The organism is Kangsaoukella pontilimi, from assembly GCF_009830125.1.
GTDB lineage: Bacteria > Pseudomonadota > Alphaproteobacteria > Rhodobacterales > Rhodobacteraceae > Kangsaoukella > Kangsaoukella pontilimi.
In genome coordinates, this window is the sequence record NZ_WUPT01000003.1 from 168,637 (window position 1) to 278,252 (window position 109,616).

112 protein-coding genes and 1 pseudogene (2 of these 113 only partly in view) are annotated in these 109,616 nt (G+C 65.5%); 61 read left to right on the plus strand and 52 right to left on the minus strand.

Annotation, left to right across the window (positions count from 1 at the left end):
- On the plus strand, positions 1 to 566 hold the 3' portion of the coding sequence (locus GQ651_RS16350; RefSeq protein ID WP_160765350.1) for a hypothetical protein. 280 nt of this gene lie to the left of the window's left edge; only the last 566 of its 846 coding nucleotides appear in the window; its start codon lies beyond the left edge, outside the window; the stop codon is at positions 564 to 566.
- 522 nt (positions 567 to 1,088) lie between these two features.
- Here GQ651_RS16350 and GQ651_RS16355 read toward each other — a convergent pair.
- Positions 1,089 to 2,234, minus strand: coding sequence for an alkane 1-monooxygenase (locus GQ651_RS16355; protein WP_160765351.1), 1,146 nt, complete (start codon positions 2,232 to 2,234; stop codon positions 1,089 to 1,091).
- A gap of 31 nt (positions 2,235 to 2,265) precedes the next feature.
- The gene (mutY, locus tag GQ651_RS16360) at positions 2,266 to 3,327 is read right to left on the minus strand and encodes an A/G-specific adenine glycosylase (protein ID WP_160765352.1); all 1,062 of its coding nucleotides are present in this window, start codon (positions 3,325 to 3,327) and stop codon (positions 2,266 to 2,268) included.
- 82 nt (positions 3,328 to 3,409) lie between these two features.
- On the opposite strand from mutY, the gene GQ651_RS16365 reads away from it, so the two are divergent.
- A complete protein-coding gene (locus GQ651_RS16365; protein ID WP_160765353.1) occupies positions 3,410 to 3,916 on the plus strand; it encodes a DUF721 domain-containing protein in 507 nt (168 codons plus the stop codon).
- A gap of 13 nt (positions 3,917 to 3,929) precedes the next feature.
- Positions 3,930 to 4,568 carry a DsbA family protein gene (locus GQ651_RS16370; RefSeq protein WP_160765354.1) on the plus strand — a complete coding sequence of 213 codons (639 nt, stop codon included), beginning with the start codon at positions 3,930 to 3,932 and terminating at the stop codon, positions 4,566 to 4,568.
- A gap of 150 nt (positions 4,569 to 4,718) precedes the next feature.
- Here GQ651_RS16370 and lpxK read toward each other — a convergent pair whose 3' ends face one another.
- From lpxK to GQ651_RS16400, 6 genes are all read right to left on the minus strand, one after another.
- Entirely contained in the window at positions 4,719 to 5,708 is a 990-nt protein-coding gene (gene lpxK, locus GQ651_RS16375) for a tetraacyldisaccharide 4'-kinase (RefSeq protein WP_160765355.1), read from the minus strand.
- Positions 5,708 to 6,970 carry a 3-deoxy-D-manno-octulosonic acid transferase gene (locus tag GQ651_RS18815; protein WP_319637479.1) on the minus strand — a complete coding sequence of 421 codons (1,263 nt, stop codon included), beginning with the start codon at positions 6,968 to 6,970 and terminating at the stop codon, positions 5,708 to 5,710. The genes lpxK and GQ651_RS18815 overlap by 1 nt, the downstream gene beginning before the upstream one ends.
- Positions 6,967 to 7,212, minus strand: coding sequence for a DUF4170 domain-containing protein (locus GQ651_RS16385; protein WP_160765356.1), 246 nt, complete (start codon positions 7,210 to 7,212; stop codon positions 6,967 to 6,969). The genes GQ651_RS18815 and GQ651_RS16385 overlap by 4 nt, the downstream gene beginning before the upstream one ends.
- Positions 7,213 to 7,258: 46 nt before the next feature.
- The gene (locus tag GQ651_RS16390) at positions 7,259 to 8,044 is read right to left on the minus strand and encodes a 3'(2'),5'-bisphosphate nucleotidase CysQ (RefSeq protein WP_160765357.1); all 786 of its coding nucleotides are present in this window, start codon (positions 8,042 to 8,044) and stop codon (positions 7,259 to 7,261) included.
- Positions 8,031 to 9,374, minus strand: coding sequence for a TldD/PmbA family protein (locus GQ651_RS16395; RefSeq protein ID WP_160765358.1), 1,344 nt, complete (start codon positions 9,372 to 9,374; stop codon positions 8,031 to 8,033). Before GQ651_RS16395 ends, GQ651_RS16390 begins: the two co-directional genes overlap by 14 nt.
- 116 nt (positions 9,375 to 9,490) lie before the next feature.
- On the minus strand, positions 9,491 to 10,990 hold the full coding sequence (locus tag GQ651_RS16400) for a DUF2125 domain-containing protein (RefSeq protein ID WP_160765359.1): 1,500 nt from the start codon (positions 10,988 to 10,990) through the stop codon (positions 9,491 to 9,493).
- A 149-nt stretch (positions 10,991 to 11,139) separates the two neighbouring features.
- On the opposite strand from GQ651_RS16400, the gene GQ651_RS16405 reads away from it, so the two are divergent.
- Both GQ651_RS16405 and GQ651_RS16410 read left to right on the plus strand, forming a co-directional pair.
- Positions 11,140 to 11,892 carry an SDR family oxidoreductase gene (locus GQ651_RS16405; protein ID WP_160765360.1) on the plus strand — a complete coding sequence of 251 codons (753 nt, stop codon included), beginning with the start codon at positions 11,140 to 11,142 and terminating at the stop codon, positions 11,890 to 11,892.
- The gene (locus tag GQ651_RS16410; RefSeq protein ID WP_160765361.1) at positions 11,889 to 12,503 is read left to right on the plus strand and encodes an enoyl-CoA hydratase/isomerase family protein; all 615 of its coding nucleotides are present in this window, start codon (positions 11,889 to 11,891) and stop codon (positions 12,501 to 12,503) included. The genes GQ651_RS16405 and GQ651_RS16410 overlap by 4 nt, the downstream gene beginning before the upstream one ends.
- Here GQ651_RS16410 and GQ651_RS16415 read toward each other — a convergent pair.
- Together GQ651_RS16415 and GQ651_RS16420 are read right to left on the minus strand one after the other, a co-directional pair.
- The gene (locus GQ651_RS16415; protein ID WP_160765362.1) at positions 12,500 to 12,865 is read right to left on the minus strand and encodes a SpoIIAA family protein; all 366 of its coding nucleotides are present in this window, start codon (positions 12,863 to 12,865) and stop codon (positions 12,500 to 12,502) included. The two genes, GQ651_RS16410 and GQ651_RS16415, sit on opposite strands and share 4 nt — an antisense overlap.
- A 66-nt stretch (positions 12,866 to 12,931) precedes the next feature.
- Complete coding sequence (locus GQ651_RS16420) at positions 12,932 to 13,231, minus strand: HNH endonuclease (RefSeq protein WP_160765363.1); 300 nt, start codon at positions 13,229 to 13,231, stop codon at positions 12,932 to 12,934.
- Between GQ651_RS16420 and GQ651_RS16425 the strand changes: the two genes are divergently transcribed.
- Entirely contained in the window at positions 13,230 to 14,441 is a 1,212-nt protein-coding gene (locus GQ651_RS16425; protein WP_160765364.1) for a TIGR03862 family flavoprotein, read from the plus strand. The two genes, GQ651_RS16420 and GQ651_RS16425, sit on opposite strands and share 2 nt — an antisense overlap.
- On the opposite strand, the gene GQ651_RS16430 is transcribed toward GQ651_RS16425, so the two are convergent.
- The 5 genes from GQ651_RS16430 to GQ651_RS16450 form a co-directional block, all read right to left on the minus strand.
- On the minus strand, positions 14,433 to 15,350 hold the full coding sequence (locus GQ651_RS16430) for a glutathione S-transferase family protein (protein ID WP_160765365.1): 918 nt from the start codon (positions 15,348 to 15,350) through the stop codon (positions 14,433 to 14,435). The two genes, GQ651_RS16425 and GQ651_RS16430, sit on opposite strands and share 9 nt — an antisense overlap.
- A 231-nt stretch (positions 15,351 to 15,581) precedes the next feature.
- Positions 15,582 to 16,604, minus strand: a complete 1,023-nt coding sequence (holA, locus tag GQ651_RS16435) for a DNA polymerase III subunit delta (RefSeq protein ID WP_160765366.1) — start codon at positions 16,602 to 16,604, stop codon at positions 15,582 to 15,584.
- A 7-nt stretch (positions 16,605 to 16,611) separates the two neighbouring features.
- Complete coding sequence (lptE, locus tag GQ651_RS16440) at positions 16,612 to 17,097, minus strand: LPS assembly lipoprotein LptE (protein ID WP_160765367.1); 486 nt, start codon at positions 17,095 to 17,097, stop codon at positions 16,612 to 16,614.
- The gene (leuS, locus tag GQ651_RS16445; RefSeq protein ID WP_160765368.1) at positions 17,084 to 19,645 is read right to left on the minus strand and encodes a leucine--tRNA ligase; all 2,562 of its coding nucleotides are present in this window, start codon (positions 19,643 to 19,645) and stop codon (positions 17,084 to 17,086) included. Before leuS ends, lptE begins: the two co-directional genes overlap by 14 nt.
- A gap of 72 nt (positions 19,646 to 19,717) precedes the next feature.
- Positions 19,718 to 20,257, minus strand: coding sequence for a DUF3576 domain-containing protein (locus tag GQ651_RS16450; protein ID WP_160765369.1), 540 nt, complete (start codon positions 20,255 to 20,257; stop codon positions 19,718 to 19,720).
- Positions 20,258 to 20,499: 242 nt separating this feature from the next.
- On the opposite strand from GQ651_RS16450, the gene GQ651_RS16455 reads away from it, so the two are divergent.
- Complete coding sequence (locus GQ651_RS16455; protein WP_160765370.1) at positions 20,500 to 21,378, plus strand: porin; 879 nt, start codon at positions 20,500 to 20,502, stop codon at positions 21,376 to 21,378.
- A gap of 92 nt (positions 21,379 to 21,470) precedes the next feature.
- On the plus strand, positions 21,471 to 22,124 hold the full coding sequence (locus tag GQ651_RS16460; protein WP_160765371.1) for a YggS family pyridoxal phosphate-dependent enzyme: 654 nt from the start codon (positions 21,471 to 21,473) through the stop codon (positions 22,122 to 22,124).
- Positions 22,125 to 22,523: 399 nt separating this feature from the next.
- Here GQ651_RS16460 and GQ651_RS16465 read toward each other — a convergent pair whose 3' ends face one another.
- Together GQ651_RS16465 and ribA are read right to left on the minus strand one after the other, a co-directional pair.
- Positions 22,524 to 23,033, minus strand: coding sequence for a L,D-transpeptidase family protein (locus GQ651_RS16465; protein WP_160765372.1), 510 nt, complete (start codon positions 23,031 to 23,033; stop codon positions 22,524 to 22,526).
- A complete protein-coding gene (gene ribA / locus GQ651_RS16470) occupies positions 23,030 to 24,106 on the minus strand; it encodes a GTP cyclohydrolase II (protein WP_160765373.1) in 1,077 nt (358 codons plus the stop codon). The genes GQ651_RS16465 and ribA overlap by 4 nt, the downstream gene beginning before the upstream one ends.
- A 162-nt stretch (positions 24,107 to 24,268) precedes the next feature.
- Between ribA and GQ651_RS16475 the strand changes: the two genes are divergently transcribed.
- On the plus strand, positions 24,269 to 24,958 hold the full coding sequence (locus tag GQ651_RS16475; RefSeq protein WP_160765374.1) for a response regulator transcription factor: 690 nt from the start codon (positions 24,269 to 24,271) through the stop codon (positions 24,956 to 24,958).
- Between the two features lie 205 nt (positions 24,959 to 25,163).
- On the opposite strand, the gene GQ651_RS16480 is transcribed toward GQ651_RS16475, so the two are convergent.
- Complete coding sequence (locus tag GQ651_RS16480; protein WP_160765375.1) at positions 25,164 to 26,003, minus strand: universal stress protein; 840 nt, start codon at positions 26,001 to 26,003, stop codon at positions 25,164 to 25,166.
- 191 nt (positions 26,004 to 26,194) lie between these two features.
- Between GQ651_RS16480 and ccoN the strand changes: the two genes are divergently transcribed.
- Genes ccoN through ccoP form a run of 4 tightly spaced genes read left to right on the plus strand, consistent with a single transcriptional unit; the run spans position 26,195 to position 29,684 of the window.
- The gene (ccoN, locus tag GQ651_RS16485) at positions 26,195 to 27,793 is read left to right on the plus strand and encodes a cytochrome-c oxidase, cbb3-type subunit I (protein WP_160765376.1); all 1,599 of its coding nucleotides are present in this window, start codon (positions 26,195 to 26,197) and stop codon (positions 27,791 to 27,793) included.
- A gap of 12 nt (positions 27,794 to 27,805) precedes the next feature.
- A complete protein-coding gene (gene ccoO, locus GQ651_RS16490; RefSeq protein ID WP_160765377.1) occupies positions 27,806 to 28,588 on the plus strand; it encodes a cytochrome-c oxidase, cbb3-type subunit II in 783 nt (260 codons plus the stop codon).
- A 14-nt stretch (positions 28,589 to 28,602) separates the two neighbouring features.
- Positions 28,603 to 28,791, plus strand: coding sequence for a cbb3-type cytochrome c oxidase subunit 3 (locus GQ651_RS16495; RefSeq protein ID WP_160765378.1), 189 nt, complete (start codon positions 28,603 to 28,605; stop codon positions 28,789 to 28,791).
- Positions 28,788 to 29,684 (plus strand): cytochrome-c oxidase, cbb3-type subunit III, encoded by an 897-nt coding sequence (ccoP, locus tag GQ651_RS16500; protein ID WP_160765379.1) that lies wholly within the window; start codon positions 28,788 to 28,790, stop codon positions 29,682 to 29,684. The genes GQ651_RS16495 and ccoP overlap by 4 nt, the downstream gene beginning before the upstream one ends.
- Before the next feature lie 133 nt (positions 29,685 to 29,817).
- Here ccoP and GQ651_RS16505 read toward each other — a convergent pair whose 3' ends face one another.
- Entirely contained in the window at positions 29,818 to 30,738 is a 921-nt protein-coding gene (locus tag GQ651_RS16505; protein ID WP_160765380.1) for a LysR substrate-binding domain-containing protein, read from the minus strand.
- 216 nt (positions 30,739 to 30,954) lie between these two features.
- Between GQ651_RS16505 and GQ651_RS16510 the strand changes: the two genes are divergently transcribed.
- Genes GQ651_RS16510 through GQ651_RS16545 form a run of 8 tightly spaced genes read left to right on the plus strand, consistent with a single transcriptional unit; the run spans position 30,955 to position 36,919 of the window.
- Positions 30,955 to 33,243, plus strand: a complete 2,289-nt coding sequence (locus GQ651_RS16510; protein WP_227258312.1) for a putative monovalent cation/H+ antiporter subunit A — start codon at positions 30,955 to 30,957, stop codon at positions 33,241 to 33,243.
- A complete protein-coding gene (locus GQ651_RS16515; protein ID WP_160765381.1) occupies positions 33,240 to 33,659 on the plus strand; it encodes a Na+/H+ antiporter subunit B in 420 nt (139 codons plus the stop codon). The genes GQ651_RS16510 and GQ651_RS16515 overlap by 4 nt, the downstream gene beginning before the upstream one ends.
- A gap of 1 nt (position 33,660) precedes the next feature.
- On the plus strand, positions 33,661 to 34,017 hold the full coding sequence (locus GQ651_RS16520; protein WP_160765382.1) for a Na+/H+ antiporter subunit C: 357 nt from the start codon (positions 33,661 to 33,663) through the stop codon (positions 34,015 to 34,017).
- Positions 34,014 to 35,513: a Na+/H+ antiporter subunit D gene (locus tag GQ651_RS16525; protein WP_160765383.1), complete on the plus strand. Its 1,500-nt coding sequence runs from the start codon at positions 34,014 to 34,016 to the stop codon at positions 35,511 to 35,513. The genes GQ651_RS16520 and GQ651_RS16525 overlap by 4 nt, the downstream gene beginning before the upstream one ends.
- A complete protein-coding gene (locus tag GQ651_RS16530) occupies positions 35,510 to 35,989 on the plus strand; it encodes a Na+/H+ antiporter subunit E (protein ID WP_160765384.1) in 480 nt (159 codons plus the stop codon). Before GQ651_RS16525 ends, GQ651_RS16530 begins: the two co-directional genes overlap by 4 nt.
- A complete protein-coding gene (locus GQ651_RS16535) occupies positions 35,986 to 36,282 on the plus strand; it encodes a monovalent cation/H+ antiporter complex subunit F (RefSeq protein ID WP_160765385.1) in 297 nt (98 codons plus the stop codon). The genes GQ651_RS16530 and GQ651_RS16535 overlap by 4 nt, the downstream gene beginning before the upstream one ends.
- Positions 36,279 to 36,572, plus strand: coding sequence for a monovalent cation/H(+) antiporter subunit G (gene mnhG / locus GQ651_RS16540; RefSeq protein WP_160765386.1), 294 nt, complete (start codon positions 36,279 to 36,281; stop codon positions 36,570 to 36,572). The genes GQ651_RS16535 and mnhG overlap by 4 nt, the downstream gene beginning before the upstream one ends.
- On the plus strand, positions 36,569 to 36,919 hold the full coding sequence (locus tag GQ651_RS16545; protein WP_160765387.1) for a hypothetical protein: 351 nt from the start codon (positions 36,569 to 36,571) through the stop codon (positions 36,917 to 36,919). Before mnhG ends, GQ651_RS16545 begins: the two co-directional genes overlap by 4 nt.
- Before the next feature lie 21 nt (positions 36,920 to 36,940).
- Here the strand turns inward: GQ651_RS16545 and GQ651_RS16550 are convergent, their stop codons facing one another.
- Positions 36,941 to 37,537: an FMN-dependent NADH-azoreductase gene (locus GQ651_RS16550; protein WP_160765388.1), complete on the minus strand. Its 597-nt coding sequence runs from the start codon at positions 37,535 to 37,537 to the stop codon at positions 36,941 to 36,943.
- 186 nt (positions 37,538 to 37,723) lie between these two features.
- Between GQ651_RS16550 and GQ651_RS16555 the strand changes: the two genes are divergently transcribed.
- Both GQ651_RS16555 and GQ651_RS16560 read left to right on the plus strand, forming a co-directional pair.
- Positions 37,724 to 38,596, plus strand: coding sequence for a LysR family transcriptional regulator (locus GQ651_RS16555; RefSeq protein WP_160765492.1), 873 nt, complete (start codon positions 37,724 to 37,726; stop codon positions 38,594 to 38,596).
- Positions 38,590 to 39,504, plus strand: coding sequence for a DMT family transporter (locus GQ651_RS16560; protein ID WP_319637472.1), 915 nt, complete (start codon positions 38,590 to 38,592; stop codon positions 39,502 to 39,504). Before GQ651_RS16555 ends, GQ651_RS16560 begins: the two co-directional genes overlap by 7 nt.
- Before the next feature lie 55 nt (positions 39,505 to 39,559).
- Here the strand turns inward: GQ651_RS16560 and GQ651_RS16565 are convergent, their stop codons facing one another.
- A complete protein-coding gene (locus GQ651_RS16565; RefSeq protein WP_160765389.1) occupies positions 39,560 to 39,955 on the minus strand; it encodes an ArsR/SmtB family transcription factor in 396 nt (131 codons plus the stop codon).
- 215 nt (positions 39,956 to 40,170) lie between these two features.
- On the opposite strand from GQ651_RS16565, the gene GQ651_RS16570 reads away from it, so the two are divergent.
- From GQ651_RS16570 to GQ651_RS16590, 5 genes are all read left to right on the plus strand, one after another.
- Positions 40,171 to 40,506 (plus strand): AtpZ/AtpI family protein, encoded by a 336-nt coding sequence (locus GQ651_RS16570; RefSeq protein WP_160765390.1) that lies wholly within the window; start codon positions 40,171 to 40,173, stop codon positions 40,504 to 40,506.
- Positions 40,503 to 41,258, plus strand: a complete 756-nt coding sequence (locus GQ651_RS16575; protein WP_227258314.1) for a F0F1 ATP synthase subunit A — start codon at positions 40,503 to 40,505, stop codon at positions 41,256 to 41,258. Before GQ651_RS16570 ends, GQ651_RS16575 begins: the two co-directional genes overlap by 4 nt.
- A 52-nt stretch (positions 41,259 to 41,310) precedes the next feature.
- Positions 41,311 to 41,547, plus strand: coding sequence for a F0F1 ATP synthase subunit C (locus tag GQ651_RS16580; protein WP_160765392.1), 237 nt, complete (start codon positions 41,311 to 41,313; stop codon positions 41,545 to 41,547).
- An 84-nt stretch (positions 41,548 to 41,631) separates the two neighbouring features.
- Positions 41,632 to 42,156: a F0F1 ATP synthase subunit B' gene (locus GQ651_RS16585; RefSeq protein ID WP_160765393.1), complete on the plus strand. Its 525-nt coding sequence runs from the start codon at positions 41,632 to 41,634 to the stop codon at positions 42,154 to 42,156.
- A gap of 5 nt (positions 42,157 to 42,161) precedes the next feature.
- Positions 42,162 to 42,740 (plus strand): F0F1 ATP synthase subunit B, encoded by a 579-nt coding sequence (locus tag GQ651_RS16590; RefSeq protein WP_406565473.1) that lies wholly within the window; start codon positions 42,162 to 42,164, stop codon positions 42,738 to 42,740.
- A 77-nt stretch (positions 42,741 to 42,817) separates the two neighbouring features.
- Here the strand turns inward: GQ651_RS16590 and GQ651_RS16595 are convergent, their stop codons facing one another.
- Positions 42,818 to 43,180 carry a c-type cytochrome domain-containing protein gene (locus GQ651_RS16595; protein ID WP_160765395.1) on the minus strand — a complete coding sequence of 121 codons (363 nt, stop codon included), beginning with the start codon at positions 43,178 to 43,180 and terminating at the stop codon, positions 42,818 to 42,820.
- Between the two features lie 168 nt (positions 43,181 to 43,348).
- On the opposite strand from GQ651_RS16595, the gene GQ651_RS16600 reads away from it, so the two are divergent.
- Positions 43,349 to 43,927, plus strand: a complete 579-nt coding sequence (locus GQ651_RS16600; RefSeq protein WP_227258315.1) for a hypothetical protein — start codon at positions 43,349 to 43,351, stop codon at positions 43,925 to 43,927.
- 495 nt (positions 43,928 to 44,422) lie between these two features.
- On the opposite strand, the gene GQ651_RS16605 is transcribed toward GQ651_RS16600, so the two are convergent.
- The gene (locus GQ651_RS16605; protein WP_160765396.1) at positions 44,423 to 46,132 is read right to left on the minus strand and encodes a hypothetical protein; all 1,710 of its coding nucleotides are present in this window, start codon (positions 46,130 to 46,132) and stop codon (positions 44,423 to 44,425) included.
- A gap of 203 nt (positions 46,133 to 46,335) precedes the next feature.
- Positions 46,336 to 46,524 carry a hypothetical protein gene (locus GQ651_RS16610; protein WP_160765397.1) on the minus strand — a complete coding sequence of 63 codons (189 nt, stop codon included), beginning with the start codon at positions 46,522 to 46,524 and terminating at the stop codon, positions 46,336 to 46,338.
- A gap of 284 nt (positions 46,525 to 46,808) precedes the next feature.
- Between GQ651_RS16610 and phaR the strand changes: the two genes are divergently transcribed.
- Complete coding sequence (gene phaR / locus GQ651_RS16615) at positions 46,809 to 47,381, plus strand: polyhydroxyalkanoate synthesis repressor PhaR (RefSeq protein WP_160765398.1); 573 nt, start codon at positions 46,809 to 46,811, stop codon at positions 47,379 to 47,381.
- A 15-nt stretch (positions 47,382 to 47,396) separates the two neighbouring features.
- Here phaR and GQ651_RS16620 read toward each other — a convergent pair whose 3' ends face one another.
- Positions 47,397 to 49,079 carry a peptidoglycan-binding protein gene (locus tag GQ651_RS16620; protein WP_160765399.1) on the minus strand — a complete coding sequence of 561 codons (1,683 nt, stop codon included), beginning with the start codon at positions 49,077 to 49,079 and terminating at the stop codon, positions 47,397 to 47,399.
- A gap of 147 nt (positions 49,080 to 49,226) precedes the next feature.
- Between GQ651_RS16620 and GQ651_RS16625 the strand changes: the two genes are divergently transcribed.
- A complete protein-coding gene (locus GQ651_RS16625; RefSeq protein ID WP_160765400.1) occupies positions 49,227 to 50,258 on the plus strand; it encodes a M42 family metallopeptidase in 1,032 nt (343 codons plus the stop codon).
- A gap of 36 nt (positions 50,259 to 50,294) precedes the next feature.
- Here the strand turns inward: GQ651_RS16625 and GQ651_RS16630 are convergent.
- Together GQ651_RS16630 and GQ651_RS16635 are read right to left on the minus strand one after the other, a co-directional pair.
- Positions 50,295 to 51,020: pseudogene (locus GQ651_RS16630) on the minus strand (endonuclease/exonuclease/phosphatase family protein); the annotation flags it as partial.
- A 183-nt stretch (positions 51,021 to 51,203) separates the two neighbouring features.
- Positions 51,204 to 51,812: a sugar O-acetyltransferase gene (locus GQ651_RS16635; protein ID WP_160765401.1), complete on the minus strand. Its 609-nt coding sequence runs from the start codon at positions 51,810 to 51,812 to the stop codon at positions 51,204 to 51,206.
- A gap of 126 nt (positions 51,813 to 51,938) precedes the next feature.
- On the opposite strand from GQ651_RS16635, the gene GQ651_RS16640 reads away from it, so the two are divergent.
- The gene (locus GQ651_RS16640) at positions 51,939 to 52,244 is read left to right on the plus strand and encodes a DUF4389 domain-containing protein (RefSeq protein ID WP_160765402.1); all 306 of its coding nucleotides are present in this window, start codon (positions 51,939 to 51,941) and stop codon (positions 52,242 to 52,244) included.
- Between the two features lie 82 nt (positions 52,245 to 52,326).
- Here GQ651_RS16640 and GQ651_RS16645 read toward each other — a convergent pair whose 3' ends face one another.
- The 13 genes from GQ651_RS16645 to smc form a co-directional block, all read right to left on the minus strand.
- A complete protein-coding gene (locus GQ651_RS16645) occupies positions 52,327 to 53,160 on the minus strand; it encodes a DUF481 domain-containing protein (RefSeq protein WP_160765403.1) in 834 nt (277 codons plus the stop codon).
- Between the two features lie 335 nt (positions 53,161 to 53,495).
- A complete protein-coding gene (gene rpmE, locus GQ651_RS16650) occupies positions 53,496 to 53,717 on the minus strand; it encodes a 50S ribosomal protein L31 (RefSeq protein WP_160765404.1) in 222 nt (73 codons plus the stop codon).
- Positions 53,718 to 53,729: 12 nt separating this feature from the next.
- On the minus strand, positions 53,730 to 54,110 hold the full coding sequence (rplS, locus tag GQ651_RS16655) for a 50S ribosomal protein L19 (protein ID WP_160765405.1): 381 nt from the start codon (positions 54,108 to 54,110) through the stop codon (positions 53,730 to 53,732).
- A 250-nt stretch (positions 54,111 to 54,360) separates the two neighbouring features.
- Positions 54,361 to 55,491: a hypothetical protein gene (locus GQ651_RS16660; protein WP_160765406.1), complete on the minus strand. Its 1,131-nt coding sequence runs from the start codon at positions 55,489 to 55,491 to the stop codon at positions 54,361 to 54,363.
- Between the two features lie 66 nt (positions 55,492 to 55,557).
- A complete protein-coding gene (gene trmD, locus GQ651_RS16665) occupies positions 55,558 to 56,361 on the minus strand; it encodes a tRNA (guanosine(37)-N1)-methyltransferase TrmD (protein WP_319637473.1) in 804 nt (267 codons plus the stop codon).
- Entirely contained in the window at positions 56,358 to 56,864 is a 507-nt protein-coding gene (gene rimM / locus GQ651_RS16670) for a ribosome maturation factor RimM (RefSeq protein WP_160765407.1), read from the minus strand. The genes trmD and rimM overlap by 4 nt, the downstream gene beginning before the upstream one ends.
- Positions 56,865 to 56,876: 12 nt before the next feature.
- Positions 56,877 to 57,281 (minus strand): 30S ribosomal protein S16, encoded by a 405-nt coding sequence (gene rpsP / locus GQ651_RS16675; RefSeq protein WP_160765408.1) that lies wholly within the window; start codon positions 57,279 to 57,281, stop codon positions 56,877 to 56,879.
- An 18-nt stretch (positions 57,282 to 57,299) separates the two neighbouring features.
- A complete protein-coding gene (locus GQ651_RS16680) occupies positions 57,300 to 57,596 on the minus strand; it encodes a chorismate mutase (RefSeq protein WP_160765409.1) in 297 nt (98 codons plus the stop codon).
- On the minus strand, positions 57,593 to 58,171 hold the full coding sequence (locus GQ651_RS16685) for a GNAT family N-acetyltransferase (RefSeq protein WP_160765410.1): 579 nt from the start codon (positions 58,169 to 58,171) through the stop codon (positions 57,593 to 57,595). Before GQ651_RS16685 ends, GQ651_RS16680 begins: the two co-directional genes overlap by 4 nt.
- Entirely contained in the window at positions 58,168 to 58,695 is a 528-nt protein-coding gene (locus GQ651_RS16690) for a GNAT family N-acetyltransferase (protein WP_160765411.1), read from the minus strand. The genes GQ651_RS16685 and GQ651_RS16690 overlap by 4 nt, the downstream gene beginning before the upstream one ends.
- Complete coding sequence (locus GQ651_RS16695; protein ID WP_319637474.1) at positions 58,692 to 59,222, minus strand: GNAT family N-acetyltransferase; 531 nt, start codon at positions 59,220 to 59,222, stop codon at positions 58,692 to 58,694. Before GQ651_RS16695 ends, GQ651_RS16690 begins: the two co-directional genes overlap by 4 nt.
- A complete protein-coding gene (gene ffh / locus GQ651_RS16700) occupies positions 59,219 to 60,715 on the minus strand; it encodes a signal recognition particle protein (protein ID WP_160765412.1) in 1,497 nt (498 codons plus the stop codon). The genes GQ651_RS16695 and ffh overlap by 4 nt, the downstream gene beginning before the upstream one ends.
- 363 nt (positions 60,716 to 61,078) lie before the next feature.
- Entirely contained in the window at positions 61,079 to 64,534 is a 3,456-nt protein-coding gene (smc, locus tag GQ651_RS16705) for a chromosome segregation protein SMC (RefSeq protein ID WP_160765413.1), read from the minus strand.
- Between the two features lie 221 nt (positions 64,535 to 64,755).
- Between smc and GQ651_RS16710 the strand changes: the two genes are divergently transcribed.
- Both GQ651_RS16710 and GQ651_RS16715 read left to right on the plus strand, forming a co-directional pair.
- Complete coding sequence (locus tag GQ651_RS16710; protein ID WP_160765414.1) at positions 64,756 to 65,292, plus strand: NADPH-dependent FMN reductase; 537 nt, start codon at positions 64,756 to 64,758, stop codon at positions 65,290 to 65,292.
- A 37-nt stretch (positions 65,293 to 65,329) separates the two neighbouring features.
- A complete protein-coding gene (locus GQ651_RS16715) occupies positions 65,330 to 66,121 on the plus strand; it encodes an FAS1-like dehydratase domain-containing protein (protein ID WP_160765415.1) in 792 nt (263 codons plus the stop codon).
- Here the strand turns inward: GQ651_RS16715 and GQ651_RS16720 are convergent.
- Complete coding sequence (locus GQ651_RS16720; RefSeq protein WP_160765416.1) at positions 66,118 to 67,149, minus strand: NAD(P)/FAD-dependent oxidoreductase; 1,032 nt, start codon at positions 67,147 to 67,149, stop codon at positions 66,118 to 66,120. The genes GQ651_RS16715 and GQ651_RS16720 overlap by 4 nt on opposite strands.
- Positions 67,150 to 67,213: 64 nt before the next feature.
- Here GQ651_RS16720 and mnmD point away from each other — a divergent pair, with 64 nt between their 5' ends.
- Complete coding sequence (gene mnmD / locus GQ651_RS16725) at positions 67,214 to 67,885, plus strand: tRNA (5-methylaminomethyl-2-thiouridine)(34)-methyltransferase MnmD (protein WP_160765417.1); 672 nt, start codon at positions 67,214 to 67,216, stop codon at positions 67,883 to 67,885.
- Here the strand turns inward: mnmD and GQ651_RS16730 are convergent.
- Positions 67,882 to 68,490 (minus strand): MlaC/ttg2D family ABC transporter substrate-binding protein, encoded by a 609-nt coding sequence (locus GQ651_RS16730; protein WP_160765418.1) that lies wholly within the window; start codon positions 68,488 to 68,490, stop codon positions 67,882 to 67,884. The two genes, mnmD and GQ651_RS16730, sit on opposite strands and share 4 nt — an antisense overlap.
- Positions 68,480 to 69,238, minus strand: coding sequence for an MlaA family lipoprotein (locus GQ651_RS16735; protein ID WP_160765419.1), 759 nt, complete (start codon positions 69,236 to 69,238; stop codon positions 68,480 to 68,482). Before GQ651_RS16735 ends, GQ651_RS16730 begins: the two co-directional genes overlap by 11 nt.
- A 172-nt stretch (positions 69,239 to 69,410) precedes the next feature.
- On the opposite strand from GQ651_RS16735, the gene GQ651_RS16740 reads away from it, so the two are divergent.
- From GQ651_RS16740 to GQ651_RS16760, 5 genes are read left to right on the plus strand one after another with little or no spacing between them, the layout of a single operon-like run.
- Positions 69,411 to 69,878 carry a RidA family protein gene (locus GQ651_RS16740; protein ID WP_160765420.1) on the plus strand — a complete coding sequence of 156 codons (468 nt, stop codon included), beginning with the start codon at positions 69,411 to 69,413 and terminating at the stop codon, positions 69,876 to 69,878.
- Positions 69,878 to 70,633 carry a glycerophosphodiester phosphodiesterase family protein gene (locus GQ651_RS16745; protein ID WP_160765421.1) on the plus strand — a complete coding sequence of 252 codons (756 nt, stop codon included), beginning with the start codon at positions 69,878 to 69,880 and terminating at the stop codon, positions 70,631 to 70,633. The genes GQ651_RS16740 and GQ651_RS16745 overlap by 1 nt, the downstream gene beginning before the upstream one ends.
- Positions 70,634 to 70,682: 49 nt before the next feature.
- Positions 70,683 to 71,870: a GNAT family N-acetyltransferase gene (locus tag GQ651_RS16750; RefSeq protein ID WP_160765497.1), complete on the plus strand. Its 1,188-nt coding sequence runs from the start codon at positions 70,683 to 70,685 to the stop codon at positions 71,868 to 71,870.
- Positions 71,867 to 72,172 carry a 4a-hydroxytetrahydrobiopterin dehydratase gene (locus GQ651_RS16755; protein ID WP_160765422.1) on the plus strand — a complete coding sequence of 102 codons (306 nt, stop codon included), beginning with the start codon at positions 71,867 to 71,869 and terminating at the stop codon, positions 72,170 to 72,172. The genes GQ651_RS16750 and GQ651_RS16755 overlap by 4 nt, the downstream gene beginning before the upstream one ends.
- On the plus strand, positions 72,160 to 73,017 hold the full coding sequence (locus tag GQ651_RS16760; RefSeq protein ID WP_160765423.1) for a mechanosensitive ion channel family protein: 858 nt from the start codon (positions 72,160 to 72,162) through the stop codon (positions 73,015 to 73,017). The genes GQ651_RS16755 and GQ651_RS16760 overlap by 13 nt, the downstream gene beginning before the upstream one ends.
- A 52-nt stretch (positions 73,018 to 73,069) precedes the next feature.
- Here GQ651_RS16760 and GQ651_RS16765 read toward each other — a convergent pair whose 3' ends face one another.
- A complete protein-coding gene (locus tag GQ651_RS16765; RefSeq protein ID WP_160765424.1) occupies positions 73,070 to 73,558 on the minus strand; it encodes a peroxiredoxin in 489 nt (162 codons plus the stop codon).
- A 77-nt stretch (positions 73,559 to 73,635) separates the two neighbouring features.
- Here GQ651_RS16765 and GQ651_RS16770 point away from each other — a divergent pair, with 77 nt between their 5' ends.
- From GQ651_RS16770 to GQ651_RS16780, 3 genes are read left to right on the plus strand one after another with little or no spacing between them, the layout of a single operon-like run.
- Complete coding sequence (locus GQ651_RS16770; RefSeq protein ID WP_160765498.1) at positions 73,636 to 74,844, plus strand: NAD(P)/FAD-dependent oxidoreductase; 1,209 nt, start codon at positions 73,636 to 73,638, stop codon at positions 74,842 to 74,844.
- Positions 74,841 to 75,401, plus strand: coding sequence for a 16S rRNA (guanine(966)-N(2))-methyltransferase RsmD (gene rsmD, locus GQ651_RS16775; protein WP_160765425.1), 561 nt, complete (start codon positions 74,841 to 74,843; stop codon positions 75,399 to 75,401). The genes GQ651_RS16770 and rsmD overlap by 4 nt, the downstream gene beginning before the upstream one ends.
- A gap of 45 nt (positions 75,402 to 75,446) precedes the next feature.
- Entirely contained in the window at positions 75,447 to 75,641 is a 195-nt protein-coding gene (locus GQ651_RS16780; protein ID WP_160765426.1) for a hypothetical protein, read from the plus strand.
- A 3-nt stretch (positions 75,642 to 75,644) separates the two neighbouring features.
- Here the strand turns inward: GQ651_RS16780 and fdhF are convergent, their stop codons facing one another.
- A complete protein-coding gene (gene fdhF / locus GQ651_RS16785; protein ID WP_160765427.1) occupies positions 75,645 to 78,413 on the minus strand; it encodes a formate dehydrogenase subunit alpha in 2,769 nt (922 codons plus the stop codon).
- Positions 78,414 to 78,655: 242 nt separating this feature from the next.
- Between fdhF and GQ651_RS16790 the strand changes: the two genes are divergently transcribed.
- Genes GQ651_RS16790 through GQ651_RS16800 form a run of 3 tightly spaced genes read left to right on the plus strand, consistent with a single transcriptional unit; the run spans position 78,656 to position 80,998 of the window.
- Entirely contained in the window at positions 78,656 to 79,297 is a 642-nt protein-coding gene (locus GQ651_RS16790; RefSeq protein ID WP_160765428.1) for a histidine phosphatase family protein, read from the plus strand.
- A 31-nt stretch (positions 79,298 to 79,328) separates the two neighbouring features.
- A complete protein-coding gene (locus tag GQ651_RS16795; RefSeq protein WP_160765499.1) occupies positions 79,329 to 79,943 on the plus strand; it encodes a glutathione S-transferase family protein in 615 nt (204 codons plus the stop codon).
- Positions 79,940 to 80,998: a saccharopine dehydrogenase gene (locus GQ651_RS16800; RefSeq protein WP_160765429.1), complete on the plus strand. Its 1,059-nt coding sequence runs from the start codon at positions 79,940 to 79,942 to the stop codon at positions 80,996 to 80,998. Before GQ651_RS16795 ends, GQ651_RS16800 begins: the two co-directional genes overlap by 4 nt.
- Positions 80,999 to 81,080: 82 nt before the next feature.
- On the opposite strand, the gene GQ651_RS16805 is transcribed toward GQ651_RS16800, so the two are convergent.
- Complete coding sequence (locus GQ651_RS16805) at positions 81,081 to 81,869, minus strand: FAD binding domain-containing protein (RefSeq protein WP_160765430.1); 789 nt, start codon at positions 81,867 to 81,869, stop codon at positions 81,081 to 81,083.
- 13 nt (positions 81,870 to 81,882) lie between these two features.
- On the minus strand, positions 81,883 to 82,380 hold the full coding sequence (locus GQ651_RS16810) for a (2Fe-2S)-binding protein (protein ID WP_160765431.1): 498 nt from the start codon (positions 82,378 to 82,380) through the stop codon (positions 81,883 to 81,885).
- 363 nt (positions 82,381 to 82,743) lie between these two features.
- Here GQ651_RS16810 and GQ651_RS16815 point away from each other — a divergent pair, with 363 nt between their 5' ends.
- From GQ651_RS16815 to GQ651_RS16850, 8 genes are all read left to right on the plus strand, one after another.
- Positions 82,744 to 84,075 (plus strand): serine/threonine protein kinase, encoded by a 1,332-nt coding sequence (locus tag GQ651_RS16815; RefSeq protein ID WP_160765432.1) that lies wholly within the window; start codon positions 82,744 to 82,746, stop codon positions 84,073 to 84,075.
- 29 nt (positions 84,076 to 84,104) lie between these two features.
- Positions 84,105 to 85,922 carry an FHA domain-containing protein gene (locus tag GQ651_RS18820; RefSeq protein WP_227258316.1) on the plus strand — a complete coding sequence of 606 codons (1,818 nt, stop codon included), beginning with the start codon at positions 84,105 to 84,107 and terminating at the stop codon, positions 85,920 to 85,922.
- Positions 85,906 to 86,943, plus strand: a complete 1,038-nt coding sequence (locus GQ651_RS16825) for a PP2C family protein-serine/threonine phosphatase (protein WP_160765433.1) — start codon at positions 85,906 to 85,908, stop codon at positions 86,941 to 86,943. Before GQ651_RS18820 ends, GQ651_RS16825 begins: the two co-directional genes overlap by 17 nt.
- A complete protein-coding gene (locus tag GQ651_RS16830) occupies positions 86,940 to 88,184 on the plus strand; it encodes a hypothetical protein (RefSeq protein ID WP_160765434.1) in 1,245 nt (414 codons plus the stop codon). The genes GQ651_RS16825 and GQ651_RS16830 overlap by 4 nt, the downstream gene beginning before the upstream one ends.
- A gap of 168 nt (positions 88,185 to 88,352) precedes the next feature.
- Positions 88,353 to 90,404: a dynamin family protein gene (locus GQ651_RS16835; protein WP_160765435.1), complete on the plus strand. Its 2,052-nt coding sequence runs from the start codon at positions 88,353 to 88,355 to the stop codon at positions 90,402 to 90,404.
- Positions 90,405 to 90,424: 20 nt separating this feature from the next.
- On the plus strand, positions 90,425 to 91,330 hold the full coding sequence (locus GQ651_RS16840; protein WP_160765436.1) for a dynamin family protein: 906 nt from the start codon (positions 90,425 to 90,427) through the stop codon (positions 91,328 to 91,330).
- A 119-nt stretch (positions 91,331 to 91,449) separates the two neighbouring features.
- Positions 91,450 to 91,827 (plus strand): hypothetical protein, encoded by a 378-nt coding sequence (locus GQ651_RS16845; protein ID WP_160765437.1) that lies wholly within the window; start codon positions 91,450 to 91,452, stop codon positions 91,825 to 91,827.
- Positions 91,828 to 91,837: 10 nt separating this feature from the next.
- Complete coding sequence (locus tag GQ651_RS16850; protein ID WP_160765438.1) at positions 91,838 to 92,623, plus strand: hypothetical protein; 786 nt, start codon at positions 91,838 to 91,840, stop codon at positions 92,621 to 92,623.
- Positions 92,624 to 92,627: 4 nt separating this feature from the next.
- On the opposite strand, the gene GQ651_RS16855 is transcribed toward GQ651_RS16850, so the two are convergent.
- Positions 92,628 to 93,500 (minus strand): LysR family transcriptional regulator, encoded by an 873-nt coding sequence (locus GQ651_RS16855; protein WP_160765439.1) that lies wholly within the window; start codon positions 93,498 to 93,500, stop codon positions 92,628 to 92,630.
- Between the two features lie 96 nt (positions 93,501 to 93,596).
- On the opposite strand from GQ651_RS16855, the gene GQ651_RS16860 reads away from it, so the two are divergent.
- Both GQ651_RS16860 and GQ651_RS16865 read left to right on the plus strand, forming a co-directional pair.
- Positions 93,597 to 95,156 (plus strand): proton-conducting transporter transmembrane domain-containing protein, encoded by a 1,560-nt coding sequence (locus GQ651_RS16860; RefSeq protein WP_160765440.1) that lies wholly within the window; start codon positions 93,597 to 93,599, stop codon positions 95,154 to 95,156.
- A complete protein-coding gene (locus GQ651_RS16865) occupies positions 95,153 to 97,528 on the plus strand; it encodes a YbcC family protein (RefSeq protein ID WP_160765441.1) in 2,376 nt (791 codons plus the stop codon). Before GQ651_RS16860 ends, GQ651_RS16865 begins: the two co-directional genes overlap by 4 nt.
- Before the next feature lie 30 nt (positions 97,529 to 97,558).
- On the opposite strand, the gene GQ651_RS16870 is transcribed toward GQ651_RS16865, so the two are convergent.
- The 4 genes from GQ651_RS16870 to GQ651_RS16885 form a co-directional block, all read right to left on the minus strand.
- Positions 97,559 to 99,871 (minus strand): TRAP transporter permease, encoded by a 2,313-nt coding sequence (locus GQ651_RS16870; RefSeq protein WP_160765442.1) that lies wholly within the window; start codon positions 99,869 to 99,871, stop codon positions 97,559 to 97,561.
- A 127-nt stretch (positions 99,872 to 99,998) separates the two neighbouring features.
- Positions 99,999 to 100,985: a TAXI family TRAP transporter solute-binding subunit gene (locus tag GQ651_RS16875; RefSeq protein ID WP_160765443.1), complete on the minus strand. Its 987-nt coding sequence runs from the start codon at positions 100,983 to 100,985 to the stop codon at positions 99,999 to 100,001.
- A 194-nt stretch (positions 100,986 to 101,179) separates the two neighbouring features.
- The gene (locus GQ651_RS16880; RefSeq protein ID WP_160765444.1) at positions 101,180 to 102,550 is read right to left on the minus strand and encodes a sigma-54-dependent transcriptional regulator; all 1,371 of its coding nucleotides are present in this window, start codon (positions 102,548 to 102,550) and stop codon (positions 101,180 to 101,182) included.
- A complete protein-coding gene (locus GQ651_RS16885; protein ID WP_319637477.1) occupies positions 102,547 to 104,382 on the minus strand; it encodes a sensor histidine kinase in 1,836 nt (611 codons plus the stop codon). Before GQ651_RS16885 ends, GQ651_RS16880 begins: the two co-directional genes overlap by 4 nt.
- Before the next feature lie 285 nt (positions 104,383 to 104,667).
- Here GQ651_RS16885 and GQ651_RS16890 point away from each other — a divergent pair, with 285 nt between their 5' ends.
- The 5 genes from GQ651_RS16890 to rodA form a co-directional block, all read left to right on the plus strand.
- The gene (locus GQ651_RS16890) at positions 104,668 to 105,702 is read left to right on the plus strand and encodes a rod shape-determining protein (protein WP_160765446.1); all 1,035 of its coding nucleotides are present in this window, start codon (positions 104,668 to 104,670) and stop codon (positions 105,700 to 105,702) included.
- Positions 105,703 to 105,772: 70 nt separating this feature from the next.
- Entirely contained in the window at positions 105,773 to 106,687 is a 915-nt protein-coding gene (mreC, locus tag GQ651_RS16895) for a rod shape-determining protein MreC (RefSeq protein WP_160765447.1), read from the plus strand.
- Positions 106,680 to 107,219, plus strand: a complete 540-nt coding sequence (locus tag GQ651_RS16900; RefSeq protein ID WP_160765448.1) for a rod shape-determining protein MreD — start codon at positions 106,680 to 106,682, stop codon at positions 107,217 to 107,219. Before mreC ends, GQ651_RS16900 begins: the two co-directional genes overlap by 8 nt.
- Complete coding sequence (gene mrdA, locus GQ651_RS16905; RefSeq protein WP_160765449.1) at positions 107,216 to 109,159, plus strand: penicillin-binding protein 2; 1,944 nt, start codon at positions 107,216 to 107,218, stop codon at positions 109,157 to 109,159. Before GQ651_RS16900 ends, mrdA begins: the two co-directional genes overlap by 4 nt.
- Positions 109,156 to 109,616, plus strand: partial view of a rod shape-determining protein RodA gene (gene rodA / locus GQ651_RS16910; RefSeq protein WP_160765450.1) — the 5' portion only. Its footprint extends 685 nt past the window's final position; the window shows 461 of its 1,146 coding nt (coding positions 1-461); it begins with the start codon at positions 109,156 to 109,158; its stop codon lies off the right edge, out of view. Before mrdA ends, rodA begins: the two co-directional genes overlap by 4 nt.

The window sequence follows — 109,616 nt, forward strand, 5'->3', positions numbered from 1 at the left end:
AGCCTATCGACGACACGGTGGAACGGGTGGCGGCGGTGGTGCTGACACTTTCGGTCGCCTCAGGCCTGCTGGCGCTTGGCTTCGGGCCTTTGTCGGTCATCGGCTTCGCGGTGATGCTCGCGGGCGTCGGTCTCCGGCAGACCTCCCCCGACCTCGCCCGGCGCTGCCTCGCCACCGGCGCGCTGGTGGCGCTGATCCTGCCCGCGTCCTTCGCGGTCTCTGGCGTGGCTGGCGATGCGATGACCCGCGCGGTCTGGGCCGAGAACACGGCCATCCTCGACCGTATCCGGGGCGAGGTGGGCGAAGACGGCCCCGTCGGTGCGGCTCCGGCTGCCGCGGGCGGCACCGGCTTCTGGTCCTGGCTCACCGGAGACGACACGGCGACCGAGGCCGCGCGAGGCGAGACCCTCGGCACCGTCGCCCGCTACCGCGAGGTGGCCAGCGTCCTCTGGTCGGAATCGGGTGCGCTTCTCGAAAGCTACGTCTCGATCCTCGCGGTCTGGCTTCTGAAACTGGTGGTGCTGCCGCTCACCCTTATTCTGGTGGCGGTCCGGTTGATCCGATAGGCGCGACACCGCCGCCCCGATCCGGGCAAAGGCCCGGCGGGGTCGGTCACGTCTCTCTCTGCTTGAAGATCGCCTGATCCGGAGAACCGGAGACAAGTCAAACCGGAAAACAGCGGCGCCGCTGAAAAACGGCCCTCCTGAGTGTCCTGAAGCGCCTTTGCCAGAGACGCCGTCATTGGCCGGTACGGACGAACGCGAGGCGATGCCCCCCGCGCGAGGAACCGAAGGGACCGGGGCGTCACCCCCAGACGGTCGTAGCTACGGCAAAGGGGTATACGCCCCAACCCCTCACAACCGGTAACCCGACCGCACGCTCTTCGCCTGTTCGTAAATATCCCGGGGGAGGCGCAAAGCGCCGGGGGCAGAGCCCCTAGAGCGAATGCAGAATGCATTCGAGGACAGCCGGCAGAAGATCGCAGCGCGATCTTCGAGAGGCCCAAAGCGAATATCGCAGATATTCGCGGTACCCGATTTTCGCTCCGAAAATCGGCCCCCCGCGACCCGCAAAGCGGGGCGCAACACCTATCGGGGCATGGGCGTGGACATCGTGTTATACGCGCTCCAGTCCACGATCTCGGGATAAAACTGCCGCCGCCAGGCGCGTACGCGCGGGTTCATCCGCGACCGCCAGAGGCGCGGGAAAAGCGCCATCGTCGTCATCACCGCATAGCTGTAGGGAAGCTGCGGCGCCTCGTCGGTATCCCGCGACTGGAGCAGCGGAAAGCGTCGCGCGGGCTTGTAGTGGTGGTCCGAATGCCGCTGAAGATTGATCAAAAGCCAGTTCGTCGCCTGATGATCCGCGTTCCACGAATGCTGAGGTCCCGTCGGCTCATAGCGCCCGTCGCCCAGATGCTTCCGCGTCAGCCCGTAATGCTCGACGTAATTGACCAGCTCCAGCTGCCAGATCGCCGCCAGCGCCTGAAACGCGAAGAGCACCACACCCCAGACCCCGCCCGCCAGAAGCGCCAGCGTCAGAAACCCGAGCTGCAAGGCGCCATAGGTCCAGAAGGCATTGGCCCGATTCCAGACCGGCAACCCCTTCCGCGCCAGCTTTGTCCGCTCTGCGTCCCAGGCCGAAGTCAGCCCCTGCCGCAGCACGCGCAGGAAAAACCGGTGGAAGTTCTCGTTATAGCGCGCCGTCACCGTATCCTTGGGCGTCGCCACGTATCGGTGATGCACCAGCAGATGCTCCGACCGGAAATGCCCGTAAAGCGCCATTGCCATCAGGATGTCGCCCAGCCAGCGCTCGACCCGGCTCGGCTGGTGCATCAGCTCATGAGCATAGACGATCCCGATCGTCCCGCTCATCACGCCGAGGCCGAAGGCGATGCCCAGTTCCTCGTACCACGCGGTGTGGTCGGTCGCCGCGAGGTAGTACAGGACGCCGAAGATGGTCGCCCCCTGTACCGGCGCCCAGATCAGCGTGATCGCCCGATGCCAGAAGAGGTTGCCGTCGGGCGTCCCGGGGTCGACCACCCGCGGCGCGAGGTTCAGGAACGTGTCCACCATCCCGAACAGCGCCCATGTCGAGACCGGCACAAGGAAGATGACCCAACCGCCATGGACCGCCGCCAGCCAGACGACCGGCACCAGCATCAGCGACAGCCAGAAAGGCGCCGCATTGGCAAGGCCGGTCCGCGCCGGCATGGGGGACAGCGTGTCGCTCATGACCGCGATATTACCGCACCCGCCCGGCGGCTCAATTCTCGACCGCAAGGTCTGACGCAAGGTCAAAGGCCTTCCGCATCACTGTGGGCAGGTCGCTTGGCCGGAACCGCTCGCGGGGAAGGAAGGTGCCGCGCTCCGGCGCCGCCGTCATGGCGACGTCTGCGCGGTAGAGCTTCAGCCTCAGGTGGAAATGCGTGAAGGTGTGGCGCACCTCGCCCGGCACTTCGCGCCAGTCTGCCGCCACAGGCGGCGTGCCGGCCTCCGGCTCTTCCCGCCACTCGGTCCCCGGCCAGCCCAGCATGCCCCCCAACAGACCCGACGGCGGGCGGGTCTCCAACAGCCACGCGCCGTCCTCCCGCCGAGCCAGCCACGCCGTGCCCAGCCGGATCGGCTTGGCCTTCTTGGGGGTCTTCCGGGGCAAGTCCGCCGCGATCCCCTGCAAGCGGCCCGCGCAGCCCTCCTGCCACGGGCAGATGCCGCAGGCGGGAGATCGGGGCGTGCAGATCGTGGCGCCAAGGTCCATCACGGCTTGCGCATAGTCTCCTGGCCGTGCCTCGGGCGTCAGCGCCTCGGCCAGCGCGGTCAGCTCCGGTTTCGCCTCGGGGAGCGGCGTGAGGACGGCGTAGCGCCGCGCCATGACCCGCTCCACATTCCCGTCCACCACCGTGGCAGACCGGTTAAAGGCGATGGCGGCGATGGCCGAGGCGGTATAGGGGCCGATCCCCGGCAGGGTCAGAAGAGCCTCGCGCGTGTCGGGGAAGCGCCCGCCGTGGTCGGCCACCACCGCCCGCGCGCATTTCAAGAGGTTCCGCGCCCGCGCATAGTATCCAAGCCCCGCCCATTCGCCCATGACGGCCTCGTCCGGTGCGGCGGCAAGGTCCGCGACCGTGGGCCAGAGCGCCGTGAAGCGCTCGAAATAGGCGGTAACGGCGGCCACCGTGGTCTGTTGCAGCATCACTTCGGAGAGCCAGACGCGGTAGGGATCGGGCCTGACGCCCTGCCGCCGCGCATCGGGTCCGACGCGCCAGGGCATCCGGCGCGCATGGGCGTCGTACCAGTCCAGAAGGGCTGCGGTTGCGGCGGGGTCACGCAATCTTTATGTCTCCGTCAGCTTCAGGGCTGGCATCACGGCCACCGGCCCTTAGAATGAGAGCCGAAAGGCAGAAGGCAAGGCGATGTCTGTAAAAGGACGCAAATCGGGGTTCAAGCGGGCGGCGACGCTGCTGCAGTCGCGCATCCGCACGGCGGGCGAGACGCGCGGCTTCGCGGTCACGCGTCTTCTGACCCATTGGCCCGACATCGTCGGCCCCGATATCGCCCGCGCTGCGCGCCCCGTCGAGGTCAGCTATGGCCGGGGCTTTGGCGCGACGCTCACCGTACTGACCACCGGGGCCGAAGCGCCGATGCTGGAGATGCAGAAAGAGACGATCCGCGAGCGTGTGAACGCCTGCTATGGCTATGCCGCGATCTCGAAGGTGCGCCTGACCCAGACCGCCGCCACCGGGTTCTCCGAGGGCCGGGCGGATTTCGAATACCGTCCCGCCGGCAAGGAGCCGGCCGGGCCCGATCCCGAGACGCTGCGCCAGGCCGACGAGGCCGTGGCGGATGTCGCCAATGACGGTCTCAGGGCGGCCCTGGGCCGGCTTGGCGCCAATATTCTTACCCAGTCGAAACAACATTGAAGGTTCCCACACCATGACCAGACCCATGACGGCCCTCGCCGCCTTCGTTCTGACGGTCTTCGCGGCCCTCGCGCTCGTCGCCAGCCCGGCCCAGGCCCAGGACGCCGACGTCGATACCAGCGGCATCGTCGAGATGACCATGGGCGATCCCGATGCGCCCGTGACGGTGATCGAATACGCCTCTTACACCTGCCCGCATTGCGCACGTTTCCACGCCGATACGTTCAAGCAGCTCAAGGCCGATTACATCGACACCGGCAAGGTGCATTTCATCTACCGAGAAGTCTATTTCGACCGCTTCGGCCTCTGGGCCTCGATCGTCGCGCGGTGCGGCGAGGGGGCGGAGAACCGCTTCTTCGGCATCACCGACATGCTTTACGCACAGCAGGGCGACTGGGCGCGGCAGGATGATCCTGCCCAGATCGTCGAGCGGCTGCGCCGGATCGGCAAGACTGCCGGTCTGACGGACGGGCAACTGGACCAGTGCCTGACGGATGCCGACAACGCGCAGGCGCTTTATGCGCGCTGGCTCGAGCTGGGCGAAGAGGACGGGATCGACTCGACGCCGTCTTTCGTCATCGACGGGCGCAAATACGCGAATATGCCCTATGCCGAGATGTCCGAGCTGATCGACAACGCCGTCGGCGGCTGATGGGCGGCGCCGAAGATCGTCACGATCTTCGGCACGAATGCCAACGGCATTCGCTTCAGGGGCTTCCGCCCCCGGCGCTTTCCGCCTCCCCCGAGGATATTTTGAAACAGGCGAAGGGGCCGGTGTGTCGTCAGAACGCCCGGCCTTTTCTCATGGGAGGGCGCCGATGCGTCTGAGCGCGTCGTCGAGCGGGTCGGGGGTGTCGAGATGGAGCCGGACCGGCACCGTCAGCACCTTGGTCCGGAAGTCAGGCGGCAGGCGCACCGCGTCCTTTTCCGTGGTGACGAGCTGGGCGACGAGCGCCTTGGCCTCGATCTCGAGCCGTTTCATCAGGGCATCGGTCAGGGGCTGGTGATCCTCGAGCGCCTCGGCGCGGATCACCTCGGCGCCAAGGCCTCTGACTGTGCGGAAGAACTTGGCCGGGTTGCCGATCCCGGCGAAGGCGAGAACCCGTAGGCCCTCCCAGGGCATGCCCGTGGGGAGCGGGCGGAGTTCCCCCGTGACGCGCGGCACGGTGACCGCGCTGCCCCAGTTCCTCGTGAAAGCCTCCTGCGCTGCCGCGTCCCCGATTGTCAGCAGGATATCCGCCCGCGCCATCCCGGCGGCCACCGGCTCGCGCAGGGGGCCGGCGGGCAGGACGCGGCCATTGCCGAAGCCCGCCGACGCGTCGGCCACGACGATGGACAGGGTCTTGGCAACTGCGGGGTTCTGTAACCCGTCATCCATGACGATCACCCGGGCCCCCGCCGCCTCGGCGGCGCGGGCGCCCGCGGCCCGGTCTCGCGCGATCCATGTGGGCCGGAACGCAGCCAGCAGGAGCGGTTCGTCGCCGACATCTGCGGCGCTATGGGTTCGGGGGTCCACCTGGTCCGGGCCTTCCAGCCGCCCGCCATAACCGCGGGACAGAAAATGCACGCCGTCGCCCAGACGTTCCGAGAGCGCGATGGCGACGGGCGTCTTGCCCGTGCCACCGACCGAGATGTTGCCGACGCAGATCACCGGGCAGGCGGTCGTCACCTCGGCAGGCCGCGCCACGCGCCGCGCGGTTGCGCGGCCATAGGCCCAGCCAAGCGGTGCCAGCAGGCGCGCGCGGAGCGCAGGTGTGTCGGGCGGGCTCTGCCAGAAGTCGGGCGCACGCATCATACGGCCTCTTTCCCGGCAAGGGCGAGGTCCAGCCGCTCGACAAGCGCCTCGACGACATGGGCGCTTTCCGAGGTGGCGGACCATCCGGCATGGGCCATCGCGGCCACCTTGTCGGGGGCCAGCAGGTCGTAGACCGCATCGGTCAGCGCCGCCGCGTCCGGGATCCGGCGGCTTGCCGATGCGGCGGCCAGCCGTTCGAAGCGCCAGGGCGCGTCGCCAAGCGCGGGACCGTGAAGGACCGCACAGCCGAGCGCCGCCGGCTCGAACGGGTCGGGCGGCGGCGCCTCGCGCGCAACGAGGGTGCCGCCGAGATAGGCGACCGGCGCGAGGCGGTACCAGAGACCCAGCTCGTCAGGGCGGTCGGCCAGGAATATCTGCACGGTCTCGTCGGGGACCTCGCCCGCCGAGCGGAGCGCGGTGCGCCAGCCCCGCGCCTCGAGCGAGGCTGCGATCCCGGCGCCGTCCTGCGCGCGGTCCGGCACGAGGATCAGAAGCAGGCGGTGCGACGCCTTGAGCGCCCTCCGATGCGCGGCCTCGACGGGGGCGAGGTCATCGGCGCTTGCCTCTGCGGCCAGCCAGATGGGCCGGCCCTGAAGTGCTGCCTGAAAGCGGTCGCGCTCGCGCTCGTTGCACGGTAGCGCAAGGGTGGTGTCCGACAGCGGGCCGGTCACGCGTACCTTCGCGTGGTCCAGATGCTTGCGGAAGGCTTCGGCCTCGGCGGCCGAGGGCGCGAAGACCGCCTCGAAATTCTCGACCAGAGACGCAGGAAGAAGACCCAGCCGCCCGCCCGTCGTCTCGCCCCGCTTGGCGGCGGCGAGAAAGAGCGGAATGCCCCTCCGCCGCGCCTCGTTGATGAGCGCGGGGCGGTCGGGCGCGCCGAGGATCACGCCCATATCGGGATGCCAGTGATCGAGAAACCGCGCGACCGAGCCCTGCGTGTCCCCTGGCGCAAGTTGATGAACCGCGTTCCGCCGCGCGGCAGGCGTCAGCGCGCCCGCGTCCTGCGTAGTGGCGAGGCCGAAGACCGGCTCGCCCCGCATCTCGGACAAGGCGTCGGTCAGCGCGGCGATGACGCCGCATTCCGCCGGGTGGCGCGCATGAAGCCAGAGGACCAGCCCCTCGGGCCGCGCCTCGGTCGGCTGGCCCAGCCGTTCGGTCGCGCGTTCGGGCGGCGCGGCTGGCGCGCCTTTGACCGTATCGGTCAGGCGTCCGGCGGCGTAGAAGAGCCGCGAAAGAAGGCGCGGCCGTGGTCCTGTCAGGAGCCCAGCTCCTCGGTCGAGGACGCCGCCGCCTCTTCGTCGCGCAGCCGGTGCAGATGGGCGATATAGTAGCGCATATGCGCGTTATCGACGGTGCGCTGCGCTTCGGACTTCCATGCGTTGTAGGCGGTCTCGTAGCTGGGGAAGATGCCGACGATATGGATGTCGTCCACATCCTTGAAGACGTTCTTGGTGGGATCGACGAGTTCGCCGCCGAAAACGAGGTGCAAGCGCTGTGTCATTTGGCCTCCGATGCTTGCGGCCAAGCTATAGGACCGCCCGGGGGGGTCAAGCGGCGCCGGGGCGCGCCAGTCGCCGGACCGCGTCGTCCACAAGGCCCGCGCCGCCCGCCAGAACGCCCGCCGTCTGCCGGGACGGTGCGTTGAAGGTCAGGGGGCGCCCCAACCGGTCGCGGACGGCCGCGCCGGCCTCTTCCACGATGACCGCGCCGGCGGCGATGTCCCATTCCCACGCGTTCCGTAGCGTCATCATCGCGTCAAAGCGTCCCTCGGCCACAAGCGCCATGCGATAGGCGAGCGATGGGCGGAAATGCCGGGTTACCTCGGGCGGGGTCTCGGCCCAGAATTCGGGCGCGAAGGTCACGCGGGGGGCGAGGATGTCGGCCCCGTCCAGCGCCGGTGCCGCACGCGCGGTGAGCGCCGCGCCGTTCAGGGCCGCGCCCTTTCCCGTCTCGGCGGTATAGAGCTTGTCGCGTACCGGCAGGAACACGACGCCTGCCACGGGCCGCCCGTTCTCGGCAATGGCCAGCGAATGCGCCCATGTGGGCTCGCCCTTCACGAAGCTGCGGGTACCGTCGATGGGGTCCACGATGAACACCCGCTCTGCCTTGAGCCGCGCGCTGTCGTCCTCGGTTTCCTCGCTGACCCAGCCATAATCGGGGCGCGCCGCCAGAAGGCGTTGTCGCAAATGGCGGTCCACCGCGAAATCGGCCTCGCTGACAGGGTCGTCGCCGCCCTTGTCCCAGACCTGAGGGTCTTCGCGCCAGAAGCTCCGCGCGATCTCGCCCGCCTCGTGGGCGGCGTCGATCAGAAGCGCAAGGTCACTCCCCGGCAATCGTCAGCCCCTCGACAAGCAGGGACGGCACCACGCGCGAGGTCCAGTGGCGTGCGTCATTCGCAGGCACGATGCCGGCCAGCATGTCGCTCAGGTTGCCTGCGATGGTGCATTCGTTCACCGGATAGGCGATCTCGCCGTTTTCGACCCAGAAGCCGCTGGCGCCGCGCGAATAGTCGCCCGTTGTGGCGTTGATCGACGAGCCGATGAGCGACGTGACCAGAAGGCCCGTACCCATCTCGGCCAGCAGCCCGTCGCGGTCCATGTCACCTTCGGTCAGCGCGATGTTCGAGACCGAGGGCGAGGGCGGCGAGGACGGCCCGCGCGCGGCATTGGCGGTGCTGGTCATGCCCAGTTTCCGCGCGGTGGCGAGGTCCAGCGTCCAGCCTGTAAGCACGCCGTCCTCGACGATGGCGCGGCGCGCCGTGGGCAGCCCCTCGCCGTCGAAGGGTTTGGACGAGCCGACGCGCGCGCGGTGCGGGTCTTCGATGATCGAGAGGCCCTTGGGCAGAACCTGATCCCCCAGTCGGTTCCTGAGCCAGCTCGACCCGCGTGCGATATTCCCGCCATTCGCCGCCTGCAGGAGGTGGCCGATCAGGCTGCTCGCCACGCGCTCGTCATAGACGACCGGATAGGCGCCGGTTTTTGGGCGGCGCGCACCGGCGCGGGCCAGTGTCCGCTCGGCTGCGATCCGTCCGATGGTCTCGGCATCGGGCAGGTCGGCGCGGTAGATGCGGCTTTCACCGTAGTAATCCCGCTCCATGCCCGTGCCTTCGCCGGTGATCGCCACGGCGGACGCGCCATGCGAGGTCCGCTGGTAGCCACCCGAAAACCCGTTCGATGCGGCGAGGTGAATGGTCGAGCGCGAGAAATACCCAGCCGAGGATTGCACCTGCGAGATGCCCTCGTGAGACAGCGCAGACGCCTCGGCGGCGCGTGCCACGTCTTCCAGTTCGGCGGGCGCGGGGTCCGCGGACGGGTCGCACAGGTCGAAGGCGGCGATATCCCAGTCGCGGGCGATCTGGTCGGGGTCGGCAAGGCCGATATGCGGGTCCTCTGGCGCGATCCGGGCCATGTCGATAGCGCGGCCCGCGATCTCGTCCAAGGTCTCGGGTCGGGTGTCGGAAGCGGACACACAGGCCTGCCGCTTGCCAATGAGAACCCGGATGCCGATTTCGATCCCCTCGGCGCGCTCGGCGTGTTCAAGGGCACCGTCGCGCACCTCGATCGAGAGAGAAGTGCCCGCGCTCGCCACGGCGTCGGCGGCGTCCGCCCCCTTGGACAGGGCTGCGTCGATCAGGTCGGCGGTCAGGCGGTCAAGGTCGGTCATCGGTGTCTCCGGCTGGGCCGCGGCCGCGTGGGCCGCGTCAGGATGCACCTAGTCCGTGGCGGCTTGTGCCGCAAGGGCGGCGGGGTGCCGGAACACCCTGCCGCGTGCTGCGGTCGTCAGAACGGAAGCGCACCGCCATTGGCCAGAACCTGGCCGTCCTCGGTGACCTCGATCTCGGACACGTAGCTGTCGTCGCCATCGGGCCGCGCGAAGAGGCCCAGCATCATGCGGCCCGCCATCGCCTGTTCTTCCGGCAGAAGGCCCATCGACACGAGCGTGTCGATCAGCTGGTTCGCGCCGGTCAGCGCCAGGTTCGCCTTGCCCACGGGCTGGGGCGTGTCGCCCGAATTGTCGAACTCGAACGCCCCGTCGCCGGTCAGGCGCGCGCCCGCGATCGACAGTTCCAGCGCGTTGATGTCGAGGCTTTCCAGTTCTCCCGGAACCTCGGGCGTATCGCTGTCGGCGTAGTCCGGGGCGGTGATGTCCTCGGTCAGCATGGCAGAGCCGCCAAGGTCGATGACCAGCGTTGCGGGATCGCGCGAGATCGCGCCCATCGGATCGAAGAGGCTCCAGAGCATGTCGTCGATCTCGAGCCCGACGAGGCGCATGACAAGCGCGAAATCCTGCGGCTCTTCCCCCGGCACCAGCGGCATCCGGAAGACGCCGCCCGACTCGGCCAGCCGGAAGGTCAGCGGCGGCAGCGGGAATTGCGATCCGCCCACGGTGATCGTGGTATTGTAGGTGTTGCCGCCGTAGTTGATGCCGTTCTCGTCCAGCGCGCCCTCGATATTGCCGCGCTCGGCGGCGGCGGCCATCTCGAAGCTGCCGTCGGGTCCGTCGAAAGACACTGTATATGTCACGGGGCCATGGGTCGCCGTGCCGGTCTGGCGCGTGCCCGAGGCGATCATTTCGGCCAGCGTCGCACCCGCCTCGATGGGGGCCATCGTGCCGATCGTGGTCTGATCCAGATCGGCCATGGAGAGTGCGAAGAACCCGCTGCCCTCGCCATTGCCGCTTTCGTCCGAGAAGCGCACGTCCATGTCGAAACCGGCCAGCGTCGACCGGCTTTCATAGCTGCGCGGCTCGCCGTCGCCCAGGGCCACATAGCCTGACATCTCGGTCAGACGCATGTCCATGGTGATGGGGAAGTCCTCGGGCATTTCGGGGCCGGTCATCGTGAACTCGCCCACCGACATCAGCGGATAGTCGAAGTCGTAGCGCAGCGTCTCGCGCGGGCCGCTGGCGGTCATGGTCGCACCGGACTGGCGGAGAACCATGCCGACCGAAGCCTCGTCGCCGTCTTCCGTGACCACGTCGATCTGCATCGGGACCGTTTCCGCCATGCCGATCCGGACCGCGCCGTCGCCGATATTGGTGAAGGTCAGCGTGCCGAGCTCCATGTCGAAGGCGCCGTCGGGCATTTCGGTCGAGACGGTGACGTCGGTCACCGTAAGCGTTTCGCCCGAGCGGCTTTCCGCGCCGATTTCCAGCGTGGCACCGTAATTGGTGATCAGCGTCTGCCAGTCGGCCCAGACTTCTTCCGGGGTGACGGCGAAGGCGGGCGAGGTGGCGAGCGCCAGAACGGCGGTCAAAGGGGCGGCTTTGCGAAAATACATGATCAGGTCCGAAAATTGTGGGGTCGTGGTAAGGCTCGGCGCCAGATTTCAGAGGCGCCCGCATGGGGTCAAGTTCTGCCTGTCTTCATGGTGGCAGACGGGTTAAGCGTGACCGGGATAGCACGCACTAAGGCGAAAGAGAGGCATAAATGACGGTTTCTGGCAAAACTGTGATGATCACCGGGGCAAGCCGCGGCATCGGGGAATCGGCCGCGCGTATCTTTGCCGAGGCAGGCGCGAATGTCGTGCTGCTGGCGCGGAGCCGCGACAGTATCGACCGGATCGCCGCCGAGATCGGGGACACCGCGCTGGCCGTTCCTTGCGACGTCGCCTTCTACGGTGCGGTCACCGATGCAGTCGCCGCTGCTGAAGACGCGTTCGGTCCGGTGGACGTGCTGATCAACAACGCAGGCGCCGTCGAGCCGATTTCGCACCTTGCCACGTCGGATCCCGACGACTGGGGAAATGTCATCGATATCAACCTGAAGGGCGTTTATTACGGGATGCGCGCGGTCCTGCCGGGCATGATCGAACGGGGCGGCGGCACGATCCTGACGATCTCTTCCGGCGCGGCGCACGGCCCCGTCGAGGCATGGTCGCATTACTGCGCGTCCAAGGCGGGTGTGGCGATGCTGACCCGCATGGTCGATCTGGAAAACGCCAAGGACGGTATCCGTGCCATCGGCCTTTCGCCCGGCACGGTCGCCACCCAGATGCAGCGCGAGATCAAGGCCTCCGGCATCAACCGGGTGAGCCAGCTCGACTGGTCCGATCACATTCCGCCCGAATGGCCGGCGAAGGCGCTTCTGTGGATGTGCGGCGCCGAAGCCGAAGAGTTCACGGGGCAGGAAATCTCGCTTAGGGACGAGGATATCCGCCGCCGCGTCGGTCTGATCGAGTGATCACATTCGACGTCAGAGATGCCCGCGCCGTCATCACGCTGAACCGGCCCGATAAGGCCAATGCGCTGACGGCGGCGATGCTGGGCGATCTTGTGGGCAGAGTGGGCGAGGCCGCTGCACGCGAGGATGTCCACGTGATGGTCCTGACCGGCTCGGGCCGCGTCTTCAGCGCCGGCGCGGATCTGGACGAGGTGCGCGCGGGGACGCTGGCCAAAAGCCCGCTCTGGGAAGCGCTCTCGGGCGCGGTCGCGGCCTGTCCCGTCCTGACCATCGCGGCGCTGAACGGCTCGCTTGCCGGGGGTGCCATGGGCATGGCGCTGGCCTGCGATATCCGCGTCGCGGTACCTGAAGCGCGGTTCTTCTATCCGGTGATGAAGATGGGCGTTCTGCCGCAACCCTCGGACCCCGCGCGGCTGGCGGCGCTGGTCGGGCCGGCGCGCGCGAAACTGCTGCTGATGGGGGCCGAGAAGATCGACGCCGAGACGGCCCTGGCATGGGGTCTGATCGACAGGGTCGACCCCGACCCCCTTGCTGCCGCCACGCGCCTGAGCGAGGCGGCGGCAAGCGCGGGCCGCGACCACGTGGTCGCGGTCAAGGCAGCGACGCGCTAGTCGGGGTCGGCAACCCAGTCCCGCGCCTCGTCGAGCTTGTCCATCGGGAAGACCCGGATGGTGAGCGGCATCACCATCGCCGCCGCGCCGGTCATGAAACTGATCCACGGGATGTCCGAGACGACGGCCGCGTGGCTGATATCCTTCAGGTGCTTGATGTCGAATTTCATCCCGTCGAAGATCGTCGTCGGGTCGAAACCGTCGAACCGCTCGATCACTTCCAGCAAGCGCACTGTGCCGTGCCGTTCGATAAAGGCCTCGAGCTTGGGGATGATCTGGTTCATGTCGTTCTCGGTCACGCGCCCGACGACGCGGAGTTCGACCACCGGAAGCGTGTCGTCTTCTGAATAAATGCAGGCCATGTGGGTTCCCTTCCTGTGTTTCATGGGAAGGTTAGCGGGATCGGGCACCCTGGGCTTTGATCTTGATCATCTGCCGCCCCGCCGTTTGCCCGGCGTCTTCGAGATAAAGCCCGGCGGGCGGCGTTGAACCCATCTGATGAACGCGGCCAGCCTTGGGTGCTCGCGGAGCGCCCCGATCGTGTGATAGGAGCGCGCAAGCTCGGTTTCCGACAGCGTGGCGTGGATCTCGTTGTGGCAAATCTGATGCAACAGAACGGTCGGCCCGCCCTTGCCGCCCCGGAGTTTGGGCACAAGGTGGTGCTGGCTCTGGCGGACATGCTCCGGGATGGGCCGGTCGCAGAGGGGACAGACGGGATCGTCACTCATGGCGGATGAGACTGGCGCGAAGGGCGCGGAAGACAAGACCGGTGCGCTGGTGATCGGCGGCGGCCCGGCGGGGCTGATGGCCGCCGAGGTGCTGTCGGCCGCAGGCCTGCCGGTGGTCGTGGCCGACGCCATGCCGAGCGTCGGGCGCAAGTTCCTGATGGCGGGCAAGTCGGGGCTGAACCTGACCAAGGACGAGGGCCTGCCGAATTTTTTGCCGCGCGTTTCCACTCGGGCGCTGGACGGCGCATTGACCGGGTTTGGTCCCGCCGAGGTCATGGCGTGGGCCGAGGGGCTGGGCCAGCCGCTCTTCACCGGTTCGACGGGGCGGGTTTTTCCGAAGGCGATGAAGGCGTCACCGCTTCTCCGCGCTTGGCTCGCCCGGCTCGAGGGGCAGGGCGTCGAGCTGCGCACCCGCTGGCGCTGGACCGGGTGGGACGGGGACGCCTGTTTGTTCGAGACGCCAGAGGGCGCGCGCCTCGTCAGGCCCCGCGTGACGGTTCTGGCCCTTGGCGGGGCAAGTTGGCGGCGGCTTGGTTCGGACGGGGCGTGGTCGGGTGTGCTTGCCGCGGATGGCCATGCCGTCGTTCCGTTCAGGCCCGCGAATATGGGCTTCCGGGTGGACTGGTCCGATCACATGGCGCGCCATTTCGGGACGCCGGTGAAGGGCACGCGGCTGGTCGCGGGCGACGAGATGAGCCGTGGCGAATGGGTCGTGACCGCGAAGGGCATCGAAGGCGGCGGCGTCTACGAGGTCTCGCGCGCACTTCGCGAGGGGGCTACGCTGACCGTCGACCTGGCTCCGGACCTCGACGTCGAGACGGTGACGGCGCGCATCGCCCGCCCGCGCGGCAAGGCGAGCCTGTCCAATCACCTCCGCCGGGTGCTGAAGCTATCGCCCGTCGCGCGGGCCTTGCTGACGGAATGGGGGCGGCCGCTGCCGGACGATCCGGCCCGGCTCGCCGCTCTGATCAAGGCCTTGCCCGTCGGTCTGAAGGGCCCTCTCGATATGGACGGGGCGATCTCGACCGCGGGCGGCGTCTCGTGGGAGGCGCTGGATGGTCTGATGCTGAAGGCGCGTCCCGGCACGTTCGTCGCGGGCGAGATGCTGGATTGGGAGGCGCCCACGGGCGGGTATCTTCTGACGGGGTGTTTCGCGAGCGGAAAGGCTGCGGGAGAACAGGCGATCGGCTGGCTCGGCCGGTCAGAGTGACCAGTCGATGGCGGGTCCCGCAGGCACGATGCCAAGCGGGTTCCTGAGCTCCGACGGCGAGAAGTAGCCCCGCTTGTAGATGTCGAAATGCACCGTCCCGGCAACGCCCGGCATATGATAGATGCGCCGCGCGTAGTGCCAGAGGTTCGGGTAGTCGGTCAGCCGCCGGATGTTGCACTTGAAGGCATAGTGATAGGCGACGTCGAAGCGGGCCAACGTCGGGAAGAGCCTGAGATCGGCCTCGCTGAAGCTGTCGCCCGCCAGCCAGTCCCGCCCGTCCAGATGCGCCTCGATCCGGTCGAGCGTGTCGAAGACCTCATTGACCGCACGGTCATACGCCTCCTGGGTGCGGGCGAAACCGGCGCGGTAGACGCCGTTGTTGACGGTCCTGTAGATGAGGTCGTTCCAGCCATCGATCTCGTCCCGATGTGGCTCGGGATAAAGGTCCGGCCCCTGACCGAACGCGGCCAGCATCCGCACGATCTCCGCGCTCTCGTTCGAGACGATGCGGCCCGTCTTCTTGTCCCAGAGGACCGGGACGGTGAGGCGCCCGGTATAGGCGGGGGTCTGGCGGGCATAGACCTCGTGGAGCGCGCTCACGCCCAGAAGCGGGTCCGAATACGCGCCCGCCTCGTCATAGACCCAGCCGTTCTCGGTCCGGCGGGGCTTTGCGACCGAGATGGAGATCGCGTCTTCCAGGCCCAGGATGACGCGGGTCAGAAGCGCCCGATGCGCCCAGGGACAGTTCCACGCGACATAGAGGTGATAGCGCCCCGGCTCGGGCCGATAGGGACCGTCCCGCGAGATCCAGTCCCTTATATCCGCCGCCGCGCGCTTGAACTCGCCGCCCACGGTGGTGTCCGGGCCGGGGTCGTCCTTGTGAAATTTACCGTCGATCATCACGCCCATGGGCGGAACATAGGGCGGCCGGACGCCGAAGGCGATGCACAGCGCCTGTTTGCAGGTTCGGTTTCGCCCGGCTTCGCCGATCGACCGACCGGGGGAGCGCTGCTCCCCCGGACCCCCTCGGAGTATTTTTGAAAAGAAGAAGGAATGAGACTGAAGACAATTTGATTCAAATTTTTGCTTCTTCTGTTGAGAAATACTTCGGGGAGCGCGAGGGGCTGGCCCCTCGCCGGCTTAACGCCGCCCCATCCAGGCGAGCTTGAGAAGCGCCCGCTCCATCACCGCCATCTCGGGCACCGTTGCGGTGGACCGGAGCGTCAGGTCGGTGTCGAGGAGAAGCGTCAGCGCGCGTTCCAGCTTGACCATTCCCCAATGCGATGCCTGCCGCTGGATACGGTCGCGGCGGGGGCCGAAGACCGGCGGGCGGAGCTTGCCGATGCCCGCGCCCGGCCCGCCCGGATCGGCGGCGACCATGTGGAGCGTCCGGAAATGGCGGGTTGCGGCGATGCAGAGGCTGACGGGTGTCGCGCCCTGAGCGGCCAGACGCCGGAGAACGGGTCCCACTTCATGCGCCTTGCCGTCGGCGGCGATGGCGATCACGTCGTCCACGCCCGCCTCGATCGAGGCCGGCGCCATCAGCGCGATCTCGTCCGGGGTCAGTGGCGTCTCGTCGCCGAGCTTGTAGAGCGCGACCTTTTCCAGCGTCTGCCGGAAGTCGCCCGGATCGAGGTCGCGGGCGAGCGCTGTCAGCGTTTCCATCGCGTCGAGGGGGATGCGCTCCAGCCCGGCGGATTTGAGCGCGGCCTCGATCTCGGCCCGGCCGGGCGGGTCGTCATAGATGCCCGTGGCATAGGCGTGGGGGGCGTCTTCGAAGAGCTTTCGGAGTTTCGACTTTGCGGCCAGTTGCCCGGCGGTGACGATGATCGCCGCGTCGCCCGCTTGCCAGTCGCCAAGCGCGGTGCCGATGACCTCCGACAGCCCGTCGCCCGCGTCCTCGACGAAGGCGACGCGCGGGCCGGGGAAGAAGCCCTGCGCCTTGATCGCATCGAGAAGGAGCGCGCCGTCCTTTCGGAGGTCGGCGGCGGAAATGCGGGTGAGGCGCATTTCCTCTTCGCCCTCCGGCCCGACCAGCGCCTTGATGACTTCCTGCCGTCTCAGCGCCACGCGCATGGCGTCCTGCCCGTAGATCAGAAGACCGGCTTTGGACGGGTCGGGCTTGGCGAAATAGGCGGGCGCGTCGCGGGTCGAGAGCTTCATGGCGCCCTCATGCGTCCGCGGGAAAACGGGCGAGAAGGTCGGCGGTGATCCGGTCGGCAAGGCTGACCATCAGCCGTCGCCGCGCGTCGCGCTGCGCGGCGATGGTGGCCACGGTGGTGGATGTGGCGGAATAGCTGGTGAAACTACGCTCGCTGCCAGAGAGCGCGAGGCCGCCATCGGAGAGCCGGATCAGGCGCCAGTCGACGCGGCCCTCGACATTGTAGCGGCTGATCGAACCGTCCGGCAGAAAGCCGAGCGCCTCTTCCGAAAGGTAGATCCCCGCCTCCAGCCGATACTCGGCGGCCTGTCCGCGGCCAAGACGCTCTTCCAGCCGCCGGACGAGGGAAAAGCCCTCTTCGTCGGAGGGCACCGCGACATCGATCCGCCCGCGCAGCCCCTCGGCCGCGCCGCCCGGCCCGTAGGCCGGCTGGAAGCCGCAGCCTGCCAGAAGGACAAGCCCGGTCAGAATGGCTCTGCGGTCAAATGACGACATTCACGATGCGCCCCGGCACGACGATCAGCTTTTTCGGCGCGCGCCCGTCGAGCGCCCGCGCCACAGCATCGTCGGCAAGGGCGAGCTTTTCAACCTCTGCCTTGTCGGCGTCCTTCGAGACGGTGATCTCGGAGCGGCGCTTGCCGTTGATCTGGATCGGCAGCGTCACCGTGTCCTCGACCAGATAGGTGGCGTCGGCCACGGGCCAGGCCGCATCCGCGATCAGCCCTTCGCCGCCCTGCATCGACCAGACCTCTTCGGCCAGGTGCGGGGTCATGGGCGACATGAGCTGCGCCAGCGTCATCACCGCCTGCCGCCGCGCTGCGCGGCCCGCCTTGGCCCGGGCGAGCGTGTTGGTGAAGGCGTAGAGCTTGGCGATGGCCGCGTTGAAGCCGAAGCTTTCGATGCCCTTAGTCACATCGTCGATGGCCTTGTGCATCTCTTTCAGAAGCGCCTCGTCATCCGAGCCGGTGTCGTTCCCTTCCGCGATGTCCGCCGACAGGCGCCAGACGCGGGCGAGGTGCTTGTTCGCGGCCTCGGCCCCGGCAGAGGTCCATTCGACGTCGCGCTCGGGCGGGCTGTCGGACAGGACGAACCAGCGGGCGGTGTCCGCGCCGTAGCGGTCGATGATGTCCATCGGGTCCACGACGTTGTTCTTGGACTTGGACATCTTGGCGGACGGGATGATCTCGACTTCGGTGCCGTCTTTCAGGAAGCCCTTGCCGTCCTTCAGATCGACATCTTCGGGGTAGTGATAGACGGGGCGGCCATCCGGGCCGGTGGTCTTGTAGATCGCGTGGGTCACCATCCCTTGCGTGAAAAGCGCGTCGAAGGGCTCGATCGCGCTCTCCGGCAGGTGGCCGCAGATATGCATCGCGCGGGCGAAGAAGCGCGAGTAGAGCAGGTGCAGGATCGCATGTTCGATGCCGCCGATATACTGGTCCACGTTCATCCAGTATTCGGCCTCGGTCATGTTAGTGGGCGTCTCGGCACGGGGCGCGGTGAAGCGCGCGAAGTACCAGGACGAATCGACGAAGGTGTCCATCGTGTCGGTCTCGCGCCGGGCGGGCTTGCCGCAGGACGGGCAGGGGACGTCGCGCCATGTCGGGTGCCGGTCGAGCGGGTTGCCCGGCACGTCGAAGGTCACGTCGTCGGGAAGCTGGACGGGCAGGTTTTCCTTCTTCTCGGGCACCACGCCGCAGGCGTCGCAATGGACGACCGGGATCGGGCAGCCCCAGTAGCGCTGACGCGACAGGCCCCAATCGCGGAGGCGGAACTTGGTCACGCCGGTGCCCCAGCCCTCTTTCTCGGCGCGGTCGATGGCGGCGTCCACGGCGGCCTCGCCGGTCATCGCCTCGCCGCCCGCGATGGGCAGCAGGTAGCGCACCGTCTCGGGCTTGGGCGGCACATAGGCCGGGCCGCCGTCTTCGGGCAGGATGAACGTACCGGCCTCGCCCATGGCAGGCGCGAAGGTCGAGATCACCGGCAGGTCGTATTTCCGGCTGAAGTCCAGGTCGCGCTGGTCATGGGCCGGGCAGGCGAAGATCGCGCCGGTGCCGTAATCCATCAGGATGAAGTTCGCGATCCAGACCGGCAGCTCCCATGTGGGATCGAGAGGGTGCTTCACCTTGAGCCCTGTGTCGAAGCCCAGCTTCTCGGCCTTCTCCAGTGCCTCTTCGGTCGTGCCGCCCTTCTGGCATTCCGCGCGGAAGGCCGCGACCGCCTCGTTCGTCTCGGCCAGCTCCTTGGCCAGCGGGTGATCGGGCGAGATGCCGACGAAGCTTGCCCCCATCAGCGTGTCGGGACGGGTGGTGTAGACCTCGATCGGGTCGCCGCCATCCACACTCTCGAAGGCGAATTGCAGACCGCGCGATTTGCCGATCCAGTTCCGCTGCATCAGCTTCACCTTCTCGGGCCAGTCGTCCAGCCCGTCGATGGCGTCGAGCAGTTCTTCCGAGAAATCGCTGATCTTGAAGAACCACTGGGTCAGTTCGCGGCGTTCGACCTCTGCGCCCGAGCGCCAGCCTTTGCCGTCGATCACCTGCTCGTTCGCCAGAACGGTCATGTCGACCGGGTCCCAGTTCACGGTGGCGTTCTTGCGGTAGACCAGACCCTTTTCCATGAAGTCGATGAACATGGACTGCTGCTGGCCGTAATACTCGGGGTCGCAGGTGGCGAACATCCGCGACCAGTCGAGCCCGAAGCCCAGAGGCTTCATCTGCGCGACCATCGTGTCGATATTCCCATAGGTCCAGTCCTTGGGATGACCGCCCGACGCCATCGCGGCGTTCTCGGCGGGCATCCCGAAGGCGTCGAAGCCCATCGGGTGCAGCACGTTATGGCCAGTCGATTTCTTGTAGCGCGCGATCACGTCGCCCATCGTGTAGTTCCGCACATGCCCGATATGGATGCGCCCCGACGGATAGGGGAACATTTCCAGCACGTAGTACTTGGGCTTGTCGCCCGAGCGCGTGGCGCGGAAGGTGAGGGCCTCGTCCCAGGCCTTTTGCCATTTCGGTTCGATGGTCTTCGTGTCGTAGCCTGACATTATATCGTCTCTCGGATGAAAAAGGCCGGGTCAGTGCCCGGCCAGCGTCTTAAGCACCGGGGCGCGGAAGGTCTATAGATTGAGGTCGCGAATCCGTAGCTGCCGGGCGCGGGTCAGGATCGCATCCTCGACAGCACGAACCGTTTCGGTCGACGCCGGGCCGGACCGGGTGGCGAGTGCCACGGTCAGCGAACGCGCCTCGAGCGCCGGGTCGCGGACAAAGATCGTCGCGCGGTAGGCCCGGCCGCCCCCCGGCGGAGTGCCGTAGCCGGTCACGATCACGCCGGTGAAAGGGTCTGCCGATTGCAGCGGCAGAAAGTTCAGAATGTCGAGCGAGGCGTTCCAGAGGTACTTGTTGACCTCGATCGTGGTGTCGGGGTCGTCGATATTCACGAAGAGATCGGCCAGCGTCGAGCGCTCCAGATCATCCTGCGGCGTACCCGACTCAAGCAGGTCCTGAACCTCGCGGTCGGCGGCGGATTCGCCCGTCCGGTTAGAAGTCCCGTTACCGCCGAACATGCCGCACCCGGCCAGAACCAGCGCAAGTGCCAGCACCGCCGCCGGTTTTCCGATCCGGGCAAGCTGCCGGCCGAGAGCCCCCTGAACGCCCATGAACCCGTCCTTTTCACTGTTTTCGCATGAGTATCCGAGCGTCTGAGGCGCCTCAAGGCTTTTCGCCGCCCGTATGGAATCGGCGCGCTTTCGCTACTGTGGCAAAGCTGCACCACGGACAGGGAGTCTGGGGGCGCTCTGGCGGGGCGTATTGCAATCCGGGGGGCGTGGAGAGAAATACGGTCCCAATCAGTTCGGTGCGACCGAATTGAGACGCACCTTTTACACACGAGGGAAAAAAGATGAAAAAGGTTCTTCTGGCTTCGACCGCTCTGGTCCTTTCGGCTGGCGTTGCTGCCGCCGACGTAGCCGTTTCCGGCGACGGCCGCATGGGTGTCGCTAACAACTTCACCGGCGATCTCGTCTTCTCCAGCCGTATTCGTATCGCGTTCTCGGCTTCGGGCGAAACCGACGGCGGCCTGTCGTTCGGCGGCTCGATCCGCGCTGACAACGCCGGCGGCGGCGAAGGCGGCACCGCTGGTTCGGTCTTCATCGAAGGCGCGTTCGGCAAGCTCTCGATGGGCGATGTCGACAGTGCTGCTGAAGCAGCCGTTGGCGACGTTTCCGGCGTTGGCTATCAGCTCGCTGGCCGTCAGGAATCGATCTATATCGGCGGTCCTGCAACGGCAGCTCTGTACGAGTACTCGGCCGGTGACCTCTCGGTCTACCTCGGTGCCGGTCAGCAGGAAACTGGCAACGACAGCGTGAGCGTTGGTCTCGCCTATAGCTTCGGCAACTTCGGTGTTTCGGCCGGCTACGAAACCAACGACTCTGTTGGCGCCGCCCCGGACACGGCCACCAATGTTGATCACATCATTCTTGGCGCGACCGCCGCGTTTGGTGATGCGACGCTGAAAGTCATCCACGGCATGGCTGATTTTGACGGCGGCGACGCTGATCAGACCGCTGTTTCGCTCGATTACGTCATGGGCGCGACGACCATTACCGCCATGTACTACGACGAGTCGGAATTCGGCGCTCTCGGCTCTGGCGAAGGCTTCGGCCTTGGTGTTGCATACGACCTCGGCGGCGGTGCGACCCTCAAAGCTGGTTACATTTCCGACGAAACCGATGGCGCGACCGAAGACGGTTTCGACCTCGGCATCAACATGTCCTTCTAATCCCTACGGGATTGGTTGAATGGGAAGAGCGGGCCTTGCGCCCGCTCTTTTCTTTTTGGCAGAAGGGCGCGTGACCAACAGGAGCGCGTGCCATGGGCCTCAAGGACATCACCGACCGGATCGCCGCCGCCTGCGACCGTCACGGGCGCAAGCCCGATGACGTCACGCTGATCGCCGTCTCGAAGGTGCAGCCGCTGGAACGGGTCGAGGCAGTGCTGAACGAAGGCCACCGTATCTTCGGCGAAAACCGCGTGCAGGAGGCCGAGGGCAAATGGCCCGCCTTCAAAGAACGTTTCGACGGGATCGAACTGCACCTGATCGGCCCCCTGCAGTCGAACAAGGTCCGGCCTGCGCTCAAACTTTTCGACGTCATCCACACGGTCGACCGGCCGAAACTCGCCCGCGCCATCGCCCGCATCGCGGAAGAAGAGGGCCGGATGCCGGCGGTCTTCGTTCAGGTGAACACCGGCGACGAGGACCAGAAGGCCGGGGTCTCGGTGGACGAGGCCGACGCCCTGATCGCGCTTGTCCAAGAACTGGGCCTGCCGCTGAAGGGCCTGATGTGCATCCCGCCGATCGACGAGCCCGCCAGCCTGCATTTCGCGCTTCTCGCCAAGATCGCCGCGCGAAATGGGCTGACCGGCCTCTCCATGGGCATGAGCGGCGATTTCGAAGAGGCCATCGCCCAGGGCGCGACACATGTCCGCGTCGGCTCGGCCATCTTCGGGGAACGGGACTACGGCTAGAAGCAAGGACAGCGTGACGCCCGCCGGCACCCCCCGGCTGATCGCAATGCGCTCCCCGTGCCAAGGCCCCGCTCCGTCCGGGTATGCGCCCGCCTGACCCGCGGCCACTATGAAGTCTCAGGTCACAACGCCTCCCCAGGCACGCTGCTTTCAACCCGGGCCGCCGTGAAGATCAACGCGCACGCCTTCTCTAATTGTTGGGTCCGGAAGAGCCTCCAGCCTTCGGTGTGGGGGGATCGGCTTTCGCTGTCGCACCCTGACCGGTATCGAACGCGCACCCATTCAGGACAGCGCGCGCCCCTTCCCCTTTCTTTGGGTCCGAAAAATCCTCGGGGGGTGAATTCGCGCGGGCACGCGCGAAGAGGGGGGCAGACAGCCCCCCCTGCCCACCGCGACGCGTCAGCGGCGCAAACCCTCGTCCACGATCAGTCGCGTCCCGAACCCGATCCGGGCCGCGATCCAGCGCAGGTGGTCGGGGCGAAAGGCCACGCAGCCCTCCGTCGGCGCACCGGGGCGCCGCCAGCGGTGCAGGAATATCGCCGATCCCTTCCCGTGTTCGGCAAAGGGCCAGTTCCAGTCTGTCAGAATCACCAGATCGTAGAGCGGATCGGCGCGGCGAAGCGTCTCGGCTCTGGCGGGGAAGGGCGCGCGCACCATCAGGTTGTAATCCTCGTAGCCCGGATCGTCGCACCAGAGGTCGCCGGGACGGATCGGCAAAGCCCAGTCGGCGGGGCGCGCCATGCGGTCCGGCCGGTAGAGCATTCCGACGATCCGGTGGACCCCGGCAGGCGTCGCGCCGTCGCCTTCGCGCTTGTCGGCCCGGACGCCGCCCCGGCCGAGCGTCGCCGGAAAGACCCGGCCCTGAAACCGCACACCCCGCGGGGTCAGGACAAGGTCGCCGGGCGTCACAGGATGTGACCCGATTTCTTGGCCTTCACATCGAGATACTTCTCGTTCAGCGGATTGAGTCCGACGGCCAGCGGCACGCGCTCGGTGACGGCGATGCCATGGGCCTCCATCATCCGCACCTTTGCCGGGTTGTTCGTCATCAGCCGGACTGAGGAAAAGCCGAGCCGCTTGAGGATGTCGGCGCCCGTCCGGAAATCGCGCTCGTCATCCTCGAAACCCAGCCGGTGGTTCGCCTCGACCGTGTCGAAGCCCTGATCCTGAAGCGAATAGGCGCGCATCTTGTTGGCAAGCCCGATCCCCCGCCCTTCCTGGCTGAGATAGAGGAGCACGCCCTCGCCCTCGCGCCCCATCGCGGCCAGCGCCGAGTGCAGTTGCGGGCCGCAGTCGCATTTGAGCGAGCCCAGGACATCGCCGGTGAAACAGGCCGAGTGCAGCCGGGCCAGCACGGGCTTGTCGCGGGGCGGGCGGCCGATCTCGCAGACGAAATGCTCCTCGCCCCCGTCGCCGGGGCGGAAAACGTGGACACGGCCCTTTTCCGACACCGACAGCGGTACCCTGCCCGAGACGACCTCCCGATGCGGCACGGGCTGGTCGAGAAGGGCCGCCGTCGCGTCTGCATCCAGTACCGTCAGGCCGGGCAGGTCCGCCGTGACCGGCGTGACCACCAGCGCGGCAGGCAGGAGATGCGCGGATTTCGCCAGCCGGAGCGCCGTGCGGTGCAGGTCCGCCGCGCCCTCGCGCCCGGCCTCGAAAGGGCCTTTCATCGGGTGGGCGAGATCGGTTGCCGGATCCGCGACCGAGGCGACCCAGTCCGCGCCCGCGTCTCCGGGCAGCTTCAGCCTTGCCAGATCGCCGTCATAGGGCCGCGCGCGCAGCGTCTCGGCCCGCCAAGACGTTATCGCCAGCGTCGCCGGGCCAAGCGCCCGCGCTTCGGCCAGCCGATCGGCCGAAATCCCTTCGGCGGCGAGGACCAGCGCCCGGACGTCGCCCGAGGCGAGCACGACCGGCAACCCGAGCCGAAGATCGGTGCGGGCGCGGGCAAGGCGTTCGGTCGGGGTCGGGATCAGGGTCATTCGGGCGCATGTTCCGGCATTCAGCCCATGTAGACCCGTTTTGACCGGATTTGAAACATTTCAGCCCTGTCCGACACGAGCGCGTGAAAAACTGCAGCAAATCTTGCAGGGGCTGGTCCGACTGCGCATCTCAGCCGTATCCTGCACGGAGGAAATTTGAAAATGGCGCAGACATTGAAACGTATTCTTCTCGTCGATGACGACGACGACCTGCGCGAGGCGCTGGGCGAACAGCTTGTGATGACCGAGGATTTCGACGTCTTCGAAGCGGGCAACGGCTCGGAGGCGATGGCCCAGGTCAAGGCGGGGCTGTTCGATCTGGTGATCCTCGACGTGGGTCTGCCCGATACCGACGGTCGCGAGCTCTGCCGGGTGCTGCGCAAGCACGGCGTGAAATGTCCGATCGTGATGCTGACCGGCCACGACACCGATTCGGACACGATCCTCGGGCTCGATGCGGGCGCGAACGATTACGTGACGAAGCCGTTCAAGTTCCCCGTTCTTCTGGCCCGCATCCGGGCGCAGCTTCGCCAGCACGAGCAGTCCGAAGACGCGGTCTTCCAGCTTGGACCGTACACGTTCCAGCCGGCGCAGAAGCTTTTGGTGACGGAAGACGACAAGAAGATTCGTCTGACCGAGAAAGAGACCAATATCCTGAAATTCCTCTACCGCGCGTCGGAAGGGGTGGTGGCCCGCGATGTGCTGCTGCACGAGGTCTGGGGATACAATGCCGGGGTCACGACCCACACGCTCGAGACGCATATCTATCGGCTGAGACAGAAAATTGAACCGGATCCGTCCAATGCGCGTTTGCTGGTGACGGAATCGGGTGGCTATCGCCTGGTTGCCTGACCGAAGAAATCCCGTTTCTACGTCCGGGTCATGGCGTGGAACCTCCCTGTTGGACTGGCCGGGCCCTGCGCCCGGCCTTTTTTTGGTTTGCGCCGCGGGCTTCGCCCCCGTCGCGGTGGGCCGGTTTTCGGGGAAAACCGGCGGGGGCTCCGCCCCCCTTGGCCTTCGGCCAATTCACCCCGGGATATTTCCGAACAGGCGAAGATCAGTGCGCCATCAGGACCGGGATCGTCGCGCCTTCGAGCATGTTGCGGGTGGCGCCGCCGAGGATCGCCTCGCGGAAGCGGGAATGACCGTAGGCGCCCATGACCACCATGTCCGCGCCAGTCTCGCCCACGTGGCGGGAGATCACGTCGGAAATGCGCGGCATGGTGCGTGATAGCACCGTGATCTCGGCATGGATGCCGTGACGCGAGAGAACCTCGGCCAGGTGGCCGCCCGGGTCGGAGCGGTCGGGGTCGTGTTCCGGCGGGTCGATCACCGTGATTTCGACGGTCTTGGCGGTCTTGAGAAGCGGGAGTGAGCCGCGGATGGCCGCAAGCGCCTCTGCGGACTGGTTCCATGCGAGGAGCACACGTTCGGGCCTGACCGGCGGGGTGGCGCCGTCGGGCAGGATCATCACGGGCGTGCGGGTCGAGAAGAGCGCGGCTTCGACCACCGCGACGTCCTCGGCTGTGCGACCGGCCCCATAGGGTGCGGGCAGCACAACCATGTCGGCGAGACCGCCATGTCGTGCCACGATCTGGCCCATTGCGCCGATCTGCGCCGCTGCTGCCATGACGGCCCAGGGGCAGTCGCGGAGGCGGAGCGCGTCGCGGCTGGCCGCTTCGGCGGCCTTGGCGTCGTCTATGGCGTCCTGCATCGAGGTCTGGATCGCGACGGCGGCGGCTCCGGCGTAATAGGCGCCCGGCTGGAGCCTGTCGGTGCCGAGGGCCAGCACATCGAGATGCGCGCCCCAGGCTTCGGCAAGCGTCGCGGCGGCGTCGAGGAGCGCCGTGTCGCGGTCCTTGTGGCGCATGACGGTCACGAGCGTTTTGTAGGACATCTATCCTTCCTCCCTTGCTTCGTTTCGCTCCCAGCATCAGGTGCGAGACGGGGACATGTCCTTGCGCGGAATCAAGAAACTCGCGCCGAGCGGTTGACATGGATCAAGGCATCGACACGGCCCGGCGGCGAGAACGAGCGTGACCCGGGGCGCCTTTTGCGTGCCGGTCTAAAGAACGAGGGACCGGACATATGACAGATTATGTCAAACTGATCGCACTGGGCGCGATCGCGCTTTTCGCGGCCATCGCCGCGAACTTTGCGCGCGATCTGGCCTATCAGGTGCATGCCGTTTTGATCATGGCCATTTCGGGTGGCCTTTTCCTGTGGGTGCTGAGGGGCATCGACGAGCCGAAAAAAGCCATCGACCAGACCGAGTACATGGACGATGTCATCCGCGCAGGCGCCGTGGCCACCGCCCTTTGGGGCGTCGTCGGCTTTCTGGTGGGCGTGGTCATCGCGTTTCAGCTCGCCTTTCCGGCGCTGAACCTGGAATGGGCGCAGCCATATGCCAATTTCGGCCGGCTTCGTCCGCTGCATACAAGCGCGGTGATCTTTGCCTTCGGGGGCAACGCGCTGATCATGTCGTCCTTTTATATCGTGCAGCGCACCAGCGCGGCGCGGCTTTTCGGCGGCAACCTGGCGTGGTTCGTCTTCTGGGGCTACCAGCTGTTCATCGTGCTGGCGGCGACCGGGTACCTTCTTGGTGCGACGCAATCGAAGGAATACGCCGAGCCGGAATGGTATGTCGACCTCTGGCTGACCATCGTCTGGGTGGCCTTCCTGCTGGTCTTCCTCGGCACGATCCTGAAGCGCAAGGAGCCCCACATCTATGTGGCGAACTGGTTCCTTCTCTCGTTCATCGTCACCGTCGCCATGCTGCACGTGGTCAACAACCTGTCGATCCCGGTCTCGATCTGGGGCTCGAAGTCGGTGCAGGTCTTCGCCGGCGTGCAGGATGCCATGACGCAGTGGTGGTACGGCCACAACGCCGTGGGCTTCTTCCTGACGGCGGGCTTCCTCGGCATGATGTATTACTTCGTGCCGAAGCAGGCCGAGCGGCCCGTCTACAGCTACAAGCTGTCGATCATCCACTTCTGGGCGCTGATCTTCCTCTATATCTGGGCGGGTCCGCACCACCTGCATTACACCGCGCTGCCGGATTGGGCCTCGACCCTTGGCATGGTGTTCTCGGTCATCCTGTGGATGCCCAGCTGGGGCGGCATGATCAACGGCCTGATGACGCTTTCGGGTGCATGGGACAAGCTGAGAACAGACCCGATCATCCGCATGATGGTCGTCTCTATCGGCTTCTACGGCATGTCGACCTTCGAAGGCCCGATGATGTCGATCAAGGCGGTCAACAGCCTGAGCCATTATACCGACTGGACCATCGGGCACGTGCATTCCGGTGCGCTCGGCTGGAACGGGATGATCACCTTCGGCGCGCTTTACTTCCTGGTGCCGCGTCTCTGGCAGCGGGCGAGCCTCTACAGCCTGCCGGCGGTCAACTGGCACTTCTGGCTCGCGACCATCGGCATCGTTCTCTACGCGGCCTCGATGTGGGTCACCGGGATCATGGAAGGCCTGATGTGGCGCGAAGTCGACGCCAACGGTTTCCTGGTCAACAGCTTTGCCGACACGGTGGACGCCAAGTTCGTCATGTACGTGGTCCGCGCATTGGGCGGTGTCATGTACCTGACCGGTGCGATCATCATGTGCTGGAACCTGTGGATGACGGTCCGCTCCGCGCCTTCGCGCGAAGTCAGCGCCGCCGTTCCGGCCGAATAAGGAGGCTTGAAAATGGCTACTCAGAACCAAACCGCAGACGCCTCCGAACCGAAGGCAGCCGTGAAAAAGGGCGGCATCCTCGACAAGCACAAGGTGCTTGAGAAGAATGCGACCCTTCTCCTGGCCTGCTCGTTCCTCGCCGTGACCGTGGGGGGCATCGTCGAGATCGCGCCGCTCTTCTACCTTGAGAACACGATCGAGGAAGTGGAAGGCGTGAGACCCTACAGCCCGCTCGAACTGACGGGACGCGAGGTCTACATCCGCGAGGGCTGCTACGTGTGCCACAGCCAGATGATCCGTCCCATGCGGGACGAGGTCGAACGGTACGGGCACTACAGCCTTGCCGCCGAGTCGATGTACGACCACCCGTTCCAGTGGGGGTCCAAGCGGACCGGGCCGGACCTTGCCCGTGTCGGGGGGCGCTATTCGGACGAATGGCACGTGGACCACTTCACCGACCCGCAGTCGGTTGTGCCGGAAAGCGTGATGCCGAAATACGCCTTCCTGAAGGACCGGCTGATAGACGGCGCGCATATCGACGAGCTGATGTCGGTCCATGCCTTCGTGGGCGTGCCCTACACCGAGGAGATGATCGAGACCGCGAAGGCCGACTTCAAGGTGCAGACCGATCCGTTTGGGGACATCGACGGGCTTCTCGAACGCTATCCGGGGGCGCAGGTGCGCAACTTCGATGGCGAGCCGGGCGTGTCCGAGATGGATGCGCTGATCGCCTATATGCAGATGCTCGGCACGCTGGTCGATTTCTCGACCTTCGAAGCCGACGCAAGCCGGTAAGGGGAGGAGGACCGATGGACACCTATTCCCTTCTGCGCGAGATCGCCGACAGCTGGGTTCTGCTGGCGCTCTTCGCCTTCTTCATCGGGGCATGTCTCTGGGCTTTCCGGCCCGGAAGCCGCGCGGTTCACCGCGACACCGCCTCGATCCCCTTCCGACATGACGACCGCCCGGCAGCCGCCGGCGAGGAGGCCGAGAGATGAGCCAGAACGACGACGACCAAAAGACGAACGAACTGGGCTATGGCACGACGGGCCATAGCTGGGACGGGATCGAAGAGTGGAACAACCCCATGCCCAAGTGGTGGGTGTGGACCTTCTGGGCGACGGTGGTCTGGGGCATTCTCTATACCATCGCCTACCCGGCATGGCCCTTGATCGAGCGCGCCACACCGGGCATCCTCGGTCAGTCGACCCGCGCCGACGTGGCCGCCGATATCGCGGCGGTGAACGAGCGGAACGCCAGCCTGAACGAGGCGCTGGCCGGGATCGATCTGACCACGCTGGCCGACGATGCCGACCTCCATGGTTATGCCGTGAACAAGGGCCGGTCCGTCTTCCTGAACAACTGCTCACAGTGCCACGGCGCGGGTGCAGCGGGTGTGCAGGCGGCGGGATACCCGAACCTGCTGGATGACGCCTGGCTCTGGGGCGGGCAGATCGACGAGATCGCCTATACCGTGTCGCATGGCATCCGGAACGAGCAGTCGCTCGATGCGCGGTGGTCGGAGATGCCGGCCTTTGGCGAAATCCTCGGGGAAGAGGAAATCGCCGGCGTCGTGCAGTATGTCCGCCAGATCTCGGGTCAGGAGCATGAGGCGGCGCTGGCCGCGGCGGGCGCCGAGACGTTCCTCAACGAGTGCGCGTCCTGTCACGGCGAGCAGGGGATGGGCGACCAGTCGCTCGGCGCGCCGAACCTGACGGACGCGATCTGGCTTTATGGCGGGTCGGTCGAGACGCTGACCGAAACGGTGGTCAACGCCCGTTTCGGCGTCATGCCTGCCTGGAACGAAGAGTTCCGGGGCGCCAACGGCCTGACGGATGCCGAGATCAACGCGGTCGCGGCCTATGTCCACCAGTTGGGCGGCGGCCAATAGAACAGCGGGCCGCCCGCCAGATCGGGCGGCCTGAAGATAGACTGGCTCCCGGTTCCTGTTCGCGCGTTTTCTCGGGGTGCTGGTCTTGCAAGGCGGCGGTGTCGAAAGGCACCGCCGTCCCATTTTCGGGGGATCAGGACAGAAGCTGCACCTCGGGCACGTCGCGCCCGAGGATGTCGCGGACATGGTCCGCCAGCGTCTCGAAGGTGCTTTCCCGCGCCGCCCCCTGCCGCCAGATCATGCCGATGGCGCGGGATGGCGCATCCGCCGCGAAAGGGATGGCGCGCACCAGCGTCTCGCGCGCGACCTCGGAGCGGACATAGAGCGCGGGCATCAGCGAGATGCCGATCTCCATCGCCACCATCTGCCGGAGCGTGTCGAGGCTGGTCCCTTCGTAGTCGTGGCTGAGACGCGCGCCGTAGCGGGCCGACACGTCGCGCACCTGTTCGTAAAGCCGGTGACCGGCCTCCAGCGTCAGAAGCGTTTCGCCGGACAATTCGTCGCCCTGGACCGCGTCCCGGTGGCTGAGCGGGTGGTCGCGGGGCGCGACGACCAGAAGCGGTTCGTCGAACAGCGGCGCGATCCTGAGGTTCCGCCGCTCGACCGGGAGCGGGAAAAACAGGAAATCGAGCGTGCCCTCTTCCAATTGGTCGAGAAGCGGGGCGGGCAGACCCTCGCGGATGTAGAGCCTGAGGTCGGGCTCGCGTTCGTGGATATCCGGCACGATCAGCGGCATCAGGTAGGAGCCGAGCGACTGCACCACGCCAAGGCGAAGCGTGCCACCCATCGGATGCGCGTCATGACGTGCGATGGCGCGGATATCCTCGACATCGCCAAGGATGCGGCGGGCGCGGCGGACGATCTCGCGCCCCGTCGGCGTCAGGACGATAGCGCCCGAGCCGCGCTCGATGAGGGTCGCGCCGAGGCGCAGCTCAAGCTCCTTGATCTGGGCGGACAGGGTGGGCTGCGTCACGTTCGACACCTCGGCCGCGCGGCGGAAATGCCGCTGGTCCGCGACGGCGACGAGGTATTTGAGCTGTTTGAGCGTCGGCATGGGGAGATTGATAGTTTTTATCTATCGAACTGTCGATAAGTTTCGATTTTACCAATCGCATTCGCGACCCCATATCCCACCCATCATGACCGACCTATTTGTTTCAGCGCCGCTTCACAGCCGCCGCGTCCCTTGGCGCGAGGGGCTGCCGGTCTACGTCCGGCACGAAGGACAGCGGCCATCGGGCAGATCGGTGCAGGGAACGGCACGGCAGACATGAGCGCGGCGAAGAACGACATGCCCCCCGCCGGCGCGGGGCAGGCGATGGCCGGCTGGCTGTCGGTCGCGATCGCCGCGTCGCTTTTCGCGTGGTTCTGGCAGGCGCTGGGTCCGGTCGCTGCGGGCGAGGTCATCCGCTACAGCTTCGACTGGGTGCCCTCGGCGGGGATCGCGGTCAGCTTCCTGATCGACGGACTTTCGCTGACCTTCGCGCTGCTGATCTCGGGCATCGGCGCACTGGTCATGCTCTATTCGACCAAATACCTGGCCGGACACGAGCATTTCGCGCGCTTCTTCCTGTATCTGACGCTTTTCATGGGCGCGATGCTGGGGCTTGTCCTGGCCGACAACCTGCTGACGCTTTTCGTCTTCTGGGAGCTGACCTCGATAACCTCGTACCTGCTGATCGGCTTCACCCATTCGAGCGCGGAGAGCCGCCGCTCGGCATTGCAGGCGCTGCTGGTCACCGGTGCGGGCGGGCTGGCGCTCTTGGCGGGCATGATCCTGTTGGGCGTGGCGGCAGGCACCTATGAGCTGTCCGAGATCCGGGCGGGCGACGTGGCGATCACGGAGCACGCCCTTTACCTGCCCATTCTGATCCTGTTCCTTCTGGGCGCCTTCACCAAGTCGGCGCAGATCCCGTTCCATTTCTGGCTGCCCAACGCCATGGCCGCGCCGACGCCGGTGTCGGCCTATCTGCACTCGGCCACCATGGTGAAGGGCGGTGTTTACCTTCTGGCGCGGATGCACCCGACGCTGGGAGGCACCGATGTCTGGTTCTGGACGCTGGCCATCGCGGGCGCGGCCACGGCTGTCTTCGCCTCGCTGATGGCGGTCAAGCAGACGGACCTGAAGCAGATCCTCGCCTACACCACGCTGATGGCGCTTGGCACGCTGACGATGTTCCTGTCCTCGGACGAGGGCTATGCGATCACGGCGGCGATGCTGTTCCTGATCGTACACTCGCTCTACAAGGCCGCGCTGTTCCTCGTCGCAGGGATCGTCGACCACGAGACCGGCACCCGCGAAGTGGACCGGCTGGGCGGGTTGAGACGGTTCATGCCGATCACCGCCGCTGCCGCAGCGCTGGCGGCGCTGTCCATGGCCGGTCTGCCGCCGCTTCTGGGCTATATCGGCAAAGAGGTGATCTATGCCGCCTCGATCAAGATGGACGCGGCGTGGTTTGTGACCGCCGCCGCCATGGCCGCCAATGCGCTGATGATCGCGGCGGCGGGGATCGTGGCGTTCCGCCCGTTCTGGCGGGGTGAGCACGCGACGCCGATGACACCTCATGAAGGTCCGTGGCGGATGCTGGCCGGTCCGGTTCTGCTGGCGGCGCTCGGTCTCTTGTTCGGGCTGGTGCCGGGGCTGATCGCGGGTCCGCTGGTGGATCAGGGTGTTAAGGCCATCTCGGACGGCGCGGCGAAACCGGCCGAGCTGAAGCTCTGGGCGGGCGTCAACCTGCCCCTGTTCCTATCGGTCGCGACCATCGCGCTCGGTGTGGCCCTTTATGCCGGTCACGAGCGGGTGCGGTCCGCGCTCCGGTCCATGGGCGAGGCCGCGCCGTCCTTCGACCGGGGCTGGGACCGGGTACTCGACGGTCTGAAAGGGCTGGCCGCTTGGCAGACGCGTATCCTGCAATCGGGCGTGATGCGGGTCTATGTCTATACCGTGTTCGTCACGCTTCTGGTTGCGGTCGGCGGGACGCTGATTTGGACCGGCGCGTTCAGCGGGTTGCCCGACGTACCATTCGCAGAGCTTCAGGCCAAGCACTGGGGCGTCGTCTTCCTGATCGTGGTGGGCACGGCGGTGACGACGATCACCAACAGCCGGGTCGCCGCCATCACGGGTCTTGGCGCGGTGGGCGTGGGCGTCGCCATCATCTTCATCGTCTTCGGTGCGCCCGACGTCGCGATCACGCAGCTTCTGGTGGAGACGCTGGTGGTGGTCCTGTTCGCGGTCGCCGCGCTGCGTCTGCCGCATATGAAGCGCGAGGACGGCTTCCCGAACCGCAAGCTGGACGCGCTTCTGGCCACGGCTATAGGCGCGGTGGTCACGGCCATCATGGTCACGATCACGAGCGGGCCGATCAACCGCCGCCTGACCGAGTATTTCGAGAGCGCGGCGTGGACAGAGGCCTATGGCCGGAACATCGTCAACGTGATCCTCGTCGACTTCCGCGCGCTGGATACCTTCGGCGAGATCGCGGTGGTCGCGGTGGCCGGCATTGCCGCATGGTCACTGCTCAAGGGGCCGAAATCCGATGAGACGGAGGAGACGCGATGAATTCGGTTATCCTCCGCGCCGCGGCCCGTCTGCTGGTCGGTCTGCTGCTGGTCTTCTCGGTCTTCATGCTGCTTCGCGGCCATAACGAGCCGGGCGGCGGGTTCATCGGCGGGCTTCTGGGCGCGGTGGGTTTCATCGTCTACGCCATCGCCTGCAGCACGGACGAGGCGCGCGAGGCGTTGCGCGTCCCACCGGAAAAGATCGCCCTCTTCGGGCTTGGCGTGGCGCTGTTGTCGGGGCTTGCCTCGATGCTCTTCTCGGACGACCCGTTCACCGGCCAATGGCTGTTCCTCGGTGCGACCGAAGACGACAAGGGGCTGCCGCTGTCCACGGTGCTGGTCTTTGACATCGGTGTGTACCTTGTCGTGATGGGTGCGATCCTGACGCTGGTCTTTGCGCTGGAAGAGGAGATCTGAGATGGAGGTCGTCCTCTCCTGCCTCGTGGGCGTGCTGTCGGCGGCGGCGATCTATCTGATGCTGTCGCGCGATCTGCTCCGGTTCCTGTTCGGGCTGATCCTGATCTCGAACGCGGCGAACCTTGCCATCTTCACGTCGGGCCGCCTGATCACGGGGAACCCGCCGCTGATCCTCGAAGGGCAGGATTTCCCGGTGGACGAGGCCGCCAACGCGCTGCCGCAGGCGCTGGTCCTGACGGCCATCGTCATCGGCTTCGGCCTGTTCGCTTTCGCGCTGACGCTGACGCTGAAGGCCTATCGCCGGCTGGGCACGCTCGACACGTCCGAGATGCGGGTTGCGGAGCCGAGAGAAGAATGAGCTGGGTCCTGTCCCTTCCCCTGCTGATCCCCTTCGGCGCGGCGGTTCTGGCGTTCCTGCTTAAGGACCGGCCCTCGGGCGCGTGGGTGAGCGTGCTCGGTTCGGGCGCGATGCTGATCGCGTCCATCGTGCTGATGGTCAACGTACTGGCCGAAGGCGTGATCGCCGGTCAGATGGGCGGCTGGCCCGCGCCGTTCGGGATCACGCTGGTCTCGGACCTGTTGTCGGCCGTCATGGTGGTGATCACAGCGATCACGGCGCTGGCGGTGTCTATCTATGCGCTGGCCGATGTGCGGCCCCGGATCGCGGGGCTGGGTTATCACGCGCTGTTTCAGGTGCTGATCGCGGGCGTGGCGGGCGCCTTCCTGACCGGCGACCTCTTCAACCTTTATGTCTGGTTCGAGGTGATGCTGATCGCGTCCTTCGGCCTTCTGGTCATGGGCGGCAGCCGCGAGCAGATCGACGGCGGCGTGAAATACGTGGCGCTGAACCTGATCTCGACGATCCTGTTCCTGACCGGCATCGGCATCCTTTACGGGATGACCGGAACGCTCAACATGGCGGACCTTGCCGTGACCGTGCCCGAGGTCGAGAACCAGGCGATGGTCACCGTCGTCGCCATGATGTTCATGGTGGCCTTCGGCGTGAAGGCGGCGGTCTTCCCGCTGTTCTTCTGGCTGCCCGCAGCCTATCACACGCCCGCATTTTCCACCTCTGCCGTGTTCGCGGGCCTTCTGACCAAGGTCGGGGTATATGCGCTGATCCGGATGTTCACGCTGGTCTTCGTGGGGGACATCAGCTTCACCCATGAGGTACTGCTCTGGGTCGCCTGTTTCACGATGGTGACGGGCGTTCTGGGCGCGGCGGCGCAGAACGATTTCCGGAAGATCCTGTCGTTCCACATCGTCAGTCAGATCGGCTACATGATTCTGGGCCTTGCCCTGATGACGCCCCTCGCAATCCTTGGGGCGGTCTTCTACCTGGTCCACCACATCATCGTGAAGGCGAACCTGTTCCTGGTCGCGGGCGTGGCCAGCCGGATCGCGGGCGACACGGCGCTGAAAAAGATCGGCGGGCTTTACGCGTTTGCGCCACTTCTGGCGGTGCTGTTCCTGATCCCGGCATTCTCGCTGGCGGGCTTTCCGCCGCTCTCGGGCTTCTGGGCCAAGTTCCTGCTGGTCCGCGCGGCGCTGGAGGACGGCCACGGCTTCGTCGCCTTCGTGGCGCTGGCAGTAGGGGCGCTGACGATCTTCTCGATGACCAAGATCTGGGCCGAGGCTTTCTGGACGCCGCATCCCGAGGGCAAGGAACCGCGCTTGTCGCAGCTTGACGCCGCGACGCGCTGGTCGCTTCTTCTGCCAATAGCGGGGCTGGCGGTGCTGACCTGTATCGTGGGGCTTTTCCCCGAACCCTTCGTCCAGTTCGCGGAGCGTGCGGCGGGGCAACTTCTTGAGCCGACCGAGTATATCGAGACGGTTCTGGGGGCGCGGCCATGAACCTGTTCGCGATCAATATCCTTCTGGCGGTCGTCTGGGCCTCGCTCATGGCGGATTATTCGCTATCGTCGCTGGGGGCGGGCTTCGCGCTGGGATACGCGGCGCTCTGGGTGGCGCAGCCCTTGTTCGGGGGACCGTCTCTGTACCATCGGCGGGTATTCCGGATCGTTCGGCTGGTGCTCTTCTTCCTCTATGAGCTGGTGATCTCGTCGCTGCGCGTGGCGTGGGACGTCATCACGCCGTCGCACAAGTCGCGCCCGGCGATCATCGAGATGCCGCTCGACGTCAAAAGCGACATTGAGATCCTCCTCGTCACCAACCTGATCTCGCTTACCCCCGGTACGCTCAGCCTTGACGTCAGCCCTGACCGCAGCACCCTTATCGTCCACGCCATGTTCGCCGACGACCCCGAGGCGCTGATCCGCGAGTTGAAGGACGGGATGGAGCGCAAGGTGAAGGAGTGTTTCGAGCTATGACACCTGAGCAGTTCCTCGACCTTGCTATCGATGTCTCGTTCGCGCTGGTCATGGCGTCGGTCGCGCTTGGTTTCTACCGGATCGTGCGGGGCCCGAGTTTCGGGGACCGGGTGGTGTCGCTTGACATGCTGACCGTGTCGATCATGGGCTTTTGTGGGCTCTTCGCGATCTTCTCGGACGATACGGCATTCCTGGATGTGGCGGTGGTGCTGGCGCTCGTGGGCTTTTTGACCACGCTCGCGCTGGCGCGCTTCGCCGAGCGGCGACGCGCACGGCCGGAGGAAAGCGAATGACCGAGATCGCTGCCGGTCTTCTGGTGCTGACAGGCGCCGTGTTCTCGCTGATCGCGTCGATCGGCCTGATCCGGATGCCGGACATCTTCACGCGGATGCACGCCTCGACCAAGGCCGGGGTTCTTGGCTCGTCGTTGATCCTGATCGCCGCCGGGGTCGTGATCGGCGATGGCGGGACGTGGGCGCGGATCGTGGTGGCGATCTTCTTCCTGCTGCTGACTGCCCCCATCGGCGCGCATATGATCGGGCGCGCGTCCCTCGACGAGCATCATCGCCCGCGCCACAAGTGAGCCGGCGGAAGGACTATCCCGAGACGCCCGACGGGCGGTATTTCGTGTCGAAGGGGCGGCTTTGGCGGAAGACCGATCCGCGCCTCGATGACAGCACCCGGCGCGCGGCGGTCAAGGCGCTGATGCTGGCGCGCCGCGCCGTTTTTCAGGCCAAGACCGAGGACGAGACCCGTGCGGCCCGCGAGCGGGTTCATGAGGCAAAGTGCCGGTTGGGTGAACGCGGTCCGGTCTGGTGGGACGATGGCGCACCGGACGAGGGCGGGCGGCACCCGATGAATTCGAGCTATGACGGATGGTGGGCGGGCCTGTCGGACGAGGCCCGCGCCGAGGGCGAAGGGCGCAGTTAGGCGCGCGCCCATGCCTATGCGTCAGGCGGCGAGCGGAAGCTCGGCCACCGCGGCCTCGGCGGCTTTGAGCGTCGCCTCGGCGTCGATCGCAAGGCGGTCGGCCTTGACGAAGAGGACGTCAGTGATGCCGATAAAGGCGAGCGCGTGGCGCAGGTATCCCGTGGCGAAGTCGATGTCGGAGCCGACTTCGGTGCCGCCCGATGCGACCGTCACGATGGCGCGTTTGCCCGTCAGAAGACCTACCGGTCCGCTTTCGGTGTACCGGAAGGTGACGCCCCGCCGGGAGACGAGGTCGATCCACGCCTTGAGGCCGGAGGGAATGGCGAAGTTGTAGATCGGCAGCCCGATTACGAGGGTATCAGCCGCCTGAAGCTCGGCGATGAGGTCATCCGACAATTCGAGTGCGCGGGTCTGCTCGTCCGTGCGGTCTTCCGGGTCGGTGAAGGTGGCGCCGATCCACGTCTCGTCGATCAGCGGCAGCGGGGTGATCAGGTCACGCTTCGTGACCGCGACGTCGCCAGCGGCGGCAAAGCGGTCGATCACCTTGTCGTTCAGCTCGCGGGAAACCGATCCCTCGCGGCGGACCGATGCATCGATGCGCAGAATGTTCAGTGTCATGGGTCGTGCTCCTTAAAATACGATGAAAGGACACCTAGGTTCTGAGCCAGCACGTGCCTATCCGACGAAACCGAACCCGGATTGTGCGTTTTTGTGAAGATTGACGAATTAATTGGTTGGAAATCATATTTTCGCACGATAAACGCAGCAGGCCGCCTGCCGCCGAGAATGGACGAGACGATGTCGATCAGCACCTGGGATGAAATCCGAACCGCCTATCATGTCGCCCGCATGGGCACCGTCAGCGGCGCGGCCGAAGCGCTTGGCGTCCACCACGCCACGGTGATCCGCCATATCGACGCGCTGGAGGCGCGTCTGGGCGTGAAGCTGTTTCAGCGTCATGCGCGGGGCTACACCTCGACCGAGGCGGGTCAGGATCTGTTGCAGGTGGCGCAGGCCACCGACGACCAGTTCACCCAGCTTGTGGGCCGCATCCGGGGGCGGGGCGACGGAGTCTCGGGCGAGCTGGTGGTCACGTCGCTGTCGTCAGCGTCTCCGCGCCTGACCGGCACGCTGGCGCGGTTTCAGGCGCAGTATCCGGGCCTGATCGTGCGCTACCTGACAGGCGACGAGGTGCTGCGCCTTGAATATGGCGAGGCGCATGTAGCCGTCCGCGCGGGGCGCGCGCCCGACAACCCCGACAACGTCGTGCAACCCTTCGTGCCCCAGCGCGTGTCTCTCTTCGCCTCGGAATCCTATATCGCCGAGCATGGCCGGCCCGAGACCACCGAGGACCTGACCGGGCACAGCTTTGTCAGCCTCGATAATTTCGGATCGCGGGCGCCTTTCGTCCGCTGGCTGATGGAGCGGGTCACGCCCGAGCAGATCATCTTCCGGGGGACCGACAACCGCGTACTGCGGGACGCGATCATCGAAGGCGTGGGCATCGGCTTCATCAGCGACTGGGAGGCCGAGAAGTTTCCGACGCTCGTCCGGCTGTTCGACAGCCGCGAGGAATGGTCGGCGCCGCTCTGGCTGGTCACCCATGTGGATCTGCATCGGACGACCAAGGTGCAGGCCTTCCTGAAGTTCCTGAAAGAAGACGTGAAGAATTGGTAACGCCGCCTCTGACACGGCGGGACGAGACGCAGGGCCATCTGGCCATGCTGGCTTTTGCCATGCTGGTGGCGGGGTCCTTCTCGTTCGGCGGCAGGATCGCGAACCAGATCGATCCAATGGCGCTGACCGCGCTCAGGTTCGCGCTGGCGACGCTGGTTCTGGGCGCCGTGTCCTGGGCGACCGGGCAGATCGAGCGGAAGCTCTTCGCGGGCTGGTGGCGATATCTGCTGTTGGGCAGCCTCTTCGGCGCATATTTCGTCCTGATGTTCGAAGGCCTGAAGACGGCACCGCCGGTTTCGACCGCCGCTGTCTTCACCCTGACGCCGCTGATGGCGGCAGGGTTCGGATACCTCGTGATGCGGCAGGTGCTGACGCCTGCCATGGCGGTGGCGCTTGTGATCGGGGGCGCGGGCGCGCTCTGGGTCATTTTTCGGGGCGACCTTTCGGCGCTTCTGGCCTTCGAGATCGGGCGGGGCGAGGCGATCTATTTCTGGGGCTGCCTGGCGCACGCGCTCTACATCCCGCTGGTCGCAAAGCTTAGCCGTGGCGAGGGCGTCTTCGCCTTCGCCGCCGGGACCGCCGCAGGGGGCGCGGTGCTTGTGGGGCTTCTCGGGTTTCGACAGATCGTATCGACGGATTGGGCGGCACTGCCCGCAACCGTCTGGGCGACGCTGGCCTATCTGGTGATCTTCGCCTCGGCGGCGTCGATCAGCCTGATCCAGTTCGCCTCGCGCCGGCTGAAGGCGGCCAAGGTCATGGCCTATACCTATCTGGTCCCGAGCTTCGTCATCCTGTGGGAGCTGGTCCTGACCGGGGGACTTCCCCCCGCTCTCGTCCTTCCGGGAGTGGCGCTCACAGTCCTGGCGCTGATGCTTCTTCTGCGCGAGGGACGCGCCCAGGCCGCCTGACGGAACCAATTCTCTTTGTCAGACGTTAAAACGCCGAATGCAAAGAGGGAGAGTATCAGTGCGTAACATCATCTATATCATCGGCCTTATCGTCGTCATCATCGCGGTCCTCAGCCTTGTGGGCCTCGTCTGACGCGAATTGACCGGCCAGAAAGACCTCGAACGCATCGAGGTCGAGGCCTTCGAACTGACCAAAACTTGCGATCCAGACCGATGCCTCGCGCATCGCGTCTGGTTCCAGTTTGCACCATTTCACCCGCCCGCGCTTTTCCTGGCTGATCAGCCCGGCACGGGTAAGGATCGTGAGGTGCTTCGAGATCGCGGCAAGCGACATCTCGAACGGGTCCGCCACATCCGTGACGGCCATATCGTCTTCCAGAAGCATCGTCAGAATCCGGCGGCGTGTCGGATCGGCCAGAGCGGCGAAAACAGTATCGAGATCGGGACGCATGGTTTCCCTGTTGGACGGCGTGGTCCGAAAGTCAACCAATCGGTTGAATGTGCAAAAACGCCCGATATGCCCGGACATGGGGCGCGACAGAATGGCGTTTCAGAGAATTTCGTAATTAGAACAGAGGGATGCGATCCATGCGCCCGCATTGACTCGGACGCCGCGCACCCGTAATTCGTCATCCGAGTTCTTTAGTGGGGCTGAAAGCCGTGGCCATGGCCGATCAGGACGATCACAAGGCACGTCTGGAGGCACTTGAACGCCGGCTCGCGGCCAAGCGTGCGGCGGACGCGCCCAAACCCCACATGGAAGAGCACTATTCTCAGGCGCAACATGCCTGGCGGATGGTGGTCGAGCTTGTCGCGGGGCTGGGGATCGGCTTCGTCATAGGCTACGGGCTGGACACGGTCTTGGGGACGAAACCGTTCCTGATGGTGGTGTTCACGCTGTTGGGATTTGCCGCGGGGGTCAGAACGGTGATCCGGACGGCGCAGGAATTGCAGACGCGGGCCATGGCCGATCAGGCAGGCTCTGAACGCGAAGGGGAATGACGGTGGCAGAGGAAGCAAAAGGCGGCGGTCTTGAGTTTCACCCCATGGACCAGTTTCTGGTGAAACCGCTGTTCGGCGGCGACGCCGTGCACTGGTACACGGTCACCAACGTCACGCTCTGGATGGCGATTGCCGTTCTGGCAATTGCCGCGCTGATGGTGCTTGGCACCTCGGGCCGCGCGATCGTTCCGAACCGGGTTCAGTCCATCGCCGAGCTGTTTTACGGCTTCGTCTACAAGATGGTCGAGGACGTCACGGGCAAGGATGGGGTGAAATACTTTCCCTACATCATGACGCTTTTCGTCTTCATCTTCTTCTCGAACTTCCTCGGGCTGATCCCGATGAGCTTTACGACTACCTCGCACATCGCCGTGACGGCCGTGCTGGCGATCGCGGTATTCCTGACCGTGACGATTCTTGGCTTCGTCAAGAACGGCGCGGGCTTTCTCAGCCTGTTCTGGGTGTCCGCAGCGCCGCTGGCGCTCCGCCCGATCCTCGCCGTGATCGAGATCATCAGCTACTTCGTGCGCCCTGTCAGCCACTCGATCCGTCTTGCCGGCAACATGATGGCCGGCCACGCGGTTCTGAAGGTTTTCGCCGGTTTCGCTGCCATTGCGGCGATCTCGCCGGTCTCGGTTCTGGCCGTCGTCGCGATCTACGGGCTCGAGGTTCTGGTTTCGGCCATTCAGGCCTACGTGTTCACCATCCTGACCTGCGTCTATCTGAAGGACGCGCTGCATCCGCATCACTAAGGGTCAGGCCTTAATCAAGCTACTCAACTTCCAACCGTAAGGAGACATCGACATGGAAGGCGATATCGCAAACATGGGTCAATTCATCGGCGCCGGTCTGGCTGCCATCGGTTCCGGCGCTGCCGCTATCGGTGTGGGTCACGTCGCTGGTAACTTCCTCGCGGGCGCGCTCCGCAACCCGTCGGCCGCTGCCGGCCAGACCGCGACGCTGTTCATCGGCATCGCCTTCGCAGAAGCACTGGGCATCTTCGCGTTCCTCGTGTCGCTTCTGCTGATGTTCGCCGTCTAAGCGACCATCTGACGATCCTTACGGCCGGGCAGGGGCGCCAAGCGCGCACCAGCCCGGTGTCACCGAGGTTTTACGGAGGCCATCATGGCTACCGAAACACATGGGGCGGAAGAAAGCGCATCGGGCCTTCCACAGCTCGACTTTTCGACCTTCCCGAACCAGATTTTCTGGCTCGTCGTCACGCTGATCGTGATCTATCTGATCCTCAGCCGTGTGGCGCTTCCGCGGATCGCATCCGTTCTGGCCGAGCGTCAGGGGGCGATTACCAACGATATCGCCGCAGCCGAAGAGCTGAAGCAGAAGGCCGCCGAGGCCGAAGCCGCCTATGAAAAGGCGCTGGCCGACGCACGTGCCGAAGCCGGGCGCATCGCCGCCGAGGCCAAGGCCGAAATGCAGGCCGAGGTAGATGCTGCGGTCCAGAAGGCCGACGCTGAAATCGCCGCCCGCACCGCCGAGGGTGAAGCGCGCATCGCGGAGATCCGCGACGGTGCCGCCACTGCGGTGAACCAGGTTGCCAAGGACACGGCAGAAGCCGTCGCCGCCGCGCTTGGGGTGGATGTCGATCGGGCCGCTCTGGAAGCTGCCGTCGACGAGCGGACGAAAGGATGACGCCGATGAGCCTTCGCCTGACCGCCACCCTTCTGGCCCTTGCCGCCGCGACGCCCGCGGCTGCGGCCACGAAGAACATCTTCTCGTCCGAGTTCTACAAGCTGTCGAACACGGACTTCATCGTCCTGATCGCGTTCATCGTTTTCATCGGCGTGCTGATCTACTTCAAGGTGCCCGCCATGATCGGCGGCATGCTGGACAAGCGTGCCGCTGGCATCCAGTCGGAACTGGACGAGGCTCGCGCTCTGCGGGAGGAGGCTCAGACGCTTCTGGCCAGCTACGAGCGCAAGCAGCGCGAAGTTCAGGAGCAGGCCGACCGCATCGTTGCCCAGGCCAAGGAAAGTGCCAAGGAAAGCGCCGAACAGGCCAAGGCCGACCTTGAAAAGTCGATCGAGCGCCGCCTGAAAGCCGCCGAAGACCAGATCGCCTCGGCCGAAGCCGCCGCCGTCAAGCAGGTGCGCGACGAGGCCGCCCGGGTTGCCGTCAATGCCGCCGGCGATGTGATCCAGAAGCAGCTATCCGACGCCAAGGCCGCGATCCTGGTGGACGACGCGATTGCGACCGTAAAAGCCAAGCTGCACTGACGCTCGTTGCTGGAGAGAATAGGAAAGCCCGGTCGGTGACCGGGCTTTTTTGTTTTGGGTCAGGTGCGGCAGATGCCCTATTCCGGGAGACCCGCGTCGATCCACATTTCAATCAGCCTGATCTGCTCTTCCGGCAACGGCCTACTGAGGAAAGGCATTCGTGGCTTGCTCTCGCCCCGGAGGCGCCTGATCAGCTCGCTACCGGAGACATTTCCCGCCACCAGCACGGCTCCGTTTTCGCTCCCTGCAAGCGCTGCAGAATAATCGTCCAGCAGCAGCCCCTTTGAGGCTCCTGCAACTTTCGAATGACACATCGTACAGCGCTCGGCGAAGATCTCGGCGACATCCGACCAATGCGGAGTCAGTGCGGGCTCAGCCGCGGAGGCAACCGAGGCCGTCCCGGCGAACAACGCCGAACAGATGGTCGCAACTGCCTTCATTTTCTGTGTCGACTTTCAGGGTTACGGGCCGAGAACATCCTAGCGAGGTTGTCTCGAATGCGGCAAGCCGGGCAAGCATGATGGCAAATTAAAGCGGATGCTCATTTTTTGTGCTATTCTGGTTTTTTCCAGACGCAGAAGCGCTGGTGAAATGGAACGGGGGATGAAATGCATATCAAGATGAAACTGGCAGTCTGTGTAGTATGTGCACCAACATTCGCTTTCGCCGTGGATGTGGACCTCGACGCAATGAGAGCCAGTGTCGAAAAGTACAAGGATATCAATGTGGCGCTGGCAGAAGGCTACATTACGCCTGACAACCACTGTGTCTCTGCTGAAGCTGAAGGATTGCCGCCCGAACTGGGTGCGATGGGTATCCACTACATACACCCGGCGATGCTCAAGATAACCGGCACCGAACCGAGAGTTAATGGCGAGTCGACCTATACCGACTGGGCACAACCATCGATCCTGATCTACGAACCTCAGGCGGATGGGTCGATGGAGCTGGTCGCTGTCGAGAACCTTGTATTCGAAGCCGCCTGGGAAAGTGCCGGTATGGGAGAAGCGCCGGTACTGAACGGTCGAACCTGGGATCATATGGCTGACGATCCGTCGACGGCTGGAGACGAAGCGCACGGATTCATGCCGCACTACGATCAGCACGTCTGGTTGTTCCGCGAGAATCCGATGGGTGCTCTGATGCCGTTCAATCCCAACGTCACGTGCGAGCACGCTCATAGCTGAACCCAGGATCACGGGGTAATTGCGGGAGCACTCCCGGGTGCTCTCGCAACCCGCCGGAAGCTGATGCCGGACGTAGCGGCCGGCCTGTCCCGCGTTGTTGTCCAACGGCGGCGCCCGGATTCATGCCCTCTGCGAAAGATCGGCACCGAAGACAGCGCCGTACCGACCGCCCGGGGCTGAAGTTGCGGTCTGTCGGAATTCCTTTCCATTCCTCGCCGCTCCGCCAAAGCTGCACTGCAGCACTGCCATTCGGGAGGTTGAGATGGCCGGGACACCGCTTTTGATCAAGCGCTGCGGGAGCCTGCGGTTCGGTTGCACTGAGGCGTCTGGTTGCGTGACGCTCAAAGAGGTCTGTCGGAAGCGTTTCGGCAGGTGTGAACCTTCAGTGTGCTTCAGGCATAACGTGTCCTGAAAGAGGAGCGCGGCAATCACATCGGGTCTAGCTGGATGCCTCTGTGCGTCTCCGTCCGCATGGCATTCCCGGGACCAGTGCCGTCAGAGGAACATCAACAGCAGTAAGAGCAGACCTATTCCGCTTCCGCCCGATGCTGCGTCAACCATGAGCAAGGCCGCATTGCTTTCCAGCTCGTGGCTTTCCATCGGCAGCGCACCTGCCTGATCGGCACATGGCAGCAGGGGCAGACCATCGTAAGGGTTCTCTTCTGAAAGCTCGGTTGGTGTTCCGGTGGACCAGCTCGAAATTTCGGTGGCACCGGCTTCTGTCTTGGCAAAGGCGAGACGGATGACTTCGTGAGGACTATCAAGGGAAAAGGACAGACCGTTCTCGGTCGCAGTCGGTGAAAACGCCTCGCGCACACCGATCGCATAGGTCTCCGCCTCCGGGCTTTCATCGACTGCCGCATTGTCCGCAATGCCGAAGATGGACATCCAGTCCTCGGGTGTTTCACCTGTCAGCCTTTCGGCCCAGACTTCCTTATAGACGCAGCCCAGATTCGCTATTTCAAGGTTGACCTCACCCGGTGCGCGGTCGCCGGCGGCGACAAAGACGATGAGCTTGTCTTCGTTCTCGAAGCCGTACGTCGTCGCCAGTGCTTTCGGATCATAGTCGCCATCGGAACTCAGAACGTGAGTGCCGTCGACGCTTTCGTAGATCATCTCCAGCATTTCCGCGCCGACGAAGTCGTAGGCCTCGCCACTTTCGCTCCAACTCGTCCGGCCGGGGTGAATGAGATCGGTGCCATAATGCGCAGCGGCGTCCGCACCGGCTTCTGCATAGCTTGAAAAACTCTCGAGGATATAGGCTGCATGTTCCTGACCGTAGGCGGCCTGATCGAGAGTGTCCTGCCAATAGGCTTCGAACTCCGAAGTCGTTCGGCCCTGAAGATCGACATCCGAAGCATCGAGGTCGACTCCGTGCGAGGCTTTGTATTCGAGATAGTCCTTCAGGACGCCGTTCCGCGTCAACGTGACCGTGTTCCAGGCGGAAACGAAAAGGTCGACCTCGGTTCCGGTGTCTTCATTCCATGCGTCCAGGATCAACTCGAGTTCGTCGATCCGGGAATCGATGCCCTGTGGCTGATAGGCGAAACGGTGATGTATGAGCGTGTCGACGGCCGCGCTGGAAAAATCCGAAAGAGCGTCGCGTATCTGTATATCGTCTTCCAACGTCTTACCGGCCTGGATCGCGATGGTGACGTCGGCTTCGATCAGATTCACGCTCGGATCGTTGAGCGCCTGGGCAATCTCCGTAATCATGACATCTGCGACTGCGCCATATTGGCTGGCAGCGTAAGGACCATCGAAATGCGCGTAATATTCGCTTCCGACTTCGAAGATCAGTTCCTTCGGCAAGTGTCCGAGGTCGCCGGAAAGCAGAGTCTCGAGGAAACGCGACAGGTCGGCTTGAAGTCCGGACAGATCGTCGACGTATCGGGCGGTGGGAAGAACCACGGATAGAGACGCATCCTGAGCGAGCGCAGTCTCCATCATGTCCCCGAGCGCGGGCTTGTTGTTGTCAGGATTCTGCAACCCGTCAAACTCGAAGCCGAAACGGTCGTCCCGTATTTCCGCGAGGGTTCCGCCCGGCCACACGATCAGGCCGACATTCGTATCTTCTGTCTGGTCGAGAAAACGCTGCACATTGCGATAGCTGATATATCGCACTCCGAAGAGCTGGTCGGTTAGGGCTTCGGTGGGATTTGCATAGGAGCCCGTACCGGTCGTCAGCTGCACAGCCAGCGGCATGTAATTCACTCCGATCGTGGGCGCGTAGGTTTTTCGCGATCGTTCGAACGCGGCAGAGTAGTCATGTGCCGAGTGCCGGCACGATCATCGCCCTCACCCAAGTGAAAGGCGGGCACGTATCGACCGGGGCCTGACCGAGAAGCGCGAGAACCCGAGAGACAGACCACGCTTCGAATTGGAATGCCGCAAAGACATCCGGGAACTCAGGCTGCGAGCGCAGGGCTAAATGAAATGATCTTGGTTTGCGGCCTGCTGTTGGTTCGCATGGATGCCGCACCTTGCGACGCGGTGAAGGCCGCGTCGCTCACTTCGGATCTGAAGGACCCGTACTGGATAGCGTTCAAGGCGATCAGTCGGCGCCGACGGGCTTTGAGGATGATTTCGGATTCCATACTTTTTACTCCTTCACTTGCTGCCCTTTTATCCTGCCACAGAAAGCGCTCTCAGCGGTGAGAGCGGGAGTATCGTTTCGGGGAAAGAGGGATAGGGGTGGTGCCAACAGGGATATGAGTCCAACCAAAAGGAGGAGTGGCTCGTGATCTTCCTTGATCTCAGGATGGTGTCCCCGTCGGTCTTGCCGACGTTCACGCCGGAAATCCGCCGCCGACAGAATTCCTTTTCTTTCCAAGCCACGACGCCTAAGCTGCACTGCAGCACTGCCATTCGGGAGGTTGAGATGGCCGGGACACCGCTTTTGATCAAGCGCTACGCGAGCCGGCGGCTCTATAACACCGAGACGTCGGATTACGTGACGCTGGAAGATATCGCGGGGTTCATCCGCGACGGGCGCGAGGTGCAGATTGTGGACCTCAAGTCGGGCGACGACCTGACGCGGCAGTACCTGCTGCAGATCATCGCGGAGCATGAGAGCCGCGGCGAGAACGTGCTGCCTCTGGATGTGCTGACCGACCTCGTGCGGTCCTACACGACGCAGGCGCAGTCGGTGGTGCCGCAATTCCTCGCCATGAGCTTCGAGATGCTGCGCGACGGGCAATCTAAGATGATCGAGGGCATGACCAGCCCGATGAGTTCGATGCCAGGCTTCGAGGCGATGAAGGCGCAGCAGGCGGCCTTCATGAAGGCGATGACCGGTGGCTTCGCCGGCCCGTGGGGCGCGTCGGGACCCACGCCCGATGACGACGAGGACGACGACAAGCCCGACGCGCAAAGCGAACTGGATGCGATCCGCACGCAGCTTGCTGCGATGCAAGAGCAACTGTCCAAGATGGGCGGGAAGAAGGGCGGCTGACCGCCGCCCCTTCGCTTACCGGAAGATCGAGCGGACCGAGTCCGCCAGAAGCTGCACCACGACCGCCTCGCTGAGATAGCCGGTCTCGGGCAGGTTGCGCGCAGCCTGATAGCGGCGGAGCGCGCGACGCGTGTCATCATCGAAGACCCCGTCCACCGAACCCGGCCGCAGGTCGAGCGAGGCGAGGCGCTGCTCGATCAGCCGCCGGGACTGGGCCGAGAGGTTCAGAGCCTGTTCCTCGGCTGCGGCGCGGCGTTGGGTGTCGGATTGCGCGGCGGCGGACTCCAGCTCGCGGATGCGCGCCTCCGCCTCGGCGCGGAAGGCACCGTCCGGCTGAACCTCCAGATAGTCGCGATAGGCCTGCGGGCTGTCCTGCGAGCGCGCCTCGTCCCAGAGCTGTCTGTCGAGCGCCGAGGCATTGGCGCGCTTGGACTGTTCGATCCTGTCAAGCTCGGCGCGGGCCTCTTCCGCGAACTCGCCGTCAGGGAAGCGTTCCAGATAGGCGGTCAGCCCCGCCTCGTCGCCAGCGGCGCCGGTTTCCTGCCAGAAGGCGCGGTCGGCGGCCAGTTGCTCCTGCCGGCGGCGCTCGGCCTCGATTTCAAGCTCGACCGCGCGGCGTTCGGCCTGCGCGTCCAGCCGTGTGATCTGGTCCCGCGTGAGGAAGCCGGTGGCATCAAGGCCGTTCGCCTCTTGCCACGCGCCGATGGCCCCCCGCGTTCCGCGTCCGAAGATGCCGTCAATGCCGCGCGTGTTGTAGTCGAGCAAGGACAGGTCGCGCTGAATCTCACGCCGCGCATCGCGGGAGAGATCAAGCGCCGCCTCTTCGCGTTCCGCCCGCGCCTCGGGTGTGTCGACAAGGGCGTCGATCCGGGTCTCGGCCATGATGCGGAACTGCCCGTCCGGGAAGGCGTCGAGATAGGTGCGATACGCTTCTGCCGTCCCGGCGGCGTCGGCCTCGCGCCAGGCGCGGATGTCGGCGCGGGTCTGGTCGGCATCGGGCTCGGGCGCGGGGGCGGGCGGCTCGGGCCGGGGGCGCGCGACTTCGGTCAGGAACGCCTGACCGTCGGCCAGAAAACCGCTGACGGTCAGGTCGGCGTCTTCGGCAATTGTGTCAAGCGCCGCGCCGGGGCGGGCCAGCGGTCCGGAGAGAAAGCGTGCGACGTCGCGCGGTGTTCCTTCCAGAACCGTGACCCCCTGCGGGATATCCAGTGCCCCCGTCCCGATAGACAGAAGCGGGCCGAAATCGCCCGCCGTGCCGTCCGTGGCGAGGATCAGAAGCGCCTGTCCCGGCTTTTCTGCCAGATAGGCCATCACCGTGCTGAGTGGCAGCGATGCGCCGGGCAGCGTGGCGAGCGGTTCGGGGCCGGTATCGGTCGGCAGAAAGTAGGTCTCGGTCGAGGAGGCGACGAAACGGCCCGAGAGCACGACCAGAAGCCGGTCGGCGGCGCTGGCCATCTGGCCGAACTCGCTGAGGGCGGAGAGTGTCTCGTCACGGTTGCCATCGGCGAGGGACAGCACCGTCACGCCGGCGGCGGCGAGGCGCCCGGTCGCGTCGGCGGGTTCGTCACCGCGTCTGACGTCGCTCGCCCGCCGGTAATCCTCGTTGGCAAGGACGAGCGCCAGCGGATCGGCGGCGGCGGCGAAGGGCAGGCCCAGCACAAGGCAGAGAGCGGCGGAAGCGGTCAAACCGTATTTCATCGTCAAACCTTTCTATCTGTCCCCAGCCTAGCGTGCGGGCAGGCAAAGGGGAGGGGCAGGCGCAGCGCATCGGCGGAAGATCGCCCTTGAAGCCCGGTCGCCATGGCCCATTATGCGTTACAACCCGAAGCAGGAGAGTGCGTTCCAATGAATATCGAGTTGCTCAAGGCCCTTTGCGAAACCCCCGGCGTGCCCGGTCACGAGGAGCGGGTGCGCGACCTGATTCGGGCCGAGGTGGAGGATCTGTTCGACGATATTCATGAGGACCCGATGGGTTCGCTCCACTGTGTGCGGAAGGGCGAGGGCGATGCGCCCGAGCGGATCATGCTCCTCTGCCACATGGACGAGATTGGGTTTCTGGTCAGCCACATCACGGACAAGGGGTTCCTCTACCTTCAGCCGGTGGGCGGCTTTGACCCGAGGAACCTGTTCTCGCGCCGGGTTCTGGTGTCGACGGCGGATGGCGACATCAAGGCGGTGATGAACCCGGGCGGGCGGCCCGTGCATATCTCCAGCCCCGAAGACCGCAAGAAAATCCCGCAGCCCCACGAGTTCTTCGTGGATACGGGCCTTGGGGAGGAGACCAAGGAAAAGGTTCGCGTGGGCGACATGGTCACCATGGACGAGCCGTTTCTGGAGCTGGGCGACAAGGTCGTGTCCAAGGCGCTGGACAACCGGGTGGCCTGCTGGCTGGGTATCGAGGCCGCGCGGGGTCTGGGCAAGGGCAGGACCAAGGCGGAAATCCACGTGGTTTTCACCAGCCAGGAAGAGGTGGGTCTGAGGGGCGCGCGGACGGCGGCCTATCATGTAAAACCCGATATCGGCATCGGGATCGACGTAACGCTCTCCTGCGACACGCCTGGCGTTCCCGAGCAGGACCGGACCACGACGCAGGGCGAGGGCTTTGGCCTGCACCTGAGGGACGGGTCCTTCATCGCCGACAAGAAGCTGGTCGAGGAAATCGCCGGCATCGCCGAGAAAGAGGGCATCAAGTATCAGCGCACGATGCTCCGGTCAGGCGGTCAGGACGGCGCGGCGGCCCAGCAGGCGGCGGCAGGTGCACGCGCCGTGGGGATCGTGGTGGGCACGCGTTATATCCACACGGTCACCGAGATGATCCACAAGAGTGACCTTGAGGCTGCGCGGGACATTCTGGTGGCGTTTCTGAAGTCGCGGTGAGGGGGGCTGGGATCCGAAGCCCCCTGTCTGGGCAGGTCAGATTTCCAGAACAAGAGGGCAGTGATCCGACACTTCGGGATCGGATATTACATCGAAGCCCTTCACGTCCTCTTCCCGGTCGATAAGCATATAGTCGGCAAACCTTCCTGGTTTGCTGTAATGCGACGTTCGTGTGCTGTCGAAGCCGCGCCCCGTAACCAGTTCGTTCAGTTCTGCATCGCGGAGGATCGAGAGCGTTGCGCTGTCCGGTTCGACGTTGAAGTCACCGCAGATCACCGTCAGGTCATTTTCTCCGGCGAGTTGGCGCGAGAGCTCCAGCAACTTGCACGCCTGATCTTCGCGTTCCGGCGTATCCATCTTGCCGTTCAGATCCCGCAGCCCGTGCATATGGGTGATGCTCACGGCCCGATCGCCGCCATAGTCCCAGACCCGCACCCCATGGGCGCTGCGCGAGCGGGGGTGCTCGCCGTATCCCGCAGGTGAGTAATCCTTGTGAACGAACCCCTGGACCTGTCCGATGATCGGAAATGACCGATGCACGTAGGTTGCAAGGCCCCATTGCGATGAGATCGACACATCGTCGTCCCAAAGAACGCCCTGTGCAGCGGGGCAGAAGACCGCGACATGTTCCGGCAAAGCGTTCGAGACATCGCGAAACAGGTTGGCGCGTTGCGGAAGAACGTGATCCCCGTCCCGATAGGTGAGCCAGTCCTTTGTCGACTGTGGGCTGTGTATCACCTCTTGCAGACATAGAATGTCGGGCGCCGTCTCTGCGAGCTAGGGCAGAAGCGCTTCATGGAGTTTTCCACCCCATCCGTTCAGACACATGATTTTCAATGCGTGATCCTTTTCCGGCAGCGAACACTTGCAACACCGATGGCACTTGGCAAGTCGGGCTTGAAACCGGCGCTGCCTGCGATTGTCGGGCGAGCCGTCGGCACGTTGTCACCCCGCGACCGGTATCTCCCTAATCACTCGCGCCGGGTTCCCGGCCGCGAAGACGCGGGGTGGGAGCGAGCGGGTGACGACTGCGCCCGCGCCTACGGTGGTACCGTCCCCGATGGTAACGCCGCCGAGGATGATCGCACCCGCCCCGATCCAGCATTGCTTGCCGATCGTGATAGGCTTGTTGATGCTGATCCCCGCCCTGAAGGCGCCGGTCTCGGGGTCGGTGATCACGCGCTCTTCCGGCAGAAGCGAGTGGCCCGCGGTGATCAGCATCACGTTGGGCGCGATCAGCGTCTCGTCCCCGATGCGGATATCGGCGCCGTCCATGAAGGTGATGTTGGAATTGATCAGGCAGCGGTCACCGACGAAGATGTGTTTTCCGTATTCCCAGTGGATAGGCGGGTTGAAGAAGCTCTCCCCGAAGGCGCCAAGGGCATCGCGCAGCATCTGGCGGCGGACTGCGGGGTCGATGCCCGATCCCGCGGTTTCGTTGATGCGGCGGTTCCGCTCGGAGGCTTCCGCTTGCAGGCGAAAGATCTCGGGGTCCGGGTTGCTATAGGGCAGGCCCGCGCGCATTTTCTCGAATTCCGTCATCGCGTCGGTCATGTCGTCGCCCCTTCTCCTGCGTTCCCGCACAGGCCGACAGTATTCTGGCGAAGCGCGGATGGAATTGCACGATGCAAAAGCGCGTCGTTTTGGATAGTGTTGGCTTGCACTGAAACGAGACGACCCATGGCGCAGTCAGACGACGACAAGATCCAAGGCCGCATTCACGGCCCCCAGCACGAAGCGGAGGAAGAGAATATCTTCCTGCGGCTCGTTTACATGATCCTGATTGCGGTCATGATTTCCTTTGCTCAGACCATCCTTGGCGTGCTGACCGTGATCCAGTTCGTGATCATGCTGATTAACCGGAAAGAGCCGAACGAGCGGATTGCAGAGGTGGGTACCGATCTGGGGGTCTGGGTCGCGAAGGCCGCGCGCTATCAGACGGCGGCGAGCAACGTCAAACCCTGGCCCTGGACCGAGCTGGACTAGGGGCCGCGACGTCCGCGCCCTGTGGCCACGAAAAAAGGGCGGGGTTTCCCCCGCCCATTCAAACCTGTCACACGAGGGTGCGTCAGTTGAAGCTGTAGACCAGTGAAACACCGAAAGTGTTGTCGGTGCTTTTCGAATTGTCCGCCGGATCGGTGTGGAACTCGGTCAGGACGCTTGTCCGGAGTGCGAGCGTGTCTGTCATCGAGACGCTCACCGCCAGATCGTTGAAAACGACCGTGTCGGATTCCGACGCCACGATATCGGTGTCGTTGGTCAGCCACACGGTTTCGCTGAGACGGTTGGCATAGTCGGACGACAGTCCAAGCGCGCCTTCGCTGATATTGGCGTCGGCAACGTCGCTGAGGTCCGCGAAGCGGTAGCCGGGGCCACCCTGAACCGACCACTGGGTGTCGGCAGTGTTCACGACGCGGTAGCCCAGGCCGAAGCTGACGAAGGTGTCGCTTTCGAAGGACGAGAACTCGTCCACGGCGCCCTGGATTTTGGCGAAGCCGAAAGTGCGCGTGTTCAGGTCACGGGTATATTCGAGACCGTAGAACAGGTCTTCCTTGGTCCTGGAGCCGGCGGTGTCGCCATAGGCATAGTTCAGCGCCAGGTTGACGCCGTTGACGCCACGAACCCAGTTCAGGTCTGCGCCGATGCCGACGTCGGATTCTTTCGTGTTGCCGCTGGACGCGGTGCCACGGAGGGCGAAAGAGCCGGTGAAGCCGTCCGGGCGGCCTTCGTTGCCGAAGCGGTCGAGATCGCGTTCTGCGTCATCTTCGATGGCTTCGATGAGATCTTCATTCAGGTCGTCGGCCACATTGGTGCCGGTGAAGACCGTCTGAGCGAAGCCAGCATTGGTCAAAAGCACCACACCTGCGACCGCGCCGAGCGCGATGCGATAAGAAGTGTTCATGTTACATTTTCCTGAGAGTAGAGCGGAACTGTTCCGCTTGGGATAGAGCGGAACCGTTCCGCTTGCAGGTCAGATACACCCTTTTGGCCCCCGCGCGAGGGATCACCTCTTGCCTGCGTCGCTCAGCGGACCCTGGTCGGCATTTCCGTCACATAATCAAGATTATTGCGCCTCATTTTCTGAGGAAAGTCGCGACGGCTTCATGTGAATGCTGCGGCGCAGAAATTATTTTCAGGAGGCTCTTGAAAGCGGGCCAGGGGCACATGTGCCCTGGGAGCCCCAAACGAAAAACGCCGCCCGGTGGGGCGGCGTTTCCGAGTCGGCTGGCAAGTGGCTCAGAAGCCCAGGCCCTCGTACTTTTTCTTGAACTTCGACACGCGGCCGCCGGTGTCCATCAGGCGCGACGAGCCGCCGGTCCATGCGGGGTGGACGGTGGGGTCGATGTCGAGCGAAAGCTGGTCGCCCTCGGCGCCCCAGGTCGACTTCATCTGGACGACGTCGCCATTGGTCATCTTGACGTCGATGATGTGGTAATCGGGATGAATGTCTTTTTTCATCGTCTCTGCTCCTTACGCGTCTGCGTTCAGCGGCTTGTAGCCGGTGTCTTCCGCGATACGGGCCGATTTGCCGCGACGCGAACGGAGATAGTACAGCTTGGCGCGGCGGACGCGGCCACGGCGCACGACGGTGATCGAGTCGATATTGGTCGAGTGCAGCGGGAACACACGCTCGACGCCTTCACCGAACGAAATCTTGCGGACGGTGAACGATCCGGCAATGCCCGCGCCGTTCTTGCGGCTGATGCAAACGCCTTCGTAGTTCTGCACGCGGGTGCGCGTGCCTTCCGTCACCTTGTAGCCGACGCGGATGGTGTCACCCGCTTTGAAATCCGGAATGTCCTTCCCGAGCTGGGCTACCTGCTCGGCTTCCAATTCAGCGATCAGGTCCATCTGATCCACTCCTATCTTGCCCCCGGTTGATCCGGAGAGGTCTGGTGCCGCCTCAGAGCTCCGTGCCTTGGATCGGGTCCGCATGTGCGCCCGACGGAGGTTCAGGTCGTCGTTCCTTGTTCAGCCGTATCCTGTCCGCGTTGGTCCAAAGGCGAGGGCCGCGAAATAGATGACGGGTCCACTGGCCTGATTCAGGCGTGAACCCGCGCCGTATAAGGGCAGTCGTCCCATGGATCAAGGGGTTTGGCCCCTAGTCCGCGTAGGAATAGTCCAGCCGGGGAGGGCGGAGGTGCAGGCCCTTGTCGGGGCTGAAGGCAAAGGCCGAGGTATAGCGCCGCGCGCCCTGGTCGGGGGCGGGTCCTGTCCGGGCCAGAAGGCCTTTGGGACGGGGCAGCTTCGGCAGGTTGCGGCGCTTCTCGATCCGCTCGATATCGCGGATTACCTCGCGGTCGCCATAGCCTTCTATGGACCGGAGGAACCGGCCGGATGCGATCGAATGAAGCGCATAGAAGTCGGAGTTGTAGCGCCGCACGACACGGACGAAGGCGGCAACCGTATCGCCGTCGCGTTCGGCTACCGCGTGGTCGAGCCGTTTGTGATAGACGAAACCCCGGATGAAGTCGGACGCGGTGGCCTTGTCGCACTGGGGCTGGGCGAGAATCCAGAAGGCGGCCTTGAGCCGTCCGCCCCGTTCGATCCCGTCTGGATTGGCGGCGATTGCGTGCCAGAGCTCGGCATCGGCATCGGGCTGCCCCTTCAGGAAAGGCCCCCAGCCATTGGCCAGCAGGTGGTTCATCGAGCCGCCGCCGATCTCTTTGAGCCACGCCTCGTAGGCGGCGCGCTCGGCGGCGCGGGCGGCGTACCAGGCATCTACCTTTTCTCTCAGCCCGGTGAAACGTGTGCGGTCCTCGATATCGCGAAGGTATTTCGCACGCGGCTTCTGCCGGTCGTCGCCAGAAGGGTCGGCGTACATGTAGAGCGCGTAGATTGAGCGGACTTCGTCATCCGACAGTGCTCTGTCGGGAGCATCCTTCGTCCAGCTTCGGCGGAGTTTGTCGATTGCCTCGGCAACGAGGCGGCGGGGGTGGTCGGCGGCAAGATGTTCGGTCCCGTCCGCAGACAGCGCCGGTTCGCGTTCCATCGTCATGCGGCGGGCGCGCTTGAGGCGTCGCCGCGACCCCGGCACCATCAGGCCCAGCCGGCCATGCCGGACCTGCCACCAGAAGCGCAGCTTCCGAAGTGCGAGCGCCAGAAGGACAAAGGCGGCGACAAGCGGTCCGACCATGACAGGGCTGAGCGCGCCCTCGGCCAGAAGGCCGAACGCGACGATCAGGGCGGCGAAAGAGCAGGCCGCGAAGATGTAATCGACGAGAACACGCACCGGTCCTGAATCCCCTTGTCAGCCCCAAGGATGACAGCGAAACCGGGCAGAAATTTGGCTTCGGCGCTATTTACGAAGTTTTTCGTAGGCTTCCCAAAGGTCAGGCCGTCGCTCGCGGGTCAGACGCTCGGCTTCGTCCTGGCGCCAGGCGGCGACCTTGCCGTGATCCCCGGACGTCAGCACCTCGGGAATGGTCAGGCCCTGCCACGTGGCGGGGCGGGTGTATTGCGGGTGTTCCAGAAGACCGTTGGAGAAACTTTCCTCTTCGGTCGAGGCGGCATTACCGAGAATGCCGGGACGCAGCCGCACCGACGCGTCCAGCATCGCCTGCGCCGCGATCTCGCCCCCCGTCAGGACGAAATCCCCGAGAGAGACTTCTTCGATCCGGTGGTGGTCGAGCACGCGCTGGTCGACCCCCTCGAAGCGCCCGCAGATCAGCGTGACGCCATCCGCCGCGGCCCATTTGCGTGCGGTGGTCTGCGTGAACGGCTTGCCGCGCGGGCTGAGATAGACGAGCGGCCAGCGCGCCCGGTCGTCCGGCCTGCCCTGCATCGCCATGCGGATGGCGCGAGACAGAATATCGGCGCGGAGCACCATGCCGGCGCCGCCGCCCGCCGGCGTGTCATCGACGTTGCGGTGCTTGCCCTCGCCAAAGAGGCGAAGGTCGATGGGATCGAGCCGCCAGAGCCCCTGATCCAGCGCCTTGCCCGTCAGCGACAGGCCGAGCGTGCCGGGGAACGCCTCGGGGAAGAGCGTGATGACCTTGGCGGTCCACGCGCCTTTCAGTGCCGGGCGGTCGGCCATCAGGTCGCGCGGCTGGATCGACGCGCCGATGGTCAGGCGGCCGTGGGATTTGCCGGGGCCGGTCACTCGAACAACCCCTCGGGCGGGTCGGCGACGATCCGGCCCGCGGTCAGGTCGACCGTGGGCACGGCAGCCTTGGTGAAGGGCAGGAGGACGGGTTGCTTCAGCCCCTTGCCCGCCACTTCCAGAAGATCGCCCGCGCCGTGATTGAGCACCGCCTTGACGCGGCCCAATTCGGCCCCGCCGGTATCCACCACGGTCAGACCGATCAGGTCGGCGTGGTAGAACTCGTCATCCGGCAGGGCAGGCAGACGGTCGCGCGGGGCATAGAGCCGCGTGCCGCGCAGGGCATCGGCGGCCTCTTTCGTGGCCACGCCCGTCAGGCGCGCGGCAAACCCCGCCTTGACGGGACGCGTCAGGCGCACCTCCCACGATGCCGCCCCGTCCTCGGACGAGAGCGGCCCGTAGGTCGCGATGTCTTCGGGCTCGGCGCAGAAGCTTTTCAGCCGCACCTCGCCCTTGACCCCGAAGGACCCCGCGATTGCGCCGACGCAGACCCGGTCAGCCATGAGATGCCCGGCTTATTCCGCGGTCTCTTCGGCGGCGGCTTCCTCGGCAGGAGCTTCCTCGGCCGGGGCTTCCGACGCGGCAGCGGCCTTGGCGGCTTTCTCTTCAGCGCGCTCTTCGGCCTTCTTGCCCGGCTTCGCCTTGTTCGGGTTGTTGCGCTCGGTCTTTTCGCGGACGCCGGCGGCTTCCAGCATGCGGGCGATCCGGTCGGTCGGCTGTGCGCCCTGACCCAGCCAGTACTCGACGCGCTCCATGTTCATCTTGACGCGGTCTTCGCTGTCCTTCGGCAGAAGCGGGTTGTAGGTGCCCAGCTTCTCGATGAAGCGGCCATCGCGCGGCATACGGCTGTCGGCGGCGACGATCGAGTAGTGCGGGCGCTTTTTCGAGCCACCGCGGGCAAGACGGATTTTCATAGCCATGGTATTGATCCTTCTGGTTTATTTCTGCTGTTGCTTGTGATGTTGGATGACTTCCTGAATGATGAAATTCAGGAATTTCTTTGCGAACTCGGGATCGAGATCGGCTTCTTGCGAAAGCCATTCGAGGCGTTCGATCTGTTTGGCCTCGCGGGCCTTGTCCGATGGCGGCAGGTCGTGCTCGGCCTTGAGCCGGCCAACCGCCTGGGTGTGCTTGAACCGCTCGGCGAGCGTATAGACGAGGATCGCGTCCAGCCGGTCGATGCTGTCGCGATGGTTTGCGAGGATTTCGGCTGCGCGTGTAGAGGCGTCAGTCATGCGGTATCTCCATGCCGCCAGACGCTGATCTGGCCATATTGATTGAGGAGCGCGGCTGCGGCTGCGTCATCGCGGCGGGCGCCCAGACGCGACGCCAGCCGGTCGGAGGCCACGTTGTCGGGCGCGACGTAGCTGACAAGCGCGCCGTCCCCGAGAAGAGCAAGACCGTGGTCGCGGGCGGCGGTCGCGGCTTCGGTGGCGAAGCCCTGTCCGCGGTACTCGGGCAGAAAGAGCCAGCCAAGCTCGGGCTCGGCATCGTCCCACTCAAGACCCACATGGACAAAGCCGGCCACGCCGCCGGTATCGCGCAGGACCACCGTCCAGAGCCCGTGACCGTGCAGAAGCCAGCCGGCGGTATAGACGCAGAAGCTCTCCCACGCCTCTTCCTCGGTGAAAGGGCCGCCAAGATGCCCTTTCTCGTCCTGGGCGAGAAGGTCGTTCCAGACCGGAAAATCCGAAAGCCGGGGCGCCCGCAGGACGAGGCGCTCGGTCTCGAAGGCCGGCAGCGTTGCGGCGTTTCGGGTGGCGGCGTCCGCGGCGGCGCCGGCGGGGGGCGTCAGGCAACGGCGGCTCATTGCAGCGCCTCCGGGGCCGGGTGAACCCAGATGTCGAGCGTGCCGAAGACCGGGTGAACGAAGGGCTTCTCGTTGGTGCAGCCAAGACGTTCGGCCAGTCGGATCGAGCGGTCATTGTCCGGCATGATCAGGCTGACGATCCGGTCCCAGCCAAGGGTGCGATAGGCATAGTCGCGCGTGGCGCGCGCCGCCTCGGCGGCGATCCCGCGTCCTTCACCTGCCTCGTAAAGAGACCAGCCGATTTCCGCCTCGGGCCAGTCCATGGGGTGGTAGATACCGACGACGCCAAGGGGCGCGTCAGTGTCCTTGTCGGCCACCATCCAGCGGCCATAACCGCGCAACTGCCACTGGCCGATGATGCCTTCCAGATGGTGAAAGCTGGACGGTGCGTCATAGGGGCCGCCCACGCCTTTTGAGCGCTCGGAGGCGCGGAACGCGATATGAGCGTCAAGGTCCGACGCCTTTGGCAGGCGCAACCGGAGACGCTCGGTTTCGATTTCCGGGATGCGGAAGGCGACGGTCATTGCAGCCGCTCCGGGGCAGGGTGGCGGTAGACCACGTGATTGGCAAAGGGCGCGGCGGGTGCGCTATCGTCCGGGCGGGCGCCGAGGCGCTCGGCCACGCGGATCGACGGAGCGTTGTCCCGCGCAATATAGCTGACCAGCGTCGGCGCGCCGAAATCGTCGAACGCCCAGTCCCGGACCGCCGCCGCGCCTTCGGTGGCGAAGCCCTGTCCTTCGGCCGGTTCCATGACCAGCCAGCCCAGTTCAAGCTCGGGGAAATGGGGCGGCTTGCCGACGCTGATCTGGCCGACCAGCGCACCAGTCTCACGCTCTACCATCGCGAAGGCGCCGTGGCCCAGAAGAGTCCAGCCTGCAACGTCCTTGCAGAAATGGCCCCACGCCGCGCGCGCATCGCAGGGCCCGCCCATCGCGACAGTCCTGTCCGAGGCCCAGAACGCGGCATAGGCCTCGAAATCACCGATTTCGTGGCCACGGAGCGTCAGGCGCTCGGTCTCGAGGACCGGGATATCGGGCACTTGGAAGGTCACTTCTTCTTTCCGAAGCCGCTCAGGCCGGGGGGAAGCTGCGTGCCGCCGCCCATGCCGGGGAAGCCGCCGGGCATCTTGGCCATCTGCGCCTGCGCCGCTTCGATTTCGGCCTGGCTGGGCATGCCGCCGCCGGGCATCCCGCCCTTGCCGCCGAACATGCCGCCCAACTGGCGCATCATGCCTTTTTTACCCATCTTCCCCATCTTCTTCATCATGTCCGCCATCTGACGGTGCATCTTGAGAAGCTTGTTGAGGTCGCTGACTTCCATGCCCGCACCCGCCGCGATGCGCTTCTTGCGGCTGGCCTGCAGAAGGGCCGGATTGGCGCGCTCCTTCTTGGTCATGGATTGGATCAGAGCGATCTGCTGGCGGAGAATCTTGTCGTCGAACCCGGCCTGATCCATCTGGGCCTTCATCTTGCCCATGCCCGGCATCATTCCCATGATGCCTTCCATGCCGCCCATCTTGAGCATCTGTTCGAGCTGGCCCCTCAGGTCGTTCATGTTGAACTGGCCCTTCTGGAAGCGCTTCATCATGCGCTCGGCCTGCTCGATCTCCAGCGTTTCCTGCGCCTTCTCGACCAGCGCTACGATGTCGCCCATGCCAAGGATACGGCCCGCGATACGCTCGGGCTCGAAGGTCTCGATGGCGTCCATCTTCTCGCCGAGGCCGACGAAACGGATGGGCTTGCCCGTGATCGCGCGCATCGACAGCGCCGCCCCGCCCCGCCCGTCGCCATCCATCCGGGTCAGGACCACGCCGGTCACGCCGATCTTGTCGTCGAATTCGGTCGCGACGTTGACGGCGTCCTGGCCGGTCAGACCGTCGACCACCAAAAGCGTCTCGCGCGGGTTGGCCACGTCACGGACGGCGGCGGCCTGGGCGATCAGCTCCTGGTCGATATGGAGGCGGCCCGCCGTGTCGAGCATGTAGACGTCGTAACCGCCCAGACCCGCCTGGGTCTTGGCGCGCCTGGCGATCTGGACCGGGTCCTCGCCCTTGACGATGGGAAGCGTATCGACGCCGATCTGCTGGCCGAGGATGGCAAGCTGCTCCATCGCCGCCGGACGGTTGGTGTCGAGCGAGGCCATCAGCACGCGCTTGCCCTCGCGCTCTTTCAGGCGCTTGGCAAGCTTCGCGGTGGTGGTGGTCTTGCCCGAGCCCTGCAGGCCGACCATCAGGATCGGTGCGGGCGGGTTGTCGATCTTGAGCGCGCCGGGGTCCGCGTCGCCCTTCAGCACATGGACCAGCTCGTCATGGACGATCTTGACCACCTGCTGGCCCGGTGTGACCGACTTGGTGACGGCCTGGCCGGTGGCTTTTTCGCCCACGGCCTTGACGAAATCGCGCGCCACGGGCAGCGAGACGTCGGCTTCCAGAAGCGCGACCCGCACCTCGCGGAGGGCCGTCCTGACGTCGTCCTCGGAAAGCGCGCCCTGCTTGGTCAGACGGTCGAAGACGCCTGAGAGGCGGTCTGACAGGTTCTCGAACATCTCTCACGGCTCCTTCGCGCCCATTGGTCCCTGGCCCGGAGATAAGCACCGGACCGCTAAACGCCAAACGCCCCCATGGGCGCGACGCGCTGATGGGGGGCGATCCCTGAACGCAGGGACCGGGAGGCTGACGTTCATCTCCCGGAAGTGGGGCGGGATTAAGCGACGGGCGCTGCTCTGTCAAGCAAACGCTGCGCCCGGCCCGGCCCGCCGGGGCTCTGCCCCGGACCCCAGGATATTTCCGAACAGGCGAAGACAATTTGACTCAAATTGTGCCTTCTTCTTTTCAGAAATACTCTCGGGGAGGTCCGGAGGGGTGAAACTCCTCCGGTCGGTCGGACCGCGCAGCGGTTCGAAACCGGATCAGGCGACGAGCGCCTCGGCTTTTTTGAGATCGACCGAGACGAGCTGGCTCACGCCCTGTTCGCTCATGGTCACGCCGAAGAGGCGGTCCATCCGGGCCATGGTCACCGCGTGGTGCGTAATGATCAGGAAGCGGGTGTCGGTCCTGCGGCACATCTCGTCCAGCATGTCGCAGAAGCGGGTCACGTTGGCGTCGTCGAGAGGCGCGTCGACCTCGTCGAGGACGCAGATCGGCGCGGGGTTTGCAAGGAACACACCGAAGATCAGCGCCAGCGCCGTCAGGGTCTGCTCGCCGCCCGAGAGGAGCGAAAGAGTGGCCAGTTTCTTGCCCGGCGGCTGGCACATGATCTCAAGTCCCGCTTCCAGCGGGTCGTCGCTTTCGACCAGCACCAGCTTGGCCTCACCGCCACCGAAGAGGTGTTTGAAGAGCATCCCGAAATTCGAGTTCACCTGTTCGAAAGCCGTCAGCAGCCGTTCGCGGCCTTCCTTGTTCAGGCTGGCAATGCCCGACCGCAGCGCGCGGATCGCTTCTTCCAGATCGGCCTTCTCGGTGACGAGTGTGTTGTGCTCTTCCTCGACCTCTTTCGCGTCCTCCTCGGCGCGGAGGTTCACGGCGCCCAGTGCGTCACGCGCGCGGCGGAGGCGCAGCACCTCTGCCTCGGTCCGGTCGGCGGCGGGCAGCGTGGCGGGGTCGGCGCCGATACCTTCGAGAAGCGCCTCGGGTGTCGTGTCCATGTCTTCCCGGATACGTTCGGCAGCGGCCTCGACCGTCTCGCGGGCGGCCTCGGTCCGGGCCTCTGCGGCGGCGCGGCGTTCGCGGGCCTCGGAAGCGGCGCGTTCGGCCTCGCGCTCGGCGGTCTTGGCGTCGCGCTCGGCGGTCTCGGCCAGCGCCAGCGCGTCGGCGGCCCTGGCCCGGCGCGTCTCTGCCTCGGTCAGGGCGTCGGCAGAGGTGGCGCGGTCTTTGGCGATCTGGTCCGGCACCAGCCGCGCCTCGGCCAGGTCGGCCTCGGTCGATGAGCGGCGCTCGGTCAGTTCCGCGATCCGCGTGCCGGCGCTGTCGAGCCGCTTCTCCCAGGTCGCGCGCTCCTTGCCGATGTCTGAAAGGCGGCGGGCGCGGGCCTCGCCTTCGCGCTTCAGCTCATCGGCGGCGGACCGTCGGGCCATCATCGTCATTCGCGCGGCTTCGACCGTCATCTTCAGGTCGTCGGCCGTGGCGCGGAGTGCGTCGAGATCGTCGAGGCCTTCGAGACCGCGCTCGGCCTCGGTCAGAGCGGCGCGGGCGGCGGTGGCCTCGTCCCCGTGGCGGGTCACGGCAAGTTCCGCCGCCTCTTTCTTGCCGGAGGCGATGTTGCGGTCGGCCTCGGCCCGGCTGAGCGCGCGGGAGGCTTCGGTCAGCGCGTGGTCGGCCTCGCGCCGGGCGGTGCGGGCGCGGGCCACGTCGGCGGAGGCCGCTTCCAGCGCGTGTTTCAGGTGGTCATGGGCGCGGGTCGCGCCGTCGGCGCGGGCTGTGGCGGCTTCGAGATCCTGCTTGAGCGCTTCGAGCCGGTTCAGTTGCTGCAGGCGAAGCGCGGCGGCGGATGGGGCATCGCCCGCGCCCGAGCGGAAACCGTCCCACCGCCAGAGATCGCCCTCGACCGAGACGAGCCGTTGTCCCGGCAGCAGGTCGGCCTGAAGCCGCGCGCCGTCGTTGCGGTCGACGAGGCCGACCTGGGAGAGGCGGCGGGCCAGCACCGGCGGCACCGAGACATAGTTCGAGATCGCGGCCACGCCCGCGGGCAGGGTCTGCGGCTTTGGATAGCCGGGGAGCGAGGCCCAGCCGGTTTCGGCATCGTCGTCGATGGCGGGCGCGCGGAGATCGTCGGCCAGCGCCGCGCCGAGCGCTTTCTCGTAGCCGGACTTCACGCTGAGGAGGTCCATGACCTGACCGCCTTCGGCGTGGTCGCGGTCGACGAGGCGGGCGAGCGCGGCAACTTCGGCCTTCAGCGCCTTGACCTCGCCATCGGCCGACGAGAACTCGGCGCGGGCCTCGGCTTCGCGGGACTGAGCCTCTTCGCGGGCGGTATCGGCGGCGACAAGCGCGTCCTCGGTACCTTGCGCCGCCTCGGTCGCGGCGGTGAGCGCGGTCTGGGCCAGCGCGAAGGCCTCACCCGCACGGTCGAGATCCTTGGCCGCCTCGGCGGCCTCCTCGCGGGCGCGGGCCTCGGCGGACTCGTTCCGCTCAAGCGTCGTTTTGGCATCTGCCAGAAGGCGTTCGGCAGACTGATGGCGCGCGGCGAGGCGGGCCACGTCCTCGGTCAGGGTCGAGAGGTCGTTCTCCCGCTCCTGCAGCACCTTGGCGGCGGCGTGCGCCTCGTCTTGTGCGGCCTTCAGATCATCCTCGTGACCATCCCCCGCAGCCGTCAGTTCGGCGCTCTCCGTGTCCAGACGCGCGATGGTGTCGCGGGCGTCGCCGTTGAGCGCGGCCTCGCGCTCGGCGTCACGGTCGAGCTGGGTCAGTCGCGCTTCGAGCGTTTCGATGGCGGCCAGCGCGCGCTTTTCCTCGTCTTCGATCTGGGCGATGCGGACCTGCACGCGGTTCAGGACGGCGGTGGCAATCGCCTCTTCCTCGCGCAAGGGTGGCAGCGCCTCTTCGGCCTTGGCGCGGGCGCCGGTGGCGGCGCGGGCGAGGCGTTCGGCCTCGGAGGCGGCGCGGGCGCGTTCGGCCAGATCGGCCTCGGCAGTGGTGCGGGCGGTTTCGGCCTCGCGCCAGCGGAGATAGAGAAGCAGCCCCTCGGCGGTGCGCAACTGTTCCCCGATCTCGCGATAGCGCGCCGCCTGCCGCGCCTGACGGGCGAGGCTGGCCAACTGGTTCGCCAGTTGCTCGATCACGTCGTCCACGCGGGCGAGATTCTGTTCGGCGCCCTTGAGCTTCAGTTCCGCTTCGTGGCGGCGCTGGTAAAGGCCCGATATCCCGGCCGCCTCTTCCAGCACGCGGCGGCGGTTCTTGGGTTTGGCGTTGATCAGCTCGCTGATCTGGCCCTGCCGGACAAGCGCGGGCGAATGCGCGCCGGTCGATGCATCGGCAAAGAGCATCTGCACGTCGCGGGCGCGCACGTCCTTGGAGTTGACCTTGTAGGCCGAGCCCGCGTCCCGCGTGATCCGGCGGACGATGTCCAGCATGTCGCTGTCGTTGAAGCCGGATGGTGCCAGACGGTCGGTGTTGTCGATGCCGAGCGACACCTCGGCAAAGTTCCGGGCGGGCCGCGTTGCGGCGCCGGCGAAGATCACGTCCTCCATGCCGCCGCCCCGCATGGCGGTGGGGCGGTTTTCGCCCATGACCCAGCGGAGCGCCTCCAGAAGGTTCGACTTGCCGCAGCCATTGGGGCCCACAACGCCCGTCAGCCCGTCCGCGATGACAAGGTCGGTCGGGTCGACGAAGCTTTTGAAGCCGTTCAGTCTGAGGCGGGTGAAGCGCACGTGTCTCTTGTCGGTCTGGTCTGATTCCGGGTGAGGAAGTGTCCGGCGGGGTTGCGCGGGAGTCAACGCCGAAACGCTAGGGACGGTGTGGAGGGGTGACTTGTCCACAAGATATCGCATGAATCCGCCGGTTATCCGGAGAGCGCATGGTGACCGGGCTTGCACGCTGCGGGCGAGGGGCTACATGCGCGGAGGGACGTTCAGCAAGATTGAGGCAGGGAATGGGTTTGCTTCTGGGACTATCGGGCTCGCTGCGCGAGGGATCGACGAATACCGGACTGGTCCGCGAGATCGCGCGCCACTGGGGTGGCGATTTCGAACTGGCCGATATCCGTTTTCCGCTGTTCGATGCCGATTTGCAGGATCGGGACGGCGTACCCGCAGAGGTGCAGGCGCTGGCCCAACGGATCGCGGAGGCGGATGCGGTCGTGATCTCGACCCCCGAATACAACCAGTCCCTGTCGGGTGTACTGAAGAACGCGCTCGACTGGATCAGCCGCACGCCGACCAAGCCCTGGGCGGACAAGCCGGTGGCGATCACGGCTGCGGCGGCGGGCCGTTCGGGGGGCGCGCGGGCGAGCTATGCTCTGCGTCTTGCGATGACGCCGTTCAACCCGCGCCTTTTGACCCGCGAGATCCTTCTGGCCGACGCCCGGAACCAGTTCGATGAGGACGGGCGGCTGATTTCCGAGCGCTACGAGGCGCAGGTGGTGACGCTGGTGGAGGCGCTCCGGGACGAGGTGGCGCGCAGCGCGTGATCGCTGTATCGGGTCGGCCAGAGGAGTGACCCTAGCGATGTCTGAGAACGCCACGACCGAGACGACCGAAGACCGGATCGACATTGCCCGCGCCGCCGCCCTGATGGCGGCGGTGGATGGCGCAGAGCGGGATTTGACCGTCGGCTCGGCCCTGCCGCCCTTCGCCCACCATGCGTTTTTCTGGGCCGCGCTGCCCGAGGCGGCGCTTGGCCGGGATGGGACGCCCGCGCCGGGGCAGGGCGGTCCGGTTCCCGATCTGGGGCTGCCGGTTCGCATGTATGCGGGCGGTCAGGTCCGCTGGCACGCGCCGTTCCGGGCCAGCATACAGGCCGAGCGCGTGTCCCGTGTCACCAGCATCACCCGGAAGGAGGGGCAAAGCGGCGCCCTGGCCTTCGTCACGATCCGCCACGACATCCGGCAGCGCGGGCAGGCCGTGCTGAGCGAGGATCAGACGCTGGTCTATCGCGGGGCCGCCGGTCCGGGCGACCCGGTGACCGTGACCGAAGAGGTCGACGAGCGCCGGGCGCTGAAGCTGACGGCGGTGGGATTGTTCCGGTTCTCGGCGCTGACCTTCAACGGGCACCGCATCCACTATGATGCCGATTACGCGCGCGAGCTGGGCTATCCCGGCCTTGTCGTCCATGCGCCGCTGATGGCGATGCATCTGGCGCTTTGGGCCGAGGAACGGCAGGGGCGGCTGGACCGGTTCGCGTTTCGCGCGGTCTCGCCCTTATATCTGGGTGACGTGGCGTGGCTCTGCCGGGCGGGGAACCGGTACTGGGTCGAGGGGCCGAAGCGCCGCCTGTGCCTGACGGCCGAGGCGGGCTAAAGCGCGTCGAAGCCGAACTCCGCCGGGATCGCGTTGCGGCCATCGAGCACGAGGTCGCACATGACCTCGGCGACACGGGGCGCGACGCCGAAGCCGATCTTGAACCCGCCGTTGGCCACGAAATGCCCCGGCCGTCCCGGCCACGCCCCCAGAAGCGGCGCGCGGCTTTGCGCGCGGGGGCGGACGCCGGCCCAACGCTCGATCACGCGGGCACCGTGCAGGATCGGCATAATCTCGGTCGCGCGCTCGACGATGTCATCGAGAAGCGCGTCGGTGGCCGTGGGAGCGTCGAAGTCGCGCTCGGAGGTCGAGCCGATGGCGACGGTGCCGTCGCGATGCGGAACGATGTGTAGGGATGAGGCGAAGATCTGCGGCGCGCCGGCGGCGTCATGGGCCAGAAGCGCAGCCTGCCCTTTCACGCCCGAGCCGACCTTTTTTCCGAGCGCCTGTCCCAGATCGGCCAGCCCGGTCCAGCCTTTGGCCCAGACGACTGCGCCTGCGTCCTCGCCTTCTGTCTCGACCGTCACGCCGCGGGCGGCCAGTGCCGCCGTCAGGCTGGTGACCGCCTGGCGCGGATGGATGAGCGCCGACAGCGTGTCGTGGATGTAGAGCCCGCTCTCGGACGGCGGGCGCCACGCTCCGGCCTCATCCGACGGGATCACGCGCCACTCCGCCGCCTCGCCCCAGAACTCCGCCGCACCTGCGGCGCGGGCGCGGGCCATGACGACTTCGCGTTCGCCCGGCAGCGGTTGCAGGCGGCCCGCCCGGGCGTAACCGGTCGAAATGCCCGACGCCGCCTCGATCTCGGGCCAAAGGGTGCGGGCGCGGAGAAGTGCCTCGAACTGGAACTGTTTCTTGGCGTTCCAGACATCCGGCGTATGAGGCTGAAGCGCACCCACCAGACCGCCCGACGCGCCCGCGCCCGGCCCGTTCGGGTCGATCACGCGGACCGTCGCGCCGCGCCTCAGCGCCTCCCACGCGATGGTCAGGCCGAATATCCCGGCGCCGCGAATGGTCAGGTCGGCCATTGCAAAGGCTTCCTTCCGCCGTCAGGTTGCTGCGCGATCCTCGGGTTGCTTATTAGGATAGCAGATGACGGCAGGCCAGTCCCCGGAGTTGTCGTGGCGCGGCGATCTGCCGATCGCGGAGGCCTTCGATGACCCCTATTTCTCGATCCATGACGGCCTGGCCGAGACGCGGCACGTGTTCCTTGCGGGGAACGGTCTGCCGGAGCGGTTCGGGCCCGGTTTCCGGGTGGCGGAGCTGGGATTTGGCACCGGTCTGAACCTCTGCGCACTGATGGCGGCGTGGCGCGGGTCCGGGGTGGACGGCGTGCTGCACTTTACCACGTTCGAGGCATTCCCGATGCGCGTGGAGGATATGGAGCGGGCGCTGTCGGCGTTCCCTGAGGTCGCGAGCGAGACGGCGCCAGTTCTGGCGGCGCTGGCGGCGGGGGCCACGCGGATGCGCCTGCCCTGGCTCGATTTCCGGATGGTGGTGGGCGATGCGCGCGAGATGCTGCCCGGCTGGGACGGCGTGGCGGATGCGTGGTTCCTCGACGGGTTCGCGCCCGAGCGGAACCCCGAGTTATGGGAGCCGTCGCTTCTGGCCGAGGTGGGCGCGCATACCGCGCTGGGCGGGACCGCAGCGACCTACTCGGCAGCCGGCGCGGTCAGGCGGGGGCTGGCAGACGCCGGATTCGACGTGGAGCGCGTTCCCGGTTTCGGCCGGAAACGCCACATGACCGTCGCGCGGAAAGGTTAACCGGCGGTCTCCAGCCGCTGGATCAGCCGGTCGATATTGCCGCCCGAGGCGTCCAGCATCGCGCCCACTTCGGCGCGTTCGGACTTCAACAGGCTGATGCCCTCGACCAGAAGATCGAAGAACTTATCGCTGCCCGAACGGTCGGAAACCATGAAGCTGACGCGGAACGGCGCCTGGCCGCGCAGGTTGGCGACGGCCTGAACCTCCTGAAAGCTCTTAACCTGCCGAGCGTCTGTCACCGTGACCTCGCCGCCGATGAACTCGCGGAAGCGCTTGCCGTACTTGCGTGCAAGGTAGCCGGTGAAGGCATCGGAAAAGCGGTTGAGCTGGCTCGACGACGCCTCCCGCGCGGGCGGGCCAAGCGCGCTGCGGGAAATGGTCGGCACATCGGCGTAGCGTTTGAAGATCGTCTCGAAGTCGCGATACATCGCCGCTTCGGACTTGCCCGAGTTGATCACCGCGTTGATGTCGCGCACGGCACCGTCGATGAGCGACCGGGCCTGCGCCGTGGTCAGCGCGGCAGCGGGCCGGATCGGCAGGGCGAAGAGAAGAGCCGAGGCAAAGCCCCCCATCAGGACGGCACGGCGACTGAGGTTACTGGTCATACAGGTCTCCATAGAGATCGTCGTAAAGTTCGGTGTCGATGGCGTCGGCGGTTTCTCCGCCTTCGGCAAAGCGGCTGCTGTCGAGGTAGAACAGGCGAAGTTGCGCGTAACTGTCGGCACTTTCATAGAGAATGCCGTCCACCGTGGTCGAGAAGGTATAGCGATAGTTCAGAAGCGATGTGCCGGTGCCCGCGACCTCAGCCTCGCGGACATCGTCCGAGAACAGGCTGAGCGGGTTCAGCGCGATATCCACCACCTGACCGACCGCGGCGCGTTCCGTCGACGGACCGAGAAGCGGCAGCTCCAGATACGCGCCTTCGGGTGTGCCCCAGACGCCGAGGGTCTGGCCGAAATCGGCGCTGCGTTCCTCCAGCCCGAAGGAAGCGGCGGCGTCAAAGATGCCGAACACGCCAAGGGTCGAGTTCACGAGGAAGCGGAACAGGTTGTGGACCGCGTCCTCAGGCTCGCCCTGAAGGGATTTGTTCGCAACGGCAGCCGGCATCCCGAGGTTCGAGGCCACATTGTCCAGACCGGTGCGGACCGGCTGAGGCACGATGTGGCCGTAGACCTGGCTGGCCGGGCGGATTGCGACGGTGTCGACCCCCTTGTTGAAGCCGTGGACCAAGCGGTTCACCGGCTCGTATGGGTCATGAATGTCGGTCGGCGTGTCGGGAACCGAGCAGCCGGCAAGGATCAGGCCGGCGACGGCCAGGCCCGGCAAGCGAAGAGAGGAAAAGAATGCAGTCATCACAAAAGAAAGGTATCGCGGACAAGTAAACGTTCTCGTCTACATAACGATTTTGCCCGGATTGAACAGGTGCGGGCCGCGAAAACACGCTCAATTTGTTGCGCCTTTGCGATTGCCTGCTTATTCACATCTGAGCGGCGCGAAACGCCCGAAAAACGGAAAGACCCGATACATGACACCAGAGATCTCCAGCCGCCTCGAAGCCCACGGGCTGACGCTTCCCGACGCACCCGCCCCGCAGGCCAATTACGTGCCATGGGTGCAGACCGGCGCGCTGATCTTCGTCTCGGGACAGATCTCGACCGATGCCGATGGCGGTCTCATCACGGGCAAGCTGGGCGACGGGATGAGCGTCGAGGACGGCGCCGCCGCCGCACGCCGCTGTGCGCTGTCGCTTCTGGCGCAGGTGAACGCGGCCACGGGCGGCGACCTCTCGCGGCTGAAGCGGGTGGTCAAGCTGACCGGCTTCGTCAACTCCACGCCCGATTTCACCGACCAGCCAAAGGTCATCAACGGCTGTTCGGACCTTCTGGTCGATCTTCTGGGTGACGCGGGGCGGCACACCCGTTCGGCGGTCAGCGCGGCGTCGCTGCCCCTGGGCGTCGCGGTCGAGATCGAAGGCATTTTCGAGATCATCTGATGCCAAAGCTGCCTGAAAGCCTGCTCACGCGACCCGTGGCCCATCGCGCGTTCTGGAACCTGTCCGAGGGCCGACCCGAGAACTCGGTGGCGGCGGTCCGCGCCGCGGCGGAGAAGGGGTTCGGGATCGAGATCGACCTACAGTTGTCCGCCGATGGGGTGGCGATGGTCTTTCACGACTACGACCTTGGGCGGCTCACGGGCGCAAGCGGTCCTGTGGCTGCCAAGACCGCTGTTGAACTGTCCGGTATCGCGCTGAAAGGCGGGGACGAGGGCATTCCGACGTTGACGCAGGTTCTGGCGGCAACCGATGGGCGCGTGCCGCTCCTGATCGAGATAAAGGACCAGGACGGTGCGCTCGGTCCCGATATCGGCCCGCTGGAAGAGGCGGTGGCGCGGGCGCTCGACGGCTATGGGGGCGACGTGGCGCTCATGTCCTTCAACCCGCACTCGGTGGCGCGGATGGCCGAGCTTCTGCCCAACGTGCCGCGCGGGCTGACCACCGACCCGTTCCGCGCCGACGACTGGCCCGTGGCGAAGGACCGGCTGGAGCGGCTGCGCGACATTCCCGATTTCGACGCGGTGGGCTCGAGTTTCATCAGCCACAACCGCCGCGATCTGGACAGCGCGCCGGTGACCGCGCTGAAGGCGCGGGGTGTGCCGGTGCTCTGCTGGACCATCCGAAGCCCAGACGAAGAGGCCGAAGCACGCCGGATCGCGGACAACGTGACCTTCGAGGGCTACATGCCCGCTTGAAGCCCGCGCGTTCAGGCCCAGTTATCACTGCATGAGGCCGGAACCGAGCATGACCGAGGCAGAATACGAGATCAGCGCCCACGGGTCGCTGACTGAGATCCCCCGCGAGGAGTGGGATGCCTGCGCCTGTCCCGAGACGGCCGATGGCGGCCGGCCCTTTGATCCGTTCACCACGTGGCGGTTCCTGAAGGCGCTGGAGGACAGCCGCTCGGTCGGGACCGGTTCGGGCTGGCAGCCGCGCTATCTGGTCGCGCGTCTCGGCGGCGAGGTAATCGGTGTCGCGCCGCTTTATGCCAAGGGGCATTCTCAGGGCGAATACATCTTCGACCACAACTGGGCTCATGCCTGGGAGCGGGCGGGGGGACGGTATTACCCCAAACTGCAGCAGGCGGTGCCCTTCACCCCCGCGACGGGTCGCCGGTTCCTGACGAAGCCGGGTCACGAGAGCGACGGCATGAGCGCGCTGGTGCAGGGCGCGCTCAGGATCGCCGAGCAGAACGGGCTGAGTTCCTTTCACGCCACCTTCTGCACCGAGGAAGAAGCCGAGCGCGGGGCCGAGATCGGGCTTCTCCATCGCGTCACCCAGCAATACCACTGGTCCAATCGCGGCTATGCCGATTTTGACGCTTTCCTTGCGGACCTCTCGTCCCGCAAGCGCAAGACCATCCGCAAGGAGCGGCGCACGGCCCAAGGCTTCGGCGGCGAGATCGTGCAGCTGACCGGCGACGATATCCGGCCCGAGCATTGGGATGCGTTCTGGACCTTCTATCAGGACACCGGCGCGCGGAAATGGGGCACGCCCTACCTGACCCGCGCCTTCTTCGACTGCGCCCACGAGACACTACGGGACGATATCCTGCTGGTCCTCGCCATCCGGGAGGGTCGCCCCGTGGCCGGTGCACTCAACTTCATCGGTCGCGAGACGCTCTATGGCCGCTACTGGGGCGCGGTCGAGCATCACGACTGCCTGCATTTCGAGCTCTGCTACTATCAGGCGATGGATTTCGCCATCGCGCATGGCATGGGCCGGGTCGAGGCCGGTGCCCAGGGTGAGCACAAGCTGGCGCGCGGCTATCTGCCCGTGGAAATCCATTCGCTCCACTGGCTGGCCGATCCGAATTTCGCGAATGCGGTGGCCGAATACCTCCGCGCTGAACGCGCGGCGGTGGATCAGGATATCGAGGTTCTGACCACCTACGGCCCCTTCCGGAAAACGACAGAAGAGGAACAGGAATGACATTGAAACTAGAGGCTTCCGAGCGCTCTGCCGCCCTGGCCGATCTTGGCGCGCGCAAATGGTCCGAGGTTGAGGGGCGCGATGCGATTACCAAGAAATTCAAGTTCAAGGACTTCGTCGAGGCCTGGGGCTTCATGTCCCGCGCGGCCATCGTGGCCGAGAAAATGAACCACCATCCCGAGTGGTCGAACGTCTACAACAGGGTCGAGATCACCTTGACGACCCATGACGCCGGTGGTTTGTCCGCGCTCGACGTTGAACTGGCAAACGAACTGGACGTGCTTTCGGGATGGAATACCTAGAACAATTCTTCGCAATCGAACTCGTCGGCGGCAGGACCGTCGGGGATCTGATGTCGCTCGAATTCCTGATCGCGCTGTTCGGGGACATCGTCCTGACGGTCGTGATCCTGATCATCGGCTTTTTCATCGCGGGCTGGGTCAAGCGCCGGATCACCCGACTGGCCGACAAGTCGCGGCATTTCGATATCACGACCGGCAGCTTTCTGGGCAATGTCGCGCGCTACGGTATTCTGGCGCTTACCGTCATTTTCGTCCTGCAGCATTTCGGCTTTCAGACGACGTCGCTGGTCGCCCTGCTGGGTGCGGCCGGTCTTGCGATCGGCCTCGCTCTTCAAGGCGTTCTAAGCGGTGTCGCCGCGGGGATCATGCTGGTGATATTCCGGCCGATCAAGGTGGGCGACTTCGTCGACATCGGCGGCCAGATGGGAACTGTAAAGGACATCTCCATCTTCACGACCGAGCTTGCAACCGTCGCCAACGTGCAGGTGATCATCCCGAACTCGAACGTTTGGGGAAACACGATCGTCAACTATTCGGCCTATGACCGCCGCCGCGCCGAATGGACCTTCGGCGTCAGCTACGGCTCGAACCTTGCCGATGCCGAGCGCATCATCCGCGATACCATCATGTCGGACCCGCGCTCGCTCTCCGATCCCGAGCCCTTCATTCAGGTCAACAACCTCGGCGATTTCTCGGTCGATTTCCTGGTGCGAGTCTGGGTGCCGGCCTCGGAGTTCTTCCAGTACCAGGCCGATATGAAGCGTCGGGTGAAAGAAGCTCTCGACGCAGGCGGTGTCGAGATTCCCTTCCCGACCCGCACCGTTCTTCAGCACAGCGACGCGTAATCGCTTCTTCTGTTCGGAAATACTCGCAGGGAGTTTGAGGGGCAGCCGCCCCTCAAATCATTTCCAGCAGCGTCTCGCCCGCGGTCATGTTGCAGACGCCGCGCTCGGTTTCCATCTGGAAGACTTCGATGGTGCCGTCATTGACCACCATCGCGCACCGCTGGCAGCGGTCGAAGAAGCCCACGGGCGGCGCGCTGAATTCGAGGCCCGCCGCCTTGGTCCATTCCGAGGTTGCGTCTGCCAGAACTTCGATCCCCACTTCCGTCGCGCCGGTGGCGTCGGCCCAATGGGCGGCGACCTGGGCGTCGTTCACGGTAATGCAGTAGATCGCATCGATGCCCTTTTCGCGGAAGGCGTCATAGGTCCGAACGAAACTCGGCATATGCGCCTGGGTGCAGGTCGCGGTATAGGCGCCGGGCAGGCCGAAGATCACGATGCGTTTGCCCGCCATGAGGTCTGATAATTCGATCTGCTCGTATCCGTTTTCGCCAGACCGGATGAGCGTTGCATTGGGAACCTTGTCGCCTACGCCGATGGTCATGTCCGGGTGTCCTCTTCATTGCCATGAGACTTCTCGCGGATATAACGCGACAGATGGAAAGGGCCAGAGGGAAGCACATGTCGGGAATTGTCGTCGTGGGAGCAGGGCAGGCGGGCGCGTCGCTGGTGGCGAAGCTGCGTGCGCTGGGCGCGGATGGCCCCGTCACGCTGATCGGCGCCGAAACACAGCCTCCTTATCAGCGCCCGCCATTGTCCAAGGGCTACCTGCTTGGCGAGATGGACGAAGCGCGGCTCTATCTGCGGCCCGAAAGCTACTACGCGGATCAGGGGATCGACCTGATGCTGGGCCGGCCCGTCACCGCGCTCGACACCGAGGCGCGGCGGATGACGGTGGGTGGCGAAGAAATCGCATATGACCAGCTAGCGCTGACCACCGGATCGGTGCCGAACCGGCTGCCGCAGTCCATCGGTGGCGATCTGGACGGGGTGTTCACCGTCCGGACGCTGGCCGATATCGACCGAATGTCGCCATTATTCGAGCGGAACGCTCGGGTTCTGGTGGTCGGTGGCGGGTATATTGGGCTGGAGGCCGCCGCGGTCGCCTCGAAGCTGGGGTTGCGCGTCACGCTGGTCGAGATGGCCGACCGCATTCTGGGCCGTGTCGCCGCGCCCGAGACGTCGGATTACTTTCGCGCGCTTCACCGGGGCCATGGTGTCGACCTGCGCGAGGGTTGCGGGCTGGAGCGGCTGACTGGCCATGACGGTCGCGTGACCGGTGCCGTTCTCGGCGACGGGACAGTGATAGAGGTGGATTTCGTCATCGTCGGCACCGGTATTCGGCCCGACACGCGGCTGGCCGAGGCGGCGGGGATCGTCTGCGAGAACGGGATCAAGGTGGACGAGATGGGCCGCACATCGGCGCCGGGTGTCTGGGCTGCGGGCGATTGCGCCGTGTTCCCGTGGCGGGATGAGATGCTGCGCCTCGAATCCGTCCAGAACGCCATCGACCAGGCCGAGGCGGTGGCGGCGAACATGCTGGGCGCCGATGCGGCCTATCAGCCAAAGCCGTGGTTCTGGTCGGACCAGTATGACGTGAAACTGCAGATCGCCGGGCTGAACACGGGATACGACCGGGTGGTGGTCCGCAAGGCTGATGGCGCGGTCAGCCATTGGTACTACGCGGGCGACACGCTGTTGGCGGTCGACGCTATGAACGCGGCCCGCGACTACATGGTGGGCAAGCGCCTGATCGAAGCGGGCCGTTCCCCCGCGCCCGAGGCGCTGGCCGATCCCGCAACCGACCTGAAGGGGCTTTTGCGCCCGTGAGGATCGTGGGCGGGCGTTTCCGGGGGCTTGGCCTTGCTGCCGTAGGCAAGGGCGATCCGGGGGCGCATCTGAGGCCGACCTCGGACCGGGTCAGGGAGAGCCTGTTTAACCTGCTGATCAACGGCGCGCTTGGCGATGCGGTGACGGATGCAGAGGTGCTGGATCTGTTCGCGGGCACCGGCGCGCTCGGGCTGGAGGCGCTGAGCCGGGGCGCGCGCTTTGTCACTTTCGTCGAGAACGGGAGGGTGGGCGCGCGGCTGATCGCAGAGAACGTGGCCAAGGCCCGGGCCGAGGGCGAGACGCGCCTGCTGAGGGTCGATGCCACGCGCCTGCCCTTGGCGGAGCGTCCGGCCACGCTGATCTTCCTCGATCCGCCCTATGGCAAGGGGATGGGCGCGCGGGCCCTCGCGTCAGCACTGGCGGGCGGATGGATCGCGCCCGGTGTGGTGATCGTCTGGGAAGAAAACGCCCCGCAGGACGCGCCCGATGGGTTCGTGCGGCTGGACGAGCGCCGCTATGGCGAGACGGTCCTGACCTTTCTCGAATACGCCGGATGACAGGCGGGCTTCGACCGGGGCCGCAGTTGCGCTAGGATATGCGTCATGACCGCCGCAGTTCTAAGCCTGTTCGGAAGCGCTCCCCGCGATGACGCCGTGCCCGCGCCGCAGCCGTCCCGTCGTCGGGCCGCCGACTGGCCGCTCATGGGCGATATCGTCTCGCATCGCGCGGGCGTGCCCGTCCACCTGATCCGCTGGCTGCGGGCCGAGGGCGAGGATGATCCCGCCCCGATGCTCTGACTTTTACTCGGCGGCGATCGTCTCGTCTTCGGCCTTTTCCACGCGTACGGCGGCAAATTTGAACTCGGGGATCTTGCCGTAGGGGTCGATGGCCGGGTTCGTGAGGACGTTTGCCGCTGCCTCGACATAGGCGAAGGGGACGAAGACCATGTCGGGCGCCACCGCGCGGTCGGCCCGCGCCATGATCCGGATCGAGCCGCGCCGCGTGGTCAGCCGCACATGGCCGCCCGGCTCGACATCCAGTTTCCTGAGCGTGGAAGGGTGGAGCGAGCAGTTCGCCTCGGGTTCGACCGCGTCGAGCACCTTGGACCGGCGCGTCATCGAACCGGTGTGCCAGTGCTCCAACTGCCGACCCGTGGTCAGGATCATGGGGTAGTCGGCATCCGGCGTCTCGTCGGGCGGGATGACGCTTGCCGGGGTGAAGCGCGCGCGGCCTTCGGCGCGGGGGAAGCGATCCCCGAAGACGATGGCCTGACCGGGGTCCTCGGGTGAAAGCGACGGGTAGGTGACCGCGCCTTCTCCTTCGAGACGCTCCCACGTGATGTTGTTCAGTGACGCCATGCCGGACTTCATCTCGGCGAAAACCTCGCGCGGGTGGGTGTAGTCCCAGGGCAGGCCGCAGCGTTTCGCCAGTTCGGTGGTGATCGCCCAGTCCTCGCGCGCCTCGCCCGGGGGCGCTACGGCGGGACGGCCCATCTGAACCTGCCGGTTGGTGTTGGTGACGGTGCCGGTCTTCTCGTAGAAGGCGGTGGCGGGCAGGATCACGTCGGCGTAGTTCGCCGTCTCGGTCAGGAAGATGTCCTGCACCACGAGATGGTCAAGCTTGGCCAGCGCGTCGCGGGCGTGTTCGACGTCGGGGTCGGACATGGCCGGGTTCTCGCCCAGGATATACATCGCCTTGATCTTGTCCTCGTGGACCGCGTCCATGATCTCGGTGACGGTGAGGCCCTTTTCGGACGACCAGTCGCCCGAGCCCCAGATCTCGGAAAAAGCCGAGCGGACGCCGTCATCGGTCACCGACTGGTAGTCGGGCAGGAACATCGGGATGAGGCCCGCGTCCGACGCGCCCTGCACGTTGTTCTGACCACGAAGCGGGTGAAGGCCGGTGCCCGGACGGCCCACATGGCCCGTCATCAGTGCCAGGCTGATCAGGCAGCGCGAGTTGTCGGTGCCGTGGATATGCTGACTGACGCCCATGCCCCAGAAGATCATGCCCGCTTTCGCGGTGGCGAAATCGCGGGCCACGGCGCGGAGCGTCTCGGCGTCGATGCCGCAGATCCCGGCCATCTTCTCGGGCGGGAAGTTGGCGAGATGGGCTTTCTCGGCCTCCCAGTTCTCGGTCATCGCCTGGATGTACTGCTCGTCGTAGAGCCCTTCTTCGACGATCACATGCATGATCGCGTTCAGCATCGAGACATCCGCGCCGGGACGGAACTGTAGCATGTGGGTCGCGTGACGCTTCAGCGCCTGTCCGCGCGGGTCCATGACGATCAGCTTGCCGCCGCGCTTGGCGAATTGCTTGAAATAGGTGGCGGCGACGGGGTGGTTTTCCGTCGGGTTGGCGCCGATCACGATGGCGACGTCGGCGTTCTCGATCTGGTTGAAGGTGGCCGTGACCGCGCCCGAGCCCACGTTCTCCATGAGAGCGGCGACGGAGGAGGCGTGACAGAGGCGCGTGCAGTGGTCGACGTTGTTATGGCCGAAGCCCTGCCGGATGAACTTCTGGAAGAGATAGGCCTCTTCATTGGTGCATTTGGCCGAGCCGAAACCCGCCACCTCGCGCCCGCGTCCCTTGAGACCGCTCGCGGCGAAGTCCAGCGCCTCGTCCCAGCTTGCCTCGCGGAAATGGGTGGACCAGTCGCCCGGATCGACGTTGAGACCCTTGGGCGGCGCGTCCGCGCGCCGGATCAGCGGCTTGGTCAGGCGGTGCGGGTGGTGGATGTAGTCGAAGCCGAAGCGGCCCTTGACGCAGAGCCGACCTTCGTTGGCGGGGCCATCGATGCCGTCGACGTATTTGACGCGGCCATCCTTGACCTTGAGCGAGACCTGACAGCCGACGCCGCAGAAGGGGCAGACGGATTTGACCTCTTCGTCGAAATCGGCGCTGTCGCCCGGCCCGGCGCCTTCGGTGACGGTGGCGGGCATGAGCGCACCTGTCGGGCAGGCCTGTACGCATTCACCACAGGCGACACAGGTGGAGGCGCCCATCGGGTCGTCCATGTCGAAGACCGGGAAGCTGTCATGGCCGCGCCCTGCCATGCCGATCACGTCGTTGACCTGAACCTCGCGGCAGGCCCGGACGCATAGATTGCACTGGATGCAGGCGTCGAGATTGACGCTCATCGCCACGTGGCTGTCATCGAGAAGCGGGATGCGCGGCTCTTCGAGGGGCGGCAGGCGGCTGTCGGTGACGCCGGCCCTGTCGGCCATGTCGAAGAAGTGGCTCGACCGGTCATGCGCGTCGTCGCGTGCGGGCTGGTCGGCCATGAGCATCTCGATCACCATTTTCCGTGCGGCCGTTTCGCGCGGCTCGGAGGTGGTGACGACCATACCGTCCGACGGCGTGCGGATGCAGGAGGCGGCAAGCGTGCGCTCGCCCTCGATCGCGACCATGCAGGCGCGGCAGTTGCCGTCGGGGCGATAGCCGGGCGCGTCCTTGTGGCAGAGATGCGGGATCGTCGTGCCAAGGCGCTTGGCGACGGACCAGATGGTCTCGCCCGGCTCTGCGGTGACGGTCTGGCCGTCGAGGGTGAAGCTGATCTTGTCGGTCATGTCGCGCGTCCTCATTCGCGTCAGAGACTAGTGGAAAACCGCCCCGTTGACAGGGTTGAATAGCGACTGCCGGGCGCGGATTTGCGGCGTCCTTCCGAAATGCGTGCGCGGTGCCCGCGCACACGCGAGGTTTTGCGCCCGGCTTCGCCGGTCGCGGTGCCTCCGGCGGGGATTTTCCGGACCCAAAGAGAGGATTGGTTTCGCTCCCGCCTTGGGGTAGGCCCGCGTGGAAGGAGAATTCCATGGGCGAAATCATTCTGGTCCGGCACGGGCAGGCCAATTCCCACGCGACCAACGAGGCCGACTATGACCGGCTGAGCCCCTTGGGGCACCGGCAGGCCGCCTGTCTTGGGGACTGGATGCGGGAGCATGGCTACGCGTTCGACCATGTCCTGTCGGGCACGCTCAGACGGCATCGCGAGACGGTGGCCGGCATGGGGTTTGACGCCGAAGAGGATGCGCGGCTGAACGAGCTCGATTACTACAAGCTGTCGGATGATCTGCACCGGGTGAAGGGAGAGCCGCATCCGACCGGCGACACCTTCGGAGATCACATGCCCAAGGTTTTTGCGGCCTGGGCCGCGGCTGAGATCGAGGGCGCGGAACCCTATGCCGCCTTCGAGGCGCGGATCGGCGAGATGCTGACCGAAGCGGCGGTGCCGGGGCGGCGTCTTCTGGCTGTGACATCGGGGGGCGTGATCGGGATGGTGCTCAGGCATGTGCTTGGTCTGGATCTGCTCAGGATGAGCCAGGTGATGCTGCCGATCTGGAACACGTCGATCCACCGGCTTCATGTGCGTGGCGACGAACCGATGCTTGCCGGTTACAACGGTATTCCCCATCTTGAGCGGCCCGATCTGGCCGACTACCGGACATATTACTGATTTCTCACATCCGCCCGAGGAGCCGGACATGCTGAAACTCTACTGGGCGCCGAACACGATCTCGATCGCTCCGGCGCTTGTTCTGAACGAGGGGGGTGTGCACTGGGAGCCCGTGCGCGTCGACTTCGCCTCCGGCGAGCAGACCGGTGACGCTTATCTTGCCGTCAATCCCAAGGGGCGGGTGCCGGCACTTGCGACGCCCGGGGGCGTTCTGACCGAGGCGGGCGCGATCATGGAGTATCTGGCGGCGACGGCCGTCCCGGGCATGGTGCCGGCGGATCCGTTTCATGCCGCCCGCATGCGCGAGGTGATGTATTACCTCGCCTCCACCATGCATGTGAACCACGCCCACAAGGTGCGGGGCGCGCGCTGGGCGGATCGGCCCGAAAGCTGGGATGACATGAAGGCCAAGGTTCCCCAGACGATGGCGGCGAGTGCGGCATATGTCGAGGGGCTGTTCGAGGACGGGCCGCTCCTGTTCGGGGACGCGCCGACGCTGGCGGATGCGTATCTCTACGTGGTGGGACACTGGCTTCCGGCGGACGGGGTCGAGGTCGGCGACTACCCGCGGCTTGTTCGTTTCATGGAGGTCATGCGCGCGCGTCCAGCGGTGCAGGCGCTCTGGGACAAGGGGATGCTCAAGTGACACATCTCTGGGTGCGGGCCGAAACCCGTGGACATGAGCGCCGCGTCGGGATCACACCCGAGGGGGTCTCCAACCTCATCGAGCAGGGGATGGAGGTGACGGTCGAGGAAGACACAACCCGAGTGATACCTTTATCCGACTATGTCGCGGCGGGCGCAGGTGCGGCGCGGACAGGCGGATGGGTCGACGCGCCGAGCGACGCCATCATCTTCGGGCTGAAGGAGTTGCCCGAAAGCGACGCCCCCCTCGTCCATCGCCACATCATGTTCGGCCATGCCTTCAAGGAACAGGCGGGATGGCAGGCGTTTCTCGACCGGTTCCGCCGGGGGGAAGGCGCGCTTTACGATCTGGAGTATCTTGTGGACGGGACCGGACGCCGGGTTGCGGCCTTCGGCTATTGGGCGGGCTATGCAGGGGCGGCGATGTCGCTTCTGGCCGTTGCGGCACAACATGGATCGACGGACGCGTTCAAGGCGGCGCAAGGTGGCGGTGGCATCATGGATGCGGCGCGGCTCGCTCAGGCGGTGCGGAACGCCCTTGCCGGGGCGGCCCCGGCCGTGATCGTCATCGGTGCCAAGGGCCGTGTCGGCGGCGGTGCGGTTCGGCTCTGCCGCGAGGTTGGTCTGGATGTGACCGAGTGGGACATGGCCGAGACGGCCCATGGCGGACCGTTCCCGGAGATCCTGCAACACGAAGTCTTTCTCAACTGCATCCTCGCCGCGCCGGGTGTGCCGCTTTTCGTCGGACCGGATGCGCTGACCGCAGAGAGGCGACTCAGGGTCATCGGGGACATCGCTTGCGACCCGACAAGCGAATATTCACCCGTCCCGGTATATGATGCGGTCACGTCCTGGGACGAGCCGGTGACGCGCGTTGCTGATGCGTCGCCGCTCGACGTCATGGCCATCGACAACCTGCCGTCGCTTCTGCCACGGGAAAGCTCGGAGGATTTCGCCGCCCAGCTCTTTCCCTTTCTCGAGCGGCTCGACCGGCTGGACGAGGGCGTGTGGGGCCGTGCGGAAAAGACGTTCCGGCATCACCTCGCCCGGCTTTGAACTTCTTCTTGGCTGAAATACTCCCGGGGGGTGTGGGGGGCAGGCAGCCCCCCACCTCGGTCGGCTCCGAAGGAGCCGAAACCTAGATGGCAGCGGCCACGGCCCGGCGGGTCATGACACTCACCAGATGCGCGCGGTAGGTGGGCGCGCCGTGGATATCGCCGATCATGCCGTCCGAATCGACGGAGAGGCCGTCGAGAGCCTCGTGAGAGAAGTCCTGCGAAAGTGCCTCTTCGGCCTCGGTCCAGCGGAACACGCCGGTCTCAGATGCCCCCGTGATCGCAACGCGCACGCCGTCCGCGTAGCGCGCGACAAACGCGCCGACGAGCGCGAAGCGGGACGCGGGCTGGGCAAACTTGGCGTAGGCCGAGACTTCGGCGATCGGGAAATCGACCGAAACGATGATCTCGCCCTCGTCGAGCGCGGTGTCGAACATGCCCTGGAAAAAGTCCTCTGACGCGATCCGGCGGGTGTTCGTCACGATGGTCGCGCCGGTGCCGAGCGCGGCGGCCGGATAACAGGCGCTCGGGTCGTTATTGGCGAGCGACCCGCCGAGCGTGCCGCGGTTCCGGACGGCGGGGTCGCCGATCTGACCGGCGAGCGCGGCGAGGCCGGGGAAGTGCGCCGCCGCGTCGCGGGCGACCACGGCGTGTGGCGTCGCCCCGCCGATCGACAGCGTGTCGCCGTCGCGGCAGACGCCCTGCATTTCGGGGATGTTGGTGAGGCTGACCAGCAACTCGGGCGCGGCGAGGCGCTGTTTCATGGTGGGGATCAGGGTCTGGCCTCCGCCTAGGGCTTGCGCGTCTTCGTCGGACAGAAGTTTCACAGCCTCGTCGATCGAGCCGGGGCGGGCGACATTGAAATCATACATGGTCGTCGCTCCTTCAGGCGTCTGCGGTGGCTGTAGCGGTCCGCTCGGGCACCGGCTGCCCCGACGCGGCGAGAATCGCACGGACAATGTTGTGATAGCCGGTGCAGCGGCAGATGTTGCCTTCGAGGTGGTGGCGGATCTCGGCCTCGGTCGGTTTGGGGTTCTCTTTCAGAAGCGCGGCCGCAGACATGATCATGCCGGGCGTGCAGAAGCCGCACTGAAGCCCGTGATGGGTGCGGAACGCCTCCTGGATCGGGTGGAGGTCATCACCGTCGGCCATCCCCTCGATCGTGGTGACCTCGGCGCCGTCGGCTTCGAAGGCGAACATCGTGCAGGCTTTGACCACGTCGCCGTTCACATGGACGAGGCAGGCGCCGCACTGGCTGGTGTCGCAGCCCACATGAGTGCCGGTCATGCCAAGGGTTTCGCGCAGAAGCTGAACGAGAAGCGTGCGCCCCTCGACCTCGGCGGAGACCGGTTTGCCGTTCACGGTGAGCGAGAGCGATTCCATCTTGGTCCTTTCGTCATTTCCGGCAGGCCGGCAGGGGCCGGAGCGGATCGCGGCGGATTGGACCTCTCAGCCCCGTCAGTGTCAACGCCCGACTCGACCCGTTTTCGGAGACAATCCGCGCGGAGAGAGTGCCCCGGTAGTGCCCCGCCGCAGGCGAGCCCCAATATATGCCCCACAAACTGTCTACAATTCTAAAAAAGCCCTAGGATTGGATACGTAAAGGCATAGTCGCGCCACATTATTGGCCGAATTCCCCGATAGCTCTGACCCGTCGCAGCAAGACAGTGGGTGGCGGACTGGCCATCTCCGGCCAAAGGAGGCCGTCCATCCCTGCAAGGACTGCGGCACTGAACCGGGTGAAAGATGGACGCTGGGCAACAACATTACGATGCGGGACTGGCCGAGAGCTTTGCGGATTCGCTGAGCCCCGGGACCGAGCTTCTGCACGGACAGTTCAGGATCGAGAAGTTCCTGAATGCCGGCGGCTTCGGCATGACCTATCTCGCCCGCGACAGCCTGGACCGGATCGTCGTCATCAAGGAATGCTTCCCGTCTTCCATGTGCTGTCGCTCGGACGGCAAGGTCATGGCGCGGTCGAAGCAGCATCAGGCGGAATTCGATGCGGTCGTGAAACATTTCGGTGCCGAGGCGCGGCGGCTGTCCAAGCTGCAGCACCCGCATATCGTCGGCATCCACCAGGTCTTCGAAGACAACCAGACCGCGTATATGGCGCTCGACTTCGTGCGCGGACGCGATCTTCTGGATACGATCGAGGACCCGCGGATGAAGCTGCATCCGCGCGACGTAAAGGACATCCTGCTGAAATGTCTCGAGGCGGTGCATTACATTCACACGAATGACGTGCTCCACCGCGACATCAGCCCCGACAACATCCTGATCGACGGGAAGGGCAACCCTGTCCTGATCGACTTCGGCGCGGCCAAGGAAGAGGCGACGCGTGCGTCGCGCGCCCTCTCGGCGCTGCACGTGGTCAAGGACGGCTACAGCCCGCACGAATTCTATATCGCCGGCTCGACGCAGGACGCGTCGTCGGACATCTATTCGCTCGGCGCGACCTTCTATCATGTCCTGACGGGCGTCGCGCCCCCGGACAGCCAGGCGCGGGTCTCGGCCATCGCCGCGGACCGCCCCGATCCGTACAAGCCGGTCTCGGGCAAGTTCCCGATGTTCGAGGATGCGTTCCTGCACGCCATCGACAAGGCGCTCAGCGTCTTCCCGCGCGACCGTATCCAATCCGCGCGCGAATGGACCGAACTGATCGACACCGAGCGCCGCCGCTCGGCCGCCATGGCGCAGGCCGAATTGGACCGGCAGATCGAACTGTCGATCTCGCGGCTCGTGGCTGAAACCAATCGCGCGGTGGAAGAGGACCTGAAAGCGCGCGAGATCAAGGCGGCGGAAGAGCGGAAGGAAGCCGAGAAGCTTCAGAAGCTTGCCGAAGAACAGGCGCGCCAGCGCAAGAAGACGCTGGATGAACTGGCGATGCTGGATGACATGACCTTCCAGGAAGAACAGGAGCGCGCGCGCGAAAGCGCGGCCAGACGGTCTTCCATGCAGGCATCGCATGACGAAATCTCGGGCCGGCGCCGACGCAAGTCGTTGCTGAGCCGTCTTCTGCCCTTCGGCCTGCTTCGCGGGACGATGCGCGGAAACGGCCGGTCGGATTATTTGTGAGAGGCAGACAAATGAAGCTCTTCAAGAACATGATGTCACGCAAGCCCGAGCCGGAAGAGACGGTTGGCAAGATCGACCTCGATATGGATGTCGAGCCCTTGCGCCGGAAGTCCGAGCCGCTTGCCGATGACACCGGCCTGCCGAACGCGTCGATCGACCCTGCGAAGCTCGACTCCTTCTTCTCCGAGCCCGGAAAGGTCGCCGCGCCCACGGGCGAGGAACCCGAAGAGGCCGAAGGCGCCGGTTGGGGCTCGGTCGATTGGGAAGATACGGATTGGGACGACGACGAGGATTGGGGCGACGACGATCTCGATGATCAGGGCGATGCACCTACCGCCTCGGCAGCCGGGAACGGCGACTGGTCGGAAGGCGGCGATTTCGCCCGCAAGACCCGTGCCCGCAGCCAGCTTGCCGGAATGGAAGGCGCGGCCGAGGACCGGATTCTCGAGAAGACGAACTCCAAGATGATCGACCGCGAGACGAGCCGCCGCCGTTCGGCGATGGCCCATCTCAAGGCCGCCGCCGCCGCGACCAAGGCCGACCGCGTGCTCAAGCATGTCGCGTCCCGCGATCCCGCCGGTGACCCCGAGGAGCAGAGCCCCTATCGCGACGACCTTGCGAAGGTCGTGCGCCCCCGCACCACCAGCCGGCCGATCAGCCGTCCCGCCTCGCGGCAGCGTTCGATCACGCCGCCCTGGGATACCGGCACGGGTGATCAGGACGCCGCGCGCTTCGCCGCCGCTGCCGAACAATCGCTTGAAGGGGACAACGCGCCGCTCATTGACGATGAGGTTCACGAGATGGCACAGGACCCGGCCGAGCGTTTCGCATCGAACGAGGACCGCTTCGCGACCGAGGACAGTGCATTCGGCGGCGATGCCGATGACGACGAGGCGCTGTTCGAGGACGAGCGCGCTCAGCACATCCCGGACGAGCTGACCGAGGACGATTTCACCGATGGCCCGGCCTTCGGCGTGAACGAGGCTGCCGCGTTCGACCGGTTCGAGGACAGCGGAGTCGCGGACGACCAAGACGATTTCGACGATATGGCCGAAGACGCCGGGTCGGACGAAGCCGATCTGCGCAATGCGTTCGCTGTTGCGGAAGAGACCGAAGAGACGCCCGAGGCGGATGACGAGGACGACATGGATTTCGACGAAGGACCGGTGGCGAGCTCCGCCGTCTCCGAAGCCGTCGCCATGGCCAACGAGCCGGACGATCCGTCCGAGGAAATCGACGCCGAGGAAGTGCGCCGCCAGATCTGGGACGTGGCGGGTGACGCCAACGTGGTCCGCGATCCCGCCGACCGCCAGGCCGATGGCATCGTGAATGTCGCCACCGCCGTCACCGGCCGCGCCGGACGCAGCGCCGGACGCGTGAAGACCCGTCTTCTGGGTTTTCAGGGTCCGGACAGCGAGGCGCCGGACGTCTTCGAGACGGCCAAGACCGCCACTTCCAAGACCGAGACCAAGTTCCCGGTCGGCTGGATCATCGTGATCGAAGGCCCCGGCCGCGGCACCTGCTTCACCATGTTCAACGGCGTCAGCCAGATCGGACGCGGCGAGGATCAGGCTGTGCGGCTCGACTTCGGGGACACCTCGATCAGCCGGAACAACCACGCCGCCGTCGCCTATGACGACGAACAGGCCAAGTTCTTCCTTGGTCACGGCGGCAAATCGAACCTGGTGCGGCTTAACGGGCGTCCCGTGCTGTCGACCGAAGAGCTGTCGAATGGCGACACCATTCGCATCGGAGAAACGACTCTGAAATTCGTCTCGCTCTGCGACGAGAACTTCAGCTGGAAAAACACCGACGGAGAAGACGCGGAACATGGCGAAAACGCCTGACATAAGGTTTGACGTCGCTTCCGTCCTGAATCGCGGCTGCCGCGAGTATCAGGAAGACGCGATCGCGACCGACTTCCCGCAAGGCGCGGAGTTCGGCTATGCCGTCCTGTCGGACGGGATGGGTGGACATGCCGCCGGCGACGTCGCGTCGAAGATCGTGGTCACGGAGGTCTTCAGCGAGCTGAAGTTCCAGTCTTCGGACGGCGAGCGTTTTGCGCGCAATGTGCGCGACATCCTGCGCAGTGCAGCGGTGTCGGCCAATGCCTGCATGGCGGCCCATACGTCTAACAATCCCGATACTGCGGGCATGGGCGCCACGCTGGTCGCTCCGGTCGTGGTACGCGACAAGCTTTTCTGGATCTCGATCGGGGATTCTCCGCTCTATCTTTACCGCGACGGCGAGTTGCGCCAGTTGAACGAGGACCATTCGCTCGGGCCGCATATCGACTACATGGTGCGCTCGGGCATGATGTCCGAGGACGTCGGCCGCAACCACCCCGACCGGAACGCGCTGACATCGGTGCTGATCGGGGAATCGATCGAGCGGATCGACTGTCCGGAAGCGCCCTTCCAGCTGAAGGACGGCGATATTCTGGTGGTGGCCAGTGACGGGCTGCAGTTCCTGTCGAACCGGCAGATCCGGGCCACCATCACACGCCACGCCGAAGAAGACAGCGCCGCCATTGCCGACAGGCTGCTGCGCGAGCTGTGCGAGCTCGACGATCCCGAACAGGACAACGTCTGCTTCTCGGTCATCAAGGTCGCGTTCCAGCGCGGCGCGGACGAGCATACGAACATCTTCACGCCCGAATTCGAGAAGCGGAAGGTGCGGCCGCGCCAGGTGACGACGCGCCCGATCAAGCCGCGCCCGGCCACACCGGCCGAAGAGCAGGCCTTCCCTTCGGCCAGCATGAAGGAACAGCCGCGGGAGGCCCCGCGCGCCGAGGCCGAACGGCCGCGGGACAGCGCGCCGATGTTCCTCCGCCGGCGCTGGATGGCCACTGACGGGGGCGGCGCATGAAGGACGCCGCTGCCGACGATACCGTCCTTGATCTGCTGCGCCACGCGGTCGAGACCGACGCGCTGCCCAAGGCGGCGCGCGGTCATGCGACCCACCTGATACAGCGGCTGTCCTCGCCGGTGCGGCTGACCCTTCTCGGTCCCCCCGGCAGCGGCAAATCGCACCTGATCAACATGTTCGTGGGGCGTGCATTTCTCCCGTCCGACCTCCATCTCCCAACCCTGGAAGTTACCTGGGGAGAGACCGAGCAGATCGAGGCGACGCTCGCCTCGGGCGAGAAGAAGACCGTGAGCGGTCTGGATTTCAGGACGGTTGCCGCCATGCAGCCGGCCTTTTTGCGCATTCTCGCACCTGTTCCGATCCTGCGGAAGGTTTCGATGCTGGAGGTCGTGACCAACGGGGATGCGGACGAAATGCGCTCGGCCGTAGATTGGGCCGTTCGGCGGACCGACATCACGCTCTGGTGCAGCCAGTCTTTCGGCGCGGGCGAGCAGACGCTCTGGTCCCGCGTTCCTGACGGGCTGAAAGACCACGCTTTCCTTGTCCTGACGAAGGCCGATATCCTATCCGCGAAAGGCGCGCTTTCGGGGCTTATCGCCGAACTCGAGACAGTGGTGTCCGAGGAGTTCCACTCCCTCTTTGCGGTGGCGACGCTTCAGGGGATCAAGGCGCAGTCGGTGCCCGGAAAGCTGGATGAGGCGATGTATCACGGCTCGGGCGGCAGCGCGCTGACTTCTGAGATCCTGCGCCACGCCGAGCGCGGCCGCCGTGCCGACCTCGACAGTGCACAGCTTTTCCTTGCGCGATATCAGACCCGGACCGATGGTGCGGTGACCTCGCGGATGCGGGTCGAGGCCTCGACCCAGGCGGCCGAGATCGCCGGTGGCGTGCCGTCGCCCGCGAATTCGCCCGAAGCCCCGCTCAACCCCGAAGTCTTCATTGGCGGCGCGCGGTTCCTCAAACGCAGGGGCGACTCGCTCGCTGCGCTGCTCGACAAGATCGAGCCAGGCGACACCCGCGCCATTCTGGATCAATGCACCGAGGCGGTAGAGCATCTGATCGATATGTTCAGCACCGATGACAGCGCCTGCGAGGTGGCCGACGCTTTCATCGACGATTTGTACGAGGCCTCGGAACTGCTGGTTCTGATGCAAAGCGAAGGGGGCGATGGCCCCGCCGCGGATGCCGCGACGCTGTTGTTGCAGTTGCGGCGCGAGATGGAGATGAAGCTGGCCGCGTAGGGAAACAGTTGCGACGGATTGATCACGGATAGGCCACAAAAAGGCCACTATGACCTAAGAGTTTCCATCTGTCGCAGTCGGTTCCGGCCCGTGAGGCCCGCGATCGGTGAGACGAATTGGAAAGGTATGAACGGTTAGATTGCCAAGATGAAAGTTGAGACGAGGATCATGGAGCAGGACGCGGCCCCCGCCGTTGGAAATGCAGACCTTCTCGGACGCGGGTTCGAGGGGCTTCAGCCATTTCTGACGCGCTCTCGCGAGTTGCGCCAAGCGCTCGTCAAGATTGGCAAGCTGGGCGACAAGGCCACCAACCGAACCGCCCGCCGCCTGCACCACCAGTTGAAGCACGCTGAGCCGTCGATCACGATGATCGGGCAGGTGAAGGCGGGCAAGACATCGCTCGTGAACGCGATGGTGGGCTTTCCCGACCTTTTGCCGGCGGATGTGAACCCCTGGACCTCGGTGGTCACGTCGCTGCACCTGAACCCTCATGTCACGCCCGAGGACAACCGGGCCAGCTTCCGCTTCTTCGATGGCGAAGAGTGGGGCAGGCTTCTGGACCGTGGCGGGCGCATCGGCGAACTGGCCAGCCGCGCCGGCGCCGAGGACGAACTGGAAAAGGTCCGCGCTCAGGTCATCGAGATGCGCGAGAAGTCGCGTGCGCGCCTTGGCGACAAGTTCGAGCTTCTGCTCGGCCAGCAGCACGATTACGGCTATTTCGACAGCGAGCTGATCGAGCGCTATGTCTGCCTCGGTGACGATTTCGAGGATGACTACGAGACGAGCCAGGCGCAGGGCCGGTTCGCCGACATCACCAAATCGGCCGAAATCTTCATGCACCGCCCCGAAATGCCGATGCCGCTCTGCATCCGCGACACGCCGGGCGTGAACGACACCTTCATGATCCGCGAGCAGATCACCATCCGCGCGATCCGGGAAAGCCGGCTCTGCGTCGTGGTCCTGGCCGCGCACCAGGCGCTGTCCTCTGTCGACATGGCGCTGATCCGCCTGATCGCCAACGTGAAGTCGCGCGAGGTCATCATTGCGGTTAATCGCTGCGATGAATTGAGCGATCCGGCCACGCAGATCCCCGAGATCCGCGACAGTATCCGCAAGACGCTGACCGATCATGACGGACCGAAGGATGCCGAGATCATCTTCTGCTCGGCCCATTTCGCGACCGCCGCCCTGACCGGGCAGGCTGACGCGATCGACGACGAGACGCTGAACAATATGGTCGACTGGGCCATGGCCGATGGCCGGATCACCGCGCCCGACGCGCTGACCGATGCCGAGCTTCTCTGGGACGCGTCCGGGCTGCCCGCGATCTTCGCCGCCATCTCGGAGCGGATCGTCGAAGGCAACGGGCAAGAGCTTCTGGACAAAGTGGCCAAATCGGCCATGAACCTTGCCAACGGGCTGAACGCCGCCCATCAGGTCGTGTCGCGCCGCGACACCGACCGCGCCTTGCCGCCGCTGGCGCCAGGGCAGATCGAAGGCGAACTGGACCGGATCGAGCGTGATGCGATCTCTGCCATGGACGAGGCGTTCGACGCCGCCGTGGCCGATTTCCAGAAACGTCTCGAACGGTCGCATCGCGGCTTCCTCGAACGCGCCACCGGATCGCTGTTGCAGCATCTGGAAGAGCATGGCGACGAAGAGGTCTGGCAATACGATCCGGGCGGGCTTCGCATCCTGCTGCGCACCGCCTATCAGGTCTTCGGCCGCTCGGCGCAGGCCGCCACACAGAAGGTTCTGGTGAAGACGGCCGAGGATTACGCGTCGGTATACTTCCGGCTGCTCGAAGTGTCGGAGGACGAGTTCGGCATCGAGGCGCCCTCGGCGCCGCGCATTCCGTCACCGGTTCTGTTGGGCCAGACCATTGCGCTCGACCTCAAGGGCACGTGGTGGTCGCGCTGGTGGCACAAGCGTCGCGGTTACCGCTCCTTCGCAACCGATTTCGCGGACATGATCAAGGCCGAAACCGATCCCATCGTGGCCAGCCTGAGCGGCCCGCATGTGGATTCGATCCGCGAAGCGTCGGTCCGGACGCTGCGCGAGTTCATCTCCGAACAGCGCGGCATGCTGAGCCGTGTCGCCGCCGAAGCGGCGGCGGGCAACGCGGATCAGGCCGACGCGATCCTCAGCACCTCGGGCGCAGCAGAGAAGCGTGCGCAGCTGCAACAGGCCATGGCAACGCTGACGCGCCTTGCGGCATGACAAGTGAATATGGGTAGACAATGAACGAGCATGAGTATCCCGACGCCGAGATCGACGGCGATTTCGATGTGATCGAAGCCGGTGAACCGGCGGCACCGCGTGCGCCGGCCCCGCTCGCTGCGGACGATACCGGAACCGGCAAACCCCGGCTCTGCCTCATGGGTGAGTTCAGCGCGGGCAAAAGTACTCTTTCCAACCTCCTTCTGGGCGAGGCCGCGCTGCCGGTGAACGTCACCGCCACGCAATTGCCCCCGATCTGGATTTCACACGGCGATGAGGCACCCTATCGTGTCGATCTCGATGGTGAGGAATACGAGCTCGATCTTGAGCGGCTGACCGATGTCTCGGTCGAAGACACCTCGCATATCCGTATCTTCCGCGATGCGCCATTTCTTGAGCATTGCGACCTGATCGACATGCCTGGGATCTCGGACCCCAACATGGACGCCGACGTGTGGCAGCGGGTTCTGCCCATGGCGGACATGATCGTCTGGTGCACCCACGCGACCCAGGCCTGGCGGCAGTCGGAGGCGGCGGTCTGGAACACGATCGCGCCCGGCTTGCAGGCCCGAAGCCTGCTCCTGCTCACACGGATGGACAAGATCCTGTCCGAGCGCGACAGGGCCCGCGTGGTCAAGCGCGTCGGTCGTGAAACAAAGGGCCTGTTCCACGGCCTGTTCCCGATCTCGCTGACCCGCGCCATGGCTGCGGGCGATGACGCGGGAAAATGGGCCGAGAGCGGCGCGGCGGATTTCGAAGAGGCGCTTCTCGCACAGCTTGGCGCGATCGCGGAGGGCCGGGCTGACGCTGCGGCCGAGGCCGCGGCTGCCGCGACGCCGGACCGGGTCGTGATGCCCGCGCGCATCCGCCCGCGCCCACTGGCAGCGCGCCGGACGGCTCGAACCTCGGGCCACGACGCCGCCTGACCCGATACCACCGGGGCGCAACGCTTTTTCACCTGTAATGGCGGGGGGGCTTGCACCCTGCGCGCTGCGCCCTCACAAAGGTGGGGTGGCCGGAAACGGCTGCCTTAAGGGGTTTGGGCATGGACGTCGCTGAGACACTCGACAAGTTGCGCCGTGACATCGGCCGTTGCGACCTTGCGCTTTTCGTCGATCTGTCGACGGGCTCGGTCCTGTCCAGCGCGACCGGAATGCCCATTCCACAGGAAGAGCTGGATGCCCTGAGCGTGGTCGCGCAGGAGACGCTGACCGGCCAACTGCCGGAAAGCGCCGAGGGTGTGACCGGCGCGCCGCAGGCTGTGCAAGCGGTTCTGATGACGTCGGACGCCGCAACGGTGGTCCAGCGCGCCTCACCCGAGAGCGCCGAAGCGCTGGTCTGCGTCTGTGGTGCGGATGTCGGAATCGAGGATGCGATGACCCATGGTCGCCGCGCGCTTGACCGCATCCTCGCGGCCGGATGACGAGGTCGCCGTGAACGACTTCGCCCGTCTGGAGCAGAAAATCGGCAAGTTGAGAGACCGCGAGCGGGCGCCGGGAGATGGCCGCGCGCTGAGGGCGGCGGACGGTCCGGGGCTGTTGGCGGCGCTCTTGCAGGAAATCGACGAGATCATCCTGCCGCGCCGGGTCACCCTGACCCTTGCAAATGGGACGAGTATCAATCTGGCCGTGTCGAACCGACGGCTTCAGGGCGTTCTGGCGCCCGCTCCAGACGCCTTGTCGAAGGTGGCAGGCGTGGCGCTGAAAGGCGCTGAGGACGATGCCGCAGCCGGGATCAAGGCAGGTCTGGCCAAGCTCTTCGAAGGCGGCGGCTCCGTTGGACTTATCGCGACGCGGCTGGGGGACGACGACCTGGGGTCGGATGCCGGTGTCTCGGCCAGCCTGCTGGCGCGGGCTTGGTCGATCGACCTGGGACCAGCCGGGCCGGCCGACCCTGGCGAGGTGATCACGCGCTTCCTGGGGGAAATCGGGAATGCTGCGTCCTGCTGGCTGAAGATCGAGGGCGAGGATATCGTCGAGCAATCCGGCGGTGAGGCCGATCTCGCGCAGCTCGCCGACACGGCGGCGTTCTTTCTCGATGCCTATCTGAACAAGCGCGACAGCTTGGTCGGCCACGGACGCGGAGCGAAGCTCGTGACGCTCGAAAGCGAGAGCCGGGCTTTGATCTTCGTAGACGGCGAGGGGCATTCGGCCTTCGTCACCGCGCCTGCGGGCGGGCTTGCCCGGATCGTATCGCTTTGGCAGGCAGCGCAGAGTTGAGCGCCTAACCGCCGCCGATCAGCTCGGCCACCAGCGGATTGGGAAAGCGCCGGTCCAGCGTGACGGCATAGAACGTTTCCGACATGCCAGGCAGGGCCGTTGCCTCGACGATACGGCCGCTTGCCAATTCGTCCCGGACGACGATGGGCGGAAGGACGCCAAGGCCCGCGTCGCTGCGCACCAGAAGACGCATCATGGCCATGTCGTCGACCTCGGCCGCGATCTGGGGGCGGACGCCGAGCCGTGCGGCGAGCGCATCGAAATCGGTACGGATCGGGCTGTCGGAACCCGGCAGGATCAGCGGGTGCTGCGACACGAGGGTGGCGATGTCGGTTTCGCCCTTCACCCGGTCGGGCGTGCCGACAAGGCTGACGGTGTCCTCGCTGAGCTTATGGGCGATCCGGGGCGTGACTGCGTCGCGCTCGGGCGGGCGGTTGGTCAGCACGACATCAAGCGCAATCTGGTCGAGCGCCGCCATCAATTCCGCAGGGCTGCCCGACCGCAGGATGACGTCCACATCCGCGCGCCCCACGATCGGGGCGAGAAACCCGATCTGGAAGTTGCGACTAAGCGTGGCGACCGCCCCCACACGCAGTGCGCGGCGGGCGGTGCCGGATTGCGCCAGCTCCTCGAGCAGGTCCTCGCCCCTCTGGAAGATGGCGTCGGCATGGTCGAGCGCGATCCGCCCCGCCTCGGTCAGTTCGAGCCTGCGGCCCCGACGTTCGAACAAGGCATGGCCCAGGCGCTCTTCCAGCGTTCGGATTTGGACGGACAAAGCCGATTGCGAGACGTTCATCCGCTCGGCGGTGCGCGTCAGGTTCCCGTCATGGGCGACGGCGTGGAAATAGCGCAGGTGCGCATAGTTGATATTGGCCATTCGTTCTAAAATATAGAACGTATCGTAAATAACAATGTATTTTATTTCAAGAATGGCCCACGCTATCTGAACGCTCAAGCAAATCGGAGAAACGTGATGTCTACCGTACTGGCGGCCTATCTGGGCCCGCTTGCCCTGTGTCTTGCGGCCTTCTTGTCCTTCAAATCGCCGGGCCTGCGCCCCTTCGCGGCGCTGCGCGTCAGCGAGATCGCTGGCCTTGCCGCCATCGTCTTCGCGCTCGCTTCGGGCTTTCTGGTCTGGACGGGCGGCGCGGCTACCGGCGCACTGTTCGAACTTGGTGGCTTCGGTCTGTCGGCGCGGCTGGACGCGGTCAGTGTGACCATGGCCATCCTCGTCAGTTTCGTTGGCTGGATCGTGCTGCGCTTCAGCCGGGTCTACATGGATGGCGAGGCGCGGCAGGGCTGGTTCACCGGTTGGATCTGCCTGACGCTGGCGGCGGTTTTGCTGCTGGTGACCGCGGGCAACCTCGTCCAGCTGGTGCTGGCATGGTTCGCCACGGGCGCGGGGCTGATGCGGCTTCTTCTGACCTATCCCGACCGGCCCGGCGCGCAGCGGGTCGTCCGCAAGAAGCGGGTTGTTGCGCTGTTCTCGGACCTGTCGCTCGTCGTGGCCGCCATTGGTATGGCGGTGGTCTTTGGCACCGGCGACATCGCGACCATTCTGGCCGAGGCCGGCGGGAACGCGGGCTGGCTTCTCTGGATCGTCGCAGGCGCGCTAGCGCTGGCAGCGGTGATGAAGTCGGCGCAGCTTCCATTCCACGGCTGGCTGACCGAGGTGATGGAGGCCCCGACGCCGGTTTCCGCCCTTCTCCATGCGGGCGTGATCAACGCGGGCGGCTTCCTTCTGATCCGGTTCGCCGACGTGATGCTGACGGCACCGATCGTGCTGGCCTTCCTTCTGATGCTGGGCGGTCTGACGGCGCTGGTGGGCGGTCTCGTCATGCTGACCCAGCCGGCGGTCAAGACCTCGCTCGCATGGTCCACCGTTGCGCAGATGGGCTTCATGATCCTGCAATGCGGTCTGGCGCTGTTCCCGCTGGCGCTTCTGCATATCGTCGCGCACTCGCTCTACAAGGCGCACGCCTTCCTGGCCTCGGGCGAGGCAGTTGCGCGGGTGGCGGCCTCGCGGAGGCCCGGACCGATCGCTATCCCCAATGCACGGGCGGTTATGCGGGCGTTCCTTGTCGCGCTGGCGATCTATGCGGTCGTGGGCTCGGTCTTCGGGCTGATGTCGAAGTCGCCCCAGGCCATCGCGCTTGGCGCCATCCTGATCTTCGGTGTGGCCTACCTGCTGGCGCAGGGTTTCGCGGATGCCGCACCCAAGGCGCTGACGCGTCGGACCGCACTCTGGTCGGTGGCGGCCTCGGCCAGCTACTTTGCGCTGCAATCCTTCTCGGCATGGCTGACCAAGGGCGTCCTGCCCGCCACGCCGTCGCCCGGACCGCTGGAATGGGCACTCATCATCCTGGCGCTGGTTACATTCGGGGCCACCGCCGTCGCACAGGCGACCTTCCCGCTCTGGTCGGGCCACCCGTCGGTGGCTGGCATGCGGGTCCATGTCGCGAATGGGTTTTACATCAACGCGCTGATTGACCGGTGGCTGGGCAATTGGCGGATCACGGAGGATCGGGCATGAGCATGGCTTGGACAAAGACAAAGGCCGAGGCTGCGGTACAGGCCATTCCCCCGGCATGGGGTCTGGAAGCTACGGTCGCCGTGAACCCTTTCGTCGGTCAGACCGACAAGGGCCTCGCCGAGACCGCGGAAATGGTCGAGCGGGTGACGGGAGAGCGGATTTTCCCGCCGCGGAAGACCTGGGCCGACGCCTGGGACGAGGACCGGATCAGCGACGACGATCTGGTGGACGCCCTTCTTGCGGGCGGCGCGCCGATGGACCTTGCCGATCTGAAGAAATGGCTCAAGCGCAACGCCGAGGACAAGGCAGCGCTCGCCATGATCTCTGACCTGGCCACGAACGCGTGCGGCACCGACTGGTCGGCGCTTGTGACCGAGCGGATGGGCGCATTCCTTGCCGCCGAGTTCGACGCGGGTCAGGCGCTCTGGGCGCAGCCTGTCAGGGACACCACGTGGGAGACCTGGCGCGCATGGGCGCGGCGGGACGTTACGCCGGAAATCCACGGTCTGAGCGGCTTTGCCGCCATGGTCGCCGCGCTTCCGTCCGATGCGGACAAGGCGCTGGCGGCTTTGACCGAGCGGCTTGGCCTGACCGAGGACGCGGCCGAGATGTACTTTCTCCGGCTTCTGACCGATCTGGGTGGCTGGGCGCAGCTTGCGCGGCAGCGGTTGTTCGAGGCCGAGAAGGCGGGTGGCTACGAAGGCACCGCGCGGGACCTGCTGGCGATCCGGCTGGCCTTCGAAGTGTCGGTATATGAGCAGTTTGCGGATCGGATCGGTGACGCATGGGCGGCGTTGCAGGCCGACTATGCCAGGCCGCTTCTGCCGCGGGGCGACCATGTGATCGACGCGATCCTGCAGGACGCCGCCGAGCGGGCCCATGCCAAACGGCTGGCCGAGACGCTGGCCGCCGATAACGCCCCGGCACGGTCCGGGAAAGCCAAGGTGCAGGCGGCGTTCTGCATCGACGTCCGGTCCGAGGTGTTCCGGCGCGCGCTTGAAAGCGTGGACACGGGCGTCGAGACCTTGGGCTTCGCGGGTTTCTTCGGCCTCGGCGTCGCGCATCGGGGCTATGCTTCGGACGTGGTCGAGAACCGGCTGCCGGTCCTTCTGTCGCCGGGCCTGACCACCACGTCGGCGGGCGAGGATGATGATCTGGACTCGCGGTACGCGAGCCGGGCCAAGCGGGCGTGGGGCCGGTTCAAGCTGGCCGCCGTGTCGTCCTTTGCCTTTGTCGAGGCGTCGGGGCCCCTCTACGCGGGCAAACTCCTTAAGGACAGTCTCAAAGGGGCGCATGCCAAGTCCTACGGCCCTGCGCCCAGACTCGACCCGGCGCTGCCGCTCGAGGCGCGGATTGGCGCGGCCAAGGCCGTCCTTGGAGCCATGTCGCTTACGCGGGATTTCGCGCCGCTGGTGGTCCTTGTGGGCCACGGCGCGAACGTCACCAACGCCGCGCATGAAAGCGCACTCCACTGCGGGGCCTGCGGCGGCTATGCGGGTGACGTGAACGCCCGGCTTCTGGCAGGTCTTCTGAACGACATCACCGTTCGGAAGGGCCTGCGGGCCGAGGGCATCAACGTGCCGGACAGCACGCTCTTTGTTGGTGCGCTGCACGACACGACGACCGATCAGGTGACCCTGTTTGACGCCGATGTGGCGACGGATGGCCACGCGGATGCGCTTGCGGCCTTCAAGGCCACGCTTGAACAGGCGGGCAGGATCGCGCGGGGGGAACGGGCGCTACGGCTTCCACGCGCCACCTCGGGCGACGCTGTGCCGGGCCGGAGCGCCGACTGGTCCGAGACGCGGCCCGAATGGGCGCTGGCCGGATGTGCCGCCTTCATCGCCGCGCCGCGGGGCCGGACCATGGGGCGCGATCTGGGCGGTCGGGCGTTCCTGCACAACTACAACTGGCAGGATGACGACGGCTTCGGCGTGCTGGAGCTGATCATGACCGCGCCCGTGGTCGTCGCAAGCTGGATCAGTCTTCAGTACTACGGCTCGACTGTAGCGCCAAAGGCGTTCGGCGGCGGCTCCAAGGTGCTGCACAACGTCGTGGGCGGCGTCGGGGTGGTCGAGGGCAATGGCGGGCGGCTGAGAACCGGCTTGCCGCTGCAGTCGGTCCATGACGGGGACCGGTATGTCCACGATCCGCTGCGGCTGGCCGTGGCGATCGAGGCCCCGCGCGAGGCGATGTCCGCCATTCTGGACAAGCACCCGTCGGTGGCCGCGCTGTTCGACAATGGCTGGCTGACGCTGTTCGCGCTGGATGACGATGGTCAGATGGCCTGGCGGTACAAGCCGGGCGGTGACTGGGATCAGCTTCCGACCCAGACGCGGGACGTCGAAGCGGCAAGAATGGCGGCCGAGTAAACCGGCCGCCACCTTCTCGGGCGGCGCGGATCAGTCCACGCCGCGCACAGGGATCGGCGCGTCGGGATTGGGGCGGAAGACCTTCTGCACCAGATAGGCTCCGACCGCGATGCCCACACCGATCAGGTCGGTCAGAAGTCCGCCCGAGATAAGGAACAGCGCCGCCACGATCAGAAGCGCCCGGATGAACCAGGCCGACCGCCCGCCCAGGAACCAGCCCTGAACGCTCGACGACAGGAAGAACACGCCGATCACCGCCGTGATCCCGGCGCGGACGACGTTATACCAGAGCGCCTGTTCGAAGACCATTTCGCCGTTCACTTCAATCATGTTCGCGCCCTGCATCAGCAGGTTGCCGTTGTAGAAGAACATGAACGGCACGATGAAGGCGGCGATCCCGATCTTGAAGCTGGCGACGCTGGTCTCCATCGGGTTCGCGCCCGATATGCCCGCCGCCGCGTAACTGGCCAGCGCCACGGGTGGCGTGATGGCCGACAGGACCGCGAAGTAGAAGACGAAGAAATGGGCGGTCAGTTGCGGAATTCCCAGCTGCACAAGGCCCGGCGCCACGACCGACGCCGCCACCGCATAAGCCGCCGTCGTCGGCATACCCATACCCAGCAGGATCGCGATGCACATGGCGAAGAACAGCGCCAGAAGCTGCGAGGATTCCGCGATCCCGAGAAGAAGCGCCGAGAACCGCGCGCCGACCCCGGTCAGGCTGATGACGCCCACGATGATGCCCGCGCATGCGCAGACCGCGATGATCTGGATCGACATGATCCCGGCCAGTTCGAACGCCTTCAGGATCGACCTCGGTCCCATTCGGAACGGCGTCAGCCAGGACACCATCGCGGCCGCGATTGTGGCGAGCGTACCGGCGCGGATCACCGAGTATCCGGCGAAAAGTGCGTAGATCAGGATGATGATCGGGATGAACAGGTAGATCTGCCGGACCATCTTGCCGAGCTTCGGCAACTCCTCCGAGCTCATGCCTTTCATGCCCAGCTTGGCCGCTTCGAAATCGACCATGAAGTAGACCGACACAAAGTAGAGGATGGCCGGGATGATCGCCGCGATGGCGATGTCGGTATAGGGAATGCCGGTGATCTCGGCCATGATGAAGGCGCCAGCGCCCATGATGGGCGGCATGATCTGCCCGCCGGTCGAGGCTGCGGCCTCGACCGCGCCGGCTGTCTTCTTGTGGTATCCGACCTTCTTCATCAGCGGGATCGTGAGCGAACCGGTCGCCACGACGTTGCCCGCCGAGGTGCCGTTGATCATGCCCATGAGGCCCGACGCGAAGATCGCCACCTTGGCCGGCCCGCCCCGCGCGCGACCGGCTGCGGCGAAGGCGAAGTTGACGAAATAGTCCCCCACCTTCGAGGCCTGCAGGAAGGCCGCGAAGATGATGAAGAGGATGATATAGGTCGACGATACCGCCGTGGTTGGCCCGAGGATGCCCGCGTCCGAATAGACATGGCCGAAGAAGCGCTGCCAGCTATAGGGCTGGTCGACCTTCAGGATGCCCGGCAGCAGATGCGCGGTGAAGGTGTAGACAAGGAAGATGCCGGTGATGATCACCAGCGCCAGCCCCGCGACACGCCGCGTCAGTTCCAGGATCAGCGCCGCACCGGCCGTGGCGGCGAAGGCCACGCCGATGGGCACGAAGGGCGTGCCGACCGAGTTCCGCGCCGCGGTGCCGTAGATTGAGATCAGGTAAGCGGCAACTGCGATCCCAGAGACGGCCAGCACGATGTCCGAGGCACGGAACCGGTCGCGGTCCTGCTGCTCGAACCAGCCGGCGACGATGCCGCCGAAGGTGGCGATCATAAGAGGTATGCCGAAATACCGGACCTCCTGGGCATAGATATCCGTACCGGGGAAAGCGGCCCAGGTTGTGAGCCCGCCCATGACCGGCAACTCGCCGCTCTGGATGACCGACAGGAAATAGAACGCTGCCCCAAGCGCCAGAAGCGCGGGCAGCAGAAGGATAAAGGTGACGAGCGACAATTTCCGCGTCGCCGCACGGGCCTCTTCCCGGAAGGGCGCGGACGAGAAGATAAGAAAGCCCAGGAACAGCGCACCGGCGATATGGGCGATGCGGAAATTCCAGGTTTCCATCGGGAACTGAGGCAGGAAGCCGATCTCGATCCCGGTCCAGGATGACAGCGAAAGCCCGTTCAGCGCCGCCATGTGGAAGGCCGCATAAAGCCCCGCATATCCCACGACCAGATGCAGGCGCCAGCCTTCGAAAAGCCTCCGGTTACCCTCTATCGGCTCTTCATCGACGCCTTCCGCGATGATCAGATCATCGTCCTCGATGGGTTTCGTATCGGCCATAACGTCCCTCCGCGGCGCCGTTCAGGCGCACGTTCCCTGTTTTCTTCTGTTCGAAAGTACTCTGGGGGGTGCGGGGGGCAAAGCCCCCCGCGTCGGTCGCGGCGCAAAGGCGCCGCGACACCGCTGATCACATGCCGTGGATCATGCTGTCCGGGATGTCGGCGCCGGCATTTTCCTTGAACCATTTGGCGGCACCCGGGTGCCACATCAGAACGCCGTTCTTGTCCCAGTTATCGGGCGTGGTCGAGCGGGCCGCCTTGTGGATGTTCACCATCCGGGCATTGTCCGACATGACCACGTCGACCACGGCTTCGACGAAGCTCTCAGGCAGGTCGCAGTTGGCGATGGCGAAGTTCCACATCGACACCGAACGCGCCGGGGCTTCCAGCGTGGTGTAGGTCTCGGCCGCGATATCGAACTGCGACACCGGGAAGGCTTCCATGATCGTCGCCTGCTCTTCCTCGGTGAACTCGATGATGTTCACGTCGGTCTGAACTTCCAGCTGGCTGACAGCCGGAACCGGCACGCCGGCGGCAAAGGCGATGACGTCAAGCAGACCGTCCTGAAGCTGACCGCCAAGATCGGACCAGCCGCCGTTCCGACGCTCGAAGTTGACGCCGAGCGTTTCCATCATGCGCGGGAAGTAGGTGTCCGAGGTCGAACCCGCCGGGCCGAAGCCGATGCGGGCGCCATCCGGAATGTCCGCGATCGAGGTGATGCCGGACGAAGCCAGTGCCGTCACCGAGAACGGCGTCTGGTACATCGGGAACATCGCGCAGGCGTTGCTCATGGGCAGGCCCGGTGCGATCGGGTTGGTGCCGGCAAGGCTTTCCGCCGCCGGACCCATGGTGGTCATGCCGAACTGGGCGTCGCCGGTGTGGACCAGCGCCATATTCTGCATCGGGCCGCCGGTGACTTCGCCGCCGCCCGAGATGCCGAGCTCTTCCGCAACAAGATTGGCCCAGCCCGAACCATAGGCGAAGTAGGTTCCGCCCTGGCTTGCGGTGCCTACCGTGAAGCTTTCCGGCCAGCCAGTGCGGTCCACGTGGCTGCCCGCCTGAGCGGCGCCGACGCTGAGCGCGATGGTCGCGACTGTGAGTGTGAGATGTTTCATTGTCTTTCCTCCCGAGAATTTCCGGCAGATGCCGGTTGAAACATGCGGCGGCGCAGGAGGCGCCTCCGTCACTGGGTGTTTTAGTGCGCGAAGGTTCGAATCAAGGGCAACAGGCGATCCGCCGCCGTTATCGCAAACAGGGGATGGTCCGTCGTCTGATGGGTCGAAAGCCGGACATGCGCTGAAAAAGGGTGTTACGTTTTCGACCCGTCGGGCCCGTCATCGTCCGCTTCCAGGAAATCCTCGCGCGCCAGACCATGGCGCTGCATCTTCTCGTAAAGCGCTTTCCGCGACAGCCCGAGGGATTCGTAGACCGGCCTCAGCCGCCCGCCTTCCGCAGCGATCGCCGCTGCAAGAAGGCCCTTTTCGAACTCGGCCACCCGGCCCGCAAGGGTTTCGGCCCCTGCCGTGCCGGTGTTGCCCGCCAGGTCGGGATCGAGGCCGAGAGCGAACCGCTCGGCGGCGTTTCGAAGCTCACGCACATTGCCGGGCCAGGAGCGGGCCGCGAGGGTCGACAGCACTGCGCCGGGGATATCCGGGGTTGGGCGTTTGTATCGACCAGCGGCCTCGTCCACGAGTTGCAGGAAGAGCTTGGGTATGTCCTCGCGCCGGTCCGAGAGGGGCGGCATCCGGATGGTCACCACGTTCAGACGATAGAGGAGGTCGCTGCGAAACGCGCCTTCTGCCGCCGCCGTCTCGAGGTCCCGCTTCGACGCCGCGATGAACCGCACGTCGAGCGGTATCATCTCATTCGATCCGAGCCGCGTGATCTCGCGATTCTGGATCGCGTGGAGCAGTTTCGCCTGCACGCCCATTTCGAGGCTGTCGATCTCGTCGAGAAAGATCGTCCCGCCGCGTGCGTGCTCGAACCGCCCATAGCGCGCCCGCTGTGCTCCGGGGAACGCCCCTGCCTCGTGGCCGAAGAGTTCGCTTTCGATCATGTCGCGCGGAAGGGCCGCGCAGTTGATCGCGACGAAAGGGGCCTCGGCGCGGGCGCTGGCGCGGTGAAGGGCGCGGGCTGCGACCTCTTTGCCCGTTCCTGTGGCGCCGGTGATCAGCACATCGGCCTCGGTTTCGGCCACGGCGCGGATTTGCTGGCGGATCGCGATCATGGCGGGGGACCGGCCGCCAAGGCGCACCTCGATCGCGTCGCGCCGCCCGACCTCGCGCCGAAGGGCACGGTTCTCCAGTGTCAGCCGCCGTTTGTCGAGCGCGCGGCGGATGGTCTCGACCAGACGGGCGGGCTCGTAAGGCTTTTCCATGAAATCATAGGCGCCGTCGCGCATCGACTGCACGGCCAGATCAACGTCGCCGTGGCCGGTCACGAGGATGATCGGAAAGGCAGGGTCGATTTCCAAGCACCGGCTCATCAGCGTCAGCCCATCCATCCCGGCCATGCGGATATCGGTCACCAGAATGCCTTCGAAGTTGCGGCTGACATGGGACAGCGCCTCTTCCGCGTCGGCAAAGACGGCCGCCTTCAGACCGGCAAGGTCCAGCGTCTGGCGGGCGACTTCGCGCAGGTCGGCCTCGTCATCCACGAAAAGGACGGTCGGATCGCTCATTGTGCGGCCACCGCTGTCTGATCGCCTGTCTCTGCACTGCGGAGCGTGACGCTGAACACGGCCCCGCCGCCCGGTGCGTTGGCCGCGGCCATGCTGCCGCCGAAGTCGCGGACGATGTTGTAGGAGATCGACAGACCCAGCCCCAGACCCTTTTTCGGACCCTTCGTCGTGAAGAATGGGTCGAAGATCTGGTCCTGCACCGCCTCGTCCAGGCCCGAGCCGATGTCAGTCACGAGGAGCCGGGTCGCGTCCGGCGCGGGGTGGTCGATCTCGATCGTGATAACGGGCTCTTCGACCGCCTGCATGGCGTCGAGCGCGTTGGACAAGAGGTTGACGATCACCTGTTGCAGCCGGACCCGCCCGCCCATGACAAGGACGGGCGCGGGCGGCGCGGTATAATCGACCCGCGCCTTTACTCCCGCGATCCGCACCTCCATCAGGTCGAGCGCGTCGCCCACGATGGCAGACAGGTCCACCGGCTCGACGCTGTCCTGCGGGCGGCGGGCGAAGTTTCTCAGGTGGCCCGACAACGTCGCCATGCGGTCGACCATGCGCGATATACGGGCGACGTTGTCGGCGGCCTCGGCAATCCGGTCCCGCTCCAGATAGGTGGCGGCGTTGTCGGCATAGGCCTTCACAGCCGTCAGCGGCTGGTTGATCTCGTGGCTGAGCGCGGCGGACATCTGGCCGAGCGCGGCCAGCTTGCCGGCCTGAATCAGCTCCCGCTGTGTCTGACGGAGTCGCTGTTCGGTGGCCTTGCGCTCTTCCACCTCTTCGGTCAGCCGCGCGTTTGCGGTGTTCAGCGCTTCGGTGCGCTTGGCCACCTGGCGTTCCAGCCGCTCGTTCGCCTGCCGCTGAACCTCGAGCCGTTCGGCGGCGCGGGCGCGGCGCTCGTTCACGATCTGCCAGCCGAGAAGTGTCAGAAGCATGAGAAGAACCGCGCCGAGAAGGGTCAGAAGCGCTTGCGCGCGGGCGGGCGCGGTCGGCGTCAGGTGTAGAACCCGCCAGCCGACGGTGGCCAGCGGCACTTCGTTTGCAACGAAGGTCTCGCCGTCGAGCGTCAGCCGATCCAGAGTGCCTGTCGTGCGGCGGTCGATTTCGAACGGGATGAGACGGTCGAGCGGATATTGCCGGTCGCGCGAGATGCGCGCGAATTCGCGCGAGCCAAGAGCGCCGAAGGTGCGGAAATGCCATTCGGGTCGGCTTGACATGAAGACGACGCCGGCAAGGTCCGTCACGAGGATCTCGCTCGCGCCGCCGCGCCATGCCTCCTCAAAGGAATCGACGGTGAACTTGATCGCGATGACGCCAAGGATGCGGGTATTGTCTAGGACCGGGGACGCAAAGAAATAGCCGCGCTCGCCCGAGGTGGTGCCAAGCGCGAAATAACGTCCCAGACCGCCTTCGATGGCCTGCTGGAAATAGGGCCGGAAGGAGAAATTACGCCCGACGAAGGACAATTCCTTGCGATAAGAACTGGCCGCGATGGTGTTGCCGCCGATATCCATGAGGTACACGTCCGAGACGCCAAGGCTCATCGCGGTCAGGCGCAACTGCTCGTTCACGAAGGGTCGAAGGCCTTCGTTGTCGGGATCCTTGAGCAGATCAACGAGAATCGGTCGCTCGGCGATCAGACCGGGCATAGGCTGAAACCGCTCGAGCGAGCCGCTCAGACCCTCGACCGCGATCCGGAGTGTGTTCTCGCCCGCGGCACTGGCGCGTTCGAGGTAGATTCGCTCGATGGACGGGAAGGCCGCGACGGCAAGGGCCAGCGCCAGCGCGATGACCGCCAGCGTTTTGTATGCCTGAAGCCGAACACGTTGAAACGGCACGCCTTTTCCCCCCCTTTGGCCGGTTATGCCCTGAAATGGGCCGCTTGCCCAGATGCCAGCGAAAGCCGCGTGAGGCCCGAATTGTTCGTCATTCGGCCACAATAACGCCTGCATTTGGCGTTTGATAAAGAATCGTAGTTAATAACGCTGGGTGTCAGCGGCAGTTTTGCGCCGGTTTTTCCCACGGTCTCCCTTTCGGAGGTGGGCAGGCAGGCGTATAACGGCAATCGGTTCGCAGGCAGGCACCGGTGGCGGACCCGGGCAGAAAAAATTGAGGCGGCAGCAATGGCCCTAGGCGGTTTGTTTTCGACGGATATGGCGATCGATCTCGGGACGGCGAACACGCTCGTCTACGTGAAGGGCAAGGGGATCATCCTGAACGAGCCTTCGGTGGTCGCTTATCACGTCAAGGACGGTCAGAAGAAGGTTCTGGCGGTTGGCGAGGATGCCAAGCTGATGCTGGGCCGCACGCCCGGCTCGATCGAGGCGATCCGCCCGATGCGTGAAGGCGTGATCGCGGATTTCGACGTGGCCGAGGCCATGATCAAGGAGTTCATCCGCAAGGTGCACAAGCGCACGACCTTCTCGAAGCCGAAGGTGATCGTCTGCGTGCCTCACGGGGCGACGCCCGTTGAAAAGCGGGCGATCCGTCAGTCGGTCCTGTCGGCGGGCGCGCGGCGCGCGGGCCTGATCGCGGAACCCATCGCGGCGGCCATCGGCGCGGGAATGCCGATCACCGACCCGACCGGCAACATGGTCGTCGACATCGGCGGCGGTACGACCGAGGTGGCGGTGCTGTCCCTTGGGGATATCGTCTACGCGCGCTCGGTGCGTGTGGGTGGCGACCGCATGGACGAGGCGATCATCTCGTACCTGCGCCGTCAGCATAACCTTCTGATCGGTGAGCAGACCGCAGAGCGCATCAAGACATCCATCGGCACGGCGCGCATGCCTGATGACGGGCGCGGTCAGTCGATGCAGATCCGGGGTCGCGACCTCCTGAACGGCGTGCCCAAGGAAACCGAGATCAACCAGGCCCAGGTGGCCGAGGCTCTGGCCGAACCCGTGCAGCAGATTTGCGAGGCGGTGATGACCGCCCTCGAAGCCACGCCGCCAGACCTTGCCGCCGACATCGTGGACCGGGGCGTCATGCTGACCGGCGGTGGCGCGCTTCTGGGCGAGTTGGACCTGGCGCTGCGCGAGCAGACCGGACTGGCGATCAGCGTGGCCGACGAGTCGCTCAATTGCGTGGCGCTCGGTACTGGAAAAGCTCTCGAATACGAACACCAACTCAGGCACGTGATCGATTACGATAGTTGAGCGCCCAACGGTCTGACTTTTCCACAGGCGCGTGGTAGTCTTTCGACAGGGGCCGTAACCAGGGGACGACGTGGCACGGCAGGCAAGCTCAGGCGAGGAATTCGCACGCCCGATTCGGCGGCTGTTCGTCGGCGCGCTGGTCGTCGTTCTGTTCGCCATCTTCGTTCTGTGGCGGATCGACTCCCCCCGCGCTGAACGCTTCCGCGCCATGATCGTCGACAGCATCGTGCCGCAGATGGACTGGGCCTTGGTGCCAGTGACCAAGGCGGCCGAGCTGTTGGACGGCGTACAGTCCTACGCCCGGCTGCAGCAGCAGAACCAGGACCTTCGTCGCGAATTGCAGCAGATGAAGGCCTGGAAAGAGGCGGCGCTTCAGCTTGAACAGGAAAACGCCAAGCTTCTCGACCTCAACCGCGTGCGGCTCGACCCTGCGCTGACGGTCGTGACGGGGCAGGTGATCGCGGATTCCGGGTCGCCCTTCCGGCAATCCGTACTTTTGAACGTGGGCGCGGCGCGGGATGGCATCATGGATGGCTGGGCCGTGACCGACGGGCTGGGCCTTGTGGGCCGCATTTCGGGCGTCGGCCAGAAATCGAGCCGCGTTCTACTTCTGACCGACAATTCCAGCCGCATCCCCGTGACCATCCAGCCTTCGGGCCAGCGCGCGATGCTTTCGGGCGACAACTCGGCCCTGCCGGTTCTCGACTTTATCGAAGTTCCCGAAGAAGTACGTCCGGGCGACCGCGTCGTGTCCTCAGGGGATGCCGGAGTTTTCCCGGCAGGGCTTCTGGTGGGGAACGTGGTTCAGGCACGGGACGGGCGGCTGAGGCTGCGCCTGTCGGCGGACTACGAGCGGCTCGAGTTCCTGCGCGTGCTCAGAAGCCAGCCCGCCGAGCCTATCGACGCGCCGGCGACGCTGATCGGTCCGGTTCTGCCGACGCCGCCAGAGGTGGCCCTGACCGATGGCGAGGTGGCCGATGGCTGAAGTGTCGCGCGCGGCGCATTGGAAGTTCCGGGGGCTGTTCCTGCTGATCGCGGCGGTCCTGTTCTTCGTGCAGCTTCTGCCGCTGGCCTCCGGTGCCGGGCGGATGCCGGGGCCGGACGTGCTGCTTCTGGTCGTCGCGGCATGGGTGCTGAGGCGGCCCGACTATGTGCCGGTGCTGCTGATCGCGGCCGTGTTCCTTCTGGCCGATATCCTCTTCATGCGCCCGCTCGGGCTCTGGACGGCCATCGTCATCCTCGGGACCGAGTTCCTGCGCGCCCGGAGCGTGGCCGTCCGCGACTGGTCCTTCGCTGTCGAATGGCTGGTGGTCGCGGTGACGATTGCAGTCATGTTCCTGGCGAATGCTCTTGTTCTGACGCTTTTCATGGCGAATGACGCACCGCTCGGGCTGACGCTCATTCACCTGATCGCCACGGTTCTGGCCTATCCGCTGGTGGTGATCCTTGGCGCGCGGGCCATGGGGCTGCAAAAGATCGCACCGGGCGAGGTCGACGCATTGGGGCACAGGCAATGAAGCGTTCACCGAGAGAGACAGAGGAAAGCAGCGGCCTGATCACGCGCCGCGGTCTGGTTCTGACCGGCTTGCAGCTTGGCTTCATGGGTGTGCTCGCGATGCGGATGCGCCAGATGCAGATCGAGGAGGCGGATCAGTACCGCCTTCTGGCCGAGGAAAACCGCATCAACATGCGCCTGATCCCGCCGTCGCGGGGCATCATCTATGACCGGAACGGCGTACCGGTGGCGCAGAATGCCCAGAACTACCGGATCGTCATCGTGCGCGAGGATGCGGGCGATGTGGACGCCGTTGTCGACCGTTTGCGCCAGATCGTGCCCTTGGACGAGGACGACCTGGAGAGGAGCCTCAAGGAAATCTACCGCCGAAGCCCCTTTGTGCCCGTCACCCTTGCCGACCGGCTGAGCTGGAAGGATATCGCCGAGGTCGCGGTCAATGCTCCGGCGCTTCCCGGTATCACGCCCGATGTCGGCCTGTCGCGCGAATATCCCCTTGGCGAGGATTTCGCCCATATCGTGGGTTATGTCGGTCCGGTCAGCGACTATGACCTCTCGAAGATCGAGAACCCGGACCCTCTGTTGCAGATCCCGAAATTTCAGATCGGCAAGATCGGGCTTGAAACCAAGCTCGAGGCCGACCTTCGTGGCAAGGCAGGCACCAAGCGGATCGAGGTGAATGCCGCTGGCCGCGTCATGCGAGAGCTCAGCCGGGATGAATACACGCCGGGCACCGATGTGCAGCTGACCATCGACCACGGGCTTCAGAACTATGCGCAGGCACGGCTTGCGGGCGAAAGCGCGGGCGCTGTCGTGATGGATGTGGAAACGGGCGACCTTCTGGCTATGGCCTCGTCGCCGTCCTTTGACCCGGACCTTTTCGTGCGCGGCATTTCGACCACGGATTACCGATCTCTCACAGAGAACAAATATCGCCCGCTCTTCAACAAGACGGTGCAGGGCACGTATCCCCCCGGTTCGACCTTCAAGATGATGACAGGTCTCGCGGCGCTACGGGCAGGCGTGATCGGTCCGCAGGAAACGGTCTATTGCCCTGGCCACTTCTCGCTGGGCGGGCGGCGCTTCCATTGCTGGAAGCGCGGCGGCCACGGCTGGATGGACCTGAACAACGCGTTGACCCAGTCCTGCGACGTCTATTTCTACGAAGCCGCGCAGCGGATGGGCATCGACCGTCTCTCCGAGCTTTGCCACGAATTCGGCCTGGGCGAACGCCATGACATTCCCGTGTCCGCCGTGGCCGACGGTCTGATCCCGTCGACCAAGTGGAAGGCGCAGGTCCGGGGCGAGACCTGGCGCCCCGGCGACACGATCAATGCCGCGATCGGGCAGGGCTATGTCCTGACCTCGCCTCTGCAGCTTGCGGTGATGACGGCGCGCATCGCCTCGGGAAAGGCCGTCGTCCCGCGACTGGTGAAGTCGGTGGACGGTGTCGAAGCGCCGATCGTCGAGGCAGAGCCGCTCAACGTCTCGGCGCGTCACCTCGACCTGATCCGGCGCGGCATGTGGAGCGTGTCGAACGGACAGCGTGGCACCGCACGACGCTCGCGCATCGTGGCCGACGGCGTCGAGATGGCTGGCAAGACCGGCACCAGCCAGGTGCGTAACATCACTGCCGCCGAACGGGCACGCGGCGTGTTCCGCAACGATCAGCTTCCGTGGGAGCGTCGGGATCACGGGCTGTTCGTGGCCTACGCCCCATTTGACAAACCGAAATACGCCATCGCCTGCATTGTCGAGCATGGCGGCGGCGGATCGAGCGCTGCGGCCCCGCCCGCGCGCGATATCCTGCTCTATGCGCTTTACGGCGACGTGCCCCCGCTCGACGCCTATCCCAGCGATCAGCGCGAGCGCATCCGCTCGATGCACGAGGAAATGGTTCTCCGCCCGCGCCAGAAAGCCCCGGATGGGCCGAGCCGCGCATGAGTTATCTTGAATATCAGGTCCAGACCGTCCCGTCGGGCGCGCGCAAGATCCTCTACGCGAACTGGGCGCTCGTCGTCCTTTTGACCGCCGTGGCGGCGGTGGGCTTCCTGATGCTCACCTCGGTTGCGGGGGGCGAGACGGGCCGTTGGGCCGAGCCGCAGATGAAACGCTTCGCGCTCGGGCTGACGGTCATGATGATCATCGGCATGGTGCCGATCTGGTTCTGGCGGAACATGGCTGGGCTGGCTTATCTCGGCTCGCTGCTGCTGCTGGTTGCGGTTGAGCTCTTCGGAACGGTCGGCATGGGCGCGCAGCGCTGGATCGACCTTGGTTTCATGCGGCTTCAGCCGTCCGAGGTGATGAAGATTTCCCTCGTGATGATCCTCGCCGCCTATTACGATTGGCTGCCCATCGCCAAGGTGTCGCGGCCCTTCTGGGTGCTGGTCCCTCTGGGACT

Coding starts and splice junctions, on each gene's coding strand:
- GQ651_RS16690 (WP_160765411.1), bottom strand. CDS start 58,695: ATGACCGTCGCCTTCCGCATCCCGGAAATCGAAACCGAGCGTCTCCGG.
- GQ651_RS16455 (WP_160765370.1), top strand. CDS start 20,500: ATGAAAAAGGTTCTTCTGGCTTCGACCGCTCTGGTCCTTTCGGCTGGC.
- GQ651_RS16790 (WP_160765428.1), top strand. CDS start 78,656: ATGGGCGAAATCATTCTGGTCCGGCACGGGCAGGCCAATTCCCACGCG.
- GQ651_RS16425 (WP_160765364.1), top strand. CDS start 13,230: ATGGCGGATGAGACTGGCGCGAAGGGCGCGGAAGACAAGACCGGTGCG.
- GQ651_RS16845 (WP_160765437.1), top strand. CDS start 91,450: ATGGACGTCGCTGAGACACTCGACAAGTTGCGCCGTGACATCGGCCGT.
- GQ651_RS16495 (WP_160765378.1), top strand. CDS start 28,603: ATGGACACCTATTCCCTTCTGCGCGAGATCGCCGACAGCTGGGTTCTG.
- GQ651_RS16685 (WP_160765410.1), bottom strand. CDS start 58,171: ATGAGCCGCCGTTGCCTGACGCCCCCCGCCGGCGCCGCCGCGGACGCC.
- GQ651_RS16460 (WP_160765371.1), top strand. CDS start 21,471: ATGGGCCTCAAGGACATCACCGACCGGATCGCCGCCGCCTGCGACCGT.
- GQ651_RS16565 (WP_160765389.1), bottom strand. CDS start 39,955: ATGCGTCCCGATCTCGATACTGTTTTCGCCGCTCTGGCCGATCCGACA.
- GQ651_RS16865 (WP_160765441.1), top strand. CDS start 95,153: ATGAGCATGGCTTGGACAAAGACAAAGGCCGAGGCTGCGGTACAGGCC.
- rpsP (WP_160765408.1), bottom strand. CDS start 57,281: ATGGCTATGAAAATCCGTCTTGCCCGCGGTGGCTCGAAAAAGCGCCCG.
- GQ651_RS16605 (WP_160765396.1), bottom strand. CDS start 46,132: ATGCCGCTGGCTGTGCAGCTGACGACCGGTACGGGCTCCTATGCAAAT.
- GQ651_RS16370 (WP_160765354.1), top strand. CDS start 3,930: ATGACCAGACCCATGACGGCCCTCGCCGCCTTCGTTCTGACGGTCTTC.
- GQ651_RS16830 (WP_160765434.1), top strand. CDS start 86,940: ATGAAGGACGCCGCTGCCGACGATACCGTCCTTGATCTGCTGCGCCAC.
- GQ651_RS16355 (WP_160765351.1), bottom strand. CDS start 2,234: ATGAGCGACACGCTGTCCCCCATGCCGGCGCGGACCGGCCTTGCCAAT.
- GQ651_RS16860 (WP_160765440.1), top strand. CDS start 93,597: ATGTCTACCGTACTGGCGGCCTATCTGGGCCCGCTTGCCCTGTGTCTT.
- GQ651_RS16415 (WP_160765362.1), bottom strand. CDS start 12,865: ATGGCCTGCATTTATTCAGAAGACGACACGCTTCCGGTGGTCGAACTC.
- GQ651_RS16385 (WP_160765356.1), bottom strand. CDS start 7,212: ATGACACAGCGCTTGCACCTCGTTTTCGGCGGCGAACTCGTCGATCCC.
- GQ651_RS16900 (WP_160765448.1), top strand. CDS start 106,680: ATGGCTGAAGTGTCGCGCGCGGCGCATTGGAAGTTCCGGGGGCTGTTC.
- GQ651_RS16710 (WP_160765414.1), top strand. CDS start 64,756: ATGGGTTTGCTTCTGGGACTATCGGGCTCGCTGCGCGAGGGATCGACG.
- GQ651_RS16550 (WP_160765388.1), bottom strand. CDS start 37,537: ATGACACTGAACATTCTGCGCATCGATGCATCGGTCCGCCGCGAGGGA.
- leuS (WP_160765368.1), bottom strand. CDS start 19,645: ATGTCAGGCTACGACACGAAGACCATCGAACCGAAATGGCAAAAGGCC.
- GQ651_RS16735 (WP_160765419.1), bottom strand. CDS start 69,238: ATGACTGCATTCTTTTCCTCTCTTCGCTTGCCGGGCCTGGCCGTCGCC.
- GQ651_RS16505 (WP_160765380.1), bottom strand. CDS start 30,738: ATGCCGACGCTCAAACAGCTCAAATACCTCGTCGCCGTCGCGGACCAG.
- GQ651_RS16890 (WP_160765446.1), top strand. CDS start 104,668: ATGGCCCTAGGCGGTTTGTTTTCGACGGATATGGCGATCGATCTCGGG.
- GQ651_RS16635 (WP_160765401.1), bottom strand. CDS start 51,812: ATGACCGACGCGATGACGGAATTCGAGAAAATGCGCGCGGGCCTGCCC.
- GQ651_RS16625 (WP_160765400.1), top strand. CDS start 49,227: ATGAATATCGAGTTGCTCAAGGCCCTTTGCGAAACCCCCGGCGTGCCC.
- GQ651_RS16450 (WP_160765369.1), bottom strand. CDS start 20,257: ATGGGCGTTCAGGGGGCTCTCGGCCGGCAGCTTGCCCGGATCGGAAAA.
- GQ651_RS16400 (WP_160765359.1), bottom strand. CDS start 10,990: ATGTATTTTCGCAAAGCCGCCCCTTTGACCGCCGTTCTGGCGCTCGCC.
- GQ651_RS16770 (WP_160765498.1), top strand. CDS start 73,636: ATGTCGGGAATTGTCGTCGTGGGAGCAGGGCAGGCGGGCGCGTCGCTG.
- ffh (WP_160765412.1), bottom strand. CDS start 60,715: ATGTTCGAGAACCTGTCAGACCGCCTCTCAGGCGTCTTCGACCGTCTG.
- rimM (WP_160765407.1), bottom strand. CDS start 56,864: ATGGCTGACCGGGTCTGCGTCGGCGCAATCGCGGGGTCCTTCGGGGTC.
- GQ651_RS16595 (WP_160765395.1), bottom strand. CDS start 43,180: ATGAAGGCAGTTGCGACCATCTGTTCGGCGTTGTTCGCCGGGACGGCC.
- ccoO (WP_160765377.1), top strand. CDS start 27,806: ATGGCTACTCAGAACCAAACCGCAGACGCCTCCGAACCGAAGGCAGCC.
- GQ651_RS16715 (WP_160765415.1), top strand. CDS start 65,330: ATGTCTGAGAACGCCACGACCGAGACGACCGAAGACCGGATCGACATT.
- GQ651_RS16825 (WP_160765433.1), top strand. CDS start 85,906: ATGGCGAAAACGCCTGACATAAGGTTTGACGTCGCTTCCGTCCTGAAT.
- mnhG (WP_160765386.1), top strand. CDS start 36,279: ATGACCGAGATCGCTGCCGGTCTTCTGGTGCTGACAGGCGCCGTGTTC.
- GQ651_RS16730 (WP_160765418.1), bottom strand. CDS start 68,490: ATGACCAGTAACCTCAGTCGCCGTGCCGTCCTGATGGGGGGCTTTGCC.
- GQ651_RS16760 (WP_160765423.1), top strand. CDS start 72,160: ATGGAATACCTAGAACAATTCTTCGCAATCGAACTCGTCGGCGGCAGG.
- GQ651_RS16580 (WP_160765392.1), top strand. CDS start 41,311: ATGGAAGGCGATATCGCAAACATGGGTCAATTCATCGGCGCCGGTCTG.
- GQ651_RS16420 (WP_160765363.1), bottom strand. CDS start 13,231: ATGAGTGACGATCCCGTCTGTCCCCTCTGCGACCGGCCCATCCCGGAG.
- GQ651_RS16640 (WP_160765402.1), top strand. CDS start 51,939: ATGGCGCAGTCAGACGACGACAAGATCCAAGGCCGCATTCACGGCCCC.
- GQ651_RS16750 (WP_160765497.1), top strand. CDS start 70,683: ATGACCGAGGCAGAATACGAGATCAGCGCCCACGGGTCGCTGACTGAG.
- GQ651_RS16855 (WP_160765439.1), bottom strand. CDS start 93,500: ATGGCCAATATCAACTATGCGCACCTGCGCTATTTCCACGCCGTCGCC.
- phaR (WP_160765398.1), top strand. CDS start 46,809: ATGGCCGGGACACCGCTTTTGATCAAGCGCTACGCGAGCCGGCGGCTC.
- GQ651_RS16875 (WP_160765443.1), bottom strand. CDS start 100,985: ATGAAACATCTCACACTCACAGTCGCGACCATCGCGCTCAGCGTCGGC.
- fdhF (WP_160765427.1), bottom strand. CDS start 78,413: ATGACCGACAAGATCAGCTTCACCCTCGACGGCCAGACCGTCACCGCA.
- GQ651_RS16535 (WP_160765385.1), top strand. CDS start 35,986: ATGACACCTGAGCAGTTCCTCGACCTTGCTATCGATGTCTCGTTCGCG.
- GQ651_RS18820 (WP_227258316.1), top strand. CDS start 84,105: ATGATGTCACGCAAGCCCGAGCCGGAAGAGACGGTTGGCAAGATCGAC.
- GQ651_RS16405 (WP_160765360.1), top strand. CDS start 11,140: ATGACGGTTTCTGGCAAAACTGTGATGATCACCGGGGCAAGCCGCGGC.
- ccoN (WP_160765376.1), top strand. CDS start 26,195: ATGACAGATTATGTCAAACTGATCGCACTGGGCGCGATCGCGCTTTTC.
- mrdA (WP_160765449.1), top strand. CDS start 107,216: ATGAAGCGTTCACCGAGAGAGACAGAGGAAAGCAGCGGCCTGATCACG.
- GQ651_RS16815 (WP_160765432.1), top strand. CDS start 82,744: ATGGACGCTGGGCAACAACATTACGATGCGGGACTGGCCGAGAGCTTT.
- GQ651_RS16745 (WP_160765421.1), top strand. CDS start 69,878: ATGCCAAAGCTGCCTGAAAGCCTGCTCACGCGACCCGTGGCCCATCGC.
- GQ651_RS16480 (WP_160765375.1), bottom strand. CDS start 26,003: ATGTCCTACAAAACGCTCGTGACCGTCATGCGCCACAAGGACCGCGAC.
- holA (WP_160765366.1), bottom strand. CDS start 16,604: ATGAAGCTCTCGACCCGCGACGCGCCCGCCTATTTCGCCAAGCCCGAC.
- GQ651_RS16585 (WP_160765393.1), top strand. CDS start 41,632: ATGGCTACCGAAACACATGGGGCGGAAGAAAGCGCATCGGGCCTTCCA.
- GQ651_RS16810 (WP_160765431.1), bottom strand. CDS start 82,380: ATGGAATCGCTCTCGCTCACCGTGAACGGCAAACCGGTCTCCGCCGAG.
- GQ651_RS16755 (WP_160765422.1), top strand. CDS start 71,867: ATGACATTGAAACTAGAGGCTTCCGAGCGCTCTGCCGCCCTGGCCGAT.
- GQ651_RS16840 (WP_160765436.1), top strand. CDS start 90,425: ATGAACGAGCATGAGTATCCCGACGCCGAGATCGACGGCGATTTCGAT.
- GQ651_RS16600 (WP_227258315.1), top strand. CDS start 43,349: ATGCATATCAAGATGAAACTGGCAGTCTGTGTAGTATGTGCACCAACA.
- GQ651_RS16430 (WP_160765365.1), bottom strand. CDS start 15,350: ATGGGCGTGATGATCGACGGTAAATTTCACAAGGACGACCCCGGCCCG.
- GQ651_RS16880 (WP_160765444.1), bottom strand. CDS start 102,550: ATGAGCGATCCGACCGTCCTTTTCGTGGATGACGAGGCCGACCTGCGC.
- GQ651_RS16365 (WP_160765353.1), top strand. CDS start 3,410: ATGTCTGTAAAAGGACGCAAATCGGGGTTCAAGCGGGCGGCGACGCTG.
- GQ651_RS16510 (WP_227258312.1), top strand. CDS start 30,955: ATGAGCGCGGCGAAGAACGACATGCCCCCCGCCGGCGCGGGGCAGGCG.
- GQ651_RS16575 (WP_227258314.1), top strand. CDS start 40,503: ATGACGGTGGCAGAGGAAGCAAAAGGCGGCGGTCTTGAGTTTCACCCC.
- GQ651_RS16740 (WP_160765420.1), top strand. CDS start 69,411: ATGACACCAGAGATCTCCAGCCGCCTCGAAGCCCACGGGCTGACGCTT.
- GQ651_RS16395 (WP_160765358.1), bottom strand. CDS start 9,374: ATGACCGACCTTGACCGCCTGACCGCCGACCTGATCGACGCAGCCCTG.
- GQ651_RS16620 (WP_160765399.1), bottom strand. CDS start 49,079: ATGAAATACGGTTTGACCGCTTCCGCCGCTCTCTGCCTTGTGCTGGGC.
- GQ651_RS16590 (WP_406565473.1), top strand. CDS start 42,162: ATGAGCCTTCGCCTGACCGCCACCCTTCTGGCCCTTGCCGCCGCGACG.
- mnmD (WP_160765417.1), top strand. CDS start 67,214: ATGACGGCAGGCCAGTCCCCGGAGTTGTCGTGGCGCGGCGATCTGCCG.
- GQ651_RS16475 (WP_160765374.1), top strand. CDS start 24,269: ATGGCGCAGACATTGAAACGTATTCTTCTCGTCGATGACGACGACGAC.
- GQ651_RS16780 (WP_160765426.1), top strand. CDS start 75,447: ATGACCGCCGCAGTTCTAAGCCTGTTCGGAAGCGCTCCCCGCGATGAC.
- lpxK (WP_160765355.1), bottom strand. CDS start 5,708: ATGCGTGCGCCCGACTTCTGGCAGAGCCCGCCCGACACACCTGCGCTC.
- GQ651_RS16835 (WP_160765435.1), top strand. CDS start 88,353: ATGGAGCAGGACGCGGCCCCCGCCGTTGGAAATGCAGACCTTCTCGGA.
- GQ651_RS16520 (WP_160765382.1), top strand. CDS start 33,661: ATGGAGGTCGTCCTCTCCTGCCTCGTGGGCGTGCTGTCGGCGGCGGCG.
- GQ651_RS16645 (WP_160765403.1), bottom strand. CDS start 53,160: ATGAACACTTCTTATCGCATCGCGCTCGGCGCGGTCGCAGGTGTGGTG.
- GQ651_RS16870 (WP_160765442.1), bottom strand. CDS start 99,871: ATGGCCGATACGAAACCCATCGAGGACGATGATCTGATCATCGCGGAA.
- rpmE (WP_160765404.1), bottom strand. CDS start 53,717: ATGAAAAAAGACATTCATCCCGATTACCACATCATCGACGTCAAGATG.
- ccoP (WP_160765379.1), top strand. CDS start 28,788: ATGAGCCAGAACGACGACGACCAAAAGACGAACGAACTGGGCTATGGC.
- ribA (WP_160765373.1), bottom strand. CDS start 24,106: ATGACCCTGATCCCGACCCCGACCGAACGCCTTGCCCGCGCCCGCACC.
- GQ651_RS16570 (WP_160765390.1), top strand. CDS start 40,171: ATGGCCGATCAGGACGATCACAAGGCACGTCTGGAGGCACTTGAACGC.
- GQ651_RS16530 (WP_160765384.1), top strand. CDS start 35,510: ATGAACCTGTTCGCGATCAATATCCTTCTGGCGGTCGTCTGGGCCTCG.
- GQ651_RS16680 (WP_160765409.1), bottom strand. CDS start 57,596: ATGACTGACGCCTCTACACGCGCAGCCGAAATCCTCGCAAACCATCGC.
- GQ651_RS16765 (WP_160765424.1), bottom strand. CDS start 73,558: ATGACCATCGGCGTAGGCGACAAGGTTCCCAATGCAACGCTCATCCGG.
- rplS (WP_160765405.1), bottom strand. CDS start 54,110: ATGGACCTGATCGCTGAATTGGAAGCCGAGCAGGTAGCCCAGCTCGGG.
- GQ651_RS16720 (WP_160765416.1), bottom strand. CDS start 67,149: ATGGCCGACCTGACCATTCGCGGCGCCGGGATATTCGGCCTGACCATC.
- GQ651_RS16515 (WP_160765381.1), top strand. CDS start 33,240: ATGAATTCGGTTATCCTCCGCGCCGCGGCCCGTCTGCTGGTCGGTCTG.
- GQ651_RS16525 (WP_160765383.1), top strand. CDS start 34,014: ATGAGCTGGGTCCTGTCCCTTCCCCTGCTGATCCCCTTCGGCGCGGCG.
- GQ651_RS16610 (WP_160765397.1), bottom strand. CDS start 46,524: ATGGAATCCGAAATCATCCTCAAAGCCCGTCGGCGCCGACTGATCGCC.
- GQ651_RS16805 (WP_160765430.1), bottom strand. CDS start 81,869: ATGTATGATTTCAATGTCGCCCGCCCCGGCTCGATCGACGAGGCTGTG.
- lptE (WP_160765367.1), bottom strand. CDS start 17,097: ATGTCGTCATTTGACCGCAGAGCCATTCTGACCGGGCTTGTCCTTCTG.